The organism is Collinsella aerofaciens, from assembly GCF_039758815.1.
GTDB classification, from domain to species: Bacteria; Actinomycetota; Coriobacteriia; order Coriobacteriales; family Coriobacteriaceae; genus Collinsella; species Collinsella aerofaciens_BP.
This window is the reverse complement of sequence record NZ_JBDMSK010000001.1, coordinates 7609-122951: the sequence shown is the minus strand read 5'-3', so window position 1 is coordinate 122951 and position 115343 is coordinate 7609. Positions and strand designations below refer to the sequence as shown.

Below are 115343 nucleotides of genomic sequence, written 5' to 3'. Positions count from 1 at the left end.
CCCTCCCGCAGGCCTTCGTATTCGCTCCGTGCCATTCTAGCCCAGGGGCCCACCACACGCCAACGATGTCGTCACGGTTGCTGGCATCGCATCGCAAAGCCATTCGCAGTCGGCGTGACGGTAATGTCGCCGTGTTCGATAGTGCACGCGAACACGGCGCCCGCTTCCTTAACGGCATCGATGCAGGCATCGGACGGATGGCCGTATCGATTCCCTTCGCCCGCACTCGCGAGGGAAAGCTCGGGCTTCAGGACGTCCAGCAACTCATCATCGACTGAAACCTTAGAGCCGTGATGCCCAAGTTTAAGTACGTCGATATCCCCCACCTCCTGCACGAATTCCCGTTCTTGGTCGATCTCGGCATCACCGGTGAGGAGCATACGCAGGCCCTTGCCTTCCTGAACATATGAGAGCAGCAGGACAAGCGAGTCCTCATTTCCCTCACCATCCACGGACTCGAATGGCCACATCACGCGGGCGCAAAATGAGCCGATATCGACCGTATCCCCACGGCGCACCTGCCGATACTCCACGCCAGGTCGGTTCAATACCTCGGCAGGAGCATCCTCCAGCGCATCCGCCGCCACGGCAATCGTACCGACCGGAAACTGTTCGAGCACGGCAGGCAGACCACCCCAGTGATCCTCATCCCAATGCGTCACAAAGACGGCATCGATATGGTGCACGTTATTGCGAACCAACGCCGCCACCACGCGCTCGTCGAGCCCGCAGTCGACGAGTGCCACTGCACCGCCCTGGCGGATAAGAATCGCATCGGCCTGGCCCACATCGAGCACCGTCACAGAAGGCGGAGCGAATCGATCCCAGTAGACGTACGGAATCGCAGCCAGGAACACCAGACATGCAAGCCCCACCGCCACAGGACGTGCACGGGGACGCGGCCACCAGACCAGCAGCACCGCCAGCAAACACGGCACTAGATAAATCCACATGCTATCGGGCGGCACGCTCACGGATGCACCCGGCACGGCGGCAAACAGCTGCTCGAAGAACAGCGCGCAACGGGAGGCAATCATGGGCACAACGAGCGCCCAAGTCCGCAACGGTGCCACGAGCGAAAAGGGAACCAGCACGATCGACACGGCAAGCAGTACGCTCACCACCGGACCGATGACCGCATTTGCCAGCGGAGCAATGAGCGAGAACGTACCGAAGGCAGGAATGGTAATGGGAAGTGTCGCCAGTTGCGAGCACAGCGTGACGGAAAGCATGCTGGCAACGTCTGATGGCACACCCAGCTCACCCAAAGCGTAGGTCGCATAGGGGCAAAAGCACAGAATGGCTAAGACGCTGGCACATGAAAGCTGAAAACCCATCTCGAACAGCACCGTCGGCCGCAGTAGCACAAAGATGGACATGGTAACAAAGAGTGCCGATGCGCCGTGCCGGCGACGCCCCGCGCCGTTTACGACAAGCGTCGCGAACACCATGCAGCACGCGCGCACGGCCGAGGGAGACGCGCCCGTAAAGGCAGCGTAGCCCACAAGCGTTATCGCCAATATCGCCCGCTGAAGACCACGTGAACACCGAGTCTTTTGCAATACGCCCTCGATTACAAACCCCACGATAGCCAAATGGCTGCCCGAGACGGCGATAAGATGCGCCGTTCCCGTCACCGAAAACCAATCGCCAGCCGACTGGGCGCGCAGCTCGGACGAACGACCACAGACGACACCGGCTATGAGCGCACGCGCCAGGTCGGTCGCAGGCGCGATGGACGCAAGCAGCCCATTTCGCAGCCGAAGCAGCGGGCCCGGAGAGCCCTCATCGACCGGCACAATCCGAACGGCTTGAACCTTGCGCACCTCGCCTCGGAGCACACGCGATCGTCCATACGCATCGTTCTCAAAACGTGAAACGCGACCGATAACACGCATGTGCGCCCCGACCCTGAGCTCGCGGTCACACGATAGGCGAACCGTTGCCAAGTTCTTGCCGTCCGCGCGTGCCTCGCAGGTATAGGAATACACGTCGTCGTTTATGGATGGATCACCCTGCACGACAAACTCGAGGCTGCTTGCCGCTCGAGCGTCGAGCGCCTTCGAGGCGCTTAGCGCGCCCACAGCCCACCACGCCGAGACGACCGCTCCCGCCACGAGACCGACGGACGCGGCATACAGCCACCGCTTCCAAGGGGCAAGCCGCGCACAAAATTGAGCCAGCACAACGAATACCGCCGCCGCAACGGGAATGGCCCATAGCAGCCCGACCGCCGGCGCCTGCTCCCTCAGCAGCACATCAGCGGCCACGTTGAGCACCAAGGCGCAGCTCATGCACACGCCGGCACACAGAGCCATCGTCCACGGCATCAAGGGCCGCGGAGGCATCACATGCTCGCGCTCTGTCGCACTCATACGCAGATGCAATCTTTGATTTTGGCAAGCTTCTTCTCGCCGATCCCCGACACACGCATCAGATCGTCAACCGAGGCAAAAGCACCGTTCTTTGTACGCTCATCGATAATCGACTGGGCCATGGAGGGGCCGATGCCCGAGAGCGTCTGCAGCTCTGCCGCACTTGCCGTATTGATGTTTACTAGGCCTGTTGCGCCACTCACGCCCGATGATGCGGAAGCCCCACCATCAACACCGGCTTCCGAAATGGACGCCTGCTGTTCCCCTACCGTTGGAACGTGAATTTTTTGTCCATCAGTGACCTTAGATGCCCGATTGAGCCCCGTAACGTCTGCCTCGGGCGCCAGCCCGCCGGCGGCATCAATCGCCTGAGCCACCCGAGCGCCGTCCTTGAGCCGATATACGCCGGGCGACACAACGGCGCCATCAACATCGACATAAACCTCTGCCGCGGCAGAAGCCTTTGTCGAAGAACCTTCGGATGTCTTTCCGCTTGAGGCATCACCGGATCCCGGCTCCACCAACGAGCCCGAACCGTCAGTGCGCTCAAACGACACGCCACCGGAACCACCGCCAAGGTTCGCCATCGCCAGTCCACTCGCCATCGCAATGACGACCAGTATCGCCATCACCACTGCCTTATGACCGAGTAGCTTGTCCGCCAAGCGGTCCATCCGTTTGACCCGTTCGTGTTGTTCGCGCTGCGCCATAGCAAAACCTCCCAACAACATCGTGTCAGGAAAAGAGTCCTGCAACAGCCATTCTCCAAAACCGGTTTTCGCGGTCAAACCAAAAGCCGACCAAAACCTTGCGAAATACTGTCCATTTATTCAGGCACACGTCAGCAAATGAACACTTAGCCGCAAAATGCCCAGATAGCAAAAGACCGACGATGCAGACGCATCGTCGGTCTATGCACAAAATTACTCGTGATCTTGGTAAATCTCACGCGGAGCAAGCTCCGAATGTTTGCGTTTTAAGGTCTTAGGGGCCTTATACGTGTTGCTCTCGAAGTCGATGTACTCGGTCTGCTTGAGCAGGCGCTCGATCATCTCCTCGTGATCGAACAACTCCCAGGCCTCATGCACGGCATCGAGTTTAGCGTGCGTCTCGGGACGGCGCGGCATAAACAGCGTGCAGCAGTCGGGAGCGGCCTCAGTCGAGATATCGAACGTACCGATCTCCTCGGCGCGCGCGATGATCTCCTGCTTGTCCGAACCGATGAGAGGACGGAACACGGGGATCTTCACGGCCTCGTTGACGGCCATGATATTCTCAAGCGTTTGGGAGGCAACCTGCCCAAGCGATTCGCCCGTCACGATGGCCTTGGCGCCCTCGATGTGCGCAATGCGCTCGGCAACCGAATACATAATACGGCGATACATGATCACGCGCAGGTTGCTGGGACAGGTGACCGAAATCTCACGCTGGCAGTCACCAAACGGCACCACGTACAGGCGGCCGATCTGGACACCCGGCTCAAGCGCACGGATGATGTCCTGCACCAAATACTCGCTCGTATCGGGCGTCTGCGGACGACCGGAGAAATGTACCGGCACGCACACCGCGCCGCGACGCGCGAGCATCCAGGTCGCCACCGGAGAATCGATACCCGACGACAGCAGCGTCACGACCTTGCCGGCAGAACCCACCGGCAGACCGCCCACACCGCGCTCGGAGCGCGCATACACGTAGACGCTACCCTGGACCACCAGTACGTGCACCATAGCGTCAGGATCGTGCATCTGAACCTTTTTATCAGGAAACGCCTCGCACAACACCTCGCCCACCTGACGATTGATGTCAATCGAGGTGAGCTCATAGTCAGTATTGGAGCGCTTGGCGTGCACCTTAAACGAATCGAAAGGACCAAACTCGCGCAGCGCCTTGACGGCGGCGGCACAGTACTCCTGCGGGTCGCGGTTAGTGTGATACGCCAAAGACACACGAGCAACGCCGGGAACGGTGCGAATGACACGCGCCGCCTCATCGGCCTGATGCTCGTTAAAGGTCACGAGGATATAACCGGAAATTCGAGACACGGCATTCACGGAAAAGGCGGCCAAGGCCGCCTTGATGTTATCCATGAGGATATGCTCAAAATGTGCGCGGTTCTTGCCCTTCAGTCCAACCTCGTGATAGTGGACCAGACAGACGCGAGCTGCCATTTAGGCTTCAGCAACCTTGTGGCCGAGCGCCTTCTCGTAACGGGCCTCGTCGTAAGAGATGTCGCCATCGACAATCTCGTCCATAGCCATCGAGATGGTATCGGCACCGGAAAGCCCGATGGTGATGTCATCGACATCCTGGACGGCAAGCACGCGGTTGTGCTGGCCACGCAGCATGCTATTGATGTCGCAGGCGCGCTTGGAGGCAAGCGAAGCGAGCAGGAAGCGGTTGTGATCGGTCTTCTCCAGAAGATCGTCAATGCAAGGCTTTACAACGGACACGGACCTCAGATCCTTTCATGCATATCGAGAACGCGAACGAGCTCATCGGTCGCGCGGTCGAGATCGTCATTTACCACGACGTCGTCGTAGCGGTCGGCAAGGGCAAGCTCATCGGCGGCGTTTGCCATACGCAGCTCAATCGTCTCGGGCGTCTCGGTACCGCGACCGACTAGACGCTCGCGGAGTACCTCAAGCGAAGGCGGCTTGATAAAGATCAGCACGGCCTCGGGGAAACGCTCCTTCACCTGCAGGGCACCCTGGACATCGATCTCCAAGATGAGAGACGAACCAGAGGCGAGCTTGGACTGAACCTCGCTCACCAACGTGCCGTAGCAGTTACCGTGGACCTCGGCCCACTCAACAAACTCACCGTTTGCCACGCGGCGGTCGAACTCCTCACGCGTCAGGAAAAAGTAATTGACGCCATCGACCTCGCCTTTGCGTGGGGCTCGCGTGGTAGCCGAAACCGTCAGGCCCAGGTTAGAGCGACGCTCGCGAACACGAGTGACGAGCGTACCCTTGCCTGCGCCTGACGGTCCAGAAATCACAAAGAGCTTGGAATCCTGAGCGCTCACTTATTTGGTCAGCTGCTCGAGGAGCTGCTCGCGCTGACGGACGCCGAGGCCCTGGACGCGACGGGTAGCGGAGATACCGAGCTCCTCCATGATCTTGGCGGCCTTGGCCTTGCCATAACCAGGGAGAGACTCGATGAGGGTGGAAACCTTCATGCGGGAAGCGATGGGGTCATCGGAGTTGAGCACGGACTCGAGGGACTTCTCGCCCTTCTTGATCTGCTCGCGAAGCTCAGCGCGGGCGTGACGTGCGGCAGCAGCCTTCTCAAGAGCCTGCTTGCGCTGCTCATCGGTAAGCTGAGGGAGTGCCATTCGTACCTCCAAAAAGTTGGGTTATATCTGATTCAATAATTGGCATTTTAGCACGTAGAACGTACAAAATGCCCAATCGCGGCTCCATAGGTTAGACGATACCCGCAAAAAGTGCAATATACTGCGCCCAAAGTTAAGCCCCTGACCTGCGATTCCACACAAAGGATGGAAAAGTTTACGCAGGCACAGGGGCTATTTTGTGCTAATGAGACCCAAAAGTGGTGACTTAGGGGAATCTTTTAGGCGACGTTTTCGACCAGCTCAGCGACAATAGCGTCAAAGGCGGCAACCGGATCGTCGGCGCCGGTAATGGGGCGGCCCACCACGATATGGCTCGCGCCGCGCTCGATAGCCTGGGAAGGCGTGGCCACGCGGGACTGATCGCCCAGCGCAGCACCAACCGGACGCACGCCCGGGGTCACAATCAGCGCATCGGGGCCTAGCAGCTCACGCATGTCATGAGCCTCCATCGGCGAGCACACGATGCCGTCGATACCGTTGGCCTGGGCGAGTTTTGCCAGACGGGCGGCCTCCTCGGCAACGGGCGACTCGACGCCGATCTCGCTCAGCGCATCCTGATTCATGCTCGTAAGCACGGTGATGGCGACGAGCTTGGCTCGATCCTCGCGTGCCTCCTCGGCACCCTCACGGCAGGCGGCGAGCATAGCACCCGAACCCAAGCCGTGAACCGAAAGCAGGTCGGCACCGGCAAGCGAGGCCGAGCGAGCGGCACCGCGCACCTGATGCGGAATGTCATGGAACTTAAGGTCAAGGAAGACCTTAAAGCCCAGGTCCTTGAACGTCTTGACGATCTCGGGACCCTCGGCGTAATAGAGCGTCATGCCCACTTTAAGCCAGGCGGCATGGCCCGAAAGCTCATGGGCGAGCTCGAGCGCACGCTCACGGTCGCAGTCGAGGGCGACGATAACGCGGTCGCGGGCATCGGTCTCTAGCATTCGAAAGCACCTACCAACTCGTTGATGTCCTTCACGCCCTGGGACTCGGCCCAGGCCTCGAGCTCGCGCGCAATCTTGAGCGAAGCGCACGGATCGACGAAGTTGGCCATACCGACCGATACGCAGGTGGCGCCGGCCAGGATAAACTCGGCCGCATCCTCACCGGTCATGACGCCGCCGACGCCGTTGATGGGGATATCGACGGCCTGGGCAACCTCCCAGACCATACGCACGGCGATGTGATGGCACAGCGGGCCCGAAAGACCGCCCTTGGGCTTGGCCACACGCGACTTGCGGGTGTGAACGTCGATGGCCATACCCTGGATGGAGTTGATGACCGAAAGGCCGTCGGCGCCGGCGGCCTCGAGGGCGCGGGCGATCTCGGCGACGTTGACCGGGGCCATCTTCACAAACAGCGGCTTGTCGGTCACCTTGCGGCAGGCGGCCATGACGGCAGAGGCGCCCTCGGGCGTGGAGCCCATGGCGGCACCGCCGGCGGCAATGTTGGGACAGCTCACGTTGATCTCATAGCCGGCAGCCCAGGGGCACAGCTCGACATACATCTCGAGCGCACGGACGAACTCGTCCACGGAATGACCGGCAACCTGGCAGATGACCTGGCAGCCGTCCTTGGAGAGCTGCTCGAGCCACGGACCGGACTCGCGGGCGAAAGCGGCCACACCGGGGTTCTGCAGGCCCACGGAATTGATCATGCCGCCGGGGATCTCGGCCATGCGGGGTGCGGGATTGCCGGGCCAGGGCTCGGCAGCGCAACCCTTGGTGGTGATGGCACCCAGCTGGGAGACATCGAAGAAGTTCTGGAACTGCCAACCGTAGCCAAAGGTACCGGCTGCGGTGTTGATGGGGTTCTGCATCTTGACGCCGCCGAAATCGACGGCCATGTTCACGGTACCCACTAGAAGACCACCACCTTGGAAGCATCAAACACGGGGCCGCACATGCAGGCGCCCTTCATACCGTCGACCGTCTCGACATTGCAGGTGTTGCAGGCACCAAAGCCACAGCTCATCATGCGCTCGAGCGACACCTCGCAGTACGCGCCGGCCTCGGCGGCAGCGGCGGCGACCTTCTTCATCATGACGGCGGGACCACAGCTGGCGACGTAGTCGTAACCGCCCTCGCCGAGCAGCTCAGCGGCAGGATCGGTGCAGAAGCCGTGCGTGCCCAACGAGCCGTCGTCGGTGCATACGTTGACCGTAGCTCCCAGCGCGCGGAACTCATCGACGCCCACGGCCTTGGACGCGGTGCAAAAGCCCAGGCACACGTCGACGGCTACACCCTGCTTGGCAAGCATGTCAGCCAGGCAGAGCACAGGCGGAACGCCAATGCCGCCGGCGACGAGCAGTGCTTTCCTGGTACCCTCGGGCACGAACCAGCCGCGGCCGCCAGGGCCCAGCAGGTTGGAGGTGGAGCCAAGGGCCATCTGCGACAGACGACGGGTATCATCGCCCACGACGGCGTACCACAGCTCGACGGTGCCGGCCTCGGCGTCGGCACGATAGAAGCTCAGGGGCACGCGAAGCAGCGAGGACGCATCACCGGGTACGGCGATGTTCACAAACTGACCGGGCTTGAGCGCACTTGCAAGCTTGGGGGCCGAGATAACGAGCGAGAAGATGCCGTCGGCGATCTCCTGGTTCGAGACGACCTCGAAGTCGTGCATGCGTGCAGTGGAAGGTGTGGGCATAGACGCTCCAATCCCCCATGCGGTTGCATGGTTCAGGCGAACAGAAAGCGCGGCACCGCAAGGGCGCCGCGCACAAAAGCGATAAGGCTATGCTAGCAGATGCAGCCGTCGGCAAGCGTCTGCTTACCGCCGACGAACACATCGGTGGCACGACCGGTGAGCGTACGGCCGGCAAAACCGGAGTTCTCGGCGCGCGACTCGTAGCCGTCCTCGCCGACCGTCCAGGTTGCAGCGGGGTCGAAGACGGTCAGGTCGGCAACGGAGCCCGCCTTGACCTGAACCTGGTCGAGGCCCAGGATCTCACGCGGCTTGATGGCCATGAGCTCGACCATGCGGCCCACGCTCATCTTGCCCGTGTTGACCAGCTCGGTGAGTACGAGCGACAGCGAGGTCTCGAGGCCGGTCATACCAAAGGGCGCAAGCTCGAACTCGCGGGCCTTCTCCCACGGGGTGTGGGGAGCATGATCGGTGACGATAACGTCGACGGTGCCGTCGATGACACCCTGACGGATGGCCTCGGCGTCCTCGTCGGTGCGCAGCGGCGGATTGACCTTGAGCGAGGTGTTGTAGGTCTCGTCCAGGTCGTTCTCGGTCAGGAACATGTGGTGCGGGGTTGCCTCGCAGGTAACCTGAACGCCAGCGGCCTTGCCGGCACGCACGATCTCCAGGCCATGGGCGGTAGAGATGTGCTGGATGTGCAGCTTGGCACCGGTCAGCTTGGCGATCTCGATGTCGCGAGCGATCTGGAGCTCCTCGCCGGCAGCCGGCCAGCCCTCAAGAGCCAGACGGGTCGAGACCTTGCCCTCGTTGATCTGGCCGTGGCCGACCAGGTCCTCGTCCTGGCAGTGGCTCATAAAGACCTTGCCGAACATCTTGCCGTAGTCCATGCAACGACGGAGCATGCCTGCACCCTGCACGCCGCGACCGTCGTCGGTGAAGGCGACGGCGCCGTGGGCGACCATATCGCCCATCTCGGACATGGCCTCGCCCTTAAGACCGCGGGTCATGGCGCCCGACGGATAGACGCGGCAGTGACCGACCTCGGCAGCGCGGGACTTGACGAACTCAACGACGGTACCGTTATCGGTAACGGGATCGGTGTTGGGCATAGCGCACACGCCGGTGAAGCCGCCCTTGGCAGCTGCGCGGGTGCCGCTCTCGATGTCCTCTTTGACCTCGTAGCCGGGCTCGCGCAGGTGGACGTGCATGTCCACCAAGCCAGGGACGAGGTACTTACCGGAAAGGTCGCGGACCACGGCTCCCTCGGCGGCGAGGTTCTCGCCGACCTCGGCGATCTTGTCGCCGTCAATCAGGACGTCAACGACACCGTCAAGCTCGACGGACGGGTCGACGACGTGGGCATTCTTAAGAAGCAAGGCCATTATCGGCACCTCCAAGCAGCAGATACAGGATAGCCATACGCACGCAGATACCGGCGTAGACCTGCTCCAGGATGACGGAGCGTTGCGGGTGGTCGGCCATATAGGAGTCGAACTCGACGCCGCGGTTGATGGGGCCCGGGTGGCAGATGATCGCGTCGGGCTTCATGAGCTTCTCACGGTCCTTGGTCAGGCCGAAGAGCTTGTGGTACTCGCGAATGGTCGGGAACGGGGCACCCTCGAGGCGCTCCTGCTGTACGCGCAGCATGTAGACGACGTCCAGCTCGGGCAGGACGGAATCGAGGTCGCTCGTCACGTGGTCGCAGCCCAGAACCTCGGGCGCCGGCGGCAGCAGCGTGCCGGGGGCGACGGCGTAGGTCTCGCAGCCCATGATCTTCAACGCGGGAATCAGCGAGCCGCAAACGCGGGAGTGGGCGATGTCGCCGACGACAGCGACCTTCAGACCGTGGAAGTCACCCTTGTGCTCCCAGATGGTGTACAGGTCGAGCAGAGCCTGCGTGGGGTGGTTGTGCTTACCGTCACCGGCGCAGATAACACTCGCGGGCGAATTCTGCGTGACGATGTAGGGAGCACCGGCATGCTTGTCGCGCACGACAATGCAGTCAATCTTGTAGGCGTTGAGGGTCTCGACGGTATCGACGAGGCTCTCGCCCTTGACCGTGGAGGTCGAGGAGCCGCCAAAGTTGAGGCTGTCGGCCGAAAGACGCTTCTCGGCGAGCTCGAAGGAGCTGCGGGTACGCGTCGAGGGCTCGTTGAACATGTTGACGATGGTCTTGCCCTTGAGCGTGGGGACCTTCTTGATGGCACGCTCGTTGACCTCGGAGAACGCCTTGGCGGTCTCGAGGATGAGCTTGATGTCCTCTTCGGAGTACTCGGTAATGTCGATCAGGTGCTTATGATTAAACGCCACGGTACTACTCACCTCCCAGCGGCGCGGAGCCCACGTGGGAACCCGGCGCGACGTCGTTGATCTCGACAGCGGTGTGGCCGTCGACTTCCTTCATATATAGGTGCACGTTCTCCTCGTGCGACGAGGGAACGTTCTTGCCGACAAAGTCCGGCGAGATAGGGAGCTCGCGGTGACCGCGGTCAACGAGAACTGCCAGCTCGACTCGGCTCGGACGACCCAGGTCCATAACGGCGTCCAGAGCGGCGCGGATGGTGCGACCCGTGTACAGGATGTCGTCCACCAGCACGACACGCTTGCCGTCGACGCTGAAGGGAATGTTGGTAGCGTGGATCGCGGGAGCGAAATTGGTCGCATAGTCATCGCGATAGAAGCTGATGTCCAGGCTGCCGAGCGGAACGTCGACACCCTCGATCTCCTTGATCGCCTCGGCGAGCTTCTTTGCCAGAAGGTCGCCGCGCGTGACGATGCCGACCAGAGCGAGGTCTTCACAGCCCTCGTTGCGCTCGAGGATCTCGTGCGCGATGCGGGTCATCGCTCGGTTGACGGCGGTCTCGTCCATGATGACCGCCTTGGGGGAAGTCGTGCCCATCGATCTCCTTCCTCACATGTCTTGACTGCTGACACAGTCAAAAAAATAGATGCCCGACCGCTCAAAGCGGAACCAGACACCCACAGGAAGTACTGCTCATTGACAGCTATGTAATTCCATGCGGGTATCTCGTACCCCTTTAATGGTCAAGGCATAGTGTAGCCAACCTCGGGCTCAAATGCGAGCATAAATACTAGTCAATCCGTAAACGGAGCCAATCGCTCCATAAACCTATATATATTTGTGGGACGCGCTTGAAAACCTTGTTGCGAGCTGGCATAATCCCCTCTGCCGCACGCAAATCGGATCTACGTCCAGGGCCGTAGCGTGGGCACTATCGCCAAAAGAGGAATATCTCTGTGTAGATTGCGCACAGAGACATGCTTCTGTGCTATAGTTCAGGCTTGTTTGTTAACGCGACATGTTCGTTTGTCGCCCAAGGAGGGTCAGTTATGTCCAAAGTTTGCGAAGTTTGCGGTAAGCACCCCGTTGCCGGTCGCTCCATCAGCCACTCTCACCGCGTCACCAACCGTAAGTTCCGCCCCAACATCCAGCGCGTCTACGTCGTCGTCGATGGTCACCGTCGCAAGATGAACGTTTGCTCCACCTGCCTCAAGTCCGGCAAGGTTGCGCGCTCGTAAATAAGGTCTTACCAACAAGTACCTCGGACTCTCCGGGTCAAAGACCTCGCGTTCATATAGAACTTACCAAAGGCGCCCTCCCCTACGGAGGGCGCCTTTTTGCACTCATTGGGGACAGACTTATATGAGGGTTTGCAGATGTCAAAGGGATCATAGCCCAGCTGGTATGCCTTGTAACTAACGGTACGCCTCGAGCGAGTCGGACGCACCTTACACGGGATTGAAATGGATGTAATCGAGTAGCTGCACCGCCTGTGTGTCCGACTCAACCGCGACCCGCGAATAGCGATCATCAAACAGATGTCCCGTTTTCCCATTGAAATACTCATGAGAGTCTGTACCCAATGAGCGGGGCGATGCAGCAGGCAAATAGTTTTAGTTAAAACGCTTCAGTTTATTGAAGCGTTTTAGTGTGCCTTTTACGGGAATCTTACCGTTCACCGAATAATTTCTTGCTATCATGCAAGACGTAGGGTAAATCTCCGATCGCAAGGAGACACAAATGGTGAAAAAGTCACCGGAAAACACTACTCCCGCAATTGTGGACAACGTAGAGGCGCTTGAGGCTAAGCTCGCTCAGATGCGAGAGGCCCAGGCGCTTTTTGCTACGTACACGCAGGAGCAGGTCGACAAGATCTTCTATGAGGCCGCCATGGCCGCCAACAAGGCTCGTATCCCGTTGGCGAAGATGGCCATCGAGGAGACCGGCCGCGGCGTTCTTGAGGACAAGGTCATCAAGAACCACTACGCCGCAGAGTACATCTACAACGCTTACAAGAATACCAAGACCTGTGGTGTCCTGGAGCGCGACGAGGCTTACGGCATCACCAAGATCGCCGAGCCCATCGGCATCGTGGGCGCCGTCATCCCGACGACCAACCCCACCTCCACCGCGATCTTCAAGACGCTGATCTGCCTGAAGACCCGCAACGCCATCATCATCTCCCCGCACCCGGCTGCCGCCAAGTGCACCATCGCCGCCGCCAAGCTCGTGCTTGACGCCGCCGTCAAGGCCGGCGCCCCCGAGGGCATCATCGGCTGGGTCGATGTCCCCTCCATCGAGCTGACTAACATGGTCATGCGCGACGTCGACATCATCCTCGCCACCGGTGGCCCGGGCATGGTCAAGGCCGCCTACTCCTCGGGCAAGCCCGCCCTGGGCGTTGGCGCCGGTAACACCCCGGTCGTCATCGACGACACCGCCGACGTTCTGCTCGCAGTCAACTCCATCATCCACTCCAAGACCTTCGACAACGGCATGATCTGCGCTTCCGAGCAGTCCGTGACCGTCATCGACACCATCTACGACCAGGTCAAGGCCGAGTTCCAGAAGCGCGGCTGCTACTTCGTCAAGCAGGGTGCCGAGATGGAGGCCCTGCGTGCCGCCATGTTCAAGAACGGCGCCCTCGATCACCGCATCCCCGGCATGGCTGCCGCCAAGATCGCCGAGCTCGCCGGCATCGAGGTTCCCGCCAAGACTAAGATCCTGATCGCCGAGGTCACCTCCACCGACCCCGCCAAGGAGGAGTTCTCCCACGAGAAGCTCTCCCCGGTCCTGGCCATGTACCACGCCAAGGACTTCCAGGAGGCCGTCGACAAGGCCGAGCACCTGGTGCTCGCCGGTGGCCCGGGCCACACCGCCTCTCTGTACGTGCACCCCGCCCAGGCCGAGAAGATCAGCCTGTTCGAGCACGTCATGAAGGCCTGCCGCATCGTCATCAACACCCCGTCCTCGCACGGTGGCATCGGTGACCTGTACAACTTTGGCATGAAGCCGTCTCTGACCCTGGGCTGCGGCTCCTGGGGCGGCAACTCCGTCTCCGAGAACGTTGGGGTGAAGCACTTGATCAACGTTAAGACTGTGGCCGAGCGCCGTGAGAACATGCTGTGGTTCCGCGCTCCCGAGAAGGTCTACTTCAAGAAGGGTTCCACGCCCGTCGCCCTCGACGAGCTGGGCAACGTCATGGGCAAGAAGCGCGCCTTCATCGTTACCGACCAGTTCCTCTTCAAGAATGGCAACACCCGCGCCATCGAGGCCAAGCTCGACGAGATGGGCATCGCCCACGACTGCTTCTACGACGTCGAGCCCGATCCGTCGCTGCAGTGCGCACGTCGCGGCGCCAAGCAGATGGCTCTCTTTGAGCCGGACGTCATCATCGCCGTCGGCGGTGGCTCCGCTATGGACGCCGGCAAGATCATGTGGATGATGTACGAGCACCCCGAGTGCAAGTTTGAGGACATGGCCATGGACTTCATGGACATCCGCAAGCGTATCTTCACCTTCCCCGAGATGGGCAAGAAGGCCTACTTCGTCGCCGTCCCGACCTCCTCGGGTACCGGCTCCGAGTGCACGCCGTTCGCCATCATCACCGACAAGGAGACCGGCATCAAGTGGCCGCTCGCCGACTACGCGCTGCTCCCCAACATGGCTATCGTCGACGCTGACAACTGCATGACCGCCCCGCGCGGCCTGACCGCTGCCTCCGGCATCGACGTCATGACCCACGCCATCGAGTCCTACGTCTCCATCATGGCTTCCGACTACACCAAGGGCCTCTCCGAGCGCGCTGCCAAGCTCGTCTTTGAGAACCTGCCCTCCAGCTTCACGAACGGCGCCAAGGACCCGCACGCCCGCGAGGAGATGCACAACGCCTCCTGCATGGCCGGTATGGCCTTCGCCAACGCCTTCCTGGGCCTCAACCACTCCATGGCTCACAAGCTCGGCGCTTTCCATCACCTGCCCCACGGCATCGCTAACGCCGTCATCCTGACCCGCGTCATGCGCTACAACGCCGCCGAGGCTCCCGTCAAGATGGGTACCTTCTCCCAGTATCCTTACCCCAACGCGCTGCACAACTACGCCGAGATGGCCAAGTACTGCGGCATCGAGGGCAAGGACGACAAGGAGGTCTTCGAGAACTTCATCACGAAGCTCGAGGAGCTCAAGGACTTCATCGGTGTCAAGAAGACCATCGCCGACTACGGTGTTGACGAGCAGTACTTCCTCGACACCCTCGACGAGATGACCGAGCAGGCATTCAACGACCAGTGCACCGGCGCTAACCCGCGCTACCCGCTCATGAGCGAGATCAAGGAGCTCTACCTGGACGCCTACTACGGCCGCGAGCCCCAGGACTACGCCGTCTGCTAGTTTTTAGCACGGTTTTTTGCGGCGGGGGTGCACGGGTGTTTCACACACCCCCGCCGTCGCTTCTATCGCATCGTTGAAAGGATGCAACCATGCTGCTACCCGATTCCAAGACCGAGCTCGTCCGCCGTGGCAACAAGGTCGTTTACGACCTGGGCGACAAGATCGTCAAGGTCTTTAACGAGACCAAGCCTGTCTCCGACGTGTTCAACGAGGCTTTGAATCTTGCCCGCATCAATGAGTGCGGCATCCGCAGCCCCAAGGCTCTCGAGGTTTCCCAGCTCGAGAACGCCAACGGCTGGGCGCTCGTGACCGAGAAGGTTCCGGGCACCACCCTTGCCGAGAAGATGACTGCCGAGCCCCAGCGCTTTGGTGAGTACCTCGAGATGTTCGTCGACCTCCAGATCGAGATCCACGGCTACACCTCCCCGCTGCTCAACCGTCAGCGCGACAAGTTCGCCCGCATGATCGACAGCCTTGATCAGCTCAATGCCACCACGCGCTACAACCTTCAGGAGCGTCTGGACGGCATGACCAAGGAGTTCAAGGTCTGCCACGGCGACTTCAACCCCTCCAACGTCATCGTCGGCGACGACGGCCAGCTCTATGTGTGCGACTGGGCACACGCCACCCAGGGCTCCCCTGCTGCCGACGTTGCCACCACCTACCTGCTCTTTGCCCTCAACAGCAAGGACCAGGCCGAGGCCTACCTGGAGCTCTACTGCGACCGTGCCGACATGCCCATGCAGGTCGTGCGTCAGTGGACGAGCATCGTCGCCGCTTCCGAGCTCGCTCGTAATCGCAACGTGAACGATGAGTTCCTGAAGAACTGGATCGACGTCGTCGATTATCAGTAATATCTGAGCGATTTATTTCGCATCGGAGGCACAAGGAAAACCCCGCAGCTCGCATGGGCTGTGGGGTTTTCCTTTTAGATATCGAAGATGCTACAAGATAATAGGACGGCCCCGCATCTCCCCGATTGGAGAAATGCGGGGCCGTCCCACATATCGAACTACAAGCGAAATCGTCGATTAACGGCGGGCTGCCTTAACAAGCTCGGCAACCTTGGCAACGACCTCGTCGATCGCCACGTCCTCGCGCTCGCCCGTAGCACGGTCCTTGAGCTCAACGGTGCCATTCTTAAGGCCGCGCTTGCCCAGAACCACCTGATACGGGAAGCCCATGAGGTCGTTATCGGCAAACTTAAAGCCCGGACGCTCATCGCGATCGTCGACGACGACCTCGATGCCCTCGGCACACAGGCCATCAACAATCTGCTCGCAGACGGTAGCGCACTCTTCCTTCTTGGGATCAAGCGGAATCACCGCGACCTCGTACGGGGCAACGGAGACCGGCCAGACGATACCGTGCTCGTCGTTGTGCTGCTCCACGACGGCAGCAAGCGAGCGGGACACGCCCACGCCGTAGCAACCCATGATGAGCGGCTTCTCCTTGCCGTCCTCATCCATAAAGGTGGCACCCATGGCCTCGGAGTACTTGGTGCCCAGCTGGAAGACCTGAGAGACCTCGATGCCGCGGGCAGCGGAGAGCGGCTTGCCGCAGTGCGGGCAGGGGTCGCCGGCGACAACGGTGACCAGATCGGCCCACTCATCAACGGTAAAGTCGCGCTCGGGGCAGGCACCGGTAAAGTGATAATCGACCTCGTTGGCACCGCAGGCCCACTGTTTGGACTCGCGCAGGCTCTCGTCGCAGACCAGACGAATGCCATCGGGCAGGTTAACCGGTCCGATAAAGCCCTTGTGCAGACCGTTCGCCTGAAGCTCCTCGTCGGTCATCATGCGATAGCCCTTGCCAAAGACGTGCTCGGCCTTGCAATCGTTGAGCTCGTGATCGCCCGGAACAATGGCCACGACCGGCTTGCCCTCGGCGTCGATGAGTGCCAGCGACTTGCGCGTGCCGTTCTCGGGGAACCCAAAGAACTTAGCAACAGCCTCAATGGTGCCCATGCCCGGAGTCTCAACCTTGGTGAGCGTACCGTCACCAGGACCCTCGGTCACGACGACCTTGGTGCTTGCAGCCTCGTCATCGGCAGCGAAGCCGCAATCGTCGCAGTAGACGAGCGAAGCCTCGCCGGCGTCAGCCAAAGCCATGTACTCGACGGAGGTATCGCCACCGATCTCGCCAGAATCGGCGACGACGGGCAGAGCCTTGATGTAGCAGCGCTCGCAGATATTGGCGTACGCCTGCTTCATCTTGTCGTACTCCTCCTGCAGGCTCTCCTGCGTGGCGGAGAAGCTGTAGGCGTCCTTCATGATGAACTCGCGGCCGCGCATCAGGCCAAAGCGGGGACGGAACTCGTCGCGGAACTTGTCCTGAATGTGATACAGGTTGACGGGCAGCTGCTTATAGGAGCGTAGCTCGTTGCGCACCAGGGCCGTGACGGTCTCCTCGTGCGTGGGGCCCAGGACGAACTCGCGACCATGACGGTCGTCAAAGCGCACAAGTTCCTTGCCATAGGCGTCGATGCGGCCGGACTCGCGCCACAACTCGGCGTCGACCATGATAGGCATCATAAGCTCCTGGGCGCCGGCAGCGTCCATCTCGTCGCGCACGATGTTCTCGATCTTACGGATCGAGCGCCAGGCAAGCGGCAGGTAGGAATACAGGCCGGCGGCCTCCTTGCGGATCATGCCGGCACGGAGCAGCAGGCGGTGACTGGCGAGCTCAGCGTCCGCCGGATCCTCTTTAAGCGTCGGCGCATAGAGCTTAGACATATACATTGCTCGGGTCATTTATTTCTCCTCAATAAGCTTGTCGACCTCTGCCATAAGCGCGTCGACAATTTGGTCCTCAGCTACTTTACCAATGATCTGGCCATGCGAAAAGAGCAAGGCCTGACCACGTCCGCAAGCAACGCCCAGGTCGGCATCAGAAGCCTCGCCGGGGCCATTAACGGCACATCCCATAACGGCAATCGAAAGCGGCGCGGTATAGTTCTTAAGCCGCTCGGTTACTTCCTCGGCAATGGGAATAAGGTTAACCTGGCAGCGGGCGCACGTGGGGCACGAGACAATCTCGGGGCCACGGCGACGCAGGCCCAACGACTGCAGAATACCCCAGGCAACCGGCGGCTCCTCAACCGGATCGGCTGTGAGCGACACACGCATGGTGTCGCCAATGCCTTCGGAAAGCAAGATACCCAAGCCTACAGAGCTCTTGATGGTGCCCTGGAGCTTGGTCCCCGCCTCCGTCACGCCCAGGTGAAGCGGAACGTGGGGAATCTCACGCGACAGGGCTCGATAGGTATCGAGCGTCGTTTGCACGCTATGGGCCTTGGCCGAAAGCACAATGTTCGTAAAGCCGCGGTCCTCAAAGTGCTTGACGAAGCGCTCGCTCGACATCACGAGCTTTTCGGGCTGCGTGAGGTCGTCGCGCTCGGCGATATCCTGCTCAAGCGAACCAGCGTTGACACCGATGCGAATTGCGCAGCCCGCAGCACCCGCGGCATCGATGACAGCATCGACCTTGGCCCAATCGCCGATATTACCGGGATTGATGCGGAGCTTGGCGGCACCGGCCTCCACAGCGCCAATGGCCAGCTTGTGGTTAAAGTGGATATCGGCAACGATTGGCACCGGAGACTCGGCACAGATGGTGCGGAAACCCTCAAGCGCGGCCTCAGTGGGCACGCTCACACGCACGATATCGCAGCCAGCCTGCGCCAACGCGCACACTTGCGCAAGTGTTGCCTTGGCATCAGCGGTATCGGTGCAGGTCATGGATTGGACCACCACCGGCGCACCGCCACCGATCTGCACACCGCCCACATGCACGGGGCGCGTCAAATCGCGAGGCAAAGGATGGGATAAAGACAATCCAAACACTCCCCTACAGAATAAATCGAAGGATGTCGGAACGAAGCATATAGACAAACAGCAGCACAAAGAGCGCGATGCCCACATAGCTCACAATCGTCTGGACCTTGAGCGGAAGCTCGCGGCCCACAATCTTTTGAATGATCTCGATGACCAGCTTGCCGCCATCGAGTGGTGGGATGGGCAGCAGGTTCATAAAGCCAAGCGAGAACGAAATGAGGGCGGCAAACGAAAGGAATGTGGCAGGACCGGCAGCAGCAGCCTGTGAGGACATAACGCTAATACCCACGATCGAAGAAGACTGATCGAGAATCTCCATCGTATGCTGCGGCTGGAGCAGGCGCATCACGCCCTCCGCGGTCTGCACAACATAGGAGAATGACAGACGCGCCGAGGTGATGGGGTCCAAACGGACTACCTGCGTAGAGGCATACACACCTAGGCGCTCGTCCTCTTTGAGCGCAACCGTGGTCGAATGCTGCTTGCCGTCACGCTCGTACTCGATGGCGATATCGTCCTTACCGGCGGCCTTGCCGATGGCATCGTAAACGTTCATCCATGTGGAGCACGATACACCGTCAACCGAAAGGATCGCATCACCAGCCTCGATACCCGCCTTGGCGGCAATAGACCCCTCGTCAACCTGACCGATCACGTTGGTATCGATCGGCACGGTGACGCCCGCAATGGAATAGATGCTCATAAGCAGCAAAAAACCCGTCAGGATATTGACGAGAATGCCCGCGAGCAGCATAAAGGCGCGCTTGAGAAAGCCCTGGCCAAGATAAGTGTGCGAGCGCTCTTGCGCCAAGAAATCAGCCTCGCCGCACGGCAGCTCCCACACATCGCCCTCGGCAGTCGCATGCTCTCGATCGAACCGGCGGCCGTCAAAGGTGGTGTAACCCGCCGCGTCTCGCGGCAGCGTCTGATACTTGGTGGGATAGTAGCTCGGCGAGGGTTTCTCCCCTTCCTCATACCAGGGAGCGATGGAGCCCCAGCCCAGCAACAGAGCACAAGCCTCGAGCACATCCTCCTCGGAAAGCTCGAGCTCGACAGCAAGGTCGGCCACGGTCACGCGACCATGACGGTAGATAGCCGCGAGCACGCGATCGGCGCAGGAGACATCGGTCGGATCCATACCGCAGATGGCAGCGTAGCCACCCAGCAGCAGCGGGGTCACGCCAAACTTGGTTCCAATGCGACGCGACGTGTAATGGATGTCAAAGCGGCACGGCAGGCCCAAAAAGAACTCGGTCACACGGACGCCGCAGGCACGCGCCGCCAAAAAGTGGCCGCCCTCGTGCAAAAACACGAGGACGGAAAGCATCAGCAGGCCCCAAAAGACCGATGAGAGAACGCTCAGAACAGTATCCATAAAACGAAAAAGCAATCCTTATGGGTTAGGAACGGGTTGCGGAGAGTACCTGCGCAGCCTTTTCACGCGCCCACGCATCGATGTCGCGAAGCTGCTCAAACGAATCGACCGCCTGCATATCGTGGGCATCCATGCAGGATTCCACAATGCGATCGATATCGGTAAAGCTGCAGCCATCGTGCAGGAAGGCATCGACGGCGACCTCGTTGGCGGCATTGAGCACGCACGGCATGGTGCCACCCGTCTTGCCGGCACGCTCGGCCAGTGCCAGACAGCGGAAGGTATCCATGTCGGCAGCATCAAACGTGAGCTGCCCCAGCTCGCGGAAATCGATACGAGGCGCCGGGGTATCCCAACGCTCGGGATACGAGAACGCGAACTGGATGGGAATACGCATGTCGGAAGCACCGAGATGCGCCATCACGGAGCCGTCGGCAAACTCGACCATAGAGTGAATCTTGGACTGACGCTGCACGACCACGTTAATGAAATCGAGGTCGCAGTTAAACAGATGCATGGCCTCAATGCGCTCCAGGCCCTTATTCATGAGGGTGGCGGAGTCGATGGTGATCTTAGCACCCATGGCCCACGTGGGATGTGCGAGGGCATCGGCACGCGTCACGCGATTTAGCTCGTCGCGCGTGCGGCCAAAGAACGGACCGCCCGAGCAGGTGAGCCAAATACAATGAGCCTCGCGCGGGTTCTCCCCCAGATAGCACTGGTAGATGGCGGAGTGCTCAGAGTCGACTGGAATAAGCTGGCCCGGTTGCGCCAACGGCATAAGCAAGTCGCCACCGACGACGAGGGACTCCTTGTTGGCAAGGGCAAGACGCTTATTCGAGGTCAAGGCCGCATGGCTCGCCTCGAGACCGGCGGCACCCACAATAGCGACGAGTACGCAGTCGACATCGTCGCGACGCGCGAGCTCGCAAACCGCCTGCGCGCCAACGCCGAGCTTCGTTCCCTCGGGCAACTCCTGCAGCACGGCGTCATCGCCATGAGCGACATCGGCCACGGCAACCGCCGAAACCGAGAACTCGCGGGCAGCGGCAACAAGCTCGGAGGTACTGGAGTTAACGGACAGCGCCGTCACCTGCAGGCGATCGGCATGCTGGCGGCACACATCGAGCGCCTGGGTGCCGATGGAGCCCGTACAACCCAGGATGGCAACACGGAGGCGTCCATCGGGGCCATACGTCGTCTGGAATGACATTACAGCACGCCTCCGATCATCAGCATCAGCTGCGCGGTGATGCAGCCGAAGATAAGCGAATCGCTACGATCGAGCATGCCGCCGTGGCCCGGGATAAGGTTGCCGGAATCTTTGACGCCCACACCGCGCTTGATGCGCGACTCGATAAGGTCGCCGATAACGCCCAGAATGGACACGACCACGCCGCACAGCAGCGCATAGGGCAGGCTGAGCTTGAAGAAATGCGTCGCCCACAGGATGAGCCAAATCAAAACCGAGCCCAGGATGCCGCCAACAAACCCCTCCCAGCTCTTTTTGGGAGAGATCTTGGGAACCATCTTGTGTTTGCCGATACGGCTACCCACGATATAGGCAAACGAATCGGAGACCCAGAGAGACGCGCAAACACCCACCGAAAGCAGGGCGCCGGCAAAACCGGGCACGGCATCGCGCAGCAGCACGATAGCCGACAGCATAAAACCGGTGTAGATGGGACCCATGAGTGTCACGGCAACATCGGATATACGGGTACGCGGCGACCAGACATACCAAATGCCCACAGCGAGCATCAGGGCAAAAAGCAGGGCATTCAGCAGCATCGAATCGCCCAACGCCGACAGCGGAAAGAGCACGGCGGCAGCGATACCCATGCGCTCGTTAGCCATCTTGCCATCGAGCCTTGTCATACGGAAAAACTCATAGCAGCACAGACCGCTCATGACGGAAACAAAGATGGCCGTAGGCACGATACCCAAAACCAGGCACAGGATAAAGACAACGGCGTAGACGATACCGGCGGCGGCACGGGTAATAAAGCCCGCCAGCCACGAACCGGTGCCGCTCTTCACTGCAGGCGTTCCCGCAGTGGCAGCTTTGCGCGCAGGCGTCTTGGGAGCAGATGCCTTGGGACGATCGGACACGATTAAGCCTCCTCGGTCTTGCTCAGTCCACCAAACCTACGGTCACGGCCCTGATAGGCCAAAATGGCGTCGACAAGGCCCCAACGATCAAAGTCGGGCCAATAGGTATCGGTGACGTAGAATTCGGAATAAGCCACCTGCCACAGCAGATAGTTCGAAAGGCGCAGCTCACCAGAAGTGCGAATCACAAGCTCAGGATCGGGAAGGCCGGCGGTATAGAGGTGGGAAGCCACCATGTCGTCATCAATTGCGCCAGGATCGATCTTACCGGCGGCAGCGTCGAGTGCGATCTGACGGACAGCGCGGGTAATCTCGGCACGCGCGCCGTAGTTGACGGCAAGCGCCAGCGTCATGCCGGTGTGATTGGCGCACTCGGCAAGACCGCGTTCAAAAACGTCGCGGGTCTTCTTGGGCAGCGCGGAAATGTCACCCAAAAAGACAACGCGCACGTTTTCGCGCTTCAGAAGCGGCAGCTCGTCGATAAACGTCTTGGCAAACAGGTGCATCAAGACGTTGACCTCATGCTGCGGGCGGTTCCAGTTTTCGGTAGAAAACGCATAGGCCGAAAGCACGTCGACGCCCAGACGCACGCAGGCGGTAATAATCTCACGAAGGGAGACGATACCCGCCTTGTGGCCCTCGGTGCGTGCAAGACCGCGCGATGTGGCCCAACGACCATTGCCGTCCATGATGCACGAGATATGGTGCGGAATGTTATTGAGGTCAAGGTCGGAAAAACCGACGCCCGCAGGGGCGTCGGCAAAGTACTCGACCAGTTTATGCTCGTCGTATTGCACCTTAGATCTCCATGACCTCGGCTTCTTTTTCCTTCAGAAGCTCCTCGACCTTGGCGACATACTCATCGGTGTGCTTCTGGACCTTGGCCTGCTCGCGACGGACATCGTCCTCGGTGAGCTCCTCATCGCGCTCAAGCTTGTTGTTGAAGTCGCGACGGATGTTACGGATAGACACCTTGGCCTGCTCGGCGTACTCGCGGCACTCCTTGACGAGCTCGCGACGGCGCTCCTCGGTGGGAGCCGGGAACGGCAGACGAACGACGGTGCCATCGGAGTTGGGGGTAATACCCAGATCGGAAGCGCCGATGGCCTTGACGATAGCGTTGATGAGTGCCTTGTCCCACGGCTCGATGAGCAGCATGTGGGCCTCGGGGGTCTTGACGGCGGCAACCTGCGTGACCGGCGTGGGAACACCGTAATAATCGACGGTGATGTCGGACAGAATGTTGGCATTGGCGCGGCCGGTACGGACCTTGGAGAAGTTATGCTTGAGGGACTCGAGCGACTTGTCCATATGGGCGGTGATGTTCTCTGCCATGCTTAATCCTCCTGATAGACGAGCGTGCCGACGGGCTCACCCGCGAGCGCGCGCTTGACGGTGTCCTCGCCATCGATGTTGAGGACCAAAATCGGCATACGGTTATCCTGGCACAGTGCCGTAGCGGTGGAATCCATAACCTGCAGACCGCGGACGAGAACCTCGTGATAGGTAATCTTGTCAAAACGGACGGCATCAGCGCACTTGACGGGATCCTTATCGTAGATGCCGTCAACCTTGGTGGCTTTAATCAGAATCTCGGCGCCGATCTCGCACGCACGAAGAGCCGCGGCGGTGTCGGTCGTAAAGTACGGATTGCCCGAACCGGCGGCAAAAATAACGACGTTGCCCTTGGAAAGGTGGTTGATGGCGCGACGGCGAATATAGGGCTCGCAGATCTCGTTCATCTGGATAGCGCTCATCACGCGGCAGGGAACATCGTTATGCTCGAAGGCATCCTGCAGGGCGAGCGCGTTCATAACGGTTGCCAGCATGCCCATGTAGTCGGCCTGAGCACGCTCCATGCCACCGGCAGCGCCTGCCATGCCGCGGAAAATATTGCCGCCGCCGACAACGACGCCGACCTCATGGCCAACGGCGAGCAGCTCCTTGACCTGCTTAGCAAGATGGTCGGTAACCTTGGGGTCGATGCCATATTGGCCGTCGCCCATCAGCGCTTCGCCGGAAAGCTTAAGAAGCACGCGTTTATATCGGATGTCGGACAAAGCGATCCTCCTTTAGATTGAACTCTCAACATTCTATCAAAGGCTCTAAGAAGAGCCATGAAAAAGCAGGCTGTGAGTAAAACCCACAGCCTGCTCATTACCAGCTACAAGAGCTTATTTACTCGCCACGGACCAGACGGTCAAAGGCAACGACGGTAATGGTGTCGCCGAGCTCCTTGGAGACCTGCTCAGCGTACTTCTTGATGGTGAGGGAGCTGTCCTTGATGAACTCCTGCTCGGTGAGCACGGACTGCTTGTAGAACTTCTCCAGACGGCCGACAGCCATCTTCTCCTGGATAGCCTCGGGCTTACCGGACTCGGCAGCCTGAGCCATGTAGATCTGCTTCTCGTGCTCGACGGTCTCGGCCGGAACCTGATCGCGGGTAGCGCAGATCGGGGCGACGGCGGCAACCTGAAGGGCAACGTCGTGAGCGAAGGTCTTGAAGGATTCAGCCTGAGCGGTCTCAGCCTTCTCGAAGGCGAACTCGACGAGGACGCCGATCTTACCACCCATGTGGATGTAAGAAGCGAGCGCGCCGTTCTCAGCCTTGCGGGCAGCGAAGCGGGAGATCTTCATGTTCTCGCCCATGATGTGAATCATCTCGGTGAGCTCGGAGGAAACGGTCTCCTCGCCCATCGGCTTCTCGAGCAGAGCGTCGACGTCAGCAGGCTCGGTGGTAGCGACAACCTCAGCGACCTTGGAAGCAAAGCCGGTGAACTTGGCGTTAGAGCCGACGAAGTCGGTCTCGCAGGAGAGCTCGAGCAGAGCGCCGGTCTTGCCATCCTCGGAGACGAACGCGGCGACAGCGCCCTCGTTGGTCTCACGGCCAGCCTTCTTGGCAGCCTTGGCGAGGCCGTTCTTGCGCAGAACGTCGACAGCGGCGTCCATGTCGCCGTCAGCCTCGACGAGAGCCTTCTTGCACTCCATCATCGGGGAGTCGGTCATCTCGCGGAGCTGCTTGACCATAGCGGCGGTAATCTGGGCCATTGTGGTTCCTTTCAAAGAGATGAAAAAGAATTAACTAAGACTGATTTACTCGGCCTTGGGCTCAGCGGCCATCTCGGCCTCGGAGACCTGCTCCTTGCCGGAGCCAGCGAGGCAGGCGTCAGCCATGAGCTCGCACATAAGGGTGACAGCGGAGATAGCGTCATCGTTGCAGGGGATGCCGTACTCGACCTCGTCGGGATCGGAGTTGGTGTCGATCAGAGCGACGACGGGGATGTTCAGGCGCTGGGCCTCCTTGATAGCGTTCTCCTCGCGCTTGGTGTCGATAACGAAGAGAGCCTGGGGCAGACCCTTCATGTCGCGGGCGCCACCGAGGTTGGTCTGGAGCTTGGTGAGCTCCTTGCCCAGAACAGCCTGCTCCTTCTTGGGGAGCACTGCCATGCGGCCATCCTCGACCATGGCCTCGAGCTCCTCCATGCGGTTGATGCGGGAGCGGATGGTGACGAAGTTGGTCAGCATACCGCCGAGCCAGCGCTGGTTGATGTAAGGCATGTTGGCGCGCTCAGCGGCGTTCTTGACGGCCTCCTGAGCCTGCTTCTTGGTGCCGACGAACAGCACGTTGCCACCCTTGGCGACGTTCTTGACGAAGGTGTAGGCCTGGTCGGCGTCGAGGATGGTCTGCTTGAGGTCGAGGATGTAGATGCCGTTGCGCTCACCGAAGATGAACGGCTTCATCTTGGGGTTCCAGCGACGGGTCTGGTGACCGAAGTGGCAGCCGGCCTCGAGCAGGGTGCGGATATTAATCTTGGTAGCCATGTTAAACCTCCTGTGGTTTGCCTCCGCGCGGGGTCATCCTCCAAAACCAACCCGGACATGTGCTACCAAAGCCCGGGCACCACGGTATGAAGTAGCCGCGCGTGCGTGATAAAAACCTGTTGCCGTGAAGCAACCCGATGAATGATAGCAGGATTACCTCTTCCTGCCAACCCGCAATCAAAACCACACACCTAAGCGCAACGCGAGCCGCCCAGCCTACTCGCCCCGGGGATGGGCCTGGGTCACGGCGCGCTTAAGCCGATCGGGCGTAAGATGCGTGTAGATCTGCGTCGTGGACAGGCTCGCATGCCCCAGCAGCTCTTGAACCGAACGCAGATCCGCGCCGCCCTCAAGTAGATCGGTCGCAAACGTATGACGCATCGCATGAGGCGCGATGTCGGCCGGAATGCCGGCGCACGTCGCCAGCATATGGAACTGTCGCCTGAGCATAGCGGCACTCATGCGATTACCGCGCGCAGAAATAAACAGCGGATGCAGACCGGCTGCGGCGTCGCGGTGCTTTGCCTGGGCGAGCAGCACCGGTCTCCCCTCCTCGACATAGGTGCGCGTCGCCTCAAGTGCGCGACGATACAGAGGAACGATGCGCTCCTTGCTCCCCTTGCCCCAAAGGCGAACCACGCGCTCCGACCAAGCGATAGATTCCACGTTAAGCGCGGCAAGCTCCGAGATGCGGGCACCCGAGGCATAGAGCAGCTCGAGCATCGCCGCATCGCGCAGTCCCACGGGCGTCGAAGTATCAGGCGTCTTGAGCAGCGCCTCGACCTGTTGGGTCGTCAGCACACCGGGCAGGTCGCGCGGCAGCTTGGGCGACGCGATCGCCGAGACCGCATCGCCCTCGACAATCCCCTCGGCAGCCATCCAACGATAGAGCGACCGAATAGCCGACAAATGCGCGGCAATGGTGCGAGGCGCCACCTGCTCGCGCGAAAACTCGGCCAAATACGCGCGGACGGTACGCACATCGGCCGTACGCGCATCGACACCCGTACGCTCGCACCAGGCAGCAAAGCGCTCCAACCGCGATCCATAGGCAGTCACCGTATTGGGAGAGAGCCCCTCGACACGTGCGATGTAGGCGATAAACGAGTCGACGGTATCGTACAGGTCAAAGGCTATGACCGGTCGCCCCCAAACAAGTCGGAACGCGTGGCCAAGTAGGCATCGAGGGCCTCGAGCGCGCGATCCGCATAAGCCTGGTAGCGGTCGCGTTTACTGCGGCGCTTGCCGTCCTCGAGCGGCGGCACCAGGCCAAAATTGACATGCATGGGCTGGTAGCCCACGGTTGCCGGATCGGTCGCATAGCCCACGAGCGCACCCAGGGCGCCCACTCGCGGTAACTCAACAGGCTCCGCCTCGATTGCCTCGGCATAGGTATTGAGTGCAGCGAGCAGACCGGTCGCCACGGCCTCCATATAGCCTTCGGTGCCGGTGATCTGACCGGCAAGGCGCACGTTCGTACCAGGCACGGCAAAGGTGCCGTCAAGAACGTGCGGCGCATCGACAAAGGTATTGCGGTGCATGACGCCATAACGGAAGAACTCGGCATTCTCCAGACCGGGAACCATGTGGAAGACACGCTTCTGCTCGCCAAAAGTCAGATTTGTCTGGAAGCCCACCAGGTTATAGGCGGTCTTTTCCTTGTTCTCGGCGCGCAGCTGAATCGCCGCCCAAGGGCGACGTCCGGTACGCGGGTCGGTGAGGCCGACGGGCTTCATGGCGCCAAAGCGGATGGCATCCTTGCCAGTACGGGCGACTTCCTCGGCAGGCTGACAGGCCTGGAACAGGTCACCACCCTCAAAGTCCTTGAGCACCACGCGATCGGCGGTGGTGAGTGCCTCAATAAAGGCCTCGTACTCCTCCTTGTTGAGCGGAGCATTGAGATAGTCGCCGCTCCCCTGCTCCTCATAGCGCGACTGCGAAAACAGCACGTCCATATCGAGCGTGGAGGCATCGACGATTGGCGCGGCAGCGTCAAAGAACGCCAAGGCGTCGCCACCGACGAGCTTCATGACCTCTTCGCTCAATGCCGGAGAACACAGCGGGCCCGCGGCAATGACCACGTGGCCCTCGGGAATCTGCGTGACCTCGCCGTGCACGACCTCGATATTGGGTCGAGCGGCAACCTCGGCCTCGACAAGCTCGGAAAACTTGACGCGGTCGACCGCCAGGGCACCGCCAGCGGGAACGGCCGCACGATGGGCACAATCGAGCAGCACCGAGCCCATGCGCTCGAGCTCGGCCTTAAGCAGGCCAGCAGCGGAATCCGGACGGGTCGACTTAAACGAATTTGAGCAGACGAGCTCGGCCAAGTGATCGGTATGGTGGGCCGGAGAGCTCACCTGGGGGCGCATCTCGCACAGCTTTACGGCAAACCCGCGATCTGCCAGTCGGATCGCACATTCCGAACCCGCCAGACCGCCACCGATAACCGTCACCTGATCGAACTGCATCTGCAAACACCTTTCTAATTGACACGCTTTCCATTGTGACCGAAGGGCGTCTGGGCGTGAAGCGCAAACTTTGAGGGCGCATACCTTCCATCCATCATGCGCTCGATAAGACCCTCGAGCTCGAGCGAGCCCAAGAGTTTGAGCACGCCGACAGCATCAAGCGGGACGAGTGCGGCAATGTCGTCGACCTTGAGCGGCGAGGCGATGAGCGCGTGCATCACGGCCTGCTGCGTGGGGTCCAGATCGGCGATGCCAGATGCATCGGGACGCGAGTAGCGCAGCGTGCCGTAGATGCGCGAGATGGCCATCTCGATTGATTCCTCGTCGATGATGCAGCAGGCTCCGTTAGCGATGAGATAGTTGGTCCCGCGCGACTCGGGCGAAAGAATGGAGCCCGGCACCGCAAGGAGCTCTCGTCCCAGGTCCATAGCGGCCTCCGCCGTGGAGAACGTACCCGAGGGCATGCCCGCCTCAGAAATAAAGAGCGCCTGCGACAAGGCAGCGATTACGCGATTACGCCGCGGAAAGGCGAACTTACGCGGTCCCATACCCCACGGCGAAATAGAAACGACCGCGCCGCCCGTATCGATTGTGCGTGTGATGAGGCCGGCACTCGACCGCGGATAGACAACATCGGCGCCGGTCCCCAGTACCACGATGTGTTTGCCCCCGGCGTTGACCGCAGCCCAACCCGACGCCTGGTCGCAGCCGACCGCACCGCCCGAGACCACCGTCACTCCCGCCTCGACCGCCACCTTGGCCGCAAGTTCTGCCACGGCAAGACCGTACGGCGATGCCTTGCGTGCACCGATGATGGATAGCGCAGGCGTCGAAAGCACCTCGGCGTTACCGCGCACATAGAGCGTCTGGGGTACATCCGGGAGCTCCAAAACGGTCTCGGGAAACAACGCATCACCTGGATGCAGCTCAAAGGTCCCCTCGGCCATCATTGGTCCCTCCTTCCTTGGTACATCGCCGCCTCGAGCACGTGATCCTGCGATACCCGTTCGCTTTCGGCAACATCGGCGATCGTGCGTGCGATGCGTACCAGGCGCACGATGCCGCGCCCCGTGAGATGTGTGCGCTTCGACAGGCCGAGCACGCATTTCTCGGCAGCCTCATCAAGCCCAAAGGTCGAAACGACGCCGTCAATGGACTGCGACTCATCTTCCTCGGCCTCGGTGTCCGCATCGTCCATACGGGATTCACGCCAGGCGCGAAAGGCGCGCCCACGCACGACGTAATCGCGCAGCTCGGCCGATGACATACCCTCCGCGCCCTCAATGATCACCTGGGGATCGGGGCGGGTCACGTCGATCATCATGTCGATACGATCGGCCAAAGGACCGCGCAACTTGCCCCGATAGCGCTCGACCATCGCCGCGGAACAGCGACACGGCACTTCACGATCACCCAAAAACCCGCAGGGGCAGGGATTGCTCGCAGCCAGCAGCTGAAAGCGCGACGGGAACGTAAAGGCCCCGTCAACGCGAACGATCCTTACGTAACCGCGTTCGATGGGCTGACGCAGCGTCTGCAGCACGCCGGTGGGAAACTCGGCGAGCTCGTCCAAAAAGAGCACGCCGCCATGAGCAAGGCTAATTTCGCCCGGATGCACCGGACGCCCGCCGCCGATGAGTCCCGCGGTCGAAATGCTGTGATGCGGACTGCGGAAGGGGCGATGCCCCGCAAGCAGTCCATCGATATTCTCGCCCAAGACCGAATGGATACACAGCGCCTCCTGCTGATCCTCGAGAGAAAGCTCGGGCAGGATGCCGGTCATACGGCGCGCGAGCATCGTCTTGCCCGAACCGGGCGAGCCGATCATGAGCAATCCGAGCTCGCCGGCGGCCGCAAGCACCATGCCACGTTTGGCGACCTCCTGCCCCAGAACGTCGGCATAATCGAGCTCGGGCTCAAAAGTCGTCTCGAGCACTTCAGAATCCAGGTAATGCCGTGCGGCATCCCCCATGCCATGGGCAAGCTGAGATAGGTGATCGATAAACCCGCAGTCAACGCCCGCAAGCGGGACATGCTGATCGGACCTGCCGGCGATAAAGGAAAGCCCCATATCGCGCGCCAACAGCTGAAACGCAACCTCGCCCTTGACGGGCAACACCGTGCCGTCCAGACCAAGCTCACCTGCAATAAGGCAGCGATCGAGGTTGTCACGGGGAATCTGCCCATCGGCCGCCAGAACCGCGATGGCAATCGGCAGGTCAAAACCGCTGCCAGTTTTGCGGATATCGCCAGGTGCCAGGTTGACGGTAATGCCAGACCGAGGGATCTCGAAGCCGGCCGAGCGCATGGCGCACCGGATACGCCCGCGCGACTCCATCACCTCCATACTCGGGATGCCGAGCATCTGAATGCCCGGAACGCCGCCAGCAAGCGAGACCTCGACCGTGACGTGAATTGCCTCAACGCCGCGGATGCAGGCCGCATGCACGGCAAACGTCTCGAACGCCATCACGACACCTGCCAATCGAACGCATTGTACTGGTGCTCGATCTCGGCGACATGCCCGCCGCGGATGGTGACGCCCACGGCATCGAAGCGAATCGACCTGAGCGGATAGTGCTCCATGAGATAGCAACTTGCGATACGGCGATACCGACGCTGCTTTTGGGCGTCCACGGCCTCCTCGGGAAAGACCCGCGTGGTGCAATCCAGGGCGACGCGTCTCGTCTTGACCTCGGCCATCACAACGACATCGTCGAGCTCATCGAGCAGCACCAGATCGGCTTCACCCTCAATGCAACGATAGCCCTGCTCCAACAAGGTGTATCCACGCTCGTTAAAGTAATCGATGGTGATCAGCTCGCCCAGCATGCCGAGCTCGCGGGGACTGAGCCCCTTGATAAACTCGGGCGTAATCGCCCCGCAGTCGAGCTCGCCGTCTTCCCAGCGCTCCTTGAGTTGCTGCGTCTTGCTCTTTTTGCTTGCGGCACACATGGGGTCTCCTTTCCCGCACACTGCATTGCCCCGATGATGAGGGCACCTTTCATGCGGGTAAGTACCGGAAGCAAACCAATAGCTGACCAAATGCCGACAAAAAACGGACCGTACGCAACACTCACGTTGCACACGGCCCGCTACCAGCAGGTTTATAAAACGCCAGAGGTCCCTGTCTCCACAATTGACCTAGAAAAGACGCTCAGTCTGCAGAAAGTTTCCGCAAAAGCTCACACGATGCAGCGGACAAAGTCCATGTTTGCGAATGGCCTCGATGTGCTCGGGGCTTGCGTAGCCCTTCGACTCGGCCAAATGATACTCGGGATACTCGGCGTCGTACTCGACCATCATCTCGTCACGCGTGACCTTGGCCATGATGGACGCCGCGGCGATACAGGCGATTTTGGCATCGCCCTTCACCACGTCGCGCTCGTTGGGAACGGCGCCCAAGGGGTTACCGTCCATAAGCACGCAATCGGGCTCGAGCCCCGTATCGGCCACGGCGCCCGCGACGGCAGCGCGGATGGCGCGGGCCATGCCCATATCATCGATATCCGCAGGCGCAATATGGCAAAAACCAATCGCCGTCGCGACCTCGGCAATCTTCACCGAGAGCAGCTCGCGGCGCGCCGGCGTGAGCTTTTTGGAATCATTGATGCCCCAGACGCGCGGTTCCATGGGAAGGCACACGGCGCACACCGTCAAAGGACCGGCCACCGAGCCGCGACCCACCTCGTCGACACCAACGACCACGCCATCCCCACCGAGCTCGTGCATCAGCTCGTACATGCCGTTGACGCGCTCGCGCTCGGCAAGTTCCTTGGCATGGCGCTTAAGAGCGCGCTCGCAAGCCTTGATCACTTGCTGGCGCGGATCCTCACGATAATGCTCCACGAGGGCGGGGATCTCCTCAAACGTGGCGCTCGCCAGCTCGCCGGCAACCTGCGATGCCGAAACCGAACTCGTCATGTTGGCCATATCGGGGCCTCCTTGCATGCAAATCAGATAAAAAGAAGGGCCACCCGAAGGTGACCCTTTTGTCCAAACGAGTGGACAGACGCTGCGATCTTCTTAGCGCTTCTCGGGGATGCGAGCAGCCTTGCCCACCTTGTCGCGGAGGTAGTACAGCTTGGCGCGACGGACGCGACCATGACGGACGACCTCGAGCTTGGCGATCTTGGGGCTGTGAAGCGGGAAGGTACGCTCAACACCGACACCGAAGGAAATCTTGCGGACGGTGAAGGTCTCACGGGCACCGGCGCCGGCCATGCGGATGACGTCACCCTGGAAAACCTGGATGCGCTCGCGGTCGCCTTCCTTAATGCGGTAGTGGACCTTGACGTTGTCGGCAACGCGGACCTGCGGGATGTCCTCGCGGATCTGCTGACGCTCGATTGCGCGGATGTAATCCATGTGCAATTCCTTACTCTTCTAGAGGTGCCGTACCACCTTGGCCGGCACGTAGTTGAACAAACGTATTCGAGTATACACGCCACAACCTTGGCTGCAAGAACTATTTTGCCCGTGCGCAAAAAGACAAAAACACGCACTCTTTCTGCACTTATGCGCCGGCCGCAGCATCAGTCGTCGGCGTCGTCACGGTCGTTCCGGGCGCAATATAGCCGTATTCGAGCAACACCGAAAGCGCATGATGCTTCCAGGTGGCAAGCTCGTCGTCATTATAGTTGTCATGGACCCATTCACTCATCGCGTCCTCGGCGTCTTGGGGCACCAGGTCCTGGCTGTCCGCCATCAGGTACAGGATGCCTAAGATGTCGAAGTCCTGCTTGGTCATCTCTTCCTTGTTTGATGTGCTGATGAGGCCGTGATCGATGCCGTAGCGGCAGATATCGGTCAAAACGGTAACGAGGCCCGTAGGAATCGGCGAGGCATCCTTCGCGGCGGTGGGCGCGGTGTCGCCAGTCACTGCAGCGGCATCGTCGCTCGCCGGAGCAGACTCGGCCGCGTTCGCATCGGAAACGGCCTGCTCTCCCTGGGCAGGGGGCGTGCTATCCGTCGTTGCCGAAGAATCCCCCGAAGAAACGGACGTAACGCTCACCGGTGTCTCGACCACGGTCGTCATCGGGTCGACCGGTGCGGGCGCGGCGACGACCTCGGCCCAATCGGAATACACGCCATCAATAAAGGCGCGAACATGGAAGGTGCCCGGTTGCGAGATGGTCATCGTGCCGTCTGTCGCGACCGAAATGCCCTTGCTCTCGAGCTCCTGGGCCTCCCAGCTGCAGACTCTATCGACTTCCTTGCCCGTCGTGTCATAGACCGTAGCCGTCAGGCCTTCGATGCCGTTGAGATTTTCCTCGACGCCGACGACGGCCTGTGCCGAGCCCTCGAGTTTGATACTGCCGTTAAACGGCTCGGGCGCCACGTCGCTTACCTTATATTTGTAGGCCGCGGCGTCGATCTCGTCATTGGTCGAGACATGCCCGTTCACGTCCACATAGGTGTCCTCGGGGATAAAGTACTTTACGTAGGCGGTGCCGGCCTTTTTACCCACCACGACTTGCTCGTGGGTGACAGGGTCGGTCTGGATCTCGATGACGTCGGACTTGCACTCCTTGCCCTTCTTGTCCACCACGCGCCAGTCGCCCGACGACTTCACAAAGCCGTAGTAGTCAACATCGTCCTCGTCCCTTGCGCGCACGCGATAGGAAGAGATGGGGTCTTCCCCTCCCACCGTAAGCCTTCGGGTCTTATCGGTCTGCAGCGACACGAGAATCTTGGAGATGGGCTTAATGGGCTGCGGCGTGCCCAACTGCGTATCGACCGTCACCGACTCAAACGACAGATTGGAACCCGTAATGGACATGGGATAGGTCGCGGCCATGTCATTGAGCACGTTGCACGTGCGCGGGGCGCCACCGTTGCGCGAAGGCACCTCGCGATCGGCCAGGACCGAATTCCAATCGATGGCGCGCACCATGTGGTTGTTGGTGCGATGCGACCAGCTCGTGACGTTTCCGGCGGTGGTATCGTAGCCGTCGTCGCCACGATGGGCGATTGAGCGCAGGAACAGGTTCTGCACGCCGTCGTTCGACTGATCGCCAAAGGTGGTGTAGAACGAGCGCTGGTCATAACCGGCGGTATGGAACTCCTGCACGGCGGCGTTGTCGTCGTAGCACTCGCCGTTCATGTTAAAGATAATCACGTCGAACGTCACGCCCACCGGCTGGTCATAGTCCTCGGACAGCGTCGTGGTAGAACTCGTCTGCTTGCTATTGACCTGCGTGTGCGCCGGGATCGTCATATTGACGGTAACCGACTGATTGTCCGTCGTGGTGATCGACTGTTCCTCGGTCTTGCTCGCCTCCCACAACTGGGACATCGTGGTTTCGGCCGAAAACGAAGTCTCGATCTCCTCGCTCGCTGTTGCGGGCACGCCCAGCGACTCCTTGAGGCTCACCGATGCGCCCCACGAGCCGCCTTTGGAATACGATGCGGATTCAGAAGTGCTCGTGCCGACCGTCTCCTCGGTACCGCGGGCGAGCGTGATGCTCTGCGAGGCGTCCTCATAGCCGACGTTAAGTGCCGAGGTAACGAGCTCCTGCTCAGTCTTAGAATCGACAAAGGAATAGCCCGGCGCGTCCTCGGGCGCACAGTTAAGCTTGTTCACGCTGTTGAGCTGCTGAACTCTAAAGTTATAGAACGCGATGCCAAAGCCATTGAAATCGTACTGATAGGTGCCGCCGAGCTTGTCGACACAAGCAATGGTGGCATAGATGACGTCCTGCTCAGTCGTGTCTTTCGACAGTCCGTCGAGCGGCACGTTTTTACGGAAATCGGAGCCCTTCAGCTTGTGACCGATACAGCCGGCGATATCGTCGGTCAAGCGCTCGTAGACCGCATTGAGGCTTTTTGCAGATGTCAGACCACTCTGCTTCGATTTGTCGGCACCATCGGAATGCTCACCGTTGCCGCCCGAAAGCGCATCATAGAGATAGATGTAGTGACCCTTACCAAAATCCTTCTCAAAGCCCTTGCCGGCGTGGTCCCAGTACAAAAAGTCCTTGGAGTCGTCGCCTCCGCCATAGCCAAGGATGTTATAGGCAAGCGATGCCCAGTTGGGCAGCACCTTTTTGACGGCGGCCGTGTAGAACGAGACGTTGTCATACATCGAGGTACGGCCCTCGAGCTTGCCGTCATCGATATCTACAAACGTGCAGTCGCGATCGTTGACCGTAATGGTGAGCGGGTTGACCACGTCGCCATAGAGCTCGTCGCGCGAATCATCCTGGAGGGCAAAACCGGCTGTCAGCATCCCGCAAAGCGCCGTGACCGCAACGACCACCCAGCACAGGGCCATCTGTGCTCCCCGACGCGCTCGTTGCAAATACCTGGTGAGGTTTTTCATCGCAGTCCTCCCGTCAGTTGCCAATGTATTGAACCAACGTAAAACGCCGCCGCGTCCACAGGGGCGCGACGGCGCGAAGGGGGGCGTAAAAGGCGCAAATGGAACGCGACTCAGTTAAGCGGAACGCCTGGCCTCGAGCTTGGCCTGAGCGGCCGCCAGACGCGCGAGGGGCACGCGATAGGGCGAGCAGGACACGTAGTCCACGTCGGCCGCGTTAAACAGGGCCTTGATGGACTTGGGGTCGCCGCCGTGCTCACCGCACACGCCAAAGTGCATGCCGGGGTTGGTGGCACGACCCTTCTCGACGGCCATGCGCACGAGCTCCAGCACCGCCGAGTCGATAGTCTCGAAGGGGTTGTCCTTCAAGATCTTCTTGTGCATGTACAGCGGAATGAACTTGGCCTCGGCATCGTCGCGGGAGAAGCCGAAGGTCGTCTGGGTGAGATCGTTGGTGCCAAAGCAGAAGAAGTCGGCGTGATGGGCGATCTCGTCAGCGACCATGCAGGCGCGCGGCAGCTCGAGCATCGTGCCCACGGGAATGTTGAGCTCGACGCCCTCCTCGGCGGAAACCTCGGCGATCACGCGCTCGATGACCTCGCGGGTCTGGACATGCTCGGCCGTGATGGAAACGAGCGGAACCATGATCTCGGGGCGCGGGTCGACGCCTTCCTTGATAAGGCGAGCGGCAGCCGTTGCCACGGCACGGACCTGCATGAGCGGCAGGTCACCGAAGACGACTGACAGGCGCACACCGCGCAGGCCGAGCATGGGGTTCGACTCGACCATGCCGTCGATACGACGCAGGCGGGTGCGCAGGACGGCAAGCTCTTCCTCGCTGGCGCCAGCGGCTTCCTTCTTGGTGATGGCGACCTCGAGCTCGCGAGGATTATCCAGGAACTCATGAAGCGGCGGATCGAGCAGGCGAACGACCACATCGCGACCGGACATGGTCTTGAACATCGCCAAGAAGTCCTCAGTCTGAACCTTGAGCAGATCGGCCAGGGCCTGCTGCTTCACAGCCTCGTCGTCGGACAGGATGAAGCTCTGGATAATGTTCTTGCGATCGCCCAGGAACATGTGCTCGGTACGGCACAGACCGATGGCCTCGGCGCCAAACTCGAGCGCGAGCTCGGCATCCTCGGGGTTGTCGGCGTTGACGCGCACGTGGTTGGCGTGACCGTCGGTCTCGTCCAGACGGATATCGTCGGCCCAGGACAGGATGGTGTCCAGGTCGCCGGTGAGCTCAGCGGAGACCAAATCGACAGCGCCATCGACGACGATACCCCGGGTGCCGTCGATGGAGATGATGTCGCCCTCGTGCAGCACGCGATCGCTGTCCTCGATACGAACGACCTTCTCGGCAGCGTCGATATGGAAACGCTCGACACCGCAGACACAGGGAGTACCCATGCCACGGGCGATAACGGCGGCGTGGCTTGTCTTGCCACCATGGCTCGTCAAGATACCCTCGGCGGCGACCATACCCTTCAGGTCGTCGGGGTTGGTCTCCCAGCGGACTAGAATGACCTTATGGCCCTCGGCAGAACGCGCGACGGCATCATCGCTCGAGAACACGACCTCGCCCACGGCGGCACCGGGACTGGCGTTAAGGCCGCATGCGAGCGCCTCGTACTTCTTGGAGGAGTCGAACTGCGGGTGCAGGAGCTGGTCGAGCTGCGCGGGGTCGATGCGGCTCACGGCCTCCTCACAGGTGATGAGGCCCTCCTCGACCATCTCGATAGCGATGCGTAGAGCGGCGGTTGCGGTACGCTTGCCCACGCGGGTCTGGAGCATCCAGAGCTTACCCTGCTCGATGGTGAACTCGATATCGCACATATCGCGGTAATGGTCCTCGAGCGTCAGGAACACGCGCTCGAGCTCCTCACCTGCAGACTCGAGGCCCGGGGTGGCCTTGAGGTCGGCGATGGGCTCGGTGTTGCGGATGCCGGCGACGACGTCCTCGCCCTGGGCGTTGACCAGAAAGTCGCCGTAGAACTCCTTGGTGCCGTCGGCCGGGTTGCGCGTAAAGGCGACACCGGTCGCCGAGGTCTCGCCCTTATTGCCAAAGGCCATAGCCTGGACGTTGACGGCGGTGCCAAGGTCGTCGGAAATGCCGTGCTGCTTGCGGTAGATGCAGGCGCGCTCGTTCATCCAGCTGCCAAAGACGGCCTGAATGGCAAGGCGCAGCTGGAGCTCCGGATCGTGCGGAAAGACGGGCTTACCATCGGCGACCTCGAGCTCGGGGTACAGGGCGGCCTCGACGTTGGCGGAGAAGATGCCCTTGAAGGTCTCGACGAGCTCCTGCAGGTCCTCGGCCGAAAGCTCGGAATCGACGCGGACGCCGGCAACCAGGCGGGCCTGGGTCAGGGCGTTCTCGAACAGGTCGGCGTCGACGCCCATGACGACGTTGGAGAACATCTGGATAAAGCGGCGATAGCTGTCCCAAGCAAAGCGCGGGTTCTGCGTCTGGGCGATGAGGCCCAGGACGGAATCGTCGTTGAGGCCCAGATTGAGGACCGTGTCCATCATGCCGGGCATGGAGAACGGAGCGCCAGAGCGCACCGAGACGAGCAGCGGATCGTTGGCATCTCCGAGCTTCTTGCCGCAGCGGGCTTCGAGGTCGGCCTCGGCGGCAACGATCTCGTCAAGCGCGCCGGCAGGCCAAACATTGCCGGCACCGGAGTACTCAACGCAGGTCTGGCAGGTAATGGTAAAGCCACCGGGGACCGGCAGGCCGATACGGCTCATCTCGGCAAGGTTAGCGCCCTTGCCGCCAAGCACAAAGTTCATAGACTTGTCGCCCTCGGTGACACAAGTGCCCTGGGCGTCGGTTCCAAAACGGTAAACCCTCTTGCAATCGCTCACGATACTTCCCCTTCTATGTGTTCGCACACACGACCGTGGTAACGAATCGACCCGCCGGATGCGGACCGTGAGGGAACTATACGGCGGGTTTTGGGCGGGCTTGAGCAGAGGCTGCGCGGTTTGGTAAACGTGCTAAAACTGGCGGTAAACGGTAGGTAAAGGTGGTTACCTTATGAAGATACCAGTACAACGTAGTCGCAGGTCAAAAGCGGTATAAACTGCTAAAGCGCTTTAGCAAAAAGCTGTAATTATTGGAATGGAATCTCTTAAACTACGCAATAGCCAAGAAAGACAAAATCTATCAGAAGTATTTGTCCCAGGGATTTTGGTCAGAGTAGCTAATTTGGGACGGGGCTATTTTAGCCACCCCGGCAGATAGCGCGAATGCTTTGGCGGAGTAACGGCCGGGGTAGCTAAAAAAGCCCCATTACAGTTTGAGTCGTCCGAAAGGGCGGCTCCTTACTAGTTCTGGTAATACGATTGAGCCGTACCGATGGTCGCTGGCCGACCGCGACCGCGACGCGGCCTCCACCCGAGACCCCCATCTCGACACATAGCCCGTCATCCGACGAAAGCGCGCAGGTCGTCCTGTATAGGCGCATGGTGTCCCCCTCCGCCGCAAGAGGGAAACGAAAAAGCCCCTCTTTGCCACTACGGACAAAAGGGGCCTCCCAGGGGAAACGTGTTACAAAGCCTTCTTTGCAGGACGATGAAGATCAGAAACCCAACGTCGTACGCGTAGGGACTTACCCAACACCCACACCATTTCGATCTTCTGGGCCTTCAACGCCACGTCCCGATAAGCATCCGGGCATCGGAATGACCTCGTCGCAAGCCGCAAGCATCTCTTCGTCATGAGTGACAACAATTACAATATGGTCTCTCTTAACCTCATGAAGCAATTTAATTAGCGCGCTCCGGCTCTTCGCATCAAGCGCTGAAGTTGACTCAAGAAACAACATGACGTCCGGCGATTTCAACATCTGCCGCACAATTGCGATGTTCTGCTTCTCCCCGCCGGACACCCCTCCTTTCTTGCTGCCAAGCATCGCTGCCGCCCCGTTCTCCGCAGCGGCAATCATTTTGTCTAACCCCAATATGGCAAGCATCCGATTCAGTTTGTCGGCCTCGAAATCATCAGAAAGCAGCGTAAGATTATCGAGGATCGTCCCCCCAACAATAGGGGGCTCTTGCTCCGTAATGCCAACTCGGCACCGCCGCAATGCGTATCGGTCGATGCGACGCTGTGATACCCCGTTGTAGAGGACGGCCCCTTCCGTGTTATCTGGATATAGACCCAATATCACTGACAGCAGCGAGCTCTTCCCCGAGCCATTTCTTCTTGCTTACTGTTTTTCTTATATTGTAACGATTTTCGATAAGAGGAAAGATTACTCCATGACGCGCAAGCCCGAACTCTAAGCGTTTCCCATCAGCATTGCCCATTTTTCGGATCGAAATCCAAATCCAGCTTCCTATCGCATGCTGAAATCAAATCCTGATCATGGCTTACAACAAGAATTAGCTGATCGAAGGGATTTCGATGAATATACTCCGTGAACTCCCGACGGCTTTCTTCATCTAAATCGTTCGTTGGTTCATCGAACACAAGCACTTCCGGCTGCCTGCGAAGTGCTGCGAATATCCTTAGCTTTCGATACTCTCCACCAGAAAGGTCTCTACAATTCTTGCCTTTTAACGATTCGACGGTTCGATAGAAACTCGGCACAAGCTCTCGGAGGTTTTCGCTCGATCCCCGAATCGACGTCCTCTCAAGGTAATTCTCCACCGTTTCGTTCGGAATAAAGAGCTTTTGCGGGCACACCGCAAACAGGTCCCGTCGGATCGTCTCCATATCGAGCTCTTCATATGGCACCGACCCCAAAGCCCGATGTCCCCCAGCAGAATATAGTCCAAGGAGCACCTTCAGAAACGTGCTTTTTCCGCATCCGTTCGGCCCGGTAATGGCATAGGTTTTTCCTTCCTCCACCTCCACGGAGAGGTCGCGGTATAAGTAGGGCTTTCCCGCGTATCGGTACGCGATGTTGGACAACGATATGCTCTCCACGTGCCCAACCGTGAGGGTGCCGCGGTCCTCGGCGTCCTCCGTCAGAGCCCCCAATCGGTCGAACGAGGCCCTTGCGTCCTGATACGATTTGAAATAATTCAAAAAATACTTGAAGCATCCGAACGCCATCGAGTAATACGAGTTCACCATTGTGAACTCGCCTAAGCTCATTCTTCCGCTCAATATTTCCATCCCGGAGATCACGAGCAGTGCCCCCCGAAACACAGACGAGATCAGGCCGTCGCTTGATGTGGCCAGATTCGAGACCCTACTTGCTTTCATGTAAATCGGGTAGTACCCCTCGAATACCCCTTTGAGCGTCCGAGCGCTCTGGTTATATGCGCCATCGCACTTAATGTCAAACAACTGCGACAGCTCGCCGCTCACGGACGCGAAAAGCTTACTCAAACCCTCCTTGTTCGCAAGCGAACTGTTGTACAACGGCTTTTTCAACGCCCTGAATAAAATGAAGTACGCAACAAGCGAACATGCACTTAACACCAGGAACACCGGATTAATCGAAAACAGGATGATGCATATCAACACAACCAGAACGATGTTAAGCCCGATCGTCAGGAAGTTGTTCACGACAAACGATGACACCGCATTCGAATCCGCATACACCCTCTGCGTTGTATAGGATGGATCCGCCTGCTCCCCCTTTTCCAGGGGCCCCCGTTCAAACGACTCACACGTGGTCCCCATCAGTCTCGTCGTCATCTCCAAGATGACGCGCGATACGTTCACACCCATCGCATACGACATGAAGGAGGCCGATATCCCTATGCCCGCAACAAAGGCCGCAAACCACACGACGCGAGATGGATCCCTATTCGTCACGAGAAAGTCTACAAACCCACCGTTTAAGGCGGGCATGACGCACGAGAGAGCAAAATTCACCAGCATGAGAATCACGAAAAGCCGTGACCCTTTACACCGAAACAACTCGTGAACCGCCTTCTTAAACATGCCAGCTCCCATCAAGCGGCCTTTTATCCAAAACTGAATTTGCTCGCCGCTTAATCGCTCCCATATATCCCTTGTTGTTAATCCTTGCTCAAGACATTATCTCGGGTTGCAGTGCCCAGGATTCCATTTCACCTTTATATACATACGAATAAGCCCCCTATTTGCATAGGCAAGCGCGGCGATTATAACAGCAGCCACCATCAGACCGAGAATAGCCCTTTTGTCCGGAAAAAGGGACGAGAGAAAAAGGCATATTGCGGAGAAAACTATAGACGCCCCCACCACTCGGTTTGCGCCTAGAGACTCGGCCGTCCGCTTTGCCTCCTCTAAACGCTCTCCCGATAGCAATGACATTCCGGCAAGCAATCCCGTGAGCTTGCCTCGATATATCATTATTCCGAACAACAGCAGCAGGCATGACCCCACCATTGAAACCACAACGTCCGACATCGCCATCACTCCAGTCCACTCCTTCAATACCAGCCCTATCGACAACCATCAAAACTTTTTTAACCTAATATTGTATATCGATATAAATATATTCTTTTATATATCGTTTCGATTTGTGATATTTTATCGAACGAGTTGCTATTCGAGGAAGATAGGCCACAACCAAAGGAGATCAATGGAATCCGTGAATGTTTGGAGCGCGCAAATCTCATCATTGCCTGGAGTCATCCCTATCCCCCTCGACCCAAGCTACCTTCGCAGTGAACCAAATAACCGCCTGAGCGTCCTAAGCTCAGATGGGAAACAAATCTATACGATCCTCAACAGGGTCGCTAAAGAGATTCTTGACTTATGCGACGGCACCTGCGATTTGCCCAAAATTCTCCGTCTGTTCCAAGAAAAATACCCAGATCAACCGCGCGAGACGCTAGCGCATGACCTGGCCCAAACCCTGCATAGCCTGACCGTAAACTGTCTTATCGTTTGGAAGAAAGAAGGGAGATATATGAACGACCCTTTCGGCTCCGATTACCTAACATCGGTGAATCCCGACGAGCTGCTTATTCTCGCGGACGCGAGCAGGTTTGCTGAAATCGAAGAGGCGGCTGCAAAATCCCTCTCTGCAAAACAGTCCAAAAATGGCAATAGGATCTATTTCTCTGAGTTCGACGTTGAGCCCGAATTGGAGAACTTTCTGGTTCTTCGCCAAAGGCTCTTTTCCTTTACCCATGATTATTTTCTACTCACGAGCCAGTCCGGAGAAATTAATGGATTGATAATATGCGAGCCGGCCACTAATCCCGCCGGCCGCAGCGTCATCATCAAATTTATCTCATGCAGCTCCACGCTGCTTGCCGGTGTGCTCGACCGCCTTGCGGAATACTACGGATCTTCCGCTCCCAAAGCCTACCGCGCGCTCAGAATTGACGCGCCTGATTCCACCCCAATCGCCGAACAACTTGACCATTCCGACCAGCGCCTTGGCTTTTCCTTAGTCGGCACCCTGCCCAATGAGCTCGACTCGGGCGACGTCAAGCTGTTTGTTCGCCCGCTCGATAAGAAGCAATAATGAGCATGCCGGCAATAATCGGAGCGCCCCACAGCGTTGCGCTCGACATTACAAACAAATGCAACCTTCGTTGTCTACACTGCTTCAACAACAGTGGAGAAAACGATGTCGTCGCGAACGAATTATCCGACAACGAAGTCCTCGAACTCGTCGACTCGATTTGTCAAATGCACCCCTTTAGCTTCTGCTTCTGCGGAGGCGAGACCCTCCTGCGAAAGGATCTTGTCATCGAGTCCTTGCGGCGGCTCAGCGCATCTGGCGTCAAATGCAACCTCGTGTCAAACGGTCTGCTCGCAAACTCAAATACTTTGCATGAGCTCGAACGCGCCGGTTTAAACGGCATACAGTTTAGCCTCGATGGCCTACGCGATTCTCACGAACATATGCGAGGACTCTCGGGATTATACGACCGGGTGCTCGACGCCATCGATATCACGCTGAACGAAACCTCACTGCACCTTTCAATTGCCTTTTGTCCGACATCGTTCAATGTCGACGATTTCAAACCAGTTTGCACGATGCTTCGAGACAAGCTGAAATCGTCGGGTAGAACTGGCCGAATTGACCTTAGAGTTCAGCCGCTCATGCTCCTCGGTAGAGCCCGAAGAAACCGCACGATTCGCCCTTCGAATAATCAATACCGTCGGCTAGTCAACACGATCAATGACCTTCGATACGATCCGGACTATCGAGGCTATTTCATGCTTGAGTGGGGCGACCCCATCGACCACTTGGTCAGATTCCCTCAACTGCAAATGCAATTTGACCAAGTGGCCATCCACGCCAATGGCGATATCGTCGCATCCCCCTATATACCTCTCATCATCGGAAACGTTCGCAAACACAGCCTTCAGGAATACTACGATGCCGGAATGGCAACCGTTTGGGATAAGCCCGTTGTTACCGCGTTGGCCAATTGTATGCACTCGATTGACGAGATGGAAGAGATCTCATCGTTGATTGCAGACATCAATATGGACGGCGACCTCTATATCGACCTGATCGACGATGATCTAGGCGACCTGAGCGTCCTGTCACAATTCTAAGGAGATGTTCCCATGTATGAGACCCCAGAAGTAGAGAAGATGGATTCCAAAACCGGCCCCGTTCCCGTTGTGGTCAACTTTGCAGCCGTCGTGGATAACGTAGTCGCAGCCGTCTATGATGCCGTCGTTGCGGCCTACGCATTCTGGTACTCGGCAGACAACGACGGCACCGGGACGAGTGCAGCACAGAACTAGTCGCCGGCTCATCGAGCAATCGCCTCGCCTATCACTGCATGCGATTGACTGCGCAGCCCCAGCCAACGCCCAAAGCGTCTTGAAGAGCTGCTTGTAACATTCGTTCATTCAACAGCGAGATCTCTTCACCATTCTCGGCCGGCCCGACAGATCGACACATCAGTCGGGCCGGCCAGACTTATACAACGCGGCGACTCCGCTCACGCCACCCCCCCGAAACTCACGCTGTCATCACACGGGCAATCAACAGTGAATCCTGTTATGCGACATGGGCAAACGGCCACGTGCGCGATTAAAACGAATTCACTTAACAGACTTCAAGAATGCTTTAGCACCGCAGGATGGCCATACGCGGAGCGCGGCACGCATAAGCCAAAAGCGGCATTAAAAGCCATCCCCTTCCCTGCTGAATGCGCGTCCTAGCCCATCAACCGGTCGGACCATCGCGAAGATGATCCGTGCTTCCATACTGCAATGCGATATCAAGCATCACGAATTGTCCCCGCCCAACGGGGTTCTCCCCTCCGCAGGCGTTTCGGAACCCGCCCCCATCCCAAATTCCCACGCAGCGGCCGCGTTCACCGCCGCCGCGGGGGCCCTAGCTCCCCCGCGGCGCGGGCACGGGCGGCGAGGTCGGATGTGAAAGCCGGACCGCAGAGGTATCGAGCGCACGCGGCCAGGGCCTCGAGGGCGCCTGGCGGGTAGGGAGATCCGAGCATGAGGCAGGACAACGCGCAGGCCCGCAAAAGGTTCACGAGCTCCCCCGCGACGCGGCAGACCCTCGGCTGCCCCTCGTAAAGGATGCAGAAGACACGGTCGAGGTCCGACGGTTCGACCAGGCTGTACCGGCAGTCCGCGTACAGTGCGCAGCCCCTCCCGCGCGGGTCGCCGTCCGAGTCCTCATCCGGCTCATGATGGCGCACCTCGACCCAAAGGCCCTCCAACACATCGTCGAACCCGAAATCGAGCTCCGCCTGGACGCTCTCGCCGAACGCATCGCCCAGGGCGAGCTCCGGCACCTTCGTCACACGGCCGTCCAGCCACTCAATCTCTGTCATCGCGCGCATGGTCCAAGCCCCTTCCGACACGGGATTGTCAGCTCAACCCGACCCTTACCCATACGGACGAACATAACTCGCCAGGGGAAGCCCCTGAAGGCCGTGCGCCACAACATGAGGCCGAATCCGCCCCCGGCTGGACAGGCCAACAACGAAGGAGCACACGGAACCGGCGCGGCGTTACAACCGTCCCGGCAAGCGTGTCACTTGGCCAAGTCATGATGCCGACAAACCCGGAAATGCTCCAACGGAGCGCCGAACGAGGGTAACAATATAAAGCCGTGCAACACGCGTTGGACGACCAGAACAACCCAAACAAAGGCCTGCCGGTCCCACCTTCAAGCCCAATAGCAAAATGTGCATCAGCGGATTTGCAGCGATACAAGTCTCAACCATCACACCGCAGCGCGCCTAGTCCCACTCATCCTACTGCAAATGTCCCAGAACGAGAAAACGACCAGCTTAACATGCCACGCTTTATATCCGCACGCGCGTAATTCAACTCATAAGGACCGGCTATCCCTTACCTGTGACACAATCTCAAACGCACAGAACAGAATCATCAGTCCAATCATCGCATATGAGGCAGCCGAACCTTCAAGCACTATTCCACAAAGAACAATCTCCGCGCCGCCAATAAGAACTGTTATCAGGCGCTCTGCCTTTTTGCTCTCGCCGCTCGCATAAAAAGGCGGCAAAGCGCACAAGATCACATATAGCCCGGGAAGGGAATACAGGATCGATAGTCCAAGCCCCCCATCAACCGCAGTGTTTTGCGTAAGAATCAACTGAACCCAAACGGCAATTATCACTGAGCAGGTTGTCGATAAAAGAAGACTAGAAATATAGCACGCAACAAAGTCCCGTCGCATTCGAACAGAGAAATCCGCGAACTCTCTTCGCCGCGTGGAAACAATAAGGTACACAGAAATTGCAATAGAACCAATCAGAGAAAACAGCGGAACAACCAGCAATTCAAGCTTATTACCCCATCGATCAACCACACCCCCACTCCAATGAGCGGGAATTGTATCAGGGAGGACTGACCAAGCCGCCCATAGAATCAGAAATGGAAGAATAGAGAGGATGAAAGATGATAACACTGCAGTAATTTTTTTTGAGGCTCTCATCGATTCCGCGTCTCCTTGCGCACCCACATTCCACTCCGCCTTAAATCAAGTATAAATAAAAACTTGAATGCAAGTTTGTTTTGATTAGTATGGAAACTATATCCATTTAGTTCTAATTTGTTCGTAGTATCAAATCGATACCGACACTAGCATGACGTAGTCTTTCAAGACAGCTATTCAACATTGGAGGTCACCGCTATGGACAATGTGAACCACCTAAACGAACTCTCAATACAGTCCCAGCTTAGCATCCTTGAAAAACTGGTCGCGGACGCGGAACAATCTACCGACGCAAGACGCGATTTCGAAGCTCAGCCTCGTGCCGTATTCCAGAAATATGGAATTACAGACCTCCAAATCAAAGCGGGAAATCGAAAAGTCTCTCTGTACGAACTGGTGGAGTCAACCGAAAAGGAGGCGCGTGTCCCCGTTGCACGCGCAGTATATCGTCGTATCCAACTTGCATATTATGACGAGGACAACGAAGCTGAGCCGCAAACGATACCTCTCGTAAACGTTGTACTTAATGCAAACGCAGTAACGAACGCAAACATCATTCTGAACGCAAACGGAATGGCAAACGCAAACGCGAATGCTCAAAACAACGCCAACCTTAAGTACGACGTCAACACAATGGGCTATGGATCAGCTATTTTTATGAACAAACCTGATGTTGTTGAACTATCGGAATCGTACAAACAAACTTCTGTTTTCAGGAAATTTGATCAAGAGGGCTTGAGTGCAGCGAGGCAAGCAGCCATGCTTAAAACAGCAATCAAGAATTCCAGCTCCAATACCATCAACCCCGAAGGGGCTTCCAATGGGGTCGCCCGCGGGTATTATCGCTCCGTCGAATTCGAAGTTACTTACTCCGAGAACGAAGGCACCTTGGTAATCACCGACGCCCGTTTGCTCGCGGCATGATTTCCGAAAGCTCGCAGCACGTGCTGTTCCGCAGACCTCGAATGCTGACATTTATAACAACATATAAATGTGGCGCTGTGTGTGATCATTGTCTGATGAGCTGCACTCCGAACAACAGTGGCAGGCTTACTCTTCCCCAAATGCGGCAATTCATCGATAGCTTCGCCGAAGTATGCGTCGGAAGTGGTGTTGTTGTGTTTACGGGCGGAGAATGCACCCTTCTTGGCGATGACCTTCTCGAGGCCATCGCATATGCGAATTCTTTAGGACTCTTTACTCGAATTGTAACGAATGCGTGGTGGGCAAAAAGCGAAAGAGACGCAGAAACGTTCCTCAACGAATTGAAGTCATGTGGCCTTGACGAAATCAATATCAGCTGCGACGACTTTCATGCGGAATATATACCCCTCGAGAATGTGCGCAACCTTTGGAACTCAGCAAAAACAATGGGCTTTCAAACTCTCGGCATTGCGGTCTGCAGAGATAACAACAGTACAATCAGCCCGGCATACCTGTGCAAGTACCTTAATGAAGACATTCCACTCCTGCATCAGTTCGACGATAATACCCAGCCTCCCAGCGCGCCAGCCCGCTTCATCACGGATTCAGGCATCACGCGAATTGGGCGCGCACGAAATCTCAGTCTCAACCAAAATGCGCGACCGCAGGCACGTCTCTTAGCGTCACACTGTTCCGACTGCGGCCGAGACTTCGTTATTTCCCCAAACTGCCATCTTGCACCCTGCTGCGGAATAAATGCAGAGGGAACTTGGCTTTTCGATCTTGGCAAAATCAATCTGACGGATGACATTAATGAACTGCAGCTGCTCCTACTTAATTACATACAATACATAGGACCAGGAGGGCTGCTGAAGCACTTGCGCACGAGCGGAGGCCTTTCTTCATTTGGGCGCTCAAGCTACCTCTCTCAATGCGAGATTTGCGAAGACATCGCCCTCTCGAAAGAGGCACAGGCCTGTCTTGCAAAGCTAGCTCCTAAACTGGCAGCCGACTTGATTGTCGAGACTAAATTCGAGACTACCTTTATCGGAAATGGGTCTGATATACATGATTGAAGTGCTACCCTCTTTAAATTCGCTCTCGAGTAATCCACTCCGTAGATTGGACACTCTTGGAGTAACAGATTTTTTAGACACACTTGACATATCTATAGATCCTTTTGAATGCGCGCATCGCATCTGGGATCAACTTGACAGGGAGCATCAAGAGATCGTCTCCTTCCTGATGCTAGGTGGAGAGATTGATCTCGATTCAGAAGTGGCAAAAAGAAGTCTGCTGAAAGGCACTGTTGAAACCATAGCCTCACTCGGGCTGCTAAGCAAGCACAATGGCAATGCCTCCCTTTCCGGTTTATCTCTAATCCGATATCATGGCATCTGGCTTTTTGCCGATGCGCCATCACCCTCGCCTTTACTATATTTTGGCTCTGATTCAATTGGGCTCGCTCGTCGGCTAAGCCCATCCCCCGGAAAGAATGCCTTAGACCTCTGCTCTGGACCAGGCATCCAGGCACTCATACTGGCAAAATCTGGAATGCACGTCACGGCGATAGATATCAATCCAATCGCCTCAGAAATCTGCCAACTAAACGCACTGGTCAATGGTATTAGCGAAGATTTAACTGTTCTAACCGGAAGTCTCTACAACGCACTAAACAATATCGAAAGCTCTTGCAGCTATGAACTCATTACGGTGAATCCTCCTTTGCTCCCAATCCCAGAAGACGTACCATACCCCTTCGTTGGCGATGGCGGCCCAGATGGCCTCAACATCACAAGCAAGGTTATTCGAGGTGCAGGAGATAAACTCACTGATAGCGGATACCTCTCTGCAATTGGAATGATTGGCCTTGGAACCAACAATCAATCAGCATTTGAACGAATACAGAACGATTTGTTGCAAGCTGGCCTCAATGGCGTCTTGACAATAATCTCGAGCTTTAACCTCGGACCCCAATCTGGCTGGATCGACGGTATCGCATGCACATCTGTTGCACATGCTCCAGGAAAATATTCCAGCAAAGAGGAGGCTGTAAAAACAGATATCGCGCGCATACAAAAAAATCCACTACGACCGCGTCTGCACCTATCACTTGAAGGCGTGGAGGGAGAGACAGCCCTTTCAAAATCCCATCCTAACGATTCAAGACTGCTCCGCAGATGGCAACCCACTTGGCCCCTGGATCCTCTAAAGCATCCGTCATACGAAAGCAGGTCAATAGGCTGCGCGCCACTCTCTGATGACGCGCAGCCTATCTCATTTCCCCCGCGCTTTACCGAGCCCGACTCACACCTCATAGTTGGCACCGGTTTTCAAAATGCAAGATTCCGCATACAAAATCACTTCTTCTGTCTAGGTGGCAGACCTACGATTTTTGTAGTATAAAGTTCCTCTCAATGCCTTCAATCTATTTCGAGATTGAGAAGAACTTGCATCGGGTTTCATAGAAGCGATATAGATGATACGTTTTGTCCTATCTATATTCCGACATACATCAGGATGCCTCGTCTTTATCGTCATTTCAATAGTCGGCTTGGCCCTTTCCCACATTGCCCCCTTTTTGAACGGTAAATTAATTGACTTCCCGCACGTGGACCTCGTGGACAGGCCCCCTTGTGTAGCTGCACCCGAGGCGCCTCCCCGTCGCCCTCCAGCGCCGGGGTTCCCCTCCATCACGAAGAGGTAATCCCCGTCCGGCCTCGCCGTCTCTGCAACGCCGAGCCTCCCGAGCGACTCGAGGAGGGCGGGCTCGTCCCAGGAGATTTGACAATACTATAGAGACACGTCCCAAATTAGCTACTCAGTAGTTACTGCTGCTGGGCGCGGCGGGCGGCTCGGCGGGCCCTTGCTTCCTGGATCTCATCGAGGTGAGCGATGATCTCGGAGGCGCTCTCCTCGATCGCCTTGCCGTCGGTACGCACTACAAAGCAACCCAGGCGCTTCATGAGAGCACGAGCCTCCTCGAGCTCGCTTCGCACGCTCTCGGGCTCGGCATAGGAGCCGGCGACGGCACGGGCATAGTCGTCGCCCAAGCGGCTATCGCGAATCTCAGAAATAACGTCGACGGTCGAAATCAGGCCAAACAACCGCATCGGGTCTACCTCGTAAATCGACTTGGGCGGCTCCATACCGTGCGCCAACGGAACGTTGGCGACCTTGTAGCCCTGATAGGCCAAATACATCGACAGCGGCGTCTTGGATGTGCGCGACACGCCCAGCAGCACGATATCGGCACCCGACAGATCGTCGCAACCACGTCCGTCATCGTGCTCGACAAAGTACTCCATGGCCTCGATGCGGTGGAAATACCGGTCATCGGTCTTATGGATCACACCCGCCACTCCTTTTGGCGGCACGCCGATAAGCGACGACAGCACGGCAAGCGTCGGGCCGATCAGGTCGACCGAGCGAATGTGCAGCATGCCCAAGTAGTCGAGCACGCGAGCACGAAGCGCCGGATCGACAATTGTGTGGAATACGGCGATATCACGATGGTCGGCATCGACTCGCGGGCCCACAAACGACTTGACCTGCTCCACCGAGGTCACCTTAGGCAGACGTAAAACACGAAAAGCCCCTTCATCAAATTGCCCGGACGCCGCAAGCACCACCTCACAAGCGGTATCACCGAGCGAGTCGGAGATAACGATAACGGTGGGACGAGCGGCGACCGGGCAATCCATGCGGGGCTCCTTTTGCGCTTATGCGCAGGCTAGCTTACTTTTTGCGGGCAAGCTCACCGATGTTGGCGATGCCGGAGAAAACGGCCTCGAAGCGGTTGAGCAGCTTAAGGCGATTATCGCGGAGCTGCTCGTCCTTGTCCATGACCATAACCTCGTCAAAGAAACGGTCGATGGGGGCACGCAGGGCGGCAAGGGCGGCAAATGCGGCCGGGTAATCCTCGGTAGCAAGGGCGGCATCGACGGCGGTCTGGGCGCCCTCGGAGGCGTCGGCAAGCGCAAGCTCGACCTCGCCCATCAGGGCGCGGTCGTACTCCGCGCCCAGCTCGGGCTTGGAGATATGCGCCGCGCGGGCGTAGGCGGTTGCCAGGTTGTCGAAGGTCTCGGCGTCGTTCTTGCGGGCCTCGTCGAGGGCGGCGCAGCGGGCGAAGAAGACCGACGGGGCAATGATGTGCACCGCGGAAACGGCGGCAACGGTGTCGGCCGGGATCTTCTCGTCGCGGGCCATGCTCACCAAACGGCCGTGGAAGAAGTCGCGAACCTGCTGGGCGACCTCGGCGGCGTCGAACTCAATGCCCTGCTCGCTATAGAGCTCGAGCGCAAAGTCGATGAGCGACGTGGGGTCGATCGGCAGACGGTCGCGCAGGATGTTGATGATGCCGATGGCGGCACGACGCAGCGCGTACGGGTCGGAAGAGCCGGTCGGGGGCTCGCCGATGGCAAAGATGCCGGCAATGGTATCGAGCTTGTCGGCGCAGGCCACGATGCAGCCAGCGGTGCCCTCGGGCAGCTCGTCACCGGCAAAGCGGGGACGATAGTGATCGCGAATAGCGTGAGCGACCTCTTCGTTCTCCCCCATCGCGATGGCGTAGTAACCGCCCATAACACCCTGCTGGCTCGTGAACTCGACGACAGCGTTGGACACCAGGTCGGCCTTGCACAGGTGAGCGGCGCGGCCGGCATCGGCGGCCAGGTGGGCGCCCAGGTGAGCCTCGCGGGCAATAGCGAGCGCAAGCTGCTCAATACGCTCGGACTTGGCGAGCACGCTGCCGAGCTTCTCCTGGAAGGCGACCTTGGCCAGACGCTCACGGAACTCGTCGAGGGAGATCTTCAGATCCTCCTCGTAGAAGAACTTGGCGTCATCCAGGCGGGCGCGCACGACGCGCTCGTTGCCGTCGATCACGCGCTCGGCGTTCTCGGGCTTGCTGTTGGAGACGATCACGAACTCACGCGTCAGCTTGCCCTCGCCGTCATAGATCGGGAAGTAGCGCTGGTTGGTGAGCATAGACTCGCAGATGATCTCGTGCGGGACCTTGAGGAACTCCTCGTCGAAGGTACCGACAAGCACCGTCGGCCACTCGCAGAGGTTGATGACCTCCTCAAAGACCTTCTTGGGCGTATCGACGTGGCAGCCGGGGCGCGCAGCCTCGACCTCGGCGATGCCGGCAAGGATGGCCTCGCGACGGCGCTCGGCAGAAAGCACGCCGGCGTCCTCGAGCACCTGCTCGTAGACGGCGGGGCTGGCAACCACATGGTCACCAGAGCCAAGTACGCGATGACCACGCGTGGTGTTGCCACTCGTCACGTCGGCAAACGACACGGGAACAACATCCTCGCCCAAAAGGCAGCAGATCCAACGGACCGGACGAACAAACGTAGCGTGCTCGTGGCCCCAGCGCTGGCTGCGGTAGTTGGGCCACTGCAGGCCGGCGATGGTCTTCTCGCACAGGGCCGTCAGGATCGGGGTAGCCGGGGCGGAAGGAATGTTCTTCTCGGCAAAGACGTACTCACGGCCGTCGGTGTCCTCGCGACGGACCAGATCCTCGGCAGCCACACCGCACTTGCGGGCGAAGCCCTGGGCGGCCTTGGTGGCGTTTCCGTCGGCATCGAAAGCGATGTTGGCCGCGGGGCCACGCTTGACCTCGTGAACCTCATCGGTCGCGGTAGCGACGTCGGCAACGAGCGCAGCCAGGCGACGCGGGCTCGAGATCACGCGGACCTCGCCGTGGGCCAGACCGGACTCGTCGAGACCCTTGGCGATCATGGTGCCAAGCTGCTTGACGGCATTGTTCAGCGGTGCAGAGGGCATTTCCTCCGTACCGATCTCAAACAGGAAATCCTTAGCGTCTGCCATGGCCTACGCCACCTCGCCTTCCTGATCGGCATTCTCGTTGATTCCGGCGACCTCGGCCATATAGGCCTCGCAGCACGCCTTGGCGACGGCGCGGACGCGCAGGATGTAGTTGGCGCGCTCGACTGCGGACAGCGCACCGCGGGCATCGAGCAGGTTGAAGGCATGGCTGCACTTCATGACGCAGTCATATGCCGGCAGCGGCAGCTTGCGCTCCAGGCAGGAGTGGCACTCGGCCTCGTAGTCGTCAAACTTCTGACGCATCATCTCGACGTTGGCGACCTCAAAGTTGTAAGCGCTGAACTCGCGCTCGTTCTCCAGGAACACGTCGCCGTAGGTCATGGGCGTACCGTCGGGCAGGTAGCTCCACACCAGGTCGTAGACAGAGTTGACGCCCTGGGCGTACATGGCGATGCGCTCCAGGCCATAGGTGATCTCAACGGGCACGGGGTCGACCTCGATGCCGCCCACCTGCTGGAAGTACGTAAACTGCGTGACCTCCATGCCATTGAGCCAGACCTCCCAGCCAAGGCCCCAGGCGCCGAGCGTCGGGCTCTCCCAGTCGTCCTCGACAAAGCGGACGTCATGGTCGTTGGGGTCCAGGCCAATGGCGGCCAGCGAACCCAGGTAAAGCTCCTGGGCGTTGACCGGCGAGGGCTTGATGAGCACCTGGAACTGATAGTAGTGCTGCATGCGGTTGGGGTTCTCGCCATAGCGGCCGTCGGCGGGACGGCGGCAGGGCTGCGCATAGCAGGTGCGCCACTCGGCGGGACCGAGCGAGCGCAGCGTGGTCGCGGTATGGAAGGTACCGGCACCGACCTCGGAGTCATAGGGCTGCATAATGACGTAGCCCTGCTCGCCCCAGTACTGCTGGAGGCGCAGGATGATGTCTTGGAAGGAAAGCGATGAAGCGTTCATGCCTCTAATATCCCCTCGTCGAAACGATTACACGGTTAGGTACTGTACTATAGCGGTTTTTAATCGATAGCGCCGATACGGTTGAGCGGCCAGTAGCGCACAAGCGCCACGGCAATCAAGTCGGAGCGGTCGACCGGGCCAAAGTAGCGGGAGTCAGCAGAGTTCTCGCGGTTGTCGCCCATCACCCACACACAGTCGTCAGGGACGGTGTAGGGATAGCTCACCTGAGCGCCGGGGGCTTGGACCGAAAGCGGCCAGCTCATGCCAGTCGTATAGTCCTCGTCGAGCGCCTGGCCATCGACGACGACCTTGCCGTCCTGCAGGTCGACCGTCTGGCCGGCCGTGGCGATGACGCGCTTGACAAGAACATCGTGCTCAGAGGTGCCGTCGGGGTTGTGGAACACCACGATATCGCCTTGCTTGACGGGCTGTCCGAGTTCGAGCGTCACCTTCTGCGCCAGAATCTGGTCTCCGATCTCGATCGTGGACTCCATGGAACCGGTAGGCACCACAAAGGGTTCGACCACAAACGAGCGAATCAAGAAGGTGGCGACCAGCGCGATTGCGACAACCACGACCCACTCAAACGCACCCTTTAGCACGGAATGCTGCGATGGAACCATTCTCACTCCTCGCTCTGCGAAAACGAAGCGTCCAGGATCTCCTGCGCGTACGCGCGCTCATTGGGCGTAAGACGTGCCGTCTCGATAAGATCGGGACGCCAACGACAGGTACGCTCGATGGCATTCTTGCGGCGCCAGGCATCGACCTTGGCATGATCGCCGCTCACGAGCACTGGAGGCACGCCCTCGCCGTTAAACTCGGCGGGACGGGTGTACTGCGCGTACTCGAGCAGGCCGCCGTCCTCGGCGGTCGAGAACGACTCGTCCACGTTGCTCATCTCGTCGCCCAAGGCTCCGGGAATGAGCCGTACGACGGCATCGGCAACGACCATAGCGGGAAGCTCGCCGCCCGTGAGCACGTAGTCGCCGATCGACAGACGCTCATCGGCATACGCATACGCGCGCTCGTCGACGCCCTCGTAGCGACTGCACACAAACAGCAGGCGCTCACTTTTGAGCAGGCGCTCGGCCACACGCTGCGTAAAGGGCTCGCCACAGGGGGTGAAGAACACTACGGTGGGCTTGGGACCCTCGGAGCTGATGGCCTCGATGGCCTCGGCAATAGGCTCGACCTTCATGAGCATGCCCTGCCCGCCGCCGTACGGCTCGTCATCGACGGTACGATGGCGGTCGTGCGTCCAGTCGCGCAGGTTATACGCCTTAAAATCAAAAAGGCCGGCCTTGCGGGCGCGGCCCAAGATCGATGTGGACATGACGGGCTCAAACATCTCGGGAAAGACCGAAAGGGTCTCGATCAGCATGTTGTCCTCCCTACTTGTCCATATCGATCAGGCCGTCCATAACGTGGACGGAAATTGTTCCTGTGTCGGGAAGATCGAGCACGACCTGCTCGATCACGGGAATCAGTACCTCGCCATACCGATCGCCCTCAACAACCCAAACATCGTTAGCGGGCGTCGACATGATCTCGACGATCGTGCCGAGTAAACCGAAGCGCTCGTCGACCACCTCGCGACCCATCAGGTCGGTATAGGCAGCGTCGAGCGAATCGAGCTCAAAGTCGTCACGATTTGCCAGCACGTAGCATCCCGTGATGCCCTCGGCGGCTGTCAAGTCGTCAATGCCCTCAAACGAGGCCAGATCGCCATCGCCCGTATCGGTGACGGACACGACCGTGCAAAAGCGGTCGCGCTTGAGCGCCGGCGGCGTCAGGGCGACGCGCATACCCGGCTCTAATACAGAAGGAAGCCCCCGCAGCGGCTGCGCAAGGACCTCCCCCTTCCTTCCGTGCGGCTTGACCACACGGGCGATGTTTTTGTACTGGGACCTCAAGGTCCTAGCCCAGAACCTCTACCTCGACTGCAGTGTCGAGGCGAGCGGCCAGTGCACGGGCGAGCGTGCGAATGGCCTTGATGGTACGGCCACGACGGCCGATGACCTTAGCGACGTCATCCTCGGCAACCGAAACCTCAATCGTGGAGGCGTCGTCACCATCGATGACCTCAAGGCTCACGGAATCCGGGTCGTCGACGATCTGAACAACGAGATATTCGACGAGATCGGCGATGCGATCTGAGAGCATTGCCTCACCCTCGAGCTGTGCAGCGTCAACCTCAGGCACGATTTACTCCTCGGCGCCCTCAGCGGCCTCAGCGGCAGCCTTAGCGGCCTCGGCCTCTTTGGCGAGCTGCTTCTTGGACTTCTTGACGACGGTCTCGGTCTTCTCGCCCTCGTTGGCGGCCTTGACCAGAGCAGCGACAGCGTCGGTGAGCTGAGCGCCCTTGGACTGCCAGTCGGCGATCTTCTCGAGGTCGAGGTTGATGGTCTTGGGGGCGGTCATCGGGTTGTAGCGGCCAACCTCCTCGATGATACGACCGTCACGCGGGGCGCGGGAATCGGCGACGACGACACGGTAGTACGGACGCTTCTTAGCGCCGTGACGAGCAAGGCGAATCTTGACTGCCAAAGGAAACTCCTCCAACCAAGCAGCTTTAGGCTGCAACTACAAACAAACAGTTGAACATAATACGCCATCGACGCGGGCAGGTGAAGTCCGTGAGACCAACTTCTTCGGTGTAGTCGAGGGCAAATCCATATCTTAGACAAGAATTCGGGATTTGCAAGCACATACACGCACCCCACATGAGCTGCGCGGTATACTCATGACATGGAAAGACGCGAACATACATACGGTTATGAGGATGCCATGGGCGTCACGCCGCCTCCCTGGACGGGTCCGGCGGTGGGCCTCATGGACCTCGATGCGTTTTTTGCGAGCGTGGAGATGCTCGACCATCCCGAATGGCGCGGAAAGCCGCTCATCGTGGGCGGAGACGCCGATTCGCGTGGCGTCGTGTCCACGTGTTCATATGAGGCACGTCGCTTTGGCGTGCACTCTGCCATGGCCTCGGCCGAGGCGCGGCGCTTGTGCCCGCAAGCCATTTGGACGCACGGGCACTTTGATCGCTACCGCGAGGTGAGCACGCAGGTCATGGCGATTCTCGCCGACGAGACCCCGCGCGTTGAGCGCGTATCCATCGACGAAGCCTTTATCGATATCACACCGGGTCGCTTTGCGCCCGAAGACCCGCTGCTGGTTGCGCGGCGTATAAGCGACCGCGTGGCAACGCTGGGAGTAACGTGCTCCATTGGCGTGGGCTGCAACAAGACGGTCGCAAAGATCGCAAGCGAGCGGGATAAGCCGTTTGGACTGACCATCGTGCGCCCCGGAACCGAGCAGCGCTTTTTGGCCGCGCTGCCGGTATCTGCCATGAGCGGCATAGGGCGCTCGGCCGAGGAGCGACTGCGCCGCATGCGCATCTACACCCTCGGCGAGCTTTCGCGCGCGCCTGAGTCCACACTGGCCTCTATTTTTGGCGTCAACGGCGAACGCATGCGCCAGCGTGCGCTGGGACTCGAAATCTCTGAAGTCACGAGTCTCGATGAAGAGCGCGAGGTCAAGTCTGTCAGCAATGAACGCACCTTTGCTAAAGATTTGACTGAGCGTGGGGATATTGAGGCGGCGATTGCGCTGTTGGGCGAGTCGGTGGGACGCCGCCTGCGCCGCCAGGGACTAACGGGCGCCACGGTGACGCTCAAGCTCAAGTATTCGTATGGAAGCGGGCGTACGGCACAGCGCCGGCTGCCTCATCCAACCGACGATGAGAACATCTTCGTGGCGGTTGCACTCGAACTGCTCGACAACATCTGGCAAGAAGGCATGTATGTTCGCTTAGCCGGCATCGGCATGAGCGACTTCGACCACCAAGGCGGCATCCAGACCGACCTGTTCTGCGAGATCGATGACCGCGGAGCCCAATCCAGCGACCGCCGCGACCTCTCCGTCGCCATCGACGCCGTCCGAGACAAATTCGGCGACACCGCCCTATCCTTCGGCCGCCAATCCCGCTTCAACGATTAACCGCCTTAAGGCAAAAAGAAAGCCGGGCAGGTGCGGAAAACCGCAACTGCCCGGCGAAATGCGCGAAGCTAGCTAAAAAGCCCCGTATCAAATGAGCTACTAGAGGAGATTGAGGGGGAGCTGGGGGGCGTCGCCCCAGAGCTTTTCTAGGCGGTAGAAGTCGCGGGCTTCGGGAGTGAAGACGTGGACGACAACCGAGCCGTAGTCCATGAGCATCCAGGTCTTCTGCTCGCGGCCCTCGATGGAGAACGGATGCTCGCCGCAAGCCTCGGCGACCTTCTCCTCGATCTCGTCGACGATCGAATCGACCTGGCGGTTGTTGGTACCGGTGGCAAGCACAAAGTAGTCGCACACGTCGGAAAGCTCGGTCAGGTCGAGCACCTGCACGTCCTCGCCCTTCTTGTCGTAGGCGGCCTGCGCGGCGGCGCGGGCGACATCCTCGGCAGCGACACCGCTCGCGGACAGCGAGGCGGCAGTGCGGTCGGACGTGGCAACGAAACTCTTGTGCTCCACACCTTCAAGAATCTGCTCGCCGGTCATGGTCTCGTCGGCCATGGAATACCTCTTTCTAGACAGCCCGAGCTAGCGCAGCTGGGCGTAATGGTTGTAAATCGTAATAGCCGTGGGATAAAGATAGCGCCCGGACTGGATCACATAGACCAGACCCTGCGCAAAACAGGAGAAGAACAACTCATCGAGCGTCGACTCCCCCACCATCTCGCGCAGGGCATGCGCATAGTCGCCGTGGCGGTTGGGCTCGATGGCATCGGCCACAAAGACCACCATATCGAGCGGCGTCATGTCACAGGCACCCACGGTATGACGGTCGACAGCCTGGAAAACGGCCGGCGACAGTTCGGGAAAAAGCTGCGGAAGTTCATAGGCGGCAACAGGGCCATGCAAAAGCGGCGTCGCGGCGGAAGGAGAGCCGGCAATCTTAATGCCGTAATGCAGAGCGCGCGTAACCAGCTCGTCGTCGGAGAGCACTTTGTCCCAGTCGTGGATCAGACCGGCAGCAGCGGCATCAAAGCGGTCAACGCCGTAGACCTCGGCCAGATGAAGTGCGGTCTCGGCAACACCCAGCGAATGCACATAGCGCTTGCGCTTATCCTTCATGCGAACATCGAGCAGCTCTTGAATGCGCTTGAGCAGCGCGCGCTCATCGCCCTCAAACTGATCCTCTACCGACAACGTAGACCCCCATCACTCAAAATCTTCTTGACCCAAATCGGCATATAGCCTGCGTTTGCGAATGTAGCCGAGCACGGACTCGCTCGTAAGATAGCGCACGCTCATGCCGCGGGCGACTCGCTTACGGATGTTCGTCGAGCTGATCGCCAGCGCCGGAATCTGAATATAGCGCACGTCGAACGGCAGCCCCGACTCTTTGATTCGGGCACGCGCCGTATCGATATCAAAGCCCGGTCGTGTCGCCGCAATAAAGGTAGCAAGCTCAGCGATTCGTTCGGCATCATGCCAGGTCACGATATCGATAATCGCGTCGGCGCCCGTAATAAAGTAGAGCTTTACCTGCGGCGGATAAAAGTCGCGAAGGGCATGAAGCGTATCGGCCGTGTAGGTTACGCCCGGACGGTCGATCTCGAACCGACTCGCCAAAAAGGCCGGGTTCGCGGCGGTGGCGAGGACCGTCATGGCATAACGGTCCTCGGCAGGCGTCACCGGCTTGTCAAGCTTAAAGGCAGGCGTGCCCGCCGGCATAAAGAGCACAGCGTCCAAGTCGAGCGACTCACGCGCCTGCTCGGCGGTCACCAGGTGCCCGTAATGGATGGGATCAAAGGTGCCACCCATAATGCCGAGCCTAAACTCCTGCCCGTCCTCTAGAGGAAGCTCGGGCAGACCGATTCCACCGCGCAGCGACATGGCTTACTCGCCCTCCGAGGTCTCGGCATCGTCCGCGGCATCCACCGCATCGACAACCTCGACGCCCTCATCCGCAGCATCGGTCACGTCAATGGCCTCAACGGCAACGTCCTCGCCAGCATCCTCGAGCTCCTCGTACTCCGAGAAGTCCTCAGCGCCCTCAAAGTCAAAGGCGCGCTGGCAAATGCGGACCTCGTCGCCCGCACGGCAACCGGCCTTCTCGAGCGCGTCGTCAACACCCATACGCGCAAACTTATGTTGCAGGTAAATGACGGCTTCCTCATTTTCCCAGTCGGTCTGAATGACCATGCGCTCGATGGCACGACCGACCACGCGGAAGGCACCGGGCTCTTCCTGGACAATGCGGAAACGCTTCTCACGCTGCAAGCGACGGCGCTCCCACTCATCGTCGCGCAGAACGACCGGCTCATCGGAGACCGACAGCTCGGCGCGCAGCTTAGCCACCTGCTCGCCCACGGCAAGCATCAGCGTGTTGAGGCCGGCGCCCGTAACAGCAGACACGGCAAAGAACATATGTCCATCGTCGAGCGCTGCGCGCTTGAGGTCGGCAATCTTGTCGGCCGTGCCCGGCGCGTCGCACTTGTTGGCAACGACGATCTGCGGACGATCCGAAAGCTCGGCGCCATACTGCTCGAGCTCGCGGTTGATGATGCGATAGTCCTCAACCGGATCGCGATCCTCAAAACCGCCCGTCATGTCGACGACATGCATGATCAGGGCCGTACGCTCAATGTGGCGCAGGAACTGGTGACCCAGGCCCTTGCCCTCGCTCGCGCCCTCGATAAGACCGGGGACGTCGGCAACGACGTAAGAATATTCGCCGGCACGCACCATGCCCAGATTGGGCACGAGCGTGGTAAACGGGTAGTCAGCAATCTTGGGGCGGGCGGCACTCATGCGCGCAATGAGCGATGACTTACCCACCGAGGGGAAGCCCACGAGCGCGGCATCGGCCATGAGCTTCATCTCGAGCTCGATCCAGTGCTCCTCGGCCGGTTCGCCCAGCTGAGCGAACGCGGGCGCGCGGCGCACCGACGTCACAAAGTGCGTGTTGCCCAGGCCACCGGCACCGCCGGGCGCCACGACGACGCGCTCGCCGTCGTGGACCAGGTCGGCAATCTCGAACATCGGGGTCTGCGTCTCGGGATCGAGCTCGCGCACCACGGTGCCCATGGGAACCTTCAGGATCAGGTCCTCGCCGCTCTTACCGTTACGACGGGCACCCTGCCCGTGCGTGCCGCGCTCGGCGCGGAAGTGATGCTTAAAGCGGTAATCAATCAGGGAAGACAGCTGAGCATCGGCCTGGATGACGACATTGCCGCCACGACCGCCGTCGCCGCCATCGGGGCCGCCCTTGGGGACAAATGCCTCGCGTCTAAACGACATGCATCCGGCTCCGCCGTCGCCGCCGCACACGTTAATGCGGCTGATATCGGTGAACTGTGACAACAGAATCGCCTCCTACAAAAAAGAAGGAGACCCTTGAATCCTAAAACTCAAGTGCCTCCCACATATGTGCTCTATGAAGGGTGAATTACGCGTTCGCGAGCGGGCGTACGCTGACCCTGTGCTTGATACCCTTGTGGAACTCAACGGTACCGTCGACCAGCGCGAACAGCGTGTCGTCCTTACCACGGCCAACGTTCTCACCCGGGTGGATGTGCGTGCCGTGCTGACGGACGAGAATCGTGCCCGTGGTTACCGTCTGGCCGGCATAGCGCTTCGTGCCAAGGCGCTGACCGCGGGAGTCACGGCCATTACGGGAGGAACCGAGTCCTTTTTTGTGTGCCATTGTGTATACCTACTCTTTCGTTACGAGTGTAATCTACTCGGCGACGGGAGCCTCGGCAACAGCCTCAGCCTCTGCCTTGACAGCCTTCTTGGCGCGGGAGGTAGCCTGGACCTTCACGATCTTCAGCTTGGTGAGCTGCTGACGGTGACCCTTCAGACGACGATAGCGCTTACGCTTGTGGAACTTGAAGACCAGCTGCTTCTCGCCCTTGAACTGCTCAACGATCTGAGCGGTAACCTTGGCCTTGGCCAGCTTGTCGGGATCGGTGACGATCTTCTTACCATCGTTGAGGAAGATAACCGGCAGGGTGACCTTGTCACCCTCATTGCCCTCGATCTTCTCGACGGTGATGACATCGTCGGTGGCGACCTTGTACTGCTTGCCGCCCGTGTTAACGATTGCGTACATGTTTACTTGCCCTTCATGCATCAGTTAGTGCAACAGCCGAATATAGTAGCAGGCGAAAATACCCCCGTCAACGAGTATGTGGAGCAAATCCACAAGTTCGCACAGGTATGGGGCTGACGAGTCGGCCCTCGTCGTCCTCGCATGCTTGATTCTGACGCTCGACATCGTAGGAGCAGATGGTCACGAGGTCTTGCATACCGGTGGAAACAATAGGTGCATCCACGCCCGGGGTCAAGCCCTGCAACAAAACATCAGCAGCAGAAAGCAAAATTTCCGGACGCATGGAGCCCTCGTTGTCGGCATGGGTGTCGAGCATGAGCACCAAATGATCCGGGCGCTCCCCCGCCGTGAGCTCATAGCCAACGAGCGTGTGATCCAAATCCAATCGCTTGCTCTTTTTTCCGCGCGCGTAGTCGATGCCATGGTCCGCGCGCAGCGTGTCGATCGCACGACGCACCTCCTCGGCGCTTACGGGCGCCTCGGGATCTAAGTGCAGGTCGATGCGATACGACAGGCGCGTGAGCTGCGCCGTCAACGCCGGCGTGCGCACGTCGATGTACGCCGCCTCGATAGGCGCCAGATCGGCCGGAGACGCCACAGCCAGGCGCCCAAACGCCTCGTCGAGCGCCACGAACTCGGTCATAAACAGGTCATACCACTCGCAGGTCGACGACGTACCCACCGGTAGCGCCGAAGAGAAGCCCACGCGCATGTGCGGGGAGAAGCCCTGCGTGACGGCATAGGGAAGTCCCGCACGGCGCACGATGCGCTCAATGGTATGGATTACTTCGAGATGGCCCAGGTACTTAAGGCGATCGCGCTTGCCATAGCGAACACGAAGTCTAAAGAGCGAGGGGTTGTCGGTCAGGCGCTCACTCATGCGCGATCACCCATCAATACATTCTTGGCGTGGAGCGTGGGGCAGATCCCGCAGCCGGTGCACGACGTGCGGGTGCAGTCGGGAGTCGTGACGCCCTCGAGCGAGCGACGGTACTCGCGCTTGAGGAAGCCGCGCGTGCAGCCGGGGCTCACGTGCTCCCACGGCAGGCGCCAGTCCAACTCGTAGGGCAGGTGCACGAGCTCATTGAGGTCGATGCCGTTTTTGGCAGCAGCCTCCTTCCAGTTATCGAGCGAGAAATGCTCTACCCAGGCGTCAAAGCGAGAGCCCGCACGCCAAGCATCGATGATGACGGGCGTCATGTCACGACCGGCGCGGGACAGCGCGGCCTCGATGAGCGAAGTCTCGGCATCGTGGTAATGCACGCGGACGGCACGGTTGCGAACGCTCGTGATAAGCAGCTTCTGGCGACGCTTGACGTCGTCGTAGTCGAGCTGCGGGCACCACTGGAACGGCGTGGCAGCCTTGGGGATAAAGACCGAAACCGAAATGGACACCGAGATCGAGCCGCGACGAGCCTTGGGCACCACGGAACGACCGAGCTCCAGCACGTGATCGGCCAGATTGGCGATGGCCACGATGTCCTCGTCGCGCTCGCCGGGAAGGCCCATCATAAAGTAGAGCTTCATGCGGTTCCAGCCGGCCTCGAAGGCCGCCTTGGCCGCACGGTCCAGGTCCTCCTCGGTCACGTTCTTGTTAATGATGTCGCGCATGCGCTGGCTGCCGGCCTCGGGCGCGAACGTCAGGCCGCCCTTCTTTTCGCCGGCAACCGACTCGGCCATATCCACGCCAAACGAATCCAGGCGCTGCGACGGAATAGACACGCGAATACCCGTATCCTCCAGGCGACGGTTGAGTCTGCCGAGCACGTCGCGAATGCAGGAGTGGTCGGTCGTGGAGAGCGAGGTCAGCGACACCTCGTCATAGCCGGTCTTTTCCAGACCCTGAATCACCGACGAGACGATCTGGTCGGCCGAGCGCTCACGCACCGGGCGATACGTCATGCCGGCCTGGCAAAAACGACAGCCGCGGGCGCAGCCGCGAAGGATCTCGATAGACAGGCGGTCGTGGACCAGCTGCGCATAGGGTACGCACGACTGCGACAACGGATTCGTGGCGCCGAAATCCTCGACGACGCGCTTGTAAACCACGGTCGGCGCATCCTTGCCCTCACACGGCACAGTGTAGCCATGTGGCGAGCAGGGTTCGTCGTGACGAACCTCATAGAGCGACGGCACGTAGTTGCCACCAATGGATGCAAGCTGCTCAACAATCTGCGCGCGCGGGACTCCTTCGTCACGCAGGCGGCGATGCAGCTGGCAGGTCTCGAGCAGCGATTCCTCGCCCTCACCGATGAGGATGGCATCGAAGAAGGCCGCGTACGGCTCGGGGTTGTACACCGAGGGGCCGCCGGCGATGATAATGGGGTCGTCCTCGGTGCGGTCGGCCGCTAACAGCGGAATGCCAGCGAGGTCGAGTGCCTCGAGGAAGTTCGTCACCGCCATCTCGTGCGGCACATGCAGGCCGACAATATCAAACGAAGCGACCGGCGCTGCACCCTCGAGCGAGAGCAGCGGAATGCCCGCCTCGCGCATGGCGTCACCCATATCTGGCCACGGCACATAGCCGCGCTCGCAGGAGATGCCCTCGGCCTGGTTAAGGATGTTGTAGAGGATGGCGATGCCCTGGTTGGGCAGACCAACCTCGTACACATCCGGGTAGATCAGGCAGCAACGGTAGTCGGCATCGGCCTTGGAAAGCGTACCCCACTCATGATCGATATAGCGGCTCGGCTTCTCGACCTTGGCGAGCAGCGGCTCAATTAAATGAAAACAGTCTTGGTATGCAACGCGCAACGGAAAACCCCTAAGCAGCGAGATCTGATGCGTCCTGATAGGACGCCATGGGACGAGTAGCGCCCGCGACCGTGGTCACCAGATCGCGAACGCGGGAGAACGTGGCAGTGACCACCTCGTTGGCACGGCTGTAGTCGACATCGCGCTCGTAGAGCGAAACGAGCGCACGGCCCATGCCATAGGTGCCCGCGGCGGCAGTGAGCGCCTTGACGGCAAACCCAATATGCGGCGTCTGCTTGACAAGTGCGCGGGTGACCGCTCGGATCACAAGACCGCCGGCAAGCACGCCCGCGACCTCGTAGCCGCGCTCAGGCTTAATGCCGCGTCCAAAGACGGCAGCGAGCTCAAAGAGCATGCCCACCTGCGCCAGCGCCATAACGGGATAATCGGCGCCCGGCAAAAACACCAGCGCACCGGTCGCCATATTGGTGAGCGCGCACGAGGTGATGATACGATTGGCCGCCGCGATGCGCATGAAGGCAAAGTTCGCCGCAAAAGCCGTTTCCTTGTCGGTGCGATCGAGAATCCAGCGGGCAAGCGTCTCGAGCAGATACGTCTTATCGGTTGCCGCTACCACGCCGAGCATGGGCGTGGACTCCTCGATAAACGGCACCTCCACAGCAGACTCGGCAAGCACGCACACGGGCGCGCCGGCGATCACGAGCTCCTGCACGGCACTCTCCAAGCGGTCGGAACCACACGAGAGCACCAGCACCACATCGGTATCGGTCTTTGGAGCAATTCGCTCCTCCCCCAGACGCTCGACGCGCACAATGCCCGAGGTCGTCTGCGGCAGAAAGGCGTCACGCACCGTCTCGGCCAGAAAGCGCGAGGCGGACGAATCCAGATAGACCGAGACGCGCACCGGCGTATCGGAATCCTTCTTAACGGACGCGCCCATCTTAAAAGCGCGGGTCAGCTTATCTACGGGAATTTTCATAGCAAACCCCTCCAGCGGTTACGCGGCGCCCGAACGATGCCGCCATATGGATTGTACGATACCCACCGTCAGCAGCTGAATCATCATCGAAGACGAACCGAAGCTAATAAACGGCAGCGGAATACCGGTAATCGGCATCATGCCGATGCACATGCCGATGTTTTCGAAGGTCTGGAACGCCCACATGCCAACGATGCCCACACACGAAAGACGCAAAAACAGCGACTCGCACTTAAAGGCGACGCGAATCGTCGAGAAGATGAGCAGTACGTACAAGCACAGCAGCAAAAAGGAGCCGCAGAAGCCAAAGGTCTCGGACAAAAAGGCGAAGACGAAGTCGGTGTGGAACTCAGGCAGAAAGCCGCCGGCCGACTGCGTCGCATGCCCCAGGCCCTTACCAAAGAAACCGCCCGAGCCGACCGCGATCAACGACTGCTGCAGATTGTACGCATCATCCGAATCGGCATTATCGGGGTCGATAAAGACCGTCAGACGGTTCATCTGATACTGCTTGATGAGCACATCGTGGCCGAGCAACGAATCAAAAACCGAATCGAGCGCCAGGACGAGGGCCACCAGGCCCACGAGCAGGGCCAGGGTCGACAGCACCCATTCGCGGCGTGCACCGCTCATGCAGATGACGATGGCGCCCGAAACCAGCACGACCAGGCCCGAGCCCAGGTCACCCATGGCAACGACGGCCAAAAACGGAATGGACAGCATGCCGCAGAGCTTGACGTAGTCGCGAACGGTATCGATGCGACCGTTATACTGCGAGCCAAGCGTAGCAATAAAGAAGATGGTGATGAGCTTGGCAAGCTCAACCGGCTGGAATGTCAAGCCGATACCGGGAATCTTGATCCAACCCGTCATGCCCAGACCGCCCGTATAGGACAGACCCGGAATCTTGGGCGAGAAGATCACGATCAGGTCGATGACGAGCAACGCCGTCGAGAAATTGGAAATACCGCGCAGGTCGGTTCGCCAGACGAGCACCGCCAGCACCGCTCCGATGCCAATTCCCAGCAGATGGCGTGAGAACGAAGCATCGGCCTTAAACTGCGAAGCCGACCAGATAATGATGGCACCGTAAGCGACGAGCGCCACAGTAGCCACGAGCACACCAATATGCACCTTTTGGCGAAACGTGCCGCGCGAGGCCGAAAGTTGCTTGTTGACGCGGTCCAGGCTGCTGCGAGAGCCGGTCTTGGTTGAACGGAACAGATCCGCCGGAGAAAAATCCATCGCAACCTCCTATCGAACCGAAGAATCGCCCGAGGCCGAAGAGGTATCGGGCTCGTCATAAATCACACCGAGCACGTCGCGCACGACATGCATCGCGGTATCTGAGCCGCCGCCGCCCTGCTCCAGGACAGTAGCGATGACATACTTGGGATCATCGGCCGGTGCATAGGCGCAGAACCACGCGTATTCGTCCTCGCCGCTTTTCTCGCCCGTGCCCGACTTGCCGTATACCTGGGGCGTCAGGGTGCCAAAGTGAGCCGCCAGGGACGTCGATGCCGTGTAAATCACGTCGTGCATGCCGTTGCGAACAAGAGCCAAATCCGAATCGCTGTTGATCTTGGCCTCCAGGCGCTTCTTCTTGCCCTTGCCGTTGTACTTATAGGCATCGCCGTCGCCATCGCGCGACACGGCAGACAAAAACACGTGAGGCACGTACTGTTTGCCGCCGTTGGCAAGACCCATATAGGCGCACGCCATCTGCAGAGGCGTCACCAGGATGTCGCCCTGGCCGATGGCAATATTGGTCATATCGCCGGCATTCCACTTGCGGTCCTCGGCAGAGGCGTCGGTGAAGTACGACTCTTTCCACTCGGCATCGGGAATACGGCCCGCGCCCTCACTCGGCAGATCGATACCGCAGGTCTTGCCTAGACCCCAGCGACGAAAGACCTCCTGCAGGCCCTCGGGATGTTGCTCGTCATAAAAGAACGCCTTGCCCATGTCGTAGAAGACGGGGTCGCACGAGTTGGCGATACCCGACTGCAGCGTCATGGTGCCGTGGCCAGACGTCAACCAGCAGCGCTTGCCCCAAGCCTTGCCCAGGCCCGTCCAATAGCCCGTGCAGTTGGTTGTCTGCGTTGAAGTGTAGGTTCCAAACTCAAGACCGGCCAGCGCCGAGAGCGGCTTGATGGTCGAGGCCGACATGTACTGTCCGCTAATGGCGCGGTTGAGCAGCGGGTGCGAGCCCTTGTCATCATTGAGCTCGGTCCACACGTCATTTGAGACGCCGCCGATAAAGACGGACGGATCGAACTTGGGCTCGCTCGCCATGCCCAGGATCTCCCCATTGTTGGGATCGAGACACACCACAGCGCCGTTACCGGCATTGCTGTAGCCAGTGGTCTTGGCAAGCTCGATAGCGCTCGCCAGTGCCGTCTCACAGGCCTGTTGGATCTTAAGGTCGAGCGTGAGCTTAATGTCGGAGCCGGCCTTCGCGGGCACGGCGCCGGCCTGACCGGTCACATTGCCTGAGGCATCGACCTTGACGGTCTGCTCGCCACGAATACCCTGCAGCAGATTTTCGTAGTAGCTCTCAACGCCCGCCTGGCCCACGATATCGCCCGACTGGTACGTAATCTTGCCAGCAGAAGCATCATCATCGCCAGAGGTTTTCTTATTCTGAGCCTCGAGCTGCTCGGAGGTGATGGTGCCGGTATAGCCCAAGATATGGCATGCCGTCTCGCCATATGGATACTGGCGCTCGGTACGCTCGGCAATCTTGACGCCCGGGAACTCGCCGGCGTGTTCCTTGATATAGGCAACCGTGGAGCGACGGACGTCCGTCGCGATGGTATGCAGGCTCTGGGCGCCCTCTGTATTGTCCTGAATATTGCGAAGGACCGCCACGTAAGGCATTCCAAGCACGTTGGCAAGATGGCGAACCAGAACCTCATCCTCGGCAAGGTCGCGGTAGGCCACGACAGCAAGTGAGGGACGGTTCTGGACAAGCGCCACGCCATTGCGGTCGAGGATGCGGCCGCGCACAGCGGGAGTGGTAACGGTGCGAGTCTGATTGCTATTAGCCTGCTTCTCGTAATAGTCCGACGAGACCATCTGCATGCCCCACAGCTTGACGGCGAGCGCCGCAAACATCGCGCCCACACCCGCGGTGAGGATGGAAAAGCGGCCCTTAAAGGCGGTCGCCGCTGTATTGCCCTCGCCCTCGGTGGCGCGCGGGGCCGTTCCATGCTGCGTATCGTAGGTAAAACGGGAATCGCCACGACGCATGACGACCAGCGCGACCACGATGGCCACAACCAGCACGATACCGGCGATAATAACCGTCATCTGGGAAGACATCTACGGGCCTCCCCTATTTGAGCTTGCGGGTCTTGGGCTTAAAGCGCATACCCGTCTGGCGTCCGCCACGTGCGGAGAATCCATAGCCGGACTGCGGCACGACGCCGGACATCAAAAACGGAATGGCAACCAGACCCGTCAGGATCGAAGACGGCAACGCATGCCCAAAGATCGCCACGACAAAGCTCGTCTCCAAACCCATAAACAGCAAGATGATGCTGTAGATCACATTAATGACGAGCGCAAAGGCGCCCACGGTGATGCCGCGCGCACTCGGGGTACCGCCCGTCTGACCGACGGCGCTGTGCACCAGGGCAAAAGAGCCCACGGTCAGCAGGAGCGACATAACGCCCACCGGCACGGCAGCGGACAGGTCATAAAACAAGCCGCTGCAAAAACCGCACACGACGGCACGGGTCGGGTCGCCCGAGAACACGCTTAGGCACACCAGGATAATCATGAAGTTGACGCGACCGCCCGCAATGGAGATCTGCGGTGCCAGGCCTGCCTGCAGCAGCACGCACACAATGGCGGCGATCACAAACGTGCGGGAGCTCATCCCCTGCTCGTGTAGATCCATGGACATGCCCCCCCTATTCGTTCGAGCCGGAATCGGTCGTCTCGGACGTGTCGGAACTGTCATCCGAGCTCTCGTCCTTCGTCTTGGTCGCAGCATCGCGCGACGTTCCCTGCGGCGCGCTGTTGGCCGTGCTCACGTCCTCATCCGAGGCCGACTGTTCGTCGGTCAGCGAGGTAATGACCAGCACTTCCTCGTTGTTCTCGGCCGTCGTCTGGGCGCGCACCACAATGGTGTAGTACACATCGTTTGCCGATTTCTCAACCGACGAGACGGTGCCGAGCGGTAGACCCTTGGGGAACACGCCACCGATGCCCGAGGTCACGATGATGTCGCCAACCTTAACATCGGAGTCGACGCTCACGTACTCAAGACGCAGCGTGCCGTCAGCCTGACCCTGCAGCATGCCCTGGGCGCGCGTATCCTGCACCATGGCGGAAACGCCCGAGTTCTCGTCGCCAATCAGTCGCACGGTCGACGTTTTGGCCGATACCTCGATAATCTGGCCGATAACACCGGCCGAACTCGTCACAGGCATGTTGATGGTAAGCCCGTCGGCAGAACCCTTATCAATCGTGACGGTCGAGGTCCAGGCATCGCCGGAGGCGCCGACAATACGAGCAGCGGTCGATTTGAGGTTGTAGGTCGATTGCAGCCCGACCAGGCCCTCCAGGCGCTCGGCAGTCTTTTGAGCCTCAGAAAGCTCGGCGACCTTAGAGGTCAGTTCCTCGTTTTGCTTCTTAAGCTCGTCAAGCGTGTCCTGCGACGCCGTAAGGTTAGAGAACACGTTGCCGATCGCATTGAAGGGAGCCGCCACAGCCGAGCCCACAAAGCGTACCGGAGAGGTAATCGTCGTTACACCTGAACGCACGGCATGAATCGGTCCTGCCTCGCCCTCGCGGATGTAAAACGTGAGCAGCAACACCGAAATCAGGCTGAAAACAATCAACGGGCGCATACCCGTTGATTGTCGTTTGGTATTCAGATTTGTGGAGAAACCCGAAGATCGTGCCAAATGGAATCCACCTTTTGGAAATTAAGCATTGGTCTGGACGAAGCCGCCATCAAACGCATTGGCCTCGAGCACGCGGGCACAGCCGTTAACAACGTTATCGAGCGCCGTGGGGCTGACGTTGACCGAAACACCGGTCTCATCGCGCAGGCGCACGTCGAGACCGCGCAGCAGCGCGCCGCCACCAGTCAGCAAAATGCCGTAGTACATAAGGTCCGAGGCAAGATCGGGAGGCGTGGCATCGAGGGCGTCCTTGACGGCCTTGGCCATCTCGTCGAGCGGCTTGTTGAGCGCGCGACGAATCTCCTCGCTCTCGATGCGCACGGTCTTGGGCAGACCGGTAATCACGTCGCGGCCGTTGACCTCGACGTCGAGCTCGTCCTTGAGCGGCACGGCGGAGCCGACCTTGATCTTGATGTCCTCTGCCGTACGCTCGCCGATGGCCAGGTTGTAGGCATCACGAACGTGCGTGAGGATAGCCTGATCGAACTCGTCACCGGCAATACGGATGGACTGCGAGACGACGATACCGCCCATGGCGATAACAGCGACCTCGGTGGTACCGCCGCCGATGTCGATGACCATGGAGCCGGTGGGTTCCTCGACGGGCAGATCGGCGCCGATAGCGGCAGCCATGGGCTCCTCGATCAGGTAGGCCTGGCGAGCGCCAGCCTGGATCGTGGCCTCAAAGACAGCACGCTTCTCGACCGACGTGACGCCGGAGGGAACGCAGACGACAACGCGCGGACGCGGGGTCCACGGATAGCGCTTCTCGGACGCCTTGTCGATAAAGTAGCGAAGCATAGCCTCGGTAACATCGAAGTCGGCGATGACGCCGTCCTTCAGGGGACGAACGGCCACGATGTTGCCGGGCGTACGGCCGAGCATGCGCTTTGCCTCGATACCGACCGCGAGGATGCGCTCGTCGTTCTTGTCGATGGCGACGACAGAGGGCTCGCGAATGACGATGCCCTTGCCGCGCACGGAGACAAGCGTATTTGCGGTGCCGAGGTCGATGGCAAGATCGCCCGCATAGCTACCGAAGAACATATCCATCAAAGAAAACAACGCAACTCCTGATGTGTTGGATGATTGCTGGAAAACTACTAGCTCATGATACTAGCGCAAGCCCGGCACCTCACTTGCGGTGAAGCGCCGGGCAAAGCTAAATCCCATAAGGTCACTACTGGTTGTCAGCAGCCGAGAAATCCATATCGAGCGAGGAAACGGCCCAGCCGATATGATTGTCGGAGCGCACGAATTTGACGGTGTACTCCTGCTCGCCGCCCTTGGACAGCGAAGCCTTGACCTTGGCGGTCGTCTCGGTCATGGACTGATCCATGCCCTCGACGGACACGGTGGCGCCCTGCGGAATCGAGGAGATGATCATCGACTTGGCGTCCTCGGACAGGCTCGAGGCCAGGCAAGACTCGGCCTTTGCGGTGTCACCGTCGCCGGCAGCCTGGAACAGATCGGTGATAACCGACTCCTGCGAGGGGAAGCCAAAGCCGCGCGTGTAGGCAAAGCCCAGACCGCCCGCAGCAATCAAAATGAGCAGGAGCAGCACGATGAAGACTTTGAGACCCGTGTGGCGATGGCGACGACGGACCTTGGCCTGCTTACGATCCTGACGGTCCTGCTGGACCATCTCGGACTCGGACAGCGTAAAGAAGCCGGTGTCCGAGGGATCGGGCATAAACTGACCGGTCGCGCCCGTAGGATCGAGCGGATCGACGGCAGGAGCGTCCATCGCGGGCGCCGGAGCCGTGGCCATAGCCGTCTGGGCAGACAGTGCGGCAAGCGAATCATGCACGCGGGCAAGCTCATCGGCCTGCTCAGAGGTGAGCTGGTAGATGCCATCGGCAGTAGCGGCGTTAAAGGCGTCGAGAGCGTCGGAGGGACGGCCGGCGGCAGAAAGTGCCTGACCCATACCGGCATTGAGCGCGCGCGTGTCGTCGCGGGGGCCGGCAAAGTCGATAGCCGTGCGGTAGGTCTCCACGGCATCCGCCGGACGGCCGAGCTTAATGAAGCAACGACCGAGCTCGCCGAGTGCGGCGGCAGGAGCCGGATTGGCGCCGTCGATGGCAGCCTGACGGAAGGCAGTACCCGCGTTGGCATAGTCGCCCGACTGGAACAGCGCATTACCCAGGCCCAGATAGGCCTTGAACGGCGTGGCATAGGAAGCATCCTGCGTGGCAGCAGAGAACGCCTGGGCGGCCGTCGTGTAGTCGCCCACGGCGGCGAGCGCCTTGCCGCGGTTGGTGAGCAGCGCGCCGCGCTTGCCGTAGGTGCCGTCGTTGAGGGCGGCAGCATAGGCCTCGGCGGCCTCGGCATACATGCCCAGGTGCATCAAGGCGTTGCCACGAAGGTGATCGGCCTCGCCCATAATCTCATCGGGAGTCTTTGCCGCCCCAAGCATCTGGGCTGCAGCGGAAAAATCACCCGCGCGGTAAGCGGCGCGGCCCTGTTGGATCAGCTGGCTATTCAAGGAAGTCCCCTTTACTCGTGAACGATCTCGACATGGACGATCTCGTCGCCGGCGCGCAGCTGCGAGATGACGTCGAGGCCCTCGACCGTGGTGCCAAAGACGGTATAGCCGGAGTCGAGGTTGTGCTGGGCGCCCAGGCAGAAGTAGAACTGCGAACCCGCGGAATCGGGATCCATGGAGCGGGCCATGGCAAGCGCGCCGTCAACATGGCTGTTGCGCGGATTGGTGGCAAACTCGCCCTTGATGCAGTAGCCGGGGCCGCCGGTACCGGGCATGCCGTCGGGACCCTCAAGGCCGGCAGCGACGTCGGCGCCGGACATATCGCGGGTATTGGGGTCGCCGCCCTGGATGACAAAACCGGGCACATAGCGATGGAACTTAAGGCCATCATAGAAGCCCATCGTAGAAAGCTCGCAGAAGTTCGCGACATGAATGGGAGCGCCCTCGCCGTCAAACTTGACCTTGATGGTACCCTTCGACGTCTCGATAACGGCGCACTCGTCGCCGGCAAGCTGATACTCGGGCGTGTAGAGCTCTTTCTTAAAACCAAACATGTGGTTCCTTCCTCGTGCGTTTAAAGCATATTTGTACGAATTGTAGCAATAAGCATGCGCTTACATCAATTGCGCACGTAGGTTATGCCGACTATGGCGAACTAATTTTTGGAACGCTGCTGCGGCTTCCAGGAACCCACATTGGCGTCGTACTGGTTCAGCGCGCTGTTGCCGCCCTGTGCGATGGGCGCCAGGATCTCGCTCTGGTGGGAACTCATCGACTCGCCATCGGGAATGGCCAGCGAGATGTCCCAACTCTGGCAGATCACGTCGACGCGCTCATACATCCACTCGGCAAGCTGCTTTAAGTGGGCGATGTCGTCCGCATAGACCGTATCGTCTTGGTACTTAAGGTTGTTGAGCTCATCTTGCGTCTTTTTGATCTGGTCGCGCAGGGCGTAGGCACTCTGTGACAGCTCCTGACGGGTGGACAGCGGCGTTCGGAGATAGCCGTTGTTAAAGGAATCGATGACCTCGCCGATCTGGTCCTCGTCACCGTAGGACACGATGGTCTGATACAGACCGTCGAGCCTGGTATAGAGCTGATCATCGGTGAGCACGGTTTCTTCCTGGACCACCTCGGCAGAATCGTCCTGCTTGGTATCGTCCTCAGTCGCCTCGCCCTTTTGGCGCGTGGGGAAGGTGGTCTGCGCGGCCTGGCCAAACTGGTCATAGAAGCCGGGCATGACACCCATGGGATCGGCAGTCACAAACCAATAGGCACCACCGCACACGGCGGCGAGCACCGCGATGACGATGAGCGGTTTAGGGATATGGCGCTTATGCTTGTGATAGGCATCCTCGTCGGGGTGGACCTTGCGCTTGGGCTTTTGCTTTTTGGGCTGGGCATCATCGCGCAGGGATACCGGCGTGGGAATATCGACCTTGGGGATGCCAAAGTCCTTATCGAAGGCAGGCAGCACGCAGGTCTCGTTGGGGTCGGCTGCGTCGGAGAGCACCGCGGCGGCAGATGCCGGCGCGTGGGGCACCTCGGTATCGATCTGCTCCTGCGTCAGGCGCGGAAAGCCGGCCGTGCGCCCTGCGGCCAGGTCGGATGCGGCCGCGTCCTTGGAAAGGATGCCCGGCGCGGGGCGTCCACACTTGGGACAGGTACGGTCATGCGGGGACAGACGGGCGCCGCAGCCGTCGCAGAACACGAACTCGGTATGCTCGGGGCCATCGCCCGGACCAACGTATGCGTTGCAATAGGGGCAGAACGAGGCGCCGTCCTCGATGGTCTTTAGGCAATGCGGGCAGATCACGGCATCCTCTTTCCGAAGCAATTCAAACAATCGAGGTTAGAGCATAACATCGACACGGCCCCACAAGCGCAAGGCACCAATTCAACATCGCCGCTCACCCCTAAGTTGCGGTGAAATAGGGACTGAATAGGAGGTTAAAACGCTTAAACAGTCCCTATTTCACCGCAACTTAGGGAGGCGTTGGGGCTAGTCTTTCTTTACGGGCTTATTCTTCTTGCTGGGCATCGATACCTTGATGCCCTGGGCCGATTTGGTCACGCGGGAGCGCTTGGCAACGGCGCTCTTCTTTTTCTTGGGCTGGGCCTGGGCCACGCCCTCGAGTGCACGGGCCTCGGCCTCGCGGGCAGTGCGCACCTCACGGCGCTGCGCCATATCGGCGGCAACGCGCTTGGCAAAACGCTCGGCGGTCGATCCCGTCGAGCTCACCTTGCCGCCGCCGCGACCCAGGCGAACGCGCACGCCACGGCCAAAACCGGTTGCCGCGTGACGGCGACGGGGCTTAAGCGAGTCCATCATCGTGGCGAGTTTAAAGAACACCGCACAGGTAAAGACGACGATAACCGCCAAGATGACCATCTGACCCATCGACAGGTTGGCGATGGACAGCAGCTCCGGGAACCCGATAACGCCCGTCAAAATACCAGCGATGACAAACACGAAAAGCACCACGCGCAAGGGCGTGAGCGGCTGCGAGATGCGCCAGATCAGGCTGACGCTCGCCGCGCACGACGTGAGCAGGAACATGGTCGAAAGCGTAAGCTGGCTAAAGCCAAATACGCGCGCCACAAAAATATCGAGCGCCGCGGCCAAAATGACTGCAATCGACGCCGGCAGTGCACGCTTAAGCACGTTGGTCAAGAACGACCCCTTCACGCGGGCGTTGTTGGGCTCCAGGCCCAGCACAAAGCCCGGCGCACCGATGCAAAAGAAGTTGATGAGCGTCATCTGAATGGGCTCAAAGGGATACGGCGGCAGTGCGATGCACAGCGCCGCCAGGCCCATCGAGAAAAGCGTCTTGGTCAGAAAGAGCGCGGCAGAGCGTTGAAGGTTATTGATGGAACGACGACCCTCGGCCACCACAGCGGGCATCGAGGCAAAGTCGTTATCGACGAGCACGATCTCGGCAACATTGCGCGCGGCATCGGAGCCGGCGGCCATCGCCACGGAGCAGTCGGCCTCCTTGAGCGCCAGCACGTCGTTGACGCCGTCGCCCGTCATGGCCACGGTGTGCCCGCGGCGCTTGAGCGCCTGTACGAGCTCGCGCTTCTGCTGCGGCGTCACACGCCCAAAGACGTGATAGCGGTCCACCGCCGCGTCGAGCTTGGAAGGCGTATCGAGCGTCGTGGCGTCGACGTAGGCATCGGCGCCCGGCACGCCCACCACGCGCGCGATCGACGACACCGTACGCGGGTCGTCGCCGCTGATCACGTTGAGGGTCACGCCCTGCTCGTTAAAGTAGCCGATAGTCTCGGCTGCCGAGGTGCGGATCTCGTCACGAATGGTCACAAAGCCCACGGGTTCGGCCTCGCCCACCATATCGCCGTCGGGCGTAAAGCCGTCCACGCGTGCCACCACGAGCACGCGGCAGGTATCGGCGAGCTCGGCCACACGATTCTCGACCTGTGCAAATGTGCGATCAGAGAGCACAAACTGCGCGGCGCCCATCACATAGGAGCCCTGCACAAACGACGCGCCGCTCCACTTTTTGGACGACGAGAACGGAATGACCGACAGCGGCTCGGACACCTCAACCGGGCGATCGGCGTAGTAGTTGAGCAGCGCCTGACAGGTCTCGTTGGCATCTGCCGAGGTCGCACGCGCCACGTTGGCGAGAGCAAAGTCGAGCACCGTGGTCTCGACGGGGACAGCAGCCTCGTCAGAGTCCGTGCCAAAGCCAACACCCTCAACAGGCAGCGGGTAGGTACCCTCGACCTCCATACGGCCCGAGGTAATGGTGCCCGTCTTGTCCAGGCACAAAACGTCGACGCGCGCGAGCGTCTCGATGCAGTAGAGCTGCTGTGCCAGCACCTTACGACGCGCCAGGCGCACCGTGGCAATCGCGAGCACCGACGAGGTCAGCAGCACCAGGCCCTGCGGAATCATGCCCAGCAGGGCACCCACCGTGGACAGCAGCGCCGAAGAAGGCACTCGACCGGCCAGCAGCTCGGAGAAACACCAGGAAAGCGCGCTATCGCCCGGGGTTCCCGCGGCATCCCACAGCTCGCTCACACTCGAGGAAAAGAGCGCCAGACCAAGCGGAATCATGATAATGCTCGCGAACCGCACGATGGCGTTCAGCGCATTCATGATCTCGGAGTTGACCTTTTTGACGTACTTGGCCTCGTTGTTGATCTTTGCCACGTAGTTATCGGCGCCGACATGGATCACGCGGGCGCGCAGCAGGCCCGAGTCGATAAAGCTGCCACTCATGAGCTCGGAGCCTGGCTGTTTCTTGATGAGGTCGCTCTCGCCCGTCAGCAGGCTCTCGTTGACGAGCGCCTCGCCAGACACAACCACGGCGTCGGCGGGAATCTGGTCACCGCGCCCCAGGCGAATGATATCGTCGAGCACGATCTGGTCCAGGTCGAGCTCCACCTCGGCGCCGTCGCGCACCGCGATGGCCTTCTTAGAGGTGAGCAGCGTAAGCTTGTCGACCATCCGCTCAGAACGCATGGACTGAATGACGCCAATTGCCGTGTTCAAGAACACCACGAACAGGAACGTCAGGTTCTTAAACGAACCGGTCAGCAACACCAAAATCGCCAAGACCACGTTGATCAAGTTAAACAGCGTGCAGAGGTTCTCGATGATGAGCTCGCGGACCGACTTGGTCTTGAGCTCCATGTTGCGGTTGATCTTACCGGCGGCGATGCGCTCCTCGACCTCGGCGGTCGAGAGTCCGCGCTCGATATCCGTTGTTGCCATACCACGTCCCATCATGTCGCGTCGGTATAAGAAAACCGCCCGGACCATGCGAGGTTCGGACGGTCTTACGTTCGATGGTGCCCCATGTTGGATTCGAACCAACGGCCTTCTGCTCCGGAGGCAGACGCTCTAATCCCCTGAGCTAATAGGGCGAACGGTTGGCATTATACCCAAGTGCGCCACGGGCTAACAAAATAATAGAAAAAGCTTTGCAATTACGTGGGAGACGCGCCGCGACGGCGCGCTTTAGGCGGCAAAAGCGAGTCAGATAGTATAAACTCTCATGCACCATATAATACGGCTCGCGATGCGGGCCGTTTTTGCAAGGGTTATCCATCGAGGTGAGAGGCACACCATGATTGCGATTTTAAAGCAGAGCGCCAGCGACGAGGCCGTAAGCCACATTGTTAGTTGGATTGAGAAAAAGGGACTCAAGACCGACGTCTCGCGCGGCGAGAACGAGACCATCATCGGCCTGGTGGGCGACACGACTAAGATCGACCCGTTCCTGCTCGAGTCCATGGACGTCGTCGAGCGCGTGCAGCGCGTCTCCGAGCCGTTCAAGCGCGCCAACCGCAAGTTCCACCCCGAGGACTCCGTCATCGACTGCGGCCACGGCGTCAAGATCGGCGGCGACCAGTTCCAGGTCATCGCCGGCCCGTGCTCCGTCGAGGGCGAGAACCTCATCCGCATCGCCCGCCGCGTGAAGGCCGCCGGCGCCACGATGCTGCGCGGCGGCGCCTACAAGCCCCGCACCTCCCCGTACGCCTACCAGGGCATGGGCCCCGCCGGCCTGGACCTGCTGTGCGAGGCATCCGCCGAGCTCGACATGCCGATCGTCACCGAGATCATGGACCCGCGCGACGTACAGGTCTTCCTCGACAAGAAGATCGACGTCATGCAGATCGGCGCTCGCAACGCCCAGAACTTTCCCCTGCTCAAGGAGGTCGGCAAGACGCAGACCCCGATTCTGCTCAAGCGCGGCATGTCCGGCACCGTCGACGAGCTGCTTATGGCAGCCGAGTACATCATGAGCGAGGGCAACGACAACGTCATCCTGTGCGAGCGCGGCATCCGCACCTTCGAGACCCGCACCCGCAACACCTTCGACCTCAACGCCGTGCCGGTGCTGCACCACCTGTCGCACCTGCCCGTCGTCGCCGACCCCAGCCACGCCACCGGCTACACCCGCTATGTCGAGCCTATGGCGCTCGCCGCGACCGCCTGCGGCGCCAACGGTCTGGAGATCGAGGTCCACGACGACCCGAGCCACGCTTGGTCCGACGGCGCTCAGGCCCTCACCCCCGACCAGTTCGACGACACCATGCACCGCATCCGCGCCATCCGCGAGGTCGTCTGCCAAGAGACCGTTCAGGAGTAGGCCATGGGTACGGTGAGAAACGCACGCGTTAACCAGGGTGGCCCCAAGTGCGCCGGCATCGTGGGCCTGGGCCTCATCGGCGGCAGCTTTGCCCGCGGCTATGCGCAGGCGGGCGTCCGCGTGCTGGCCTGGGACCCCGATGACGACGTCATGACGGCCGCCAGCATGGGCACCGTTGCCGGCGAGCTCAACGACGAGACGCTCGGCGAATGCGACATCATCGTCCTGGCATGCTACCCCGAGGCCTGCATCGAGTGGCTCGAGGCGCACGCCCAGGCACTCGCCGACGCCACCGACACCGAGGCCATCATGGGCCCCGTGGTGATCGACACCGTGGGCGTCAAGGGCATCGTGTGCGAGCGCGCCTTTGAGCTTGCCCGCGAGCACGGTTTTTACTTTGTCGGCGCGCATCCCATGGCGGGCACGCAGTTCTCGGGCTACGCGCATTCCCGCGCCGACCTGTTCCAGGACGCACCGCTCGTGCTTGTACCGCCCGCAGTGGACGACGCACTTAAGCTGGAGCTTTTGGGCCAGGTGCGCGAGATGGTACGTCCCTTAGGCTTTGGCAAGTTCAGCGTAACGAGTGCCGCCGAGCACGACCGCGTCATCGCCTTTACAAGCCAGCTCGCGCACGTCGTCTCCAACGCCTATGTTAAGAGCCCGACCGCCCAGGTCCACCACGGCTTTTCGGCCGGCAGCTACCGCGACCTCACCCGCGTGGCACACCTCAATCCTCAGATGTGGTCCGAGCTCATGATCGACGACGCCGATGCGCTCGCCTTCGAGATCGACCATCTGATCGAATCGCTCTGCGCCTATAGCCGCGCCCTTAAAGACCGCGACCAGCGCTATCTGGAAAATCTCCTTGCCGAGGGCGACCGCATCAAGCGCGCGCTCGACGACGAGGCCTCCCACTAGACCACCCATCACGCCAGGTCGAAAGGACCGAAGCTTATGGCGATTACCATCGATATCGACACCGCACGCCCCTACCAGGTGCATGTGGGCACGTTTTTGCTAGAGCAGGCAGGCCCGCTCGTCCGTGCCACCGCCGGCGGCACCCGCGCCGTCATCGTGACGGACACCAACGTAGGCCCCCTCTACCAGATGCCCGTTAAGCAGAGCCTGGAGGCCGCAGGCTACGAGGTGAGCATCTGCACCTTCGAGGCCGGCGAGGCCCATAAACGTGCCGAGACCTATGTTGCCATTTTGGAGTTTGTGGCCGAGCACGAGCTTTCGCGCTCCGACGTGATCGTGGCGCTCGGCGGCGGCGTCGTGGGCGACGTGGCGGGCTTTGTGGCCGCCACCTACATGCGCGGCTGCAGGTTTGTGCAGATTCCCACAAGTCTGCTCGCCATGGTGGATTCGTCGGTCGGCGGCAAGACGGCCATCGACCTGGCAGCCGGCAAGAACCTGGCCGGCGCCTTTTGGCAGCCGAGCGTGGTCATCGCCGACGTGGGGTGCCTGGCAACCCTCACGCCCGAGCAGTTCGCCGACGGCTGCGGCGAGGTCGTCAAGCACGCCGTGATCGCCGACCCCGAGCTCTTCGCCGAGCTTGAGAAGACCCCGCTCACGCTGGAGCTGCTGAACCGCGACGTGGCCCGTGTGGCGCTCATCATCGCCCGCAATATCGACATTAAGCGCGCCGTGGTCGTTGCCGACGAGCGCGAGACCAACCAGCGAAAGCTGCTCAACTTTGGACACAGCGCCGGACACGCCGTCGAGGCCTGCGAGCACTTTGAGCTCGGCCACGGCAACTGCGTATCGATTGGCATGGGCATCATCACGCGCGCCGCAGCCCTGCATGGCGTTTGCGATGCCGAGCTGCCCGATCGTATTGAGGAGCTCTGCGCCCGCCACGGCCTCAAGACCCGCTGCAGCCTAGATGCCGATGCCGTCTTTGCCGAGGCGCTCCACGACAAAAAGCGCGCGAGCGACACCATCGACCTGGTAATTCCGCACGGCATTGGCCGTTGCAGCATCGACCGCACGCCGCTTTCCACCTTCCACGATTTGATTGCCGAGGGCCTCGGCCAGAAGGGAGACGTTTCCGCATGTTAGCCCGCATCACCCCGTCCCCGCTCAAGGGCACCGTTCCCGCCATCGCGTCCAAATCGATGGCTCATCGCCTCATCATCTGCGCCGCGCTTGCCAACGGCGAGACGCACGTTACCTGTAACACGACCTGCGCCGATATCGAGGCCACGGTGCGCTGCCTCACGGCGCTCGGCGCCCGCATCGAGACCGTCGAGGACGGCTTCCAGGTCCACCCCACCATGAAGAGCATTGAATTTGGCCTGCTCAAGGCCCTTGCCGGCGGCACGCTCGACTGCGGCGAGAGCGGCTCCACGCTGCGCTTTATGCTGCCTGTCGCCTGCGCGCTGGGCGCGGAGGCCACCTTCGTGGGCCAGGGCCGCCTGGGTGCCCGCCCGCTCTCCCCGCTCTCGGACGAGATCATTGCCGCCGGTTGCGACCTGCAGGGCCTGGGCGGTTTTCCGCTCAAGACAAGCGGCCGTATGCGCCCGGGCACCTTTGTGCTTCCGGGCAACGTGAGCTCGCAGTATATCTCCGGCCTGCTGCTGGCGGCCCCGCTGCTGGCCCAGCCCTCCTGCGTGCAGGTGACCGGCCTTATCGAGAGCCGCCCCTATATCAACCTGACGATCCAGGCCATGAAGGCCTTTGGTGTCGAGGTCAACGTCGAGCGTATTCCGGCCAAGGACGGCCAGCCCGAGGTCACGAACTTCCGCGTGAACAGCGGCTCGTACCGCACGCCCGGCAGCGTAGCGGTCGAGGGCGATTGGTCCAATGCGGCCTTTTGGCTGTGCGCCGGCGCCATCGGCACCGACCCCATCACCGTCGAGGGCGTGTCGCTGAGCTCCGCACAGGGCGACCGCAACGTGCTCGCCGCGCTTTCGCGCTTTGGCGCCCGCATCGTGCGCTCCACGAACGCCGCAACGGTGCAGTCCGACAAGCTCGCCGGCTTTGAGATGAGTGCCCACGACATCCCGGACCTGGTGCCCGTCATCTCGGCCGTAGCATCGCTGGCTCAGGGCCGCACGTTCATCCGTGACTGCGCACGCCTGCGCATCAAGGAATCTGACCGTCTGGTCACCACCACCCGCGAGCTCACCGCGCTGGGCGCGCAGGTGCGTATTGCCGGTGACGACCTCATCATCAAGGGCGTCGATGCCTTAACCGGCGGCGAGGTCGATTCGCACAACGACCACCGCATCGCCATGATGGCCGCCATCGCCGCGAGCCGCGCCACCGGCGAGGTCGTGATCCACGGCGCCGAGGCCGTCAACAAGTCCTATCCCGATTTCTTCGACCACTACCGCCTGTTGGGCGGCAAGGTCTCGCTCGAGGAGGAATAGCATGTCCTCGACCTTTGGCAACGTCTTGCACTTAAGCATCTTCGGCCAGTCGCACTCCCCTGCTATCGGCTGCTCACTCGACGGCATTCCTGCCGGTATTGCCATTGACCAGGAGCAGCTGCAGGCCTTTTTGGACCGTCGCGCCCCCGGTCGCGACGAGACCGCGACCAAGCGCCGCGAGGCCGACGCCGCGCATATCATCGCCGGTGTGGTCGATGGACACACCACCGGCGCACCCATCGCCGCGATTATTGAGAACACCAACACGCGCTCCAAGGACTATTCCGAGCTGCGCCGCAAGCCCCGCCCCGGGCACGCAGACTTTCCGGCGCGCGTGAAGTACCACAACATGCACGACGTCGCCGGCGGCGGACACTTCTCCGGTCGTCTGACGGCTCCCTTGTGCATCGCCGGCGGCATCGCGCTGCAGGCGCTCGAGGCCCGTGGCATCAAGGTCATGGCGCACGTCGCGCAGATCGGCGGTATCTCCGACCTGCCGATGGACGATATGGTCTATCGCGAGGCCGACCGCAAGGCAATCCTTACGAACGACCTGCCCTGCATCGACGCCGCGGCCGCCGGTCGCATGCGCGAGGAGATTCTGGCCGCGCGCGACGAGCTCGACAGCATCGGCGGCATCGTGGAGTGCGGCATCTACGGGCTTCCCGCGGGCATCGGCGACCCCATGTTCGACGGCATCGAGAACCGCATCGCGCAGATAGCGTTTGGCATTCCCGCCGTAAAGGGCGTGGAGTTTGGCATGGGCTTTGCCGTAGCCGCCATGCGCGGCAGCGAGAACAACGACCCATATCGCATCGATGCCGAGACTGGCAAGATCGAGGTCGAGTCCAATAATGCCGGCGGCATCCTCGGAGGCATTTCAACCGGCGCACCCGTCATGTGGCGCATGGCCGTAAAGCCCACGCCCTCCATTGGCCGCGAGCAGCAGACGGTGGACATGGACGCTATGGAAAATGCCGAGCTCTCGGTCCACGGCCGCCACGATCCCTGCATCGTCCCGCGCGCCGTCCCCGTAGCCGAAGCAGCCGCAGCGCTGGCCATCTGGGACGCCCTCCTAGAAGACGCCGCCCAGCGCTAGTTAATCCCCGTGGGGGCCAACTCCGGCCCCCACGCCCACCCAGTGATTTTTCTGGGACGGGGATTAAATAATCATTAGGTACACAATGATTATTTAATCCCCGTCCCAGAAAAATCACTGCAGCCCCGACACGTGAAAGGGGTCCCTATGGACCTTGCCGACATCCGCCAGGCCATCGATGGCATCGACACCACGCTCCTCAATAGCTTTGTCGAACGCATGGACATTGCCACCGAAGTCGCCAAATCAAAAATCGAGATGGGCAAGGCTGTCTTCGACCCCGCCCGCGAGCGCTCCAAGCTCAACAACCTTGCCGGCCGCGCGCCCGAACGCTACGAGGCGCAGACAATCACGCTGTTCCGCCTCCTCATGAGCATGAGCAAGGCCGAGCAGCAGCGCTACATCAATGAGCTCAAGGGCATCACGGTGTCGCAAAAGGCCCACGCCACGGCCACGGCCTTTGACACACCCTTCCCTCAAACGGCCTCCGTTGCCTGCCAGGGCGTGGAAGGCGCCTACAGCCAAATCGCCGCGTCCAAGCTCTTCGACGTGCCCGATATCGCGTTCTTCGACACCTTCGAAGGTGTCATGCGCGCTGTGCGCGAGGGCTTCTGCGAGTTTGGCGTACTGCCCATCGAAAACTCCACCGCAGGCTCGGTCAACGCAGTCTACGACCTGCTCGCGCAGTTCGACTTCCACATTGTGCGCTCGCTGCGCCTCAAGATCGACCACAACCTGCTCGTCAAGCCCGGCACCAAGCTGCAGGATGTTCGTGAGGTCTATAGCCACGGTCAGGCCATCGCGCAATGCGCCGGCTTTATCGAGGCGCACGATCTGCACGCCACCAAGTACCCCAACACCGCCATGTCGGCCGAGATGGTCGCCAGCTCCGAGCGCACCGATGTTGCCGCCATCGCATCGCGTAGCTGCGCGGCACTCTATGGCCTGGAGGTGCTGGAACCCAATATCCAGGACTCTGACAACAACTACACGCGCTTTGTCGTCATCAGCCGCGAGCCGCGCGTCTATCCCGGTGCCAACCGCACCTCGCTCATGATCACCACGGCCAATGAGCCGGGTGCCCTCTATCGCGTGCTCGAGCGCTTCTACGCGCTCAGCATCAACCTCATCAAGCTCGAGAGCCGCCCCATCCCCGGCCGCGACTTTGAGTTTATGTTCTACTTTGATCTGGACTGCCCCTTTGGCAGCAAGGCCCTCGACGACCTGCTCGATTCCATCGACGACGTGTGCGAGAGCTTCACCTACTTTGGCAGCTACACGGAGGTGCTCTAGATGACCGATACCGCCGCAACCCGTCCCTACGGCGTACTGGGCCGTGTGCTGGGCCACAGCTACACCCCGACCATCTACAAGGAGCTCGCGGGGCTTGAGTACGTGCGCTTTGAGCGCGAGCCCGAGGACCTCCAGGCCTTTATGACCGGCGACGAATGGGAGGGCACCAACGTGACCATCCCCTACAAGCGCGCCGTCATGGACTACCTGGACGAGTTGAGTCCCCTGGCCGAGCGCATGGGCAACGTCAACACCATCACACGCCTACCTGACGGTCGCCTGCGCGGCGACAACACCGACTACTTTGGTTTTCGGTGCCTGGTCGAGGAGTTGGGCGTTGAGGTTGCCGGCAAGAAGGCCCTCGTGCTCGGTGCCACCGGCGGCGCCGGCACCACGGCAAGTATGGTGCTGGGAGACATGGGCGCCATCGTCGTACCCGTGGGTCGCACGAGCGAAGTCAACTACAGCAACATCGCGCAGCAGTCCGACGCCGCCCTGCTCGTCAACTGCACGCCTGCCGGCATGTTCCCCCACTGCCCCGACGCGCCTTGCACACTCGAAGGGCTCGATGCGCTCGAGGGCGTTATCGACATTGTCTACAACCCCGCTCGCACGGGACTCATGCTCGAGGCCGAGCGCCGCGGCATCACCTGCATCGGTGGCCTGTTCATGCTTGTTGCCCAGGCGGCACAAGCTGTCGAGCGCTACACCGGCCAAGTCACCCCGCGCGAGCGCATCCTGGACGTAACGGAGCGCCTGTCACGCCGCGAACAGAACATCGCGCTGATCGGCATGCCGGGCTCGGGCAAGACCCGCGTGGGCGAGCAGATCGCCCTGCTCACGGGTCGCGAGCACATCGACCTGGATCGCGCCCTCGAGGAGCGACTGGGCATGCCCTGTGCCGACTTTATCGTCAAGCGCGGCGAGGCCGCCTTCCGCGAGCAGGAGACGGCGGCGCTGGCCGACATCTCCAAGCGCAGCGGCCTGGTGCTCTCCACCGGCGGCGGCGTGGTAACGCGCGACGAGAACTACCCGCTGCTGCACCAGAACAGCCAGATCGTGATGCTCAACCGCAAGCTCGACGAGCTCGCCCACAAGGGCCGCCCCATCACCGCGCGCGACGGCATCGACAAGCTGGCCGAGCAGCGTATGCCGCGCTACCGCGCCTGGGCCGACTACATCATCGACTCACGCGACTGCGCCGCCAACACCGCCCATGCCCTCCTCGACACCCTCCCACCCGCTCTCTAACCAAAACCACCACAAAGGGGGCAGGCACCTTTGTGGTGGTTTTTCAACTGCAAAGGAAGCAACCATGAAAGCACTCGTCATTAACGGCCCCAACCTCAACATGCTCGGCATTCGCGAGCCAGGCATCTACGGCAGCGACAACTACGATCGCTTAGTGCAGATCTGCCAGGAAGCGGGTGCCGCACAGGGCTTCGACGAGGTCGAGGTCTTCCAGTCTAACCACGAGGGCAGCATCGTCGACAAGATCCAGGAGGCTTACGGAAAGGTCGACGGCATCGTCATCAACCCGGCCGCCTACACGCACACAAGCGTGGCCATCCTGGACGCGCTCAAAGCCGTCGCCATCCCGGCTGTGGAGGTCCACATTAGCGCCGTAGAGACGCGCGAAGACTTCCGTCAAGTGAGCTATGCGCGCCTAGCCTGCTTCGTCACCATCACCGGCGAAGGCCTCCAGGGCTACGCACACGCGATGGAGCTGCTGAGGGAGCATCTCGAAAAGTAAGCAAACGGTGACAATTCACGAACGCTGATTCGCGTGACTACAACGCCAGTGCCGGCAGCAGCAATCTCGCTGCTGCCGGCATTTTATTACTGGCATATAATCGTTGCAGTCACACAATGTCTGGAGACCCGCATGCTGAGCATTCATCTGGGAAATTACCCCGGCTCCATCTACGATACCAAGACCTTCTTTAGGAACTCGTACTTGGATTCATGGTTCGAAGACCCCATGGCTGCGCAAATTATTAAAGGCGTTGACGGATCGGAGTTCATCGGCTCTCACAACATCATAAGCAAGCAGCTGGGCTCGATCAGCCCGCTCGAGTTATCCGGCGGAGTAAAGACGCTCCTGCTTGTCCGCAATCTCCCCAACATGGTCTTTAATGCTTCCACCTGCGGCGATAACTGCGCCCGTTGGCTGCTCAAAATTGGCAAAGAACAGGATGTGCTGGTAACCCTTTACCACGTCATGAAGTTCCCCTGGAAGCGTTTTGAGATTCGCATCGATAACGATGGCTGCATCGTCAGGAACATGCAGGAGTTTGTTGGCGCCACGAATGATTTTCTGGATGTTGAAGATGCGACTAGAATGCCGCACTAAGTTCTATTGCCGTAATCGCTGAATGCGGTTGCGAAAGACTTATCGGAGTGTTCGAGGGCAGAGCAGTAAGCCACGCAAAACGTTTAAAACCAAGGCTACGCCCATGCGTTGGAGTCGCTGAAAGGCCAATCCACATCAGCAAGACGAAAAAAGCCCAGACCACCAAGCGATCCGGGCTTAATAAACGATGGTGCTCCATGGCGGATTCGAACCGTCGACCTTGGGATTAGAAGTCCCCTGCTCTATCCAACTGAGCTAATGGAGCAAATAACCGCACGCCAAAGCAAGCGCAAGCCTGTCAGGCGCAAATAATTATAACCTAGTTGAACTGCTCGCGGTACGCCTTGCAGACCTCATCGACCGGGCCGTCCATGCGAAGGTCACCCTTCTCAATCCAAACGGCACGCTGGCAGATGCGCTCAACCTGCTCCATGGAGTGCGAAACGAACAGAACCGTCACGTCGCCGCTCTGGATAAAGTGCTGGATGCGGTCCTCGCACTTCTGCTGGAAGAACACATCACCGACGGACAGCGTCTCGTCAACGATCAGAATATCGGGCTCGGTAATCGTCGCGATTGCAAAGGCGATACGCGCCACCATGCCCGAGGAGAAGTTCTTGAGCGGCATATCGACAAAGTTCTGAAGCTCAGCGAACTCAATAATGCCGTCAAAGTTGGCATCGATGAACTCCTTGGTATATCCGAGCAGAGCGCCGTTCAGATAGATGTTCTCGCGGGCGGTCAGCTCGGGGTCAAAGCCGGCGCCAAGCTCAATCAGCGGCGCGATGTTACCGTGTACCTTAACGCTGCCCTCACTAGGCTCAAGCACGCCAGCAATGATCTTGAGCATCGTAGACTTGCCGGAGCCATTGGTGCCGACCAGACCCACGACCTCGCCGCGATGAATATCGAACGAGATGTGCTTAAGCGCCCTAAACTCCTCAAAGAACAGCTCGTGCTTGGCAAGCTTGATGAAGTACTCCTTGAGGTTGGTCAGCGACTCGGACGCCATGTTAAAGATCATGGTGACGTCGTCGACCTCGACAGCCAGAGGCTGCTCGCTGTAATCAACAACAGATTCAGTCATCACAGCACTCCTTAGATGTAGAGGATGAACTTGCGCTCGGACTTATGGAACACGGTGTAGCCAATAACAAGCGCAAGAACCGCCCAAGCGACGCACATACCAAACGTCATAAGCGAGGGCGTAGTCTGGAACAGGAAGATATCGCGCATAAACTGCAGATAGTTGTACATGGGGTTCGCATATACCAAGATACGGACAATATGGGGCATCTGCGCAACAAAATCGGTCGTCCAAAAGATGGGCGTGATATAGGTCCACGCCGTGATGACAACGCTCCACAGATGCATGACATCACGGAAGAAGACCGTGAGAGCGGAGAGCATCATGCCCAGGCCCATGCAGAAGCACATGAGCAAAAGTAGGCAAACAGGCAGCAGAATGAGATGCCAAGATGGCATAACGTGGAACCACAGCATAACAATGGCAACGGCGACCAGCGAGAAAGCAAAATTAACCAGCGAGAAGAGTACCTTCTGCACCGGGAAGACCCAGCGATGAACCTTGACCTTCTTGAGCAGCGGGGCAGCACCCACGATCGACGTCAGAGCCTGGTTCGTAGACTCGGACATGACGGCAAAGGTGACGTTACCCACGATCAAATACAGCGGGTACATCTCGGGCGTAATCGAGCCATTGCGGCCCTGGGCAAAAATCGTCGAGAACACGATGGCCATGACAATCATCATCAGCAACGGATTGAGCACCGACCATGCGACGCCCAGAACGCTACGGCGATACTTGATCTTAAAATCCTTGGTAACCAGCTGACGAAGGATAAACGCGTCCTTCTCAAATTCGTTCTTGGCAAACGTCGCAGGCAGACTGCGAGTTTCTTGTTGCTTTGTCTGATCCGACACGGATGCAACTCCTTTACTCGTAATCGTTGACAACCGAACAGTATAGACCCGCCCTCAAAGCCATAGGGCGGCGTAGCAAAACTGGAGAACTAACCCACAACATCATTTGCGGTGCTTTCCTTACCAAACAACAGACCACGAGCAACCGCCACAAACGCAACCGGAAGGCCAAATTGTGCCGCAACGATATAACGAGGCCAATACCAAATGGGGCTTGCAATAAAGAGCGTCCCGTACAACAACAAAAAAAGGCAAAAGCGGCAAAGCAAACCTTGCGCGACCACAAGACACCAACAGTACTGTCGAAAACATGAGCAACCAAAAGACAACTGCGCCAGAAATAGACCAAGCGCTCAGTCCAATCGCCACATCGACACCATCGCCAAAGGGTGCAAGCAAGTTGCGAAATGTAACTCCCGTAGAAGCCTTTGCGTCGGCCACAAGGTTATATGGAACGCCCATGAGAAAGTTTTCAGGCAGGCCGTCGGCACCCTTTACATTTGGGGCCCAAAAACCAAACGTCTGTAGTTCCCACGCCTCAAAATAGATAGAAGGATTGCGCAAAAGCATCGAGACCCAATGGGTCCAAAATCCATCTTTTAAATGCTCCGAATTAAAGCCTTCATTCCATTTAAGCGGATCAATTAAACTGGGACGATACACATCCTTATAAAGACCTATTGGAAGCAGCTCGTTCATATAAGAACGATCGGACTCGGTCATATCACCATCAAGCGCGGCAACGCGGGCCATCTGGGCAAGCGGAATACCCACTGACTCAACATCCTCCGACGGAACAACGCCCATCGCCGAGTACACGGGACCCGTAATCACCAAGCATGCAACTATCGCCAATCCAAGAGGAACAGCCATACGGAAAGCCGACTCCATCGGAGCAGTGCGGCCAAGTAGGCCCAGTACCGCAATTATTGCAAGCACGATACATAGCGCAGCGCAAATATACAGACCGTTATTACGCAGCAGCATGACGCCCAGCGAAAGCAGGCCAAATACAAGCAGACGCGGCGTACCCAATCGAGACCCATGCTCCAAAACGGCATCAGTAAGCATGGCCACCACCAAAACAAGGCAGCAAGAAAACAGTGGGTCCTTCCAGAGCGCCACTGAATATAGTGCGCAATACCGAGACAAGCCAAATAGAGCTACGAGCAGCCAGGACCAACGAACAGAAACCCCCAGGCGGGAAGTCACCCAAAGAGCAAGATAGCCAAACGTACAGGAAACGCAGGCCATCTGAAATACCGTCAGCAATGCAACGCCCGCCGAAAGGCCTAGCCCAAACAACCCGACAATCTTGATGCAAGCGCCCATCATCAAAGTGAAAGCAACCGAATGATGGTTGCTCAGGGGATTCCACCCCATAATCTGAGCGAACGAAGAAAAGGTATCGCCAAAAAACAGGCCGGGGCAATACCTCATAAAGAACGGTAGATACAGAAGAAAAATGACAAGGGCACGGATTGCAACGGACGAGACCGAAACAGGAACGAACGTATCACCGCCATTCGCCCTCTGAAACTTCTTAACGAAGGCACAACGACGACCACAGCCAGACAGCTGAACCAAAGCCGACAAAATCCAAAAGACCAGCGCCGTCATCATGCAAAAAGCGACGACATCATACACGGAATACGGCTCGATATAATTCTCGTTAACCCCGCCAGCTATCACCGGTTCGGCCACGCGAATATGAGCTCCCAACACAAGAACAAACGAAAATGCAAGGGAGCTCATAAGACAGCTAACTCGACCAACAAGAGACGGAAATGCAAAATCCCTGCATCCCAACTTTTTGAAGTAAACCAATGATGCGATTATCGCAATGCACGCCAAGACCGATGGAAACAGGGCAAAGGAACCACTACAATACGTCACCGTAACGATACTTGCTGCAACCAGCAAAACAGCACGTGTCACGTCTAATAACCTGAACTCTCGAATCAATGCGCCCATCCTAACCACGAAACAAACGATTCGATTGTACGCGACCAAAGGAACCTTCATGGCCGAGCAAACGATTGCCGTTATTATCCCCTGTTACAACGAGGCAGTCACCATCGGAAAAGTCATCGACGACTTTCATCGCGAGCTTCCTCAAGCGACGGTCTACGTATATGACAACAACTCGTCGGACGACACCTCACACATCGCGGCAGAGCACGGCGCCACGGTGCGTTTTGAGCCGCGCCAGGGAAAGGGCAACGTGTGCCGCCAGATGTTTCGCGACATCGACGCCGATTGCTACCTGATGGTCGACGGAGACGACACCTACCCCGCCGAGGCGGCCAAAGCCCTCTGCGAGCCTATCCTCAACGGCACGGCCGATATGACTGTAGGCGACCGCCTTTCCAACGGCACCTATGCCGAGGAGAACAAGCGTGCCTTCCACGGCTTTGGCAACAATCTGGTCCGCGCCATGATCAAGTGGATCTATGGCTACAGCTTCGATGACGTCATGACCGGCTACCGTGCCATGAGCCGCCCGTTCGTTAAAACCTTCCCTGTGCTTTCCGAGGGCTTCCAGATCGAAACCGAGCTCTCGATCCACGCCGTCGACCACCGCTGGCGCATCAAAGATGTGCCCATCGAGTACCGCGACCGTCCGGAAGGTTCCGAGTCCAAGCTCAATACCGTAAGCGACGGCATTAAAGTCGTTGCGATGATTGGCACGCTGTTCAAGGACTACCGCCCTCTGAAGTTCTTCAGCCTCGTCGCGCTTCTGTTTGCGGTGATCGGCCTCGCCTTGGGCACGCCCATCGTTGTCGAGTATTTCCAGACCGGCCTCGTTCCGCGCTTCCCCACCGCCATGCTCGCCGCGTCGTTTATGTTCCTGTGCGGTCTGAGCCTTGCGACCGGCTTCATCCTCGATTCCGTGGCAAAGGTCGAAAAAAAGCAGTGGGAGGTCAACGTGTACAGCAAATACGCCTACGATGACCAGCCCGGCAGGTCCGCCACCACGCCAAGCGAGTGAAAGATCTTCCGCAAAATACTATTGGCACCACTGCGCAGATAGCCATCAACAAGAAAAGCCGCCGTTAAAGAACGGCGGCTTTTACTCTCGAAAAGTTGATAGCGGCTAGAGCGTCTTGAGGTACTCCCCAAGCTCTTCCTCCCAGTCGGGCATGTGGAACCCGACCGACTCGAGCCTGGAAAGGTCGAGCGCGGAGTGGACCGGGCGCGGGGCGACGGGTCCCTCGGCGCCGCCGTAGTAGTCGGCGGTGCTGACCGGCACGACCTTGTCCCCGTTGCCGTTGGCGGCCTCGAAGACGGCGCGGGCGATGTCGGCCCAGGACTTCACGGCGCCGGAGCCGGTGCAGTCGTAGGTGCCGTAGGGGGCGTGCGTCCCCAGCACATGGAAGATGGCCCGCGCCATGTCGCGCGTGAAGGTCAGGCGGCCCAGCTGGTCGTCCACGACGGTGACCTGGTCCAGCTTGTCGTCCGGGTCGGCGACGCGGTCGGAGAGCGCCTTCATCGTCTTGACGAAGTTGTGCCCCTCGCCGATGACCCAGGAGCTGCGCATGATGTAGTGGCGGGGGCAGCCGGCCACGGCAATGTCGCCCGCGGCCTTGGTCTGGCCGTAGACGGACAGCGGGCTGAGGGGCTCGTCCTCGGTATGGACCTCGGCCGTGCCGTCGAAGACGTAGTCGGAGGACACGTGCACGAGGGTGATCCCGTGCCCGGCGCAGGTGCGGGCGAGCAGGGCCGGGCCGGTGGCGTTGGCCTTCCAGGCGGTCACGCGGCCCTCGGGGGCCTCCGCTTTATCGACCGCCGTGTAGGCACCGCAGTTGATCACGGTGCCGTAGAGCGACCAGTCGTACTGCGCGTAGGCGTCCGGGTCGGACATGTCGAAGGTGTCGATGTCGCAGAAGTCGAAGTCCTTGGCGACGCCGCGCTCCTCGGCGAGCGCGCGCACCGCATGGCCCAGCTGGCCGTTGCAGCCGGTGACGAGGGTGCGCTTCGGCGCCATGGGGACGACGTCCCTCAGCATCGGGTGGTTGAGGTCCGCCTCGGAGACGGTGGCCTGGTCGAGCGGGATCGGCCACTCGATGGCGAGCTCGGGGTCGGCGAGGTTCACGAAGGTGTAGGTCCTCTTGAGCTCCAGGGACCAGTGGGCGTCCACCAGGTAGGTGTAGGCGGTGCCGTCCTCCAGGGCCTGGAAGGAGTTGCCCACGCCGCGCGGGACGTAGATGGCCTTGCTGGGATCCAAAACGGTCGTGAACACCTTGCCGAAGGTCTCGCTGCCCTCGCGCAGGTCCACCCAGGCGCCGAAGACCGAGCCGCGCGCCACGGAGATGAACTTGTCCCAGGGCTCCGCGTGGATGCCGCGGGTGACGCCGCGGCTGTCGTTGTAGGAGACGTTGTTCTGGACGACCCTGAGGTCCGGGATGCCCAGGGCGCACATCTTGGCGCGCTGCCAGTTCTCCTTGAACCAGCCGCGCGAGTCGCCGTGGACGGCGAGGTCGACGACCTTGAGGCCCACGATGCCGGTCTCGGCGACGGCGAGGTCCTTCTCGAATGCGATGTCTGCCATGTCTCTCTCCCCTCCTACTGGCCCTGTGCGCGGTAACGGGCCTCGGTGGCCTCCTTGACGGGGCGCCACCAAGACTCGTTGGCCACGTACCAGTCGATGGTGGCCTTCAGGCCCTCGGCGAAGTCGGTGTGGGCCGGCCTCCAGCCCAGCTCGCGCTGGAGCTTGGTCGAGTCGATGGCGTAGCGGCGGTCGTGGCCGGGGCGGTCGGCGACCCAGTCGAAGTCCTCGGGGTCGCGGCCCATGGCCTCCAGGATCATGCGAAGGACGGTGATGTTGTTCTTCTCCCCATTGGCGCCGATGAGGTAGGTCTCCCCCATGCGGCCCTTGGTGAGGATGTCCCACACCGCGGAGCTGTGGTCCTCGGTGTGGATCCAGTCGCGGACGTTCTCGCCCTTCCCGTAGAGCTTGGGGCGGACGCCGTCGACGATGTTCGTGATCTGCCTGGGGATGAACTTCTCCACGTGCTGGTAGGGGCCGTAGTTGTTGGAGCAGTTGGAGATCGTGGTGTGCAGGCCGTAGGTGCGGGTCCATGCGCGCACGAGCATGTCGGAACTCGCCTTGGTGGAGCTATAGGGGCTCGAGGGCTTATACGGCGTCTCCTCGGTGAACTTGGCGGGGTCGTCGAGCGCCAGGTCACCGTAGACCTCGTCGGTGGAGACGTGGTGGTAGCGGACGCCATATTTGCGGACGGCCTCCAGCAGGCGGAAGGTGCCCTCCACGTTGGTGCGCAAGAACGGCTCCGGGTCGGCGATGGAGTTGTCGTTGTGGGACTCCGCGGCGTAGTGCACGATCGCGTCGTGGCCGGGGACGATCCTATCGAGCAGCTCCGCGTCGCAGATGTCACCGACGACGAGCTCGACCCTGTCCTCGGGCAGCCCCGCGATGTTCTCGGGGTTGCCGGCGTAGGTCAGCTTGTCCAGGACGGTCACGTGGACGCCCGGGTGGTTCTTCACCACGTAGTGCACGAAGTTGCTGCCGATGAAGCCGCAACCGCCCGTGACGATGATGTTCTTAGGTTCAAAAATCTCAGACATGAAAATCCAATCTGAAGCAAGTACAGCTTCTTTAGTATGCCGCAGGAAGTGACGCCGCGACACTATTCAACAAAACTATCGGACATTTCGGCATGCGATAAGAGCCATGACCTTCGCAGAATTACTTCCCCTACAAAACGCCTCCGGAATGCAGTCTTTGTCGTACCGGAAGACCGAATTCCCAGTTTTATCGCGTAAGTACTTATAGAAGAAGTCTTCCCAGCTTTTAAACTTCTCACTGTTTACAAAGGCTTCTGGGGTTTCCAAAACCGCCTTAACATCTAACCCTGAAATTACGCCAGAGCTCAGCAGAAGCCACTCGAATGACTCGGGAAGACAAACCGTAACAGTATCGCGATGAATGTCTTGCAGCTTAAGGACGCGGTCCGCATAGCACCCAAATGCCGCTCCGTCCGCGACAACAAACACGCGATCGTCGAAATGCTGATCCAACCAGCCCAAAATCGCGCTGTTCGTCATGGCCGAAGCACAGGTAAGCTCACTATCAGCGAAATGCCGTTCAAAGAACTGGAAACCAGACTTACTGTCCTCGCATAGAAGGATAGAAAAGTCCTGTTTTGGCGCCGATCGGGAAATAGCATAACGATGATTTCCGCGATCTTGATAAACAGGGACGAAGGAATGGTATTTTCCGCTCGTCTTAATCTTGTAAATCTCATCCACGCTATACGGAAGATTGGGGAAATCAGCCCTTGAGATCAGCACGAAATAATTCGAGGAATACAGCACATGATGGGCAAACTCATCAGAATGGATCTCTTTTAAGCCCTCATCGACAAATACAATCGAGTCATGAACGGACGAAAGCTGGTTTCGCCAATCATAATCGGTCAGGGCGACACAGGGACAATCGCATTGCAAGGAGACACCCGACTGCTCGCCCGTTCGCATGTAGTCTGCGACCATGTCAAACAGTGTCGTCTTACCCGTGCCACTATCGCCACGCACAATAGTGATGTTCCGCTTGATGGTAAATGTGTACTTAGTTCCCCTGCGGCGGGAAATCTTAACGAGATGCGAACCGTTCATAAGCAGTACCTACAGATACGGAATCGACTCGTGAATCAATTCGGCCATGTTGTGAACGATTCGGCCGCTATTCACGACTTTAATTTTAAAATCCTCGCGACCAAAGTCCATCACATGATAGAGATTCACAACGAGCTTGCGGTCTTTCGCCATGTCAAGAATCCACTTGGCACAGTTGTCACCACAGGTAGAGGCGTTAAAAATATGCTTACGATCAAATCTCATAAGCAGCAGCGTTTTCACGCCACCAGAAAGCTGGAGTGGGGAGATGGATCCAAGCACGGGGCTTTCGATGACGTTTTCGGAGACAACATCCGATCGATCGACATCTTTAATTATCGAGACTGCATAGGGATCCGTAATCCAAGTAGACCGGTAAGAGTTTTTGAAATATGTCGCTGTGTTGTAAATCGCTTCTGGCATATCGCCAAAGTAGACGCTTAACACATCCACTCCCAATCATATTATCTTTATGGTCAACGTAATCATAACGAAAGGGGCCACCAGATAAACGGTGACCCCTAAAAGAAAACAAGCTGGCGCTAGTACTCGCGCGGGCTGTTGACGATCTCGCCGGCGGCGACCTTCTTCAGGTGCTGCCCGTAGACCGACTTGCCGTAGGCCTTGGCGGCTTCCTCCAGCTCGGCGGTCGTGATCCAGCCGTTCTCCCAGGCGATCTCCTCGGGCACGGACACGGGCAGGTCCTGGGAGTGCTCCACGGCGCGGACGAACTCCGCCGCCTCGTGCAGGCTCTCCATGGTGCCGGTGTCCAGCCACGCGTAGCCGCGGCCGAGGGTGACCACGGACAGCGTCCCCTCCTCCAGGTACATCTGGTTGAGCGTGGTGATCTCGAGCTCGCCGCGGGCCGACGGCTCCACCCTATGCGCCTTGGCGGCCACGTCGCCCGGGTAGAAGTACAGGCCGGTGACGGCGTAGGAGCTCTTGGGGCGCTCGGGCTTCTCCTCGATGGAGACGGCCCTCCCCTCGCGGTCGAACTCCACGACGCCGAAGCGCTCGGGGTCGTCCACGTGGTAGCCGAAGACCGTGGCGCGGCCCGACTCGGCGTTCTGGACGGCGCGCGTCAGGTGGCGGGACAGGCCGTTGCCGTAGAAGATGTTGTCGCCCAGCACCAGGGCGCACGGCTCTCCGCCGATGAAGTCCTCGCCGATGGTGAAGGCCTGCGCCAGGCCGTCCGGCGAGGGCTGCTCCGCGTAGGAGAGGTTCACGCCGTAGCGCGAGCCGTCCCCGAGCAGGCGCTCGAAGTTGGGCAGGTCGGTCGGGGTGGAGATGACCAAGATGTCCCGGATGCCCGCCAGCATGAGGGTGGACAGCGGGTAGTAGATCATGGGCTTGTCGTAGACCGGCAGCAGCTGCTTGGAGGTCACGAGCGTGAGCGGGTACAGGCGCGTGCCGGACCCGCCGGCGAGGATGATGCCTTTCATAACATAACTCCTTAAAAAATAAAGCAGCCAGACATTGCATGCTTGCGGCAACGTTAACTTAAAGGTCTACGTTGCCGCAAGTATGCATCCATCACATTAAAACTATAGTATCAGTCATATAGGCGAACGACTCTATCCGTCAGTTTTGACCAGTCCCTCTCCTCCGCAGTCTTCAATCCCCCGTCATGCAGCGTCTTACGAAGACCGTGATCATTAACGATGCGATTAATGCAGCTCACCGCAGCATCAATATCTCCCCGGTCATAAAGCAAGCAATTCAATCCGTCGCGAAGGAACTCTGCATTACCTCCATTGGGAACAGCAACAACAAAGCCGCCGGTCGCCATCATCTCCAGCGGGGGATATGAAAAACTTTCGAGAATGCTTGTCTTCAATAAAATATGACACTGGTTATAGATGTCTGATATTTGATCATGCGGTACTCTGCCGAGGAAATTATCAATACGGTACCAAGGCTTCTTTTTACCAGTGTAGTTCATGTACCAAATCTCATATCTTTCAGAGTCAAGCCTTTCCACTACCCTGAAAGCTTCATCAACATTTTTATAATCAGAACCGCAATCCCCCTCAATTAGAATCCTAATTTTGGGCAAAGAAAAATCGCGCACAGAATGAGGGAACGCAGCAAGGTCAAGTCCGTTTGGCACAGACTTACAATCCTGACCGAACCTGTCCTGAAGCCATTCCTCACACCAAGGCGAAATTGTCAAATAGTCAATATCATTATTCAAATACGTGGCATTTGCTTGAAGGCGCAGTCTATCTCCTGGAAGATAAAAATCGGTCTCCAGATTCTGGACCAAGTACTTTTTCTTACCAATACGTGGATAGCGCCTAACAAAATCAAGAGTGTCCCAAAGGGTTGCAACTGCGGTATCAATTGCACCCGACAAAGGACATTTATCGAGCTTACCGCTAGGAACGACACGATTAAGAACAGGAATACGATGTCCGAAAACTTCAAGCCACTTTGTTGAATCATCAGTATTAAGCAACAATACATCAACGCCAGCGTCTTGAAGAATGCACAGATGCCTAAGGGCGACTAAGACACCACCGCTAGTATTCACGCTCGGCATGACCATTGCGAGATTGGGAGATTGTTCTTTTACAATAATATCTCGGATTGCTTTAGCAGCCGAAACAGTAGTGCAGTGCTCATGGCAGTATAAATATGCAGATTCGCCGACGCTCTTCCTAAGATCAGAATCTAATATCAGACGATTGAGGGCAGCACACCAGTCCTCAACACAATCGCAGAGAAATCCAGTAACGCCATCCTGAATCATCTTCTTAAAGGCGCCAACATTGCTAGCAACCGTAGGAACCTTAACAAGCGATGATTCAATCCATTTATTCTCGGATTTAGCTCGATTGAATAGAGTATTCTCCAAAGGAGCGATATTGATATCACAGGAAGCTATATAATTTGGAAGCCGACGCCAATCGCAAAATGGGAACGTGACAATACGTTCAGAAAATGGCATCAAGTCATCAGGAACATCGAGTTCCCCGCCCACCATCAGGGTGACGTTGTGATGAGTCTCCATTACCTTAGATAATGCTGGGAGCACTGAATTGAAATCTGCATTATGGGTAATGCTTCCGCTAAAATAGCCGATTCTGATTTCCTGAGTTTTCTGTTTTTCATCCCTTCGCTCAACCGCTCGCTTATAGGGAACCCTATCCTCGGGCAAGACGCTTGAGCTTTGCAAGCTGGGGAGTACATCTCGACGATAGATAGCAATATTCGAATAATCAATCATCGATTCAGATGCTACATTTCTATTTATATAGACCCTGGGAACATATTTTTTTAGTTCTTCCGCCATACCCTCAGTAGTAGTGATAGCGCAATCGCAAAGCTTCAGTGTTTCACCCATTCGCCTGACTCCATCGTCATAGCAAGACTTATCATGAGCAGTCATTGCATTAACGAACGGAATAGAATCGGTATAAGCAGTGTCGATAACCAAATCATCAATGTCATAAATAACACGCTTATTGAGTTTTTTTGCCTGCCTAATTAAAGATTCAACTTCATCACTTAGGGGACAACGGAAAATAATAAAAGTACGCGCATGCCTAAGAATATCCTTTTCCATCTCCCAGGCATTAACCTTTTGGACCGTTAAGCCGGCAGCCTCAAGTTCCTCAATCTGATGATCGACACGGTACCTAATAGGATGCGGAACGGAATAATCACATCCATTAATAAAAATAACATCAAAAAAAGAATTGTCTTGGCGAGAGCCAAAATCAAATCGAGGCCTATGCATTGAGAGTACATGGGAGACCTTCTTGGGGACGTTATAAAAGCCCTCTTCTTTAACGGTGTAACCAATGCCCTCAAGAAGGTTCAACATGAAACACTAACTCCTAAAACGCAGAAAGAATTGAAATAAAGTCAACAAATAGAATAGTACTCATTATCAATGAAGAACCAAGCAAGACATGTCCTTCAGAACTTGATTTTATCGGTCGCAAGATATTCAACAGAACCGGAAGGACCAGTGGGAATAAATATCGTCCTTGGACCCCCATGATAATATCTTCACGCTTATCAACAGTAAGAGTCCAGTTCCTCATCGTCATAACAATCAGGAAGAAATTGACGAATACAACAGCAATCATTACAAAGCGATCCGTACTGCAGAATAATTTTTTATTATTCTCATCGTTATAAAACAGAACAACGGACTGAAGAATGATGTAAAGCCAAAAACAAAATGGCCAAACATTAATCGAAAGAGCGCCAAGATTGTAACCTGCATAGGATTGAAACCAGAATGGCCCCATCTCCCAAATAGACTTAATAAAGACCTTTGCGCAATGCAGCGGCGCTCGCATCAAATCAAAAGAATCTGGCATGAAACTACCATGATAAAGAGACACGAACGCACAGCTCGCAACAAAAGCTATCGCAAAGAAGGAAAAGATGAACTTTATATAGCTGTCTGTTCCTTTAAGTTTTTTCCAGTGAATAAGATTCAAGAGTACCAACGGGAAAAACATTATCTTTGAAAGAAGCAGTAAAACGGATAGCAGTATTAACGCCAGCAGAGATCGATATGAGTACAACGAGTCCGCATAAATCTTAACAACTACAGCAACGTACAAAATGGCAACAATGTTTGCGACAGAATCAGCCGAAACAGACGCTTCCTGCTGCAATAAAATGGGATTTAGTAAAAAAATCAAAACAGCATTTTTACCAACTGGCATCAGTTTGATTATCCAATAAGCCGCGAAGCAATATATTAATCCAGCGCACACGCGCGAAACTGAAAGGGCCACAAAGGCATTGAAACCCGTTTGCTGCGCAAATCCTAGAATTACTCCCGGAATTAAATAAAGATGAGGGTAATAGCTCCCCAAATACGTATGGCACACAAAGACGCTAGACCAATCGGTAGGCTGAGTCATTGCATTAAAATAATCTGCGTACGATGAAGGAAACTGACCCAATTGGAAGCAAGAGACAACATCAAAGCCATTGCCGTTACGAGACAATAAGGCGGCCGCCTGCCAAATATGAGAAGCCTCGTCTGGAACATTAGCGGGCAGCATGAAAAGGCCAAAAGCAGTTACAGCGGGCACACCAATCACCACAAAGCAAATTGCGGGATTGTGCTGCTCTTTAATTAATAATAGGACACCAACGAACAAGCAGGCGATTAAGGGCAGAGCCGAGAGCCATAGCCCAGGCAATCCGATAGCGCTGGCTTTAAAGGCGCAATAGTAGAAAAATCCCAAGCAAAGAGAGAGTGCAGCTATAAGTGGATAAACGATAAACGTCAGAGCTTTTCGATAACTATCAGATAGTTTCAGATGACCAGTAAAGGTATCTAGATTCATAACTCTACAACTCCGTCTCGATAAATGTTCAACTTACGCCGGCATTGTTGCAGCGTCATAAAGAATTGCTTCTCATGCTAAGCGAATACAGGCTACAGACTATTGGAGCAAACCACTTGGGCCAGAATTTTTGAAGCATAGTTTCATCCTCCGACCTCCTTGTATCATCTTTAATCAACGCCGTGGTCTCAGAGCCTTCATGAATTCGATGAAACATTAAAACCTCGGGAGAATAAACGAAAGATCCGTCGATTTTCGAGAATCTTTCCCATGCCTCCCAGTCCAAGTCACATTTCATGTCTGTCATAAATAACGGTGTCTGTAAGATGCTTAGATTAAATGTCACAGAAGGACAGCAGATGGCGGAACCGAACCTCAGGATATCCCTTTTATCCTTAACCGATGAAAGAGCGCCGTGGCGAGCAAACTTACGAAGTAAAATTCTCTTAATTTTCAGAATAAGGAGGTTTTCTTCATATACGCCATTTCTTATCTCACCATAATTAGAAAAGAAGATTAAAGGTCGATCCGCTTCTTTCATAGCCCGCAGCATAGTTTCCGTATAACTAGAGCTATAGATATCATCCTGATGAGCTATAGTCACAAGCTTTGTATTTGAATTCGCAATAGCACAATTCCAGTCATGAGATATGCTAGGCGACCCCTCGTTAACAATTACCGGAATCGAATAATTAGACGCTATACGATCAATATAGGAATTAGGAGTTGACGTCGATATAAGGATATTACTTCGGGTGCTTTGGTTCACTAAAGAATCTAAACAGTCAGACAAGTACGGAGACTCGCCGTATGCGCACAATACAAATGTATGATCTTTTGCCAAGCACATGGCATTACTCCCTATTTTTTGATTCAAGCTCTTTTTCAAGCAATGCAATTCGTTGAGTTAAGTTAGCAATTGCAGAAGATTGTTTACTTGACAGACATGCCATAGAAAGAACAATGCATATCAAAAATAAAAACCCTAAGACAAAAACAAAATTGGCTGGAGTCTGAAAACCAAATAAACTTGAAATGAAGTAAAGAGGTTGCGGAAAGAGGCCGCATACCAACAAAACCAATGCAAGAACAATCCAAAGAAGTGAATACTTGAGCTGAAGGCTATCCTTTAATACAAGACGCAGCACAAAACAAAGCAAAACTAAACAAGCAGTAATGACACCAAACTGTAAGGAAATATGCATAACAACCCGTCCTAATTCGAGAATGAAGAGATGATAATCGCCAAAGTAACCTTTATCATGTAATAAATGCTACTAAAACCAGAAATTGACGACTTTCCCCCCTGTCGTTCTTTCATTACGACAGGCACTTCTGTAACGCGAAGGCCCTTAACCATAGCCGCAACAGCAGAATCCGGCTCCGGATAGTCTACGGGATATTTTTTACAGAACAGATCTATGGCCTTAGATCCACATGCGCGAAAACCAGAAGTGGGGTCGCTAACACGAACGTGAGTTGTAAGATGAATTACCGCAGAGAGCCATCTAATTCCAAGACGCCTCAAGAAGGTTGACTTGAAGCCTTCAGATTCCTCAAGAAATCGCGATCCGATAACTAAATCAGACCCATTATTTATTTCATCAAGCAAGCGCGATATGTAATGGGCGTCATGCTGCCCATCACCATCAACTTGGATGTCTACATCATAGCCAAAGCGTTTGGCATATTTGTGTCCGGCTTGAACCGCGCCTCCAATGCCAAGATTCTGCGGTAAATCCAGGACATTAACCCCCGCATCGCGACAAACACGCAAAGTGTCATCAGTGGAGCCATCGTTAATAACTACATAATCGTATCCAGCTTCCTCCACAGAAGAAACCGTATCTAAAATGTTCGCCTCTTCATTAAAAGCTGGGATGATAACCAGCGCTCTTAATTCATGCATCATCTGAATCCTCAGTACAGAATATCAATCAAACAGCCCAAGTCGAACTGAAAAACCCTATCGAAACAAGGAGAGCGAATTTACAGTTCGGATGTGACAGATTGCTTCGCCTTCCGATTTAATAGGTTAATTATACAAAGGAAGGAAAATAATAATCCAAAACCGTATGCCACCAAGATAATGATATTGATGACATTTGCATCAGAAGCAAATACCGGATTCACAAAACAATAACGAGAAAGAAACACGGCCAACGCTAACGAAGCGGCACCAGAAATCGTGCCAATAATCGGTTTCCCAAATGCAATAAAGACATCAATAGTGAAAAAGTTCAAACCAGTGAATGCGGTAGCAACGAGTGCCAACGGAAGATAATCTGAGTGAAGGCCAACTTCTTTGCCATAAATAGCAGTAAGCACAGGTTCGCCTATGAAAGCACTAGCCATGGCACACATCGCCGTCAAAACGAATACGGAAACGAACATCTTAATAAATACTAAGCGTAATCGGTGAGTTTCGTTTTCTCGCCACATTGCCGAAATAGGTCCAAGCAGGGGGGCATATAGATAAGATACGAGAGCCTGAATTACGGCAGTCGGAGTGGCAACGGCGGCATAAAAACCCAACGCCTCATTTCCATAGGAAAGGCCATAGAACTGTCTTGTTACGCTAACAACAGCCGTGCACGCAAGAGATGCAACAAAACCGGGAAAGCAGATACGCGACAATTTGATAAGGGAAGTAAAATCAAAATCAGGTATAACGGCACAAAACCGTTTTGTCATTCTAAAATCATATGTAAGCACAACAGCTATGGTAACAAAAGCCATTGAAGCAACGGCTATTACCAAGTTATCAAATAGCAACAAGCACAACGAAAAGGAGACTAGAACTCCTACGCCACGAACTATTTGAGAGATAGCCGCAATGTCCAATCTGTTGTTTACCTGATCCACACCGTGAAGAACATCGACAAATGAATCACCAGCTTTAAATAGGCAATAAACAGCAACAACTGCCCAATCGTTGAATGCAACAGAGACTAAACAATAGAAGAAGCAAATTACACAGGCAAGTATTGTTGCAACGATTCTATGAGCGATAAAATTCCCAGTCGTAAAATCAGAATAGCTCTCAGAAACCTGAACGGGGCGCGCTCTAAGCAAAACAATGGTCGCAAAAATATTACCAACAGACATAGCCACAGCAAGGCTACCAGACATGCTAATGTCGGAACCAAGTGTCACCACAAGAACAGTAATCAGCCAGTTGCAAATCAAATACGCCATCGAGCCGACGCTGTTCCAAACAAGACTCTGCTCAACAGAGAGTTCTTTCGTTTTTCTATTAGACACAATCACTCCAGCAGTGGATCATCAGGCCTTGTTGAATAAAAACAAAACGCGAAGAAGTAAATCAGAAATCAAAGTAGGTCGCAGACGCTTTGGGAAAAATGCTTTCCTAAGTCTTGAAATAATCCCATCATCATTGGTGAAAATATCAAGCTCATGTTTCTGCTCAAAACTAAGCTCATCATAAAACACCGCAGAAAAATGGCTTAACTTTTTACTCTCATCTTTCGATCTATCACCAAATAGCTCGTCCTTAAAATAGGTCTTTAAAAGATCAAAATAACGATTATCTCCAGACGTGACCGCAGAGGAATGACGAACATGTGAAGCCGTACAGACGGAATCAAACAATACCTTTCCAAATGCCGAAGCACACCGAATCAGCCAGCGATCATGCATTTCATTCCCTGGATCTACCTCAAGAATAAAGGCCCTGCAGGCAAGGCGATTAAATACTATCGTGAAGCCTAGTCCGGGAGTATAAAACAAGGTGTTATGAAAAGAGAGGTACTTGTCCTGCGGAGCCGACTCGCGTATCGTCTCGCCATCTTCGTTTACATATGAAAAGGAAGAAAAGTAGACAGTCGGCACCTTGTCTCCACTATTTTCAATTGCCCTGACTGCCCGTTCAATTTTATCGGTCTTCCAAATATCATCCTGATCGGCAAATGCATAGTAGTCATATTCGGGAACCCGTTTGATAATTTCATAAAAACTATTTGGGCACCCAAGATTACCGATTGAATCTTGAATTAAATGAATGCTGGAGTTTGACCGACAGTACCATTGTGCAATTTCAACAGTTTCATCCGTTGAACCATCATCACGAATATAGACGGAGCAATTAGGCCAAGTTTGCTCCAAGATACTATCAAGCTGTTTGGCCAAATACTTTCCGCCGTTATATGTGGGTAAAACAATGCAAACAGACTTGTCTTTGATTTTATCCATAATCCTATTTATTTCTTTGCGAGGCACGATATTTAAGAAATGCGGGAATCAACCCGCTGATCACTTTATAACGAAGCTGAGGAAAAGGCCTGGTTAGGAAATTAAAAGTCCGCCAAGCAAGAAAATAAGCGCCCCAACCATCTTCATCTTTCGCGTCCTTCCAGAACGTTTCTGATAAATAAAAGTGATACTCATTATTGAAGCGATGAGTATTCCCCCGCCGCCATGGCCTCTCTTCGCCGAGATAATGGACAACGATGGGCTTCGATCTTGCGGTATTAAAACTGTTTTCATCCGAAAAGCCCGGCATTAACGAGTTTAAGAATATAAACGGATAGTAGTCAAAGATATTGGAATAATTGAACGCAGGGGATAAACTGCAAATCTTATCTTTAAGTACTGCATTTAGAGCATCTTGATCATTCGCAAACAAGCGTCCTGAGCGGCGCTCGCAATAATCCAATAATTGATCTTCGCAACAAGTTGATCTCCATTGCTTTAAATCAACGAGCAACACGCCAGCATTGTGGTACAGACAGCCATTTAAGTCTAAATCATTAAGTCGAGATGGGCCGACCGTTGGCTCGGGAACCATTCCAACCACGCAACCCTTAAGATCTTGATTCCAAAGAAGAGCAATATCCCCAAGAACAATCGTATCGCCATCGAGGTAAATAACTCTTTCGATCTCATTAGGTAGAAAATGTGCCATCAAAAGCCTAGCAAGAACTATTTCATTCCATCCCGATGTATCAAAATCAAACCCGAGAGCATCTTTGAAGTTCGAAATATCATAAAATACAAGGTTTTGGTTGTATTCGGTCACCATCTCCTGGAGCAAACGCTGGTTATCCTCTGTAATGCCATTAGAGAAGACATGAAAAGTAATGTCTTGAATACCGGAATGATTTGAAACAACCGAGCAAATATTGGCGGCCAACTGTGGGACAAAATTGTTATCAACCGTATAAAGCAAATTCATGATTACCAAACTTCACCTTAATTCACCCAATAGAAATTAATGATGACGACTTAATGAAAGAGGCCGAAACGAAATCCTTACACAAAGGATAAAGTCTAGCACGGTTTGTCTCTTTCAAATAACTTGCAGCTAAGGAGGGTGAATTGAGGGGACTACAACCCCATCAATTCACCCCCACTTCATTAGCGTTGGTATATAGGCAAATTGGATCTATATTTAGCTTTTCTCAACCAGCCTAACCTCAAGCGCTTCTAGATGCAGAGCCTCACCAGTTGTACCGGCACACTCGCCCGATTTAACCCAGTCTAGCCAACCTTTGCTTTGAACGTGTGCCCTATAGACAACGTCATAATGCTTGGCAAGATCTCCCGTCAGTTTTATTTCAACAGCCTCAACAGCAAGAGACTTCCCCGTAGTACCGGCAACCTTTCCATTTTTGACCCACTTTTGCCAGCCGATATTTTGAACGTGAGCTCGATACTCGATGCCGCCGGAATACCCTAGGTCAGGCTTGCTAATCGTCAACGCCTCAACAGCAAGATTTCGGCCAGTTGTGCCAACGGTCATGCCTTCGTAAACAGGCGACTGCCAACCAAGGTTTGAAACATGTGCCTTGATTGAAAACGCTCTCTGAATAGAGGGCTGACTCGTATCCCCAGGAGCGGGCGAACCCTTTTCGACCAAAACGACCTGAAATGCCTCTAGCCTCAAAACGAAACCGGTCGTTCCGGCAACTTGATCATTGCAGGCCCAACCGAGCCATCCCTTATCCTGAACGTGAGCTCGATAATAAACGTCATAGTGATTGGCCATCTCACCAGTCAGGCGAATCTGAATAGCCTGGACAGACTTGCTCTGGCCCGTAGTACCAGAAACTTTCCCCTCCTTCACATAGCCCTGCCAGCCATAATCGGAAACATGTGTCCTGTACTCCAATGCACCATCATAGGGAGCATTCTGCAGATTGAGAGTAATAGCCTCGACGGCTTTTGACTGCCCAACGGTACCGGAAGCATTTCCACCCTTAGAGGCCGATTGCCAGCCGTCATTTGAAACATGCGAAGTTGCCAAGACGTCAAGAGGGCCTCGTGACTCCTTAACAACATCATAGCCCGACTCGCCCTTCTTGAAATAAGTCAGAGCACCGCTATTGTGCGAATAGATAGCAAAGTCGTAATTTGCCGAAGCAAGTATGGAATCCGAAAACTCTACGAGATAGCAAGAGTCTCCCTGTTTGCAAAGGGATCTGATAGCAGCATCCGTGTCTTCGGTAATCGGAGAAGCAAACCAATCCATAATGGAATAATCGATGACGGCACCCGGCTTCAAGGCCTCGGCCTTTGTGGAATTCCAAAGTCCACCAGCAGCATCGGCACTGGCCGAGTTATACGTACTAGACCCATAACCAGACAGACCGATCTCCGGATTAAAGAAGAGGATCAGCTCTGCAGCGACGGAAGAATCGACATCGGTAATGCCAAGACGGTCAAGCTGTTCCTGCTTTTGGGGATACATACCCGTCGGTGTGTTTGGATGCCCCTTGTAATAATACAAATAGTCATCGCCATAGATAACTTCGGTCAAGTTGGCATAGTCGTCAAAATTCTGCTCGTAAGAAACGTACGTTCCAAGCAGCATCATTACCTTTTTGCCCTGCTGAGTCGCCGCATCAAAATAGCCATCGTTAAAGTTGTACAGCGCCTTAAACGCTTGGACTGTATCCTCTCCCCTATTCTGCAGGCTCGTAAGCATGCCCGAAACATTCACCTTCTTAACGCCGGGATCGGACGCGATCTTATTCGCAAAGGCATTATCGTCACCACTCGTAAACAGATTCGTTCGAGTCATCCACCACTGAGTGCCAGGCTCAATACTCAGCACGGCATACATAGAATCCCAGCGATCGTGATAATCGCTATACGACTTTGAGACCTCACCGGTTTCGTATTCCTTATTCTTGGCGGCGTTCCATAAAGTAATCAGCTCCGCTTGCTTAGAATCTGGATCCTTAACGTCAAAGGCTTCGTTGGTAAAGACATACGTGGCGGATCCATCGGACAACAGCCGAATGGAGTATTGGCCTGCGGGAATCTTGTTGGCGTAAATCATCCTATGGATCAACGAACAGGTGATGTCATTGATATACAGATTGAACTTTGCCTTGGGATTGATCTTGTAGAGAGCAGCGACATAATCCGCGAACGCCTGATAGCTCGAACTAGAAGCATTCTCCTCATGAGTCAGATACGGAAGACCGTACATCCCGGATGGAAGCGAGTTCCAGTTATAGGCACTTGGACGATCGAGCATTACAATTGACGGAACGGTCGTTCCAGCAGAAGAGGTACTGATATCCCAGAAAGATAGCGAATAGAGAACAACGGGGAAAGAAGCACTCAAAGGGGCAAGGTTGTACTCACTCGCAGAAATGCCAATTGACTGATGGTCCTCTTGAACGATGTTTCCGTTCTTCAAATACTGCAACGTAACGTCAAACGGACCATAATCGCTAAATTCAATTTCACTGGAGCTAGAGCCCAGATCTCCGAGTGCAATCGTGCTTGAGACGGAACGGGTGACCCTCCCTCCATACGACATGGAGCCTGCCACCTTTATCGAATCAGCGATCCCGAGTCGTTTTATATCCTCGATCTGCGGAATATTCAGGGTTACTTTAGTCGTCTCCCCAACCTGAGAAAGAGAGCAATTAAAGACATATGGGACATAGGCACCAGCAGTATCGCCGGGCGCCGCGTCACCCTTTTTTACAATGACGATCTGTATTGCTTCAACGGCATAAGACCAACCGGTGGTTCCCGCAGTCGACCCATTTGAAGTCCATCCAAGCCAGCCGAAATTAGAAGCATGAACGCGATAATACAGGTCATAAGAAGCCGCCCTGTTGCCCGTCAGCTTGAGCTCGACGGCTTCAATCTGAAGGCCCTTTCCCGTTGTGCCGGAGACGGCTCCATTAGAAACCCAATCCTGCCAGCCTTCATTTTGAACATGAGAGCGGTATTCGATACCAAGGTCTTCTGAATTAGGGAGGGAAACCCTGAGTGCTTCAAGCCTACGGGACTGGCCTGTTGTGCCAGAGGTCGAGCCATTCGATGTAAACGTCGGCTCCCAACCAATGCCTGAAATGTGAGATTTATAGCTGACGTCCGGGGCCGCCTCTTTGGGCTCCACGGTAGCATCAATCGAAGGCGCCGTTTCATCGGCTACAGCAGCAGTTTGATCCGAGGGGTCGGATTGGGTCTCTGGAACGGATTCATATTCGTTGGAACCAACATTTTGATCTGCCCAACAAGCCAAAGGGCTCAAAAGCAGCATCGTCATGAAGCAGGAAATCAGAACAATAAATGCTCTAAATTGCCTTTTCAAAAGAATCGCCTCCTAGATAGACGGTCGTCAATAACCATACTATCGGGAGTTAGCTTCATTAATGTCACCAATTAGGTGAACGAAGAAAAAGGAGCCTAATCCAACGGCAAGGGCCCTTTCCTGTTGCCAAGACTACGGCAACAGGAAAGGGCCCTCTAACAAGCTCTCACCGCTTACGGGAATAGTTAGTAGATTACCACCTTGGTAGCAAGGGGCACGTTATCCCAAATCCATTTAGCGCGATCAATGGGCAAACGCACGCAGCCTTGTGAAACATGCATTCCCATTCGGCTGTCCATGGGATTAAAAGTTCCCTGGTAGTACGGTATTGAATGGAACAGATAGTCACCGTAAAACTGCGTGTAGTAGTAGCAGGTATACCCATGTCCAAACGAGTAGCCCTTGCCGGTGACGGTATACTCACCCGTAGGCGTTGGAGTACTAGGGGCGCCGGTAGAGCAAGTCCAGTATTGAGCGTAACTCCACGACCCGCGCTGTCCACGAAAAACTCCAAGGCGGCATGCTTGCCTGTCAACCATAATGAGCCAGCTTGTGCTGCTCGAATATCTATTAGCTCGATTAAGCATAGTCATCATATCTGCCGGCAACAAGGGCTGGTCAGTAAACGGACGCGCAGTAGAACCGGGAGCACCAGCGCCCTTGGGAACAATCTTCACTTGAACAGACTCGACTCTGCAGCCTATCCTAGACGTACCCGCAGGCTGCCCATTTGAGGTCCAGTCGAGCCACCCAAAGTCTTGGCAATATGCTCGATACCAAACATCAAAGTAGTTCGATAAATCACCGGTCAACTTAATCTTAAGAGCCTCGATACGCTTTGCGCAGCCTACTGTGCCAGCGACATTCCCATTGGAAGTCCAACCTTGCCAGCCCACATCCTGTACATGGGCGGAGTACTCAATACCGCCTGATACGCTACTGGAGACATTCAACTTCAGCGCCTCAATAGCAAGCGATCTGCCGGTTGTGCCAGCAACACCACCGTTGCCAACGGGATTCATCCAACCAAGCGTGGCGACATGCGCCTGGAGCGTTAGAGCTGGAGCAGAGATAAATGCGGGCGCAGACGATGAGCCAGGATTCCCGCCCTTCGCGACAAGCTTAATTTGGACAGCTTCTATCTGGATATTTAACCCGGTAGTTCCAGCGGAATCGCCGTTTTTGGCCCAACCCAACCAACCATAACCAGCCGAATGAACTCGATAGTAGATGTCATACTGATTCGCGAGGGGACCATTAATGCGCAGCTCAAGAGCCTGAATGGCCAATCCTTGTCCAACGGTCCCAACATAACCGGCAGACCGCCATTCCTGCCAACCAATATTGGCAACATGAGCTCGTGCCTCAACCAGAGAATCATCATCCACACCGGCCAGCACCACATTCAGAGCTTGAAGCGAAAGCGATTTTCCCGTTGTGCCGGCATCCTGCCCATCTAAAACAGATGGAAACCACCCACGGCTAGCGGAATGGGCCTGATAAACAACATGAGCGCAATCGGCGGAAGTATCGGAAACAAATGCTCCGTCCGTTACTCCGGGAGCGCCACTGCCTTTACTGAAAATCCTTACTTCGACAGCCTTAAGGAATGAACCCGGTATCGTTACCCCCGCATCCGCGCCATTACACGCCCAGCCAAGCCATCCTTTTTTGGAGTCAAAACACCGGTACCAAACGTCATAGGCATTAGACAAATCACCAGTAAGAGTCAATCTCACGGCCTTCAAAGTACGGCCATCATTTTTAGAATTGAGCGCGGCACCGTCAGAAACAACTCCGCTCCATCCACTAAATTCATAGCAGCCTGAATAACCGATTGAACCTGAAGTCTCTTGATTATCAAACGAAATAGAAAGCGATGTTAAAGGCTCAGAGCCGCTCTCGGAACCCATTAAAATCGTTTTACCCTGCACAGTGCCCAAGCTATTGCCATTAAGGCCATACGAACTGCCACTCAGAACATCCGTAGCTCCAATAAAATGATTCGCTGTATCTCCAGGAGCAGAGCAGCCCTTTTCGACCAACATAACCTGAATACCCTGAATGGCGGCACCCTTCCCCACCGAGCCCGCAGGAGACCCGTTGGACGTCCAGCCCAACCATCCGCCCAATTTGGAAGCATACACACGGTACCAAATGTCGTAAGTTGCAGATATCTCGTCATTGAGCTTAAACTGAACGGACTCAACTGACCGAGACTGCCCGGTCGTGCCAACAGTACCTGAAGACCAGCTTTGCCAACCAATGCCAGAGACGTGCGCGCGAGAGGAAATAGAGCCTCCGTGGCCATACCAATTAACACTAAGCGACAGTGCCTCGATTGCATTTCTTGAGTCAATGACCCCCGATGTCTTTCCGTCCGCGACAACACCCATCCATCCAACATTGGAGATATGAGATCGATAGGAAACAGTAGGCGGTTCCTGGGAATGGTCCCTAAAGGCATCGCCTCGCGCTGGCGCATCTTGAGCATTTTTTGGAAGCACCTTTATCTGAATAGCTTCGATCTGATAAGCATAGCCCTGTGTTCCAGCAGGCTCACCATTTGAGGCCCAGCCAAGCCAACCAACATTTGCAGAATGAACGCGATACCAAATGTCATACGAGTCAGAAAGACCGCCCGACAAAGATAGCTTGATCGCTTCGATGGCTCGCGACTGTCCAACTGTTCCAGATGTCTGCCCGTTACCCACCGGCTGAGGCTCCCAGCCGATCCCGGAAATGTGTGATTGGACCGAAATGCTGTCATTCCCCAAAGGGGTGCCATCTTGTGAAAGCAGATTGATCTTGAGGGCTTCAACGCGCTTAGCACGACCTGTTGTGCCAGCCGTCATTCCATTTGAAACGGGAGCCTGCCAGCCAATATCCTGTACATGAGTCTGGTATGAAACAGAACCAAAGACAGCGGATACATCATTTTCGGGTTTCGGCGAATCAGTCGCATTGGAAGCAGACTCGCTAGAAACGGATGAGGGAGAATCATTGTCTGACACAGTCGGCTGCTCGACTTCAACCCCCTGCTGTTCATCATTTAGGACGAAACTCTCGTCTTCCGAGCTGCTGGCGGCGCTATTGGAATAATCAGTAGACTCCGGCTGCACCGGTAAAGAATCAGCCCAGACAGAAAGGGGCGTCAGAAGACAATGAAGAATCAGTAATGGCGTCATTGCCGTTGCTAGCAGTCGTTGCGTCTTTTTCATTCGACTTCCCCATCAATCGACCATCTTTAGCATCATTATTTATCGTTTCGGCAATTGCTTAAATACCGAAAACGTGAATGGCACTTAAATAGAAACGAACGGACCGTTGCAAAACGACCCGTTCGTTTTTAACCAGAGTAACTGCTAGAACCTGTGCGAAGGCATGACTTTCGATCAGCTATGCAAGCGGCACGTTGTCATACCAACCCCACTTTGGCTTATATGAGGTGGAATAATAATCCAACCAGTACGCCATATCGAGCGTCCTGATCTGACCGACATTATCCATAACCTGGTTATTGCCAATATAGAGACAAACGTGACCGTAAATGCTGCCCATGCGGGTATGCGTATGCGAAGGAACGGCAATGACCATTCCAACTTTCAGCTGAGAATAATCGGTGAATTTACAATAATCCCAGTAGTAATCGCAGGCATCTGTATGGACGTTCCTAAATCCGGCACGCTCGTAGATATCTGCAATCCACTCGGAGCACAATCCCGGGCCAGGAGACGGTACCTGTCGGGCAAGATCAACAATCTTCTTCTGCATAGGATTTGCAAACGCAGAAGGCTGCCCAAGCAAACATGGCGAAACGGTGCTCCCGGGGGCATTGGCGCCCTTCCTTGTAAGTCGAACTTGAACAGCTTGGACATGCGTCCCATAGCCAGTGCTACCGGCAACGGCACCATTTTTAGTCCAACCAAGCCAGCCGACATTATCGACATGGACCCTATACCAAACATCAAAATAGGTTGCTAAGTCACCAGAAAGAGAAATTTTAATAGCCTCAACCGAATTAGATTCAGCGGTAGACGAAAGCTGCTCCCCGTTTGTCTTGCCAGAAGTCCAGCCTACATTCGAAAGATGCAGTTGATAAGCAATCCCGCCGGCAACAGATGAAGTAGTTTTAGCCGAAAACCCGGTGATGGGAATTCCCTGACCGGTCGTACCGGACACCTCTCCGGCAGGGACATAATTCTGCCAAGCACCTTTCACCTGAGCGGAATACGTCACCGTAGGTATTTCAAGATGGGGATAGCCCGATGTATCAGGATGGGAGGTACCCTTCTTAATGAGCTTAATCTGAACAGCCTCGAGAGAGCATGACATACCGGTGGTGCCGGCCTCCTCGCCGTCCTTGGCCCAGGCCATCCAGCCGATGTTGGAGGCGTGCACGCGGTAGTAGACGTCGTAGTCCTTGGCGAGGGAGCCCGTGAGCCTCAGGCGCACGGCCTCGACGGCGCGGCCCTGGCCGGTGGTGCCGCCCTCGGAGGCCGAGGGGGTGTCCCAGCCCTGCCAGCCGACGCCCGAGACGTGGGCGTCGATCTGGACGCACGAGCCGTCTGAGTAGTCGGAACTGTCGAGCGAGAGCTTGAGGTCCTCGAGGGCGAGGCCGCGGCCTGTGGTGCCGGCGGTCGCCCCGTCGGACACGGCGCCCTGCCAGCCAACGTTGGAGACGTGGGCGCGGTAGGTCAGGGACATGGGCTTCTTCTTGAAGGCGTAGTCGACGTTGGCCCCGTCGGACGAGGGGGCGGCGTCGCCCTTCTTGACGAGCCTGATCTGGACGGCCTCGACGCTCCTGCCGAAGCCCGTGGTGCCGGCCTCCTCGCCGTCCTTGGCCCAGGCCATCCAGCCGATGTTGGAGGCGTGCACGCGGTAGTAGACGTC

General features: G+C 57.6%; 99 protein-coding genes, 2 tRNA genes and 2 pseudogenes. 20 read left to right on the top strand and 83 right to left on the bottom strand.

All coding sequences use genetic code 11. The features are described from left to right. Nucleotides 1–71 precede the first annotated feature (71 nt). From ABHT90_RS00530 to pyrR, 12 genes are all read right to left on the bottom strand, one after another. Entirely contained in the window at nucleotides 72–2375 is a 2304-nt protein-coding gene (locus ABHT90_RS00530) for a DNA internalization-related competence protein ComEC/Rec2 (protein ID WP_271736545.1), read from the bottom strand. Further along, nucleotides 2372–3085: a ComEA family DNA-binding protein gene (locus tag ABHT90_RS00525; protein WP_271736543.1), complete on the bottom strand. Its 714-nt coding sequence runs from the start codon at nucleotides 3083–3085 to the stop codon at nucleotides 2372–2374. The genes ABHT90_RS00530 and ABHT90_RS00525 overlap by 4 nt, the downstream gene beginning before the upstream one ends. A 213-nt stretch (nucleotides 3086–3298) precedes the next feature. Next, nucleotides 3299–4543 (bottom strand): tRNA uracil 4-sulfurtransferase ThiI, encoded by a 1245-nt coding sequence (thiI, locus tag ABHT90_RS00520; protein ID WP_022094718.1) that lies wholly within the window; start codon nucleotides 4541–4543, stop codon nucleotides 3299–3301. Then, nucleotides 4544–4825, bottom strand: a complete 282-nt coding sequence (locus ABHT90_RS00515) for a DNA-directed RNA polymerase subunit omega (RefSeq protein ID WP_035138532.1) — start codon at nucleotides 4823–4825, stop codon at nucleotides 4544–4546. A 5-nt stretch (nucleotides 4826–4830) separates the two neighbouring features. Continuing rightward, nucleotides 4831–5400: a guanylate kinase gene (gene gmk / locus ABHT90_RS00510; protein WP_138374178.1), complete on the bottom strand. Its 570-nt coding sequence runs from the start codon at nucleotides 5398–5400 to the stop codon at nucleotides 4831–4833. Next, on the bottom strand, nucleotides 5401–5709 hold the full coding sequence (mihF, locus tag ABHT90_RS00505; protein WP_006236130.1) for an integration host factor, actinobacterial type: 309 nt from the start codon (nucleotides 5707–5709) through the stop codon (nucleotides 5401–5403). 239 nt (nucleotides 5710–5948) lie between these two features. Beyond that, nucleotides 5949–6665, bottom strand: a complete 717-nt coding sequence (gene pyrF, locus ABHT90_RS00500; RefSeq protein ID WP_035138533.1) for an orotidine-5'-phosphate decarboxylase — start codon at nucleotides 6663–6665, stop codon at nucleotides 5949–5951. Next, entirely contained in the window at nucleotides 6659–7567 is a 909-nt protein-coding gene (locus ABHT90_RS00495; protein WP_271736567.1) for a dihydroorotate dehydrogenase, read from the bottom strand. The genes pyrF and ABHT90_RS00495 overlap by 7 nt, the downstream gene beginning before the upstream one ends. Nucleotides 7568–7581: 14 nt before the next feature. Then, the gene (locus ABHT90_RS00490; RefSeq protein WP_271736565.1) at nucleotides 7582–8349 is read right to left on the bottom strand and encodes a dihydroorotate dehydrogenase electron transfer subunit; all 768 of its coding nucleotides are present in this window, start codon (nucleotides 8347–8349) and stop codon (nucleotides 7582–7584) included. Between the two features lie 116 nt (nucleotides 8350–8465). Beyond that, nucleotides 8466–9755, bottom strand: a complete 1290-nt coding sequence (locus ABHT90_RS00485) for a dihydroorotase (protein WP_271736541.1) — start codon at nucleotides 9753–9755, stop codon at nucleotides 8466–8468. Beyond that, nucleotides 9739–10683 carry an aspartate carbamoyltransferase catalytic subunit gene (locus ABHT90_RS00480; protein WP_035138537.1) on the bottom strand — a complete coding sequence of 315 codons (945 nt, stop codon included), beginning with the start codon at nucleotides 10681–10683 and terminating at the stop codon, nucleotides 9739–9741. The genes ABHT90_RS00485 and ABHT90_RS00480 overlap by 17 nt, the downstream gene beginning before the upstream one ends. Before the next feature lie 4 nt (nucleotides 10684–10687). Further along, nucleotides 10688–11272 (bottom strand): bifunctional pyr operon transcriptional regulator/uracil phosphoribosyltransferase PyrR, encoded by a 585-nt coding sequence (gene pyrR / locus ABHT90_RS00475; RefSeq protein ID WP_271736539.1) that lies wholly within the window; start codon nucleotides 11270–11272, stop codon nucleotides 10688–10690. Nucleotides 11273–11724: 452 nt separating this feature from the next. Between pyrR and rpmB the strand changes: the two genes are divergently transcribed. From rpmB to ABHT90_RS00460, 3 genes are all read left to right on the top strand, one after another. Continuing rightward, nucleotides 11725–11913 carry a 50S ribosomal protein L28 gene (gene rpmB / locus ABHT90_RS00470; protein ID WP_022094725.1) on the top strand — a complete coding sequence of 63 codons (189 nt, stop codon included), beginning with the start codon at nucleotides 11725–11727 and terminating at the stop codon, nucleotides 11911–11913. 502 nt (nucleotides 11914–12415) lie between these two features. Next, on the top strand, nucleotides 12416–15064 hold the full coding sequence (gene adhE / locus ABHT90_RS00465; protein ID WP_161160261.1) for a bifunctional acetaldehyde-CoA/alcohol dehydrogenase: 2649 nt from the start codon (nucleotides 12416–12418) through the stop codon (nucleotides 15062–15064). Between the two features lie 89 nt (nucleotides 15065–15153). Next, the gene (locus ABHT90_RS00460) at nucleotides 15154–15918 is read left to right on the top strand and encodes an aminoglycoside phosphotransferase family protein (protein WP_271736536.1); all 765 of its coding nucleotides are present in this window, start codon (nucleotides 15154–15156) and stop codon (nucleotides 15916–15918) included. A 177-nt stretch (nucleotides 15919–16095) separates the two neighbouring features. Here the strand turns inward: ABHT90_RS00460 and ABHT90_RS00455 are convergent, their stop codons facing one another. The 22 genes and pseudogenes from ABHT90_RS00455 to ABHT90_RS00350 form a co-directional block, all read right to left on the bottom strand. Next, a complete protein-coding gene (locus ABHT90_RS00455) occupies nucleotides 16096–17817 on the bottom strand; it encodes a proline--tRNA ligase (protein WP_229025872.1) in 1722 nt (573 codons plus the stop codon). Further along, the gene (gene ispG / locus ABHT90_RS00450; protein ID WP_271736533.1) at nucleotides 17818–18900 is read right to left on the bottom strand and encodes a flavodoxin-dependent (E)-4-hydroxy-3-methylbut-2-enyl-diphosphate synthase; all 1083 of its coding nucleotides are present in this window, start codon (nucleotides 18898–18900) and stop codon (nucleotides 17818–17820) included. A 13-nt stretch (nucleotides 18901–18913) separates the two neighbouring features. Continuing rightward, on the bottom strand, nucleotides 18914–20275 hold the full coding sequence (locus tag ABHT90_RS00445; protein ID WP_195644953.1) for a M50 family metallopeptidase: 1362 nt from the start codon (nucleotides 20273–20275) through the stop codon (nucleotides 18914–18916). Nucleotides 20276–20300: 25 nt separating this feature from the next. Beyond that, nucleotides 20301–21488 (bottom strand): 1-deoxy-D-xylulose-5-phosphate reductoisomerase, encoded by a 1188-nt coding sequence (gene dxr, locus ABHT90_RS00440; RefSeq protein WP_195644954.1) that lies wholly within the window; start codon nucleotides 21486–21488, stop codon nucleotides 20301–20303. Then, nucleotides 21488–22387 (bottom strand): phosphatidate cytidylyltransferase, encoded by a 900-nt coding sequence (locus ABHT90_RS00435; protein WP_271736527.1) that lies wholly within the window; start codon nucleotides 22385–22387, stop codon nucleotides 21488–21490. The genes dxr and ABHT90_RS00435 overlap by 1 nt, the downstream gene beginning before the upstream one ends. 2 nt (nucleotides 22388–22389) lie before the next feature. Continuing rightward, nucleotides 22390–23184: an undecaprenyl pyrophosphate synthase gene (gene uppS / locus ABHT90_RS00430; protein WP_055309876.1), complete on the bottom strand. Its 795-nt coding sequence runs from the start codon at nucleotides 23182–23184 to the stop codon at nucleotides 22390–22392. Nucleotide 23185: 1 nt separating this feature from the next. Then, complete coding sequence (gene frr / locus ABHT90_RS00425; RefSeq protein WP_006236112.1) at nucleotides 23186–23722, bottom strand: ribosome recycling factor; 537 nt, start codon at nucleotides 23720–23722, stop codon at nucleotides 23186–23188. A 2-nt stretch (nucleotides 23723–23724) separates the two neighbouring features. Continuing rightward, entirely contained in the window at nucleotides 23725–24447 is a 723-nt protein-coding gene (pyrH, locus tag ABHT90_RS00420; protein WP_040359955.1) for a UMP kinase, read from the bottom strand. A 118-nt stretch (nucleotides 24448–24565) separates the two neighbouring features. Then, the gene (gene tsf, locus ABHT90_RS00415; RefSeq protein WP_022094736.1) at nucleotides 24566–25435 is read right to left on the bottom strand and encodes a translation elongation factor Ts; all 870 of its coding nucleotides are present in this window, start codon (nucleotides 25433–25435) and stop codon (nucleotides 24566–24568) included. A gap of 45 nt (nucleotides 25436–25480) precedes the next feature. Then, the gene (gene rpsB / locus ABHT90_RS00410; RefSeq protein ID WP_006236109.1) at nucleotides 25481–26209 is read right to left on the bottom strand and encodes a 30S ribosomal protein S2; all 729 of its coding nucleotides are present in this window, start codon (nucleotides 26207–26209) and stop codon (nucleotides 25481–25483) included. 216 nt (nucleotides 26210–26425) lie between these two features. Continuing rightward, the gene (locus ABHT90_RS00405; RefSeq protein ID WP_346981379.1) at nucleotides 26426–27334 is read right to left on the bottom strand and encodes a tyrosine recombinase; all 909 of its coding nucleotides are present in this window, start codon (nucleotides 27332–27334) and stop codon (nucleotides 26426–26428) included. A gap of 8 nt (nucleotides 27335–27342) precedes the next feature. Next, nucleotides 27343–28680, bottom strand: a complete 1338-nt coding sequence (gene trmFO / locus ABHT90_RS00400; protein WP_346981249.1) for a methylenetetrahydrofolate--tRNA-(uracil(54)-C(5))-methyltransferase (FADH(2)-oxidizing) TrmFO — start codon at nucleotides 28678–28680, stop codon at nucleotides 27343–27345. A 14-nt stretch (nucleotides 28681–28694) separates the two neighbouring features. Beyond that, nucleotides 28695–29630, bottom strand: a complete 936-nt coding sequence (locus ABHT90_RS00395) for a DNA-processing protein DprA (RefSeq protein WP_346981248.1) — start codon at nucleotides 29628–29630, stop codon at nucleotides 28695–28697. After that, a complete protein-coding gene (locus ABHT90_RS00390) occupies nucleotides 29627–31150 on the bottom strand; it encodes a YifB family Mg chelatase-like AAA ATPase (protein ID WP_346981247.1) in 1524 nt (507 codons plus the stop codon). Before ABHT90_RS00390 ends, ABHT90_RS00395 begins: the two co-directional genes overlap by 4 nt. Continuing rightward, nucleotides 31150–31635, bottom strand: a complete 486-nt coding sequence (locus ABHT90_RS00385) for a YraN family protein (protein ID WP_346981246.1) — start codon at nucleotides 31633–31635, stop codon at nucleotides 31150–31152. The genes ABHT90_RS00390 and ABHT90_RS00385 overlap by 1 nt, the downstream gene beginning before the upstream one ends. 189 nt (nucleotides 31636–31824) lie before the next feature. After that, complete coding sequence (gene rnhB, locus ABHT90_RS00380; RefSeq protein WP_117583230.1) at nucleotides 31825–32613, bottom strand: ribonuclease HII; 789 nt, start codon at nucleotides 32611–32613, stop codon at nucleotides 31825–31827. A gap of 93 nt (nucleotides 32614–32706) precedes the next feature. After that, a complete protein-coding gene (gene rplS / locus ABHT90_RS00375) occupies nucleotides 32707–33048 on the bottom strand; it encodes a 50S ribosomal protein L19 (protein WP_117583231.1) in 342 nt (113 codons plus the stop codon). Between the two features lie 148 nt (nucleotides 33049–33196). Next, nucleotides 33197–35956: a hypothetical protein gene (locus tag ABHT90_RS00370; RefSeq protein WP_346981245.1), complete on the bottom strand. Its 2760-nt coding sequence runs from the start codon at nucleotides 35954–35956 to the stop codon at nucleotides 33197–33199. 162 nt (nucleotides 35957–36118) lie between these two features. Next, a complete protein-coding gene (ppdK, locus tag ABHT90_RS00365; protein WP_346981244.1) occupies nucleotides 36119–38869 on the bottom strand; it encodes a pyruvate, phosphate dikinase in 2751 nt (916 codons plus the stop codon). Nucleotides 38870–39615: 746 nt separating this feature from the next. Next, nucleotides 39616–40197 (bottom strand): annotated as a pseudogene (locus ABHT90_RS00360) (ATP-binding cassette domain-containing protein); the annotation flags it as partial. A gap of 104 nt (nucleotides 40198–40301) precedes the next feature. Further along, on the bottom strand, nucleotides 40302–41906 hold the full coding sequence (locus tag ABHT90_RS00355; RefSeq protein WP_346981243.1) for an ATP-binding cassette domain-containing protein: 1605 nt from the start codon (nucleotides 41904–41906) through the stop codon (nucleotides 40302–40304). A gap of 96 nt (nucleotides 41907–42002) precedes the next feature. Beyond that, nucleotides 42003–42383, bottom strand: a complete 381-nt coding sequence (locus tag ABHT90_RS00350) for a hypothetical protein (protein WP_346981242.1) — start codon at nucleotides 42381–42383, stop codon at nucleotides 42003–42005. Nucleotides 42384–42531: 148 nt separating this feature from the next. Between ABHT90_RS00350 and ABHT90_RS00345 the strand changes: the two genes are divergently transcribed. Genes ABHT90_RS00345 through ABHT90_RS00335 form a run of 3 tightly spaced genes read left to right on the top strand, consistent with a single transcriptional unit; the run spans nucleotide 42532 to nucleotide 44666 of the window. After that, nucleotides 42532–43425, top strand: a complete 894-nt coding sequence (locus ABHT90_RS00345; RefSeq protein WP_270225118.1) for a PqqD family protein — start codon at nucleotides 42532–42534, stop codon at nucleotides 43423–43425. Further along, nucleotides 43425–44471 carry a radical SAM/SPASM domain-containing protein gene (locus ABHT90_RS00340; RefSeq protein ID WP_346981241.1) on the top strand — a complete coding sequence of 349 codons (1047 nt, stop codon included), beginning with the start codon at nucleotides 43425–43427 and terminating at the stop codon, nucleotides 44469–44471. Before ABHT90_RS00345 ends, ABHT90_RS00340 begins: the two co-directional genes overlap by 1 nt. A gap of 12 nt (nucleotides 44472–44483) precedes the next feature. Beyond that, complete coding sequence (locus tag ABHT90_RS00335) at nucleotides 44484–44666, top strand: hypothetical protein (protein ID WP_195233559.1); 183 nt, start codon at nucleotides 44484–44486, stop codon at nucleotides 44664–44666. Between the two features lie 578 nt (nucleotides 44667–45244). On the opposite strand, the gene ABHT90_RS00330 is transcribed toward ABHT90_RS00335, so the two are convergent. Together ABHT90_RS00330 and ABHT90_RS00325 are read right to left on the bottom strand one after the other, a co-directional pair. After that, nucleotides 45245–45733: a hypothetical protein gene (locus ABHT90_RS00330; RefSeq protein WP_217750713.1), complete on the bottom strand. Its 489-nt coding sequence runs from the start codon at nucleotides 45731–45733 to the stop codon at nucleotides 45245–45247. A gap of 494 nt (nucleotides 45734–46227) precedes the next feature. After that, complete coding sequence (locus tag ABHT90_RS00325) at nucleotides 46228–46854, bottom strand: DUF1648 domain-containing protein (protein ID WP_055287380.1); 627 nt, start codon at nucleotides 46852–46854, stop codon at nucleotides 46228–46230. A gap of 198 nt (nucleotides 46855–47052) precedes the next feature. On the opposite strand from ABHT90_RS00325, the gene ABHT90_RS00320 reads away from it, so the two are divergent. The 3 genes from ABHT90_RS00320 to ABHT90_RS00310 are packed head-to-tail and all read left to right on the top strand — an operon-like array spanning nucleotide 47053 to nucleotide 50184. After that, on the top strand, nucleotides 47053–47778 hold the full coding sequence (locus ABHT90_RS00320) for a DUF5969 family protein (RefSeq protein WP_195235072.1): 726 nt from the start codon (nucleotides 47053–47055) through the stop codon (nucleotides 47776–47778). Next, nucleotides 47775–48854 carry a radical SAM protein gene (locus ABHT90_RS00315; protein WP_346981240.1) on the top strand — a complete coding sequence of 360 codons (1080 nt, stop codon included), beginning with the start codon at nucleotides 47775–47777 and terminating at the stop codon, nucleotides 48852–48854. Before ABHT90_RS00320 ends, ABHT90_RS00315 begins: the two co-directional genes overlap by 4 nt. Next, on the top strand, nucleotides 48847–50184 hold the full coding sequence (locus ABHT90_RS00310) for a methyltransferase (RefSeq protein WP_346981239.1): 1338 nt from the start codon (nucleotides 48847–48849) through the stop codon (nucleotides 50182–50184). Before ABHT90_RS00315 ends, ABHT90_RS00310 begins: the two co-directional genes overlap by 8 nt. A 422-nt stretch (nucleotides 50185–50606) precedes the next feature. Here the strand turns inward: ABHT90_RS00310 and ABHT90_RS00305 are convergent, their stop codons facing one another. Genes ABHT90_RS00305 through rpsP form a run of 8 tightly spaced genes read right to left on the bottom strand, consistent with a single transcriptional unit; the run spans nucleotide 50607 to nucleotide 57078 of the window. Further along, entirely contained in the window at nucleotides 50607–51482 is an 876-nt protein-coding gene (locus ABHT90_RS00305; RefSeq protein WP_346981238.1) for a pyruvate, water dikinase regulatory protein, read from the bottom strand. Nucleotides 51483–51516: 34 nt separating this feature from the next. Continuing rightward, nucleotides 51517–53613, bottom strand: coding sequence for a glycine--tRNA ligase subunit beta (glyS, locus tag ABHT90_RS00300; RefSeq protein ID WP_346981237.1), 2097 nt, complete (start codon nucleotides 53611–53613; stop codon nucleotides 51517–51519). 3 nt (nucleotides 53614–53616) lie between these two features. Continuing rightward, a complete protein-coding gene (locus ABHT90_RS00295) occupies nucleotides 53617–54528 on the bottom strand; it encodes a glycine--tRNA ligase subunit alpha (RefSeq protein WP_346981236.1) in 912 nt (303 codons plus the stop codon). 59 nt (nucleotides 54529–54587) lie between these two features. Beyond that, nucleotides 54588–55151, bottom strand: coding sequence for a signal peptidase I (lepB, locus tag ABHT90_RS00290; protein ID WP_270225107.1), 564 nt, complete (start codon nucleotides 55149–55151; stop codon nucleotides 54588–54590). A 2-nt stretch (nucleotides 55152–55153) separates the two neighbouring features. Next, a complete protein-coding gene (gene trmD / locus ABHT90_RS00285) occupies nucleotides 55154–55912 on the bottom strand; it encodes a tRNA (guanosine(37)-N1)-methyltransferase TrmD (protein ID WP_346981235.1) in 759 nt (252 codons plus the stop codon). Nucleotides 55913–55922: 10 nt separating this feature from the next. Then, nucleotides 55923–56444, bottom strand: coding sequence for a ribosome maturation factor RimM (gene rimM / locus ABHT90_RS00280; RefSeq protein WP_346981234.1), 522 nt, complete (start codon nucleotides 56442–56444; stop codon nucleotides 55923–55925). Nucleotides 56445–56448: 4 nt separating this feature from the next. Further along, nucleotides 56449–56694, bottom strand: coding sequence for a KH domain-containing protein (locus tag ABHT90_RS00275; protein ID WP_171021534.1), 246 nt, complete (start codon nucleotides 56692–56694; stop codon nucleotides 56449–56451). Nucleotides 56695–56736: 42 nt separating this feature from the next. Then, the gene (gene rpsP / locus ABHT90_RS00270; protein ID WP_022094749.1) at nucleotides 56737–57078 is read right to left on the bottom strand and encodes a 30S ribosomal protein S16; all 342 of its coding nucleotides are present in this window, start codon (nucleotides 57076–57078) and stop codon (nucleotides 56737–56739) included. Nucleotides 57079–57279: 201 nt separating this feature from the next. On the opposite strand from rpsP, the gene dinB reads away from it, so the two are divergent. Further along, a complete protein-coding gene (gene dinB / locus ABHT90_RS00265) occupies nucleotides 57280–58533 on the top strand; it encodes a DNA polymerase IV (RefSeq protein WP_430393353.1) in 1254 nt (417 codons plus the stop codon). Nucleotides 58534–58632: 99 nt separating this feature from the next. On the opposite strand, the gene rsfS is transcribed toward dinB, so the two are convergent. The 19 genes from rsfS to ABHT90_RS00170 form a co-directional block, all read right to left on the bottom strand. Beyond that, nucleotides 58633–59073, bottom strand: coding sequence for a ribosome silencing factor (rsfS, locus tag ABHT90_RS00260; RefSeq protein WP_421755285.1), 441 nt, complete (start codon nucleotides 59071–59073; stop codon nucleotides 58633–58635). A 42-nt stretch (nucleotides 59074–59115) separates the two neighbouring features. Then, on the bottom strand, nucleotides 59116–59649 hold the full coding sequence (yqeK, locus tag ABHT90_RS00255; protein WP_217108182.1) for a bis(5'-nucleosyl)-tetraphosphatase (symmetrical) YqeK: 534 nt from the start codon (nucleotides 59647–59649) through the stop codon (nucleotides 59116–59118). Nucleotides 59650–59736: 87 nt separating this feature from the next. Continuing rightward, nucleotides 59737–60414, bottom strand: a complete 678-nt coding sequence (nadD, locus tag ABHT90_RS00250) for a nicotinate-nucleotide adenylyltransferase (protein ID WP_089573445.1) — start codon at nucleotides 60412–60414, stop codon at nucleotides 59737–59739. A gap of 3 nt (nucleotides 60415–60417) precedes the next feature. Beyond that, on the bottom strand, nucleotides 60418–61884 hold the full coding sequence (gene obgE, locus ABHT90_RS00245; RefSeq protein ID WP_346981232.1) for a GTPase ObgE: 1467 nt from the start codon (nucleotides 61882–61884) through the stop codon (nucleotides 60418–60420). A gap of 85 nt (nucleotides 61885–61969) precedes the next feature. Next, entirely contained in the window at nucleotides 61970–62227 is a 258-nt protein-coding gene (gene rpmA, locus ABHT90_RS00240) for a 50S ribosomal protein L27 (protein ID WP_006236075.1), read from the bottom strand. 33 nt (nucleotides 62228–62260) lie between these two features. Next, complete coding sequence (rplU, locus tag ABHT90_RS00235) at nucleotides 62261–62635, bottom strand: 50S ribosomal protein L21 (protein ID WP_035138585.1); 375 nt, start codon at nucleotides 62633–62635, stop codon at nucleotides 62261–62263. Nucleotides 62636–62702: 67 nt separating this feature from the next. Further along, nucleotides 62703–63515, bottom strand: a complete 813-nt coding sequence (locus ABHT90_RS00230; RefSeq protein ID WP_346981231.1) for a TIGR03936 family radical SAM-associated protein — start codon at nucleotides 63513–63515, stop codon at nucleotides 62703–62705. Further along, nucleotides 63512–65389, bottom strand: coding sequence for a TIGR03960 family B12-binding radical SAM protein (locus tag ABHT90_RS00225; RefSeq protein ID WP_346981230.1), 1878 nt, complete (start codon nucleotides 65387–65389; stop codon nucleotides 63512–63514). The genes ABHT90_RS00230 and ABHT90_RS00225 overlap by 4 nt, the downstream gene beginning before the upstream one ends. Nucleotides 65390–65399: 10 nt before the next feature. Further along, the gene (locus ABHT90_RS00220) at nucleotides 65400–66329 is read right to left on the bottom strand and encodes a YcjF family protein (protein WP_346981229.1); all 930 of its coding nucleotides are present in this window, start codon (nucleotides 66327–66329) and stop codon (nucleotides 65400–65402) included. A gap of 18 nt (nucleotides 66330–66347) precedes the next feature. After that, nucleotides 66348–67574 carry an FtsW/RodA/SpoVE family cell cycle protein gene (locus tag ABHT90_RS00215; RefSeq protein WP_022094759.1) on the bottom strand — a complete coding sequence of 409 codons (1227 nt, stop codon included), beginning with the start codon at nucleotides 67572–67574 and terminating at the stop codon, nucleotides 66348–66350. A gap of 9 nt (nucleotides 67575–67583) precedes the next feature. After that, complete coding sequence (mrdA, locus tag ABHT90_RS00210; RefSeq protein WP_346981228.1) at nucleotides 67584–69653, bottom strand: penicillin-binding protein 2; 2070 nt, start codon at nucleotides 69651–69653, stop codon at nucleotides 67584–67586. Nucleotides 69654–69666: 13 nt separating this feature from the next. Continuing rightward, nucleotides 69667–70239, bottom strand: coding sequence for a rod shape-determining protein MreD (locus tag ABHT90_RS00205; protein ID WP_346981227.1), 573 nt, complete (start codon nucleotides 70237–70239; stop codon nucleotides 69667–69669). A gap of 7 nt (nucleotides 70240–70246) precedes the next feature. Then, nucleotides 70247–71188, bottom strand: a complete 942-nt coding sequence (mreC, locus tag ABHT90_RS00200) for a rod shape-determining protein MreC (RefSeq protein ID WP_346981226.1) — start codon at nucleotides 71186–71188, stop codon at nucleotides 70247–70249. A 78-nt stretch (nucleotides 71189–71266) separates the two neighbouring features. Then, a complete protein-coding gene (gene mreB, locus ABHT90_RS00195) occupies nucleotides 71267–72298 on the bottom strand; it encodes a rod shape-determining protein (protein ID WP_006236061.1) in 1032 nt (343 codons plus the stop codon). 127 nt (nucleotides 72299–72425) lie between these two features. Beyond that, on the bottom strand, nucleotides 72426–73730 hold the full coding sequence (locus ABHT90_RS00190) for a tetratricopeptide repeat protein (RefSeq protein ID WP_229065279.1): 1305 nt from the start codon (nucleotides 73728–73730) through the stop codon (nucleotides 72426–72428). An 11-nt stretch (nucleotides 73731–73741) separates the two neighbouring features. Then, the gene (locus tag ABHT90_RS00185; protein ID WP_006236059.1) at nucleotides 73742–74284 is read right to left on the bottom strand and encodes a peptidylprolyl isomerase; all 543 of its coding nucleotides are present in this window, start codon (nucleotides 74282–74284) and stop codon (nucleotides 73742–73744) included. Between the two features lie 101 nt (nucleotides 74285–74385). Continuing rightward, entirely contained in the window at nucleotides 74386–75546 is a 1161-nt protein-coding gene (locus ABHT90_RS00180; RefSeq protein WP_346981225.1) for a zinc ribbon domain-containing protein, read from the bottom strand. A gap of 186 nt (nucleotides 75547–75732) precedes the next feature. Continuing rightward, nucleotides 75733–78471, bottom strand: a complete 2739-nt coding sequence (locus ABHT90_RS00175) for an HAD-IC family P-type ATPase (RefSeq protein WP_346981224.1) — start codon at nucleotides 78469–78471, stop codon at nucleotides 75733–75735. 75 nt (nucleotides 78472–78546) lie between these two features. Beyond that, nucleotides 78547–78623: transfer RNA gene (locus ABHT90_RS00170), tRNA-Arg, on the bottom strand. Nucleotides 78624–78826: 203 nt separating this feature from the next. Between ABHT90_RS00170 and aroF the strand changes: the two genes are divergently transcribed. The 9 genes from aroF (at nucleotide 78827) to ABHT90_RS00125 (ending at nucleotide 87971) form a co-directional block, all read left to right on the top strand. Beyond that, nucleotides 78827–79852, top strand: coding sequence for a 3-deoxy-7-phosphoheptulonate synthase (gene aroF, locus ABHT90_RS00165; protein WP_346981223.1), 1026 nt, complete (start codon nucleotides 78827–78829; stop codon nucleotides 79850–79852). A 3-nt stretch (nucleotides 79853–79855) separates the two neighbouring features. Beyond that, nucleotides 79856–80770, top strand: a complete 915-nt coding sequence (locus ABHT90_RS00160; protein ID WP_346981222.1) for a prephenate dehydrogenase — start codon at nucleotides 79856–79858, stop codon at nucleotides 80768–80770. A gap of 36 nt (nucleotides 80771–80806) precedes the next feature. After that, nucleotides 80807–81913, top strand: a complete 1107-nt coding sequence (gene aroB, locus ABHT90_RS00155; RefSeq protein WP_346981221.1) for a 3-dehydroquinate synthase — start codon at nucleotides 80807–80809, stop codon at nucleotides 81911–81913. After that, nucleotides 81907–83226, top strand: coding sequence for a 3-phosphoshikimate 1-carboxyvinyltransferase (gene aroA / locus ABHT90_RS00150; protein WP_346981220.1), 1320 nt, complete (start codon nucleotides 81907–81909; stop codon nucleotides 83224–83226). The genes aroB and aroA overlap by 7 nt, the downstream gene beginning before the upstream one ends. Nucleotide 83227: 1 nt before the next feature. Then, the gene (aroC, locus tag ABHT90_RS00145; RefSeq protein ID WP_346981219.1) at nucleotides 83228–84325 is read left to right on the top strand and encodes a chorismate synthase; all 1098 of its coding nucleotides are present in this window, start codon (nucleotides 83228–83230) and stop codon (nucleotides 84323–84325) included. A gap of 147 nt (nucleotides 84326–84472) precedes the next feature. Then, nucleotides 84473–85618: a prephenate dehydratase gene (pheA, locus tag ABHT90_RS00140; protein WP_346981218.1), complete on the top strand. Its 1146-nt coding sequence runs from the start codon at nucleotides 84473–84475 to the stop codon at nucleotides 85616–85618. Further along, on the top strand, nucleotides 85619–86869 hold the full coding sequence (locus tag ABHT90_RS00135; protein ID WP_346981217.1) for a shikimate kinase: 1251 nt from the start codon (nucleotides 85619–85621) through the stop codon (nucleotides 86867–86869). Nucleotides 86870–86933: 64 nt separating this feature from the next. Next, nucleotides 86934–87371 (top strand): type II 3-dehydroquinate dehydratase, encoded by a 438-nt coding sequence (aroQ, locus tag ABHT90_RS00130; RefSeq protein WP_346981216.1) that lies wholly within the window; start codon nucleotides 86934–86936, stop codon nucleotides 87369–87371. Between the two features lie 132 nt (nucleotides 87372–87503). Further along, on the top strand, nucleotides 87504–87971 hold the full coding sequence (locus ABHT90_RS00125; protein WP_346981215.1) for a DUF4869 domain-containing protein: 468 nt from the start codon (nucleotides 87504–87506) through the stop codon (nucleotides 87969–87971). 188 nt (nucleotides 87972–88159) lie between these two features. Here the strand turns inward: ABHT90_RS00125 and ABHT90_RS00120 are convergent. The 4 genes from ABHT90_RS00120 to ABHT90_RS00105 form a co-directional block, all read right to left on the bottom strand. After that, nucleotides 88160–88236, bottom strand: a tRNA-Arg gene (locus ABHT90_RS00120). Nucleotides 88237–88290: 54 nt separating this feature from the next. After that, nucleotides 88291–89058 carry an ABC transporter ATP-binding protein gene (locus tag ABHT90_RS00115; RefSeq protein ID WP_022094777.1) on the bottom strand — a complete coding sequence of 256 codons (768 nt, stop codon included), beginning with the start codon at nucleotides 89056–89058 and terminating at the stop codon, nucleotides 88291–88293. An 11-nt stretch (nucleotides 89059–89069) separates the two neighbouring features. After that, entirely contained in the window at nucleotides 89070–89915 is an 846-nt protein-coding gene (locus ABHT90_RS00110) for an ABC transporter permease (RefSeq protein ID WP_346981214.1), read from the bottom strand. A 120-nt stretch (nucleotides 89916–90035) separates the two neighbouring features. After that, nucleotides 90036–91880, bottom strand: a complete 1845-nt coding sequence (locus ABHT90_RS00105; RefSeq protein ID WP_346981213.1) for a DUF6020 family protein — start codon at nucleotides 91878–91880, stop codon at nucleotides 90036–90038. A gap of 58 nt (nucleotides 91881–91938) precedes the next feature. On the opposite strand from ABHT90_RS00105, the gene ABHT90_RS00100 reads away from it, so the two are divergent. Next, the gene (locus ABHT90_RS00100) at nucleotides 91939–92907 is read left to right on the top strand and encodes a glycosyltransferase family 2 protein (protein WP_346981212.1); all 969 of its coding nucleotides are present in this window, start codon (nucleotides 91939–91941) and stop codon (nucleotides 92905–92907) included. Between the two features lie 105 nt (nucleotides 92908–93012). Here ABHT90_RS00100 and ABHT90_RS00095 read toward each other — a convergent pair whose 3' ends face one another. From ABHT90_RS00095 to ABHT90_RS00020, 16 genes and pseudogenes are all read right to left on the bottom strand, one after another. Further along, nucleotides 93013–94467: a sugar nucleotide-binding protein gene (locus ABHT90_RS00095; RefSeq protein WP_346981211.1), complete on the bottom strand. Its 1455-nt coding sequence runs from the start codon at nucleotides 94465–94467 to the stop codon at nucleotides 93013–93015. 14 nt (nucleotides 94468–94481) lie between these two features. Further along, on the bottom strand, nucleotides 94482–95501 hold the full coding sequence (rfbB, locus tag ABHT90_RS00090) for a dTDP-glucose 4,6-dehydratase (RefSeq protein WP_346981210.1): 1020 nt from the start codon (nucleotides 95499–95501) through the stop codon (nucleotides 94482–94484). 75 nt (nucleotides 95502–95576) lie between these two features. After that, complete coding sequence (locus ABHT90_RS00085) at nucleotides 95577–96551, bottom strand: hypothetical protein (RefSeq protein WP_006236235.1); 975 nt, start codon at nucleotides 96549–96551, stop codon at nucleotides 95577–95579. Between the two features lie 9 nt (nucleotides 96552–96560). Next, nucleotides 96561–96998, bottom strand: a complete 438-nt coding sequence (locus tag ABHT90_RS00080) for a DUF4869 domain-containing protein (RefSeq protein WP_040360074.1) — start codon at nucleotides 96996–96998, stop codon at nucleotides 96561–96563. 95 nt (nucleotides 96999–97093) lie between these two features. Next, nucleotides 97094–97993 carry a glucose-1-phosphate thymidylyltransferase RfbA gene (rfbA, locus tag ABHT90_RS00075; RefSeq protein WP_118267703.1) on the bottom strand — a complete coding sequence of 300 codons (900 nt, stop codon included), beginning with the start codon at nucleotides 97991–97993 and terminating at the stop codon, nucleotides 97094–97096. A 110-nt stretch (nucleotides 97994–98103) separates the two neighbouring features. Further along, nucleotides 98104–100380: a glycosyltransferase gene (locus ABHT90_RS00070; RefSeq protein ID WP_346981209.1), complete on the bottom strand. Its 2277-nt coding sequence runs from the start codon at nucleotides 100378–100380 to the stop codon at nucleotides 98104–98106. Between the two features lie 13 nt (nucleotides 100381–100393). Next, nucleotides 100394–101872 carry a DUF2142 domain-containing protein gene (locus tag ABHT90_RS00065; RefSeq protein ID WP_040360056.1) on the bottom strand — a complete coding sequence of 493 codons (1479 nt, stop codon included), beginning with the start codon at nucleotides 101870–101872 and terminating at the stop codon, nucleotides 100394–100396. Between the two features lie 55 nt (nucleotides 101873–101927). Then, nucleotides 101928–102722, bottom strand: a complete 795-nt coding sequence (locus tag ABHT90_RS00060) for a glycosyltransferase family A protein (RefSeq protein WP_082222967.1) — start codon at nucleotides 102720–102722, stop codon at nucleotides 101928–101930. A gap of 4 nt (nucleotides 102723–102726) precedes the next feature. After that, nucleotides 102727–103077 (bottom strand): DUF2304 domain-containing protein, encoded by a 351-nt coding sequence (locus ABHT90_RS00055; protein ID WP_082222966.1) that lies wholly within the window; start codon nucleotides 103075–103077, stop codon nucleotides 102727–102729. A gap of 11 nt (nucleotides 103078–103088) precedes the next feature. Further along, nucleotides 103089–103784, bottom strand: coding sequence for a glycosyltransferase family 2 protein (locus tag ABHT90_RS00050; protein WP_082222965.1), 696 nt, complete (start codon nucleotides 103782–103784; stop codon nucleotides 103089–103091). 77 nt (nucleotides 103785–103861) lie between these two features. Continuing rightward, on the bottom strand, nucleotides 103862–105136 hold the full coding sequence (locus ABHT90_RS00045; RefSeq protein ID WP_346981208.1) for a lipopolysaccharide biosynthesis protein: 1275 nt from the start codon (nucleotides 105134–105136) through the stop codon (nucleotides 103862–103864). A 21-nt stretch (nucleotides 105137–105157) separates the two neighbouring features. Continuing rightward, nucleotides 105158–106084 carry a glycosyltransferase family 2 protein gene (locus ABHT90_RS00040; RefSeq protein ID WP_006236225.1) on the bottom strand — a complete coding sequence of 309 codons (927 nt, stop codon included), beginning with the start codon at nucleotides 106082–106084 and terminating at the stop codon, nucleotides 105158–105160. 4 nt (nucleotides 106085–106088) lie between these two features. Next, a complete protein-coding gene (locus ABHT90_RS00035; RefSeq protein WP_115596199.1) occupies nucleotides 106089–107066 on the bottom strand; it encodes a glycosyltransferase family 8 protein in 978 nt (325 codons plus the stop codon). A 216-nt stretch (nucleotides 107067–107282) separates the two neighbouring features. Then, on the bottom strand, nucleotides 107283–110450 hold the full coding sequence (locus ABHT90_RS00030) for a hypothetical protein (RefSeq protein WP_346981207.1): 3168 nt from the start codon (nucleotides 110448–110450) through the stop codon (nucleotides 107283–107285). A gap of 185 nt (nucleotides 110451–110635) precedes the next feature. Then, nucleotides 110636–113671, bottom strand: a complete 3036-nt coding sequence (locus ABHT90_RS00025) for a L,D-transpeptidase family protein (RefSeq protein WP_346981206.1) — start codon at nucleotides 113669–113671, stop codon at nucleotides 110636–110638. Between the two features lie 178 nt (nucleotides 113672–113849). Next, nucleotides 113850–115343 (bottom strand): annotated as a pseudogene (locus ABHT90_RS00020) (hypothetical protein); the annotation flags it as partial.

Bases quoted from the DNA above. Each gene is read 5' to 3' on its own strand.
- aroB (WP_346981221.1), top strand. From the start codon at position 80,807: ATGGCGATTACCATCGATATCGACACCGCACGCCCCTACCAGGTGCAT.
- dinB (WP_430393353.1), top strand. From the start codon at position 57,280: ATGGAAAGACGCGAACATACATACGGTTATGAGGATGCCATGGGCGTC.
- ABHT90_RS00135 (WP_346981217.1), top strand. From the start codon at position 85,619: ATGACCGATACCGCCGCAACCCGTCCCTACGGCGTACTGGGCCGTGTG.
- ABHT90_RS00325 (WP_055287380.1), bottom strand. From the start codon at position 46,854: ATGAGAGCCTCAAAAAAAATTACTGCAGTGTTATCATCTTTCATCCTC.
- ABHT90_RS00050 (WP_082222965.1), bottom strand. From the start codon at position 103,784: ATGATGCATGAATTAAGAGCGCTGGTTATCATCCCAGCTTTTAATGAA.
- glyS (WP_346981237.1), bottom strand. From the start codon at position 53,613: ATGGCAGACGCTAAGGATTTCCTGTTTGAGATCGGTACGGAGGAAATG.
- ABHT90_RS00330 (WP_217750713.1), bottom strand. From the start codon at position 45,733: ATGCGCGCGATGACAGAGATTGAGTGGCTGGACGGCCGTGTGACGAAG.
- thiI (WP_022094718.1), bottom strand. From the start codon at position 4,543: ATGGCAGCTCGCGTCTGTCTGGTCCACTATCACGAGGTTGGACTGAAG.
- mreC (WP_346981226.1), bottom strand. From the start codon at position 71,188: ATGCGCCCGTTGATTGTTTTCAGCCTGATTTCGGTGTTGCTGCTCACG.
- rsfS (WP_421755285.1), bottom strand. From the start codon at position 59,073: ATGACCGGCGAGCAGATTCTTGAAGGTGTGGAGCACAAGAGTTTCGTT.
- ABHT90_RS00230 (WP_346981231.1), bottom strand. From the start codon at position 63,515: ATGAGTGAGCGCCTGACCGACAACCCCTCGCTCTTTAGACTTCGTGTT.
- ABHT90_RS00310 (WP_346981239.1), top strand. From the start codon at position 48,847: ATGATTGAAGTGCTACCCTCTTTAAATTCGCTCTCGAGTAATCCACTC.
- trmFO (WP_346981249.1), bottom strand. From the start codon at position 28,680: ATGCAGTTCGATCAGGTGACGGTTATCGGTGGCGGTCTGGCGGGTTCG.
- ABHT90_RS00340 (WP_346981241.1), top strand. From the start codon at position 43,425: ATGAGCATGCCGGCAATAATCGGAGCGCCCCACAGCGTTGCGCTCGAC.
- ABHT90_RS00295 (WP_346981236.1), bottom strand. From the start codon at position 54,528: ATGAACGCTTCATCGCTTTCCTTCCAAGACATCATCCTGCGCCTCCAG.
- mrdA (WP_346981228.1), bottom strand. From the start codon at position 69,653: ATGTCTTCCCAGATGACGGTTATTATCGCCGGTATCGTGCTGGTTGTG.
- rplS (WP_117583231.1), bottom strand. From the start codon at position 33,048: ATGGATTACATCCGCGCAATCGAGCGTCAGCAGATCCGCGAGGACATC.
- pheA (WP_346981218.1), top strand. From the start codon at position 84,473: ATGGACCTTGCCGACATCCGCCAGGCCATCGATGGCATCGACACCACG.
- ABHT90_RS00125 (WP_346981215.1), top strand. From the start codon at position 87,504: ATGCTGAGCATTCATCTGGGAAATTACCCCGGCTCCATCTACGATACC.
- frr (WP_006236112.1), bottom strand. From the start codon at position 23,722: ATGGCAGAGAACATCACCGCCCATATGGACAAGTCGCTCGAGTCCCTC.
- aroA (WP_346981220.1), top strand. From the start codon at position 81,907: ATGTTAGCCCGCATCACCCCGTCCCCGCTCAAGGGCACCGTTCCCGCC.
- adhE (WP_161160261.1), top strand. From the start codon at position 12,416: ATGGTGAAAAAGTCACCGGAAAACACTACTCCCGCAATTGTGGACAAC.
- ABHT90_RS00485 (WP_271736541.1), bottom strand. From the start codon at position 9,755: ATGGCCTTGCTTCTTAAGAATGCCCACGTCGTCGACCCGTCCGTCGAG.
- lepB (WP_270225107.1), bottom strand. From the start codon at position 55,151: ATGGTTCCATCGCAGCATTCCGTGCTAAAGGGTGCGTTTGAGTGGGTC.
- aroF (WP_346981223.1), top strand. From the start codon at position 78,827: ATGATTGCGATTTTAAAGCAGAGCGCCAGCGACGAGGCCGTAAGCCAC.
- ABHT90_RS00345 (WP_270225118.1), top strand. From the start codon at position 42,532: ATGGAATCCGTGAATGTTTGGAGCGCGCAAATCTCATCATTGCCTGGA.
- pyrF (WP_035138533.1), bottom strand. From the start codon at position 6,665: ATGCTAGAGACCGATGCCCGCGACCGCGTTATCGTCGCCCTCGACTGC.
- yqeK (WP_217108182.1), bottom strand. From the start codon at position 59,649: ATGAAGGATAAGCGCAAGCGCTATGTGCATTCGCTGGGTGTTGCCGAG.
- mreB (WP_006236061.1), bottom strand. From the start codon at position 72,298: ATGGATATGTTCTTCGGTAGCTATGCGGGCGATCTTGCCATCGACCTC.
- rplU (WP_035138585.1), bottom strand. From the start codon at position 62,635: ATGTACGCAATCGTTAACACGGGCGGCAAGCAGTACAAGGTCGCCACC.
- ABHT90_RS00205 (WP_346981227.1), bottom strand. From the start codon at position 70,239: ATGTCCATGGATCTACACGAGCAGGGGATGAGCTCCCGCACGTTTGTG.
- ABHT90_RS00390 (WP_346981247.1), bottom strand. From the start codon at position 31,150: ATGGCGTTCGAGACGTTTGCCGTGCATGCGGCCTGCATCCGCGGCGTT.
- ABHT90_RS00115 (WP_022094777.1), bottom strand. From the start codon at position 89,058: ATGACTGAATCTGTTGTTGATTACAGCGAGCAGCCTCTGGCTGTCGAG.
- rpmA (WP_006236075.1), bottom strand. From the start codon at position 62,227: ATGGCACACAAAAAAGGACTCGGTTCCTCCCGTAATGGCCGTGACTCC.
- trmD (WP_346981235.1), bottom strand. From the start codon at position 55,912: ATGCTGATCGAGACCCTTTCGGTCTTTCCCGAGATGTTTGAGCCCGTC.
- ABHT90_RS00160 (WP_346981222.1), top strand. From the start codon at position 79,856: ATGGGTACGGTGAGAAACGCACGCGTTAACCAGGGTGGCCCCAAGTGC.
- ABHT90_RS00100 (WP_346981212.1), top strand. From the start codon at position 91,939: ATGGCCGAGCAAACGATTGCCGTTATTATCCCCTGTTACAACGAGGCA.
- ABHT90_RS00025 (WP_346981206.1), bottom strand. From the start codon at position 113,671: ATGAAAAAGACGCAACGACTGCTAGCAACGGCAATGACGCCATTACTG.
- ABHT90_RS00060 (WP_082222967.1), bottom strand. From the start codon at position 102,722: ATGTGCTTGGCAAAAGATCATACATTTGTATTGTGCGCATACGGCGAG.
- ABHT90_RS00070 (WP_346981209.1), bottom strand. From the start codon at position 100,380: ATGTTGAACCTTCTTGAGGGCATTGGTTACACCGTTAAAGAAGAGGGC.
- ABHT90_RS00085 (WP_006236235.1), bottom strand. From the start codon at position 96,551: ATGAACGGTTCGCATCTCGTTAAGATTTCCCGCCGCAGGGGAACTAAG.
- ABHT90_RS00095 (WP_346981211.1), bottom strand. From the start codon at position 94,467: ATGGCAGACATCGCATTCGAGAAGGACCTCGCCGTCGCCGAGACCGGC.
- rpsB (WP_006236109.1), bottom strand. From the start codon at position 26,209: ATGGCTACCAAGATTAATATCCGCACCCTGCTCGAGGCCGGCTGCCAC.
- ABHT90_RS00335 (WP_195233559.1), top strand. From the start codon at position 44,484: ATGTATGAGACCCCAGAAGTAGAGAAGATGGATTCCAAAACCGGCCCC.
- aroC (WP_346981219.1), top strand. From the start codon at position 83,228: ATGTCCTCGACCTTTGGCAACGTCTTGCACTTAAGCATCTTCGGCCAG.
- aroQ (WP_346981216.1), top strand. From the start codon at position 86,934: ATGAAAGCACTCGTCATTAACGGCCCCAACCTCAACATGCTCGGCATT.
- pyrR (WP_271736539.1), bottom strand. From the start codon at position 11,272: ATGGGCACGACTTCCCCCAAGGCGGTCATCATGGACGAGACCGCCGTC.
- ABHT90_RS00305 (WP_346981238.1), bottom strand. From the start codon at position 51,482: ATGGATTGCCCGGTCGCCGCTCGTCCCACCGTTATCGTTATCTCCGAC.
- ABHT90_RS00490 (WP_271736565.1), bottom strand. From the start codon at position 8,349: ATGCACGACTTCGAGGTCGTCTCGAACCAGGAGATCGCCGACGGCATC.
- rpmB (WP_022094725.1), top strand. From the start codon at position 11,725: ATGTCCAAAGTTTGCGAAGTTTGCGGTAAGCACCCCGTTGCCGGTCGC.
- ABHT90_RS00385 (WP_346981246.1), bottom strand. From the start codon at position 31,635: ATGTGTGCCGCAAGCAAAAAGAGCAAGACGCAGCAACTCAAGGAGCGC.
- rfbB (WP_346981210.1), bottom strand. From the start codon at position 95,501: ATGTCTGAGATTTTTGAACCTAAGAACATCATCGTCACGGGCGGTTGC.
- ABHT90_RS00220 (WP_346981229.1), bottom strand. From the start codon at position 66,329: ATGAAAATTCCCGTAGATAAGCTGACCCGCGCTTTTAAGATGGGCGCG.
- ABHT90_RS00175 (WP_346981224.1), bottom strand. From the start codon at position 78,471: ATGGCAACAACGGATATCGAGCGCGGACTCTCGACCGCCGAGGTCGAG.
- ABHT90_RS00065 (WP_040360056.1), bottom strand. From the start codon at position 101,872: ATGAATCTAGATACCTTTACTGGTCATCTGAAACTATCTGATAGTTAT.
- ABHT90_RS00495 (WP_271736567.1), bottom strand. From the start codon at position 7,567: ATGGCCGTCGATTTCGGCGGCGTCAAGATGCAGAACCCCATCAACACC.
- mihF (WP_006236130.1), bottom strand. From the start codon at position 5,709: ATGGCACTCCCTCAGCTTACCGATGAGCAGCGCAAGCAGGCTCTTGAG.
- ABHT90_RS00215 (WP_022094759.1), bottom strand. From the start codon at position 67,574: ATGGATTTTTCTCCGGCGGATCTGTTCCGTTCAACCAAGACCGGCTCT.
- ABHT90_RS00355 (WP_346981243.1), bottom strand. From the start codon at position 41,906: ATGTTTAAGAAGGCGGTTCACGAGTTGTTTCGGTGTAAAGGGTCACGG.
- ABHT90_RS00370 (WP_346981245.1), bottom strand. From the start codon at position 35,956: ATGGCCCTGTGCTGGGTGGTCGTTGCGGTCACGGCGCTTTGCGGGATG.
- ABHT90_RS00320 (WP_195235072.1), top strand. From the start codon at position 47,053: ATGGACAATGTGAACCACCTAAACGAACTCTCAATACAGTCCCAGCTT.
- ABHT90_RS00040 (WP_006236225.1), bottom strand. From the start codon at position 106,084: ATGGATAAAATCAAAGACAAGTCTGTTTGCATTGTTTTACCCACATAT.
- ABHT90_RS00460 (WP_271736536.1), top strand. From the start codon at position 15,154: ATGCTGCTACCCGATTCCAAGACCGAGCTCGTCCGCCGTGGCAACAAG.
- tsf (WP_022094736.1), bottom strand. From the start codon at position 25,435: ATGGCCCAGATTACCGCCGCTATGGTCAAGCAGCTCCGCGAGATGACC.
- ABHT90_RS00530 (WP_271736545.1), bottom strand. From the start codon at position 2,375: ATGAGTGCGACAGAGCGCGAGCATGTGATGCCTCCGCGGCCCTTGATG.
- ABHT90_RS00395 (WP_346981248.1), bottom strand. From the start codon at position 29,630: ATGATGGCCGAGGGGACCTTTGAGCTGCATCCAGGTGATGCGTTGTTT.
- ABHT90_RS00455 (WP_229025872.1), bottom strand. From the start codon at position 17,817: ATGACCCGAGCAATGTATATGTCTAAGCTCTATGCGCCGACGCTTAAA.
- dxr (WP_195644954.1), bottom strand. From the start codon at position 21,488: ATGTCATTCCAGACGACGTATGGCCCCGATGGACGCCTCCGTGTTGCC.
- ABHT90_RS00055 (WP_082222966.1), bottom strand. From the start codon at position 103,077: ATGCATATTTCCTTACAGTTTGGTGTCATTACTGCTTGTTTAGTTTTG.
- ABHT90_RS00275 (WP_171021534.1), bottom strand. From the start codon at position 56,694: ATGCTCTCAGATCGCATCGCCGATCTCGTCGAATATCTCGTTGTTCAG.
- ABHT90_RS00445 (WP_195644953.1), bottom strand. From the start codon at position 20,275: ATGGATACTGTTCTGAGCGTTCTCTCATCGGTCTTTTGGGGCCTGCTG.
- ABHT90_RS00315 (WP_346981240.1), top strand. From the start codon at position 47,775: ATGATTTCCGAAAGCTCGCAGCACGTGCTGTTCCGCAGACCTCGAATG.
- rnhB (WP_117583230.1), bottom strand. From the start codon at position 32,613: ATGGCCAACATGACGAGTTCGGTTTCGGCATCGCAGGTTGCCGGCGAG.
- ABHT90_RS00525 (WP_271736543.1), bottom strand. From the start codon at position 3,085: ATGGCGCAGCGCGAACAACACGAACGGGTCAAACGGATGGACCGCTTG.
- rfbA (WP_118267703.1), bottom strand. From the start codon at position 97,993: ATGAAAGGCATCATCCTCGCCGGCGGGTCCGGCACGCGCCTGTACCCG.
- ABHT90_RS00035 (WP_115596199.1), bottom strand. From the start codon at position 107,066: ATGAATTTGCTTTATACGGTTGATAACAATTTTGTCCCACAGTTGGCC.
- ABHT90_RS00185 (WP_006236059.1), bottom strand. From the start codon at position 74,284: ATGTTTGGTTTTAAGAAAGAGCTCTACACGCCCGAGTATCAGCTTGCC.
- nadD (WP_089573445.1), bottom strand. From the start codon at position 60,414: ATGTCGCTGCGCGGTGGAATCGGTCTGCCCGAGCTTCCTCTAGAGGAC.